Origin of the sequence: Mesorhizobium sp. Mes31, from assembly GCF_024519675.1 — a bacterium.
In the GTDB taxonomy this organism is placed as follows: Bacteria; Pseudomonadota; Alphaproteobacteria; order Rhizobiales; family Rhizobiaceae; genus Mesorhizobium.
Window position 1 is genome coordinate 57,111 of sequence record NZ_JALJRL010000013.1, and the last position, 113,358, is coordinate 170,468.

Consider the following 113,358-nt stretch of genomic DNA (forward strand, 5'->3'; position numbering starts at 1 on the left):
ACGATCCAGCGCAGCTTCCATGAGCGCGGTGTGATGTTGGATCGCGACGGCCTGGCGCAACGCCTCCATGGCCTCCTCATAGCCATGCAGCAGGCCGGTGGCCGCCCGCAACGTTGGCGCCAGGCCCAGGAAGCGGTGATGGCGACGCAATTGATCCGCGATGGTGGACTGGAAGTTGAGCAGCCAGGGGGATGTTGCCGCGCTGAGCAACGCCGCGTGGAAAGCCTCGTGCTTTTCGTCCCATTCGTCGACCACTTCGTCGGAAGGGTCATCAACCGCGGTCTTGCAGCGTGACAGCCGGTAGTGGGCCGTGACGACGGCATCTTCCCATTCTTGGCCGCCTTTCTCGATCGATTCCTGGAGCAGAGGCAGCTCAATCACCAACCTGGCGCGTGACAGATCTTCCAGTTCGGTGCGAGAGACCGGAGCGACGGCGAAGCCGCGATTGCTGATGGAAGTCACCAGGCGCTCGGCCTCCAGTCGCGACAGCGCTTCGCGCAACGGTGTCCAGCCAATGCCATAGCCATTGCGCAGCGTGCTGAGCTTGAGCGGCGCGCCGGGCCTCAGGCGGGTCGTGAGGATATCGCGACGTAGCAGCCTGTAGGCCGCTTCCGTCTTCGAGTGTCCTTCATCCAACATCATTGCTCATCCACGACTGCACGCTCGGATTATATATGAAAGCCTTCCGTGTCGTAAATTATATATAATGTTTGACACGGTCCCGCCGGCTGCGCATGATCGGCTGGCCGATTTCACCTGTCGTGTTCATCTGGGCGCGCCTATGCGCGGAGGACAATCGATCATGAATGCAACTCCCGATCTCGCAGCAATCGAGGCGATGGATGCCGCTGACCCGCTTGGCTCCATGCGCAATCGCTTCGTCTTGCCGGAAGGGGTGATCTATCTCGACGGCAATTCGCTGGGTGCCGCTTCACCCGCCGTCTTCAACGAGATCCAGAAGGCCGCGACACAAGAATGGGCTCAGGATCTCATCCGTGCCTGGAACACCGCCGGCTGGTTCGACATGCCGGTCGCGCTCGGCGACCAGCTCGGACGCCTGATCGGCGCCGCGGCTGGCCAGACGGTGGTCTGCGATACGACCTCGATCAACATCTACAAGGTGCTTCATGCGGCGCTTGGCATGCGGCCAGACCGGTCGGTCATCGTCGCCGAGGGCGACAGCTTTCCAACCGACCTCTATATGGCCGAAGGCGTGGCATCGACACGACCGGGCACCGTACTGCAGCTCGAGGGCGTCGATGCGCCAACCATCGAAGAGCTGATCGATGAGCGCGTCGCTGTCGTCCTGGTCAACCACGTCAATTACAAATCCGGCCAGTTGCGCGACATGGCGGCGCTGACGCGCAAGGCCCATCAAGCCGGCGCGCTGATCGTCTGGGACCTCTGCCACACGGCGGGTGCCTTGCCGGTCGAGCTCGACGGTGCCAATGCCGATTTCGCTGTCGGCTGCACCTACAAGTACCTCAATGGCGGCCCGGGCTCGCCTGCCTTCATTTACGCCGCAAAGCGCCACCATGGCGATGTCCACCAGCCGCTCAGCGGCTGGTGGGGCCATGCGCGGCCTTTCGCTTTCGAACAGGGCTATGCGGCTGGCGTCGGCATCCGCCGTTTCCTGTGCGGGACGCAGCCGGTATTGTCGATGCGGGCGCTCAAGGGCGCGCTGGACCTCTGGGACGAGGTCGACATGGCGGCGGTGCGCAAGAAAAGCATTGCGTTGACCGAGCTGTTCATCCAGCTCGTTGAAGCCAGATGCGGCGCCTTCGGCCTCGAACTCGAAAGTCCGCGTAACGGCAAGGAGCGTGGCAGCCAGGTGTCGTTCCTTCATCCGCATGGCTACCAGGTGATGCGGGCGTTGATCGAGCGTGGCGTGATCGGCGATTTCCGCGCGCCGTCGACCATCCGCTTCGGCTTCACACCGCTCTATGTCGGCTACAGGGATGTCTGGCAGGCGGTCGAGGTGCTGGAGGATATCCTGCGCACCGGCGCCTGGCAGGATGCCCGCTTCGCGGTCAAAACGGCCGTCACCTGAAAAGTCAAAGCCGTGTGCGAACCGTCCAGAGCTCCGGAAACAGGACGACCTCGAGCATTTTCTTCAGATAGGACGCGCCCGACGTGCCGCCGGTGCCGCGCTTCATGCCGATGATGCGCTCGACTGTCGTGACGTGGTTGAAGCGCCAGCGGCGGAAATAATCCTCGAAGTCGACCAGTTTTTCGGCCAGCTCATAGAACATCCAGTAGCGCTGCGGGTCGCGGTAGACGGTCTGCCAGGCCACCAGAACCTCTTCATTCTCGGTGCGTGTCTCACGCCAGTCCGTGCGTCTGGCGTCGGCGCCGATGTCGAATCCGTTGCGCGCCAAAAGCAGCAACGCTTCGTCGTAGAGCGATGGCTCGGCGAGGATCGCCTCCAGCTTCCGGCTGAGGTCCGGCCGGTGCTTGTGCGGGCCGAGCATGGCCGGGTTGCGGTTGCCGGCCGTGAATTCGATGGCGCGATACTGCCAGGACTGGAAGCCCGAGGACTGGCCGAGCGCGTCACGGAACTCGGTGTATTCGCTGGGCGTCATCGTCCGCAGTACGTCCCAGGCATTGTTCAACTGCTCGAAAATGCGGGCGACGCGCGACAGCATCTTGAAGCTCGGCTCGAGACGGTCCGCACGGATGGAGCGGATCGCGGCGCCGAGCTCGTGAAGAGCGAGCTTCATCCACAATTCCGATGTCTGGTGCTGGATGATGAACAGCATCTCGTCATGCGCGGACGACAACGGCGTCTGCGCGTCGAGCACCTTCTCCAGGTGCAGATAGTCGCTGTAGGACATGCGTTCCTTGAACGACATCTGTGCGCCTTCTGACGCTGGATCGTATGGCTCGCTCAATTGATTTTCTCCGTGCGCAGCCGGAAGCGCTGGATCTTGCCGGTCTGGGTCTTGGGCAAGGCGGCGATGAATTTCACCGATCGCGGGTATTTGTAGGGGGCGATCGTTGCCTTGACATGGTCCTGCAGGCGCTTGGTGGTCAAGGCATCAGGCGCCACGCCTTGCACCAGCACGACATGCGCCTCGACGATCTGGCCGCGTTCGGCATCCTCGGCGCCGATCACCGCGCATTCGGCGACATCGGGATGCGACAGCAACGCCGCCTCGACCTCGGGTCCGGCAATGTTGTAGCCGGCGCTGATGATCATGTCGTCGGAACGTGCGGCGAAATGGAAGAAGCCGTCCTCATCCTGGGTGAAGGTGTCGCCGGTGAGGTTCCAGCCGTCGCGCACATAGTCCTTCTGCCTGGTATCGGCCATGTAGCGGCAACCGGTCGGCCCTCGTACCGCCAACCTGCCAGTCGCGCCGCGCGGCAGCTCGCGCATCTCCTCATCGACGATGCGCGCCTCGTAGCCACCCACGGGCTTGCCGGTCGACGCCGGCTTCATGTCATCGAAGCGGTTGGAGATAAAGATATGCAGCATTTCGGTGGCGCCGATGCCGTCGAGGATCGGTTTGCCGGTCTTTCGCGTCCATTCTTCGAAAACCGGAGCCGGCAACGTCTCGCCGGCCGAAACGGCGACGCGCAGCGATGACAGGTCGGCGCCCTCATCCATGGCTTTCAGCATGGCGCGGTAGGCGGTCGGCGCGGTGAAGGAGATGGTTGCTCTGTAGGTCTCGATGATGTGGATCATGTTGGGCGGCGTTGCCTGCTCTAGCAGCGTTGCCGCCGCGCCGAAGCGCAGCGGGAAGATGGCGAGCCCGCCAAGGCCGAAGGTGAAGGCGAGCGGCGGCGAACCGACAAAGATGTCGTCCGGCGTCACCTGGAGGATCTCGCGGGCGTAGGCGTCGGCGATGATCAACAGATCGCGGTGGAAATGCATCGTCGCCTTCGGAACGCCGGTCGTGCCCGAAGTGAAGCCGAGCAGCGCGACATCGTCGCGGCCAGTACTGACGGCGGTGAAGATAACCGGCTTGTCGAGGGCGGCGCGATCGAGTTCGGCGTCATGGTTGGCGGTGCCGTCGAAGCCGATGACCTGTTTGAGGAACGCACTATCCTTGGCGCAGGCGGTCATCTCGTCCATCAGCCTGGTGTCGCAGAGCGCGATGGTGATTTCCGCCTTGTCGACGATCTTGGCAAGCTCGCCGGCGCGCAGCATAGGCATGGTGTTGACCACCACGGCGCCGACCTTGGTGGCAGCCAGCCAGCAAGCCACCATGGCAGGGTTGTTGGCCGAACGGATCAGCACCCGGTTGCCCGGCTTGACGCCGTAATTTTCGACCAGCGCATGGGCCAGCCTGTTCGTCCAATCGGACAGTTCCTTGTAGGTGCGGCGGCGCCCATTGCCGATCAGCGCGGTGTGGTCACCGAGTCCTTTCTCGACCAGCCTGTCGGTCAGCTCGACGCCAGCGTTGAGGCGTTCTGGATAGTCAAAACCGTCGAGCAGGAAGTCCGGCCATTGCTCCGGCGGCGGCAGGTGATCGCGCGTGAACGTATCGATATGCGCTGAAGGCCCAAGCATGTCGCCGCTATCCCGTCTGCTGCCTGGCCAGTGCGCGAGGCGCCTGGCCGGATATGGTGGATCTGAAGGTCCTGCTTTTTAAGAGGAGGCTTCGTGCCGCCAGTCGCACCTCGCTCGACGCCACCCGGACAGGGTGAGCATCCGCAGGGTTCGGGCCGCACAGCAGACCTCCCATTTTGTCGGCTGTTCGTCAGGCAGGATCGCACCAGTCGAAATTTGTTTCAAGCCTAAAATGTTTTGCGTGGAAGCATTGACGCAAGGCGCTGCGGTGGCCATTGCTAGCGCTGAAAACGATGCCGTTTGGGGGAGGATGCCGGTGCTCGAGCATCACATTGTCGATTGGGACGGCGCCTATGCCAACGGCGCGAACATCGCCGGCAGCGACCGCTGGCCGGCAGCCTGGGTCGAACCGGCACAAGCGTTTCGCAATGCACTTTCGGCACAGGGCCGGGCACGGCTCGACATCGCCTATGGCGATGGACGGCGCAATCGGCTCGATCTCTTCCTTCCCAGCGCCACGCCCAAGGGGCTGGTGGTGTTCATCCATGGCGGCTACTGGATGGCGTTCGACAAGAGTTTCTGGTCGCACCTCGCCAATGGCGCGGTCAGCAGCGGCTTCGCCGTGGCGATGCCCTCCTACACGCTGTGCCCGGAAACACGCATCGCCGGCATCGTAGGGGAAATCGGGGCGGCGATCGGCAAGGCGGCAGAAATGGTCGGCGGACCGCTGATGTTGACCGGACATTCGGCGGGTGGACATCTCGCCAGCCGGATGGTGACGACAACCACGCCTCTGGCGGCCGATGTCGCGCGGCGCGTGCGCCATGTCGTGTCGATTTCAGGCGTCCATGACCTGCGTCCGATCATGCTGACCGAGATGAACGCCACACTGGCGATCGACGAACATGAGGCGGTGACCGAGAGCCCGGCGCTCTTGCGCCCAATGGACGGTGTCCGCATCACCTGCTGGGCCGGTGGTGGCGAGCGCGCCGAGTTCCTGCGCCAGAACGCGTTGCTTGCCAACATCTGGACCGGCCTTGGCGCCACGACCAGTACCATTGTCGAGCCCGATCGGCATCATTACAGCATTGTCGACGGCCTTGCCGATCCGTCTCATCCGCTGACCCGGACCTTGCTCTCGGAATAATGCCGAGATCATTTCGTATTGTTGTTAATGGCTTATGTTGGATTTATTCAGCGTAGCATCAGCACGCTGCAAGCCTCGCCCGCCGCGGCCGCGGGGGTAAACGGAGGCCGCACGATCAGCCCGTTGGCGTCGGCCAGCATTCTCAGCATCGAGGAATCCTGGATGCTGAACGGCGTCGCAACCAGCACGTCGGCATCTTCCTGGACCACGGCCCGCACATAGTCCTGGCGAAGATCATTGGCCGGCATTGCGGCGCCCAGTCGCGCCGTACGTATGTCCTGACGATGATTGCGGCCGCCAAGCCGCGCCAGCAGCGGCTTGAGGAACAATTGCGAGCAAACCAGGCTTGCCACCGGATTGCCGGGCAGGCCGATGCACCTGATCTCGCCGAGGCGTCCGAACATCAGCGGTTTGCCGGGACGCATGGCGATCTTCCAGAAACCGAGCTGCATGCCTTCGCCGGTCAGCACGTCATGGATCAGGTCGTGGTCGCCGACCGAGGCGCCGCCAAGGGTGACGATGACATCCGCACCAGCCGCGACCGCCTTCTTGACCAACGCGGCGATGGCCTCCTTGCGGTCGGCTGCAATACCAAGATCGAGCGCGCGGGCGCCCACCGATTGCGCGGTGGCGGCGACGCCATAGGCATTGGACGATATGATCTGGTCCGGCCCGAGTTCGCTGCCGGGCGGCAACAGTTCGTCGCCGGTGGCTATGATGGCGACCAGCGGTCGTCGCACCACGCTCACTCGGGGATGGTTGGCCGATGCCGCCAGCGACAGCGCCGCCGGATCGAGCAAGCGGCCTTTTTCAAGCAGGATGTCGCCCTTGGAGAAGTCGAGGCCGATGCGGCGGATGTTGCGCCCCTCGGCGGTGGGCTCGATCACTTCGATATCGCCGCCACCAATATCCCTGACATTCTCCTGGATAACGATCGTGTCGGCGCCGTCAGGCAGCGGCGCGCCGGTGAAGATGCGCACAGCCTGCGCCTTGCCGACAGTGCCGTCAAAACCGCGCCCGGCCGGTGCCATGCCAATCACGGAAAGCCGCGCCGGCACCGACGCCACATCGGCCGCACGGACCGCATAGCCGTCCATGGCCGAGGCATTGAAAGGCGGCTGGGTGCGCAGCGCGACAACCGGTTCCGCCAGCACGCGATCCACGGCATCGAAAAGTGGAACGCTTTCGCTTGCCAGCGGCACGGCACCGTCCAGCAGGCGCTCGAGCGCGTCGGCGACCGGAACCAGCGCCATCAGGCGCCTGCCTTGTAGTCGCCCGACTTGCCGCCGGTCTTTTCAACCAGCCGGATGGCGGAGATGACCATGGCGCGGTCCACCGCCTTGGCCATGTCGTAGATGGTCAGGCAGGCAACCGAAGCGGCGGTCAATGCTTCCATCTCGACGCCCGTCTTGCCGGTGACACGCGCCAGCGCGGTAACCTTCAGACCCGGCAAAGCTTGGTCCGGCTCGATGTCGACGGAGACCTTGGTCAGCAGCAGCGGATGGCAGAGCGGGATCAGCTCATGCGTCTTCTTGGCAGCCATGATGCCGGCGATGCGCGCGGTGCCGAGCACATCGCCCTTCTTGGCGTCGCCCGCGAGGATCATTGCCAGCGTCCCTGGCTGCATCGAGACAAAACCCTCGGCGATCGCCGTGCGCGTCGTCTCCGCCTTGTCGCCGACATCGACCATGTTGGCCTCGCCCTGCGCGCCAAGATGGGTGAGGGCGGCCGCCATCGTCAGATCGCCATAGAGCGACGTGCGTCCATTCGGACGCACAAAGTACGCTCTATCACTTTGAATCTATGCATCGTGCTCTCCGAAAATCGATTCCGATTTTCGGGCCGATGCATCCGGCGCCTTGCCCGTCAGGAGCATGTGCGTCGCCGCAGTGACGTCCTGTTGCCGCATCAGGCTTTCGCCGACAAGGAAGGTAGCGATGTCGCTCTTCTGCAGTCTCAGGCAATCGTCATGTGTGAAGATACCGCTCTCGCTGACCAGCAAACGGTCGGCCGGGACCATCGACGCCAGCCGCTCGGAGGTATCGAGGCTGGTCTCGAACGTTCTCAGATTGCGGTTGTTGATGCCGATCAGCCGCGACGACAGCTTCAGTGCGCGCTGTGTTTCGGCCTCGTCATGGACTTCGACCAGCGCGTCCATGCCGAGATCGAACGCCGTCGATTCGAGGTCGCTCGCCAGGGCGTCGTCGACGCTGGCCATGATGATCAGGATGGCGTCCGCGCCCCACGCACGGGCTTCATAGACCTGGTAGTGATCGAACAGAAAATCCTTGCGCAGCGCGGGCAGGGCGACGGCGGCGCGCGCTTTGGTGAGAAATTCGGGCGAGCCCTGGAAGGACGGCGCGTCGGTCAGCACCGAAAGACAGGCGGCGCCGCCTTTCGCATAGGCCTGCGCCAGTGCCGGCGGGTCGAAATCCGCACGGATCAGGCCCTTGGAAGGGCTCGCCTTCTTGATCTCGGCGATCAGAGCGAAGCTGCCTGACTTGCGCTTCGCCTCGAGCGCGGCAAGAAATCCGCGTGGTGCGTCGGCGTCTCTTGCGCGTGCCTTGATCTCGGCCAGCGGCACACGTGCCTTTGCCGCCGCGATCTCGTCGCGCTTGTAGGCCTCGATCTTGCGAAGAATGTCAGACAAGCTCTATCCGTTCGAAATCTCGATCAGCCTGTCGAGCACCTGCAGCGCCCGGCCGCTGTCTATGGCCTGCGCCGCCGCCGCTATGCCGTCAACAAGGGTCGTCGCCTTGCCCGCCACCACAAGTCCGGCGCCGGCATTCATCAACACGGTGTCGCGATAGGCGCCAGCAGCGCCGCCGAGCATATCGCGCAAAGCCTTGGCGTTGTAGGCCGCGTTGCCGCCGCGCAACTCATCCTTGGTGTGACGCGCCAGCCCAACGGCTTCAGGCGTCAGCGTGAAGCCGCGGATCTCGCCGCCGATCAGTTCCGCCACCTGCGTCTCGCCGGTGGTGGTGATTTCGTCATAGCCGTCGCCATGAACGACCCAGGCATGTTCGGTGCCCAGCGCCTTCAATGTCTCTGCGACCGGCATGATCCATTCCGGCAGGAACACGCCGACCATCTGCCTGACGACGCCGGCTGGATTGGACAGCGGGCCGAGCAGGTTGAAGATGGTGCGTGTGCCGAGCTCGCCACGGATCGGGCCGACATGCTTCATCGCCGGATGGTGCGCCGGCGCGAACATGAAACCGACGCCGGCCTCGTGGATGCAGCGGCCGATCGTCTCCGGCGGGATGTCGATCTTGACCCCGAGCGCGGTCAGGACATCGGCAGCACCAGTCAGCGAGGAGAGGCCGCGATTGCCGTGCTTGGCGACCGGGACGCCGCTGCCGGCGATGACGAAGGCCGATCCGGTCGAAATGTTGACGCTGTGCGAATTGTCACCGCCGGTGCCGACGATATCGATGGCGCCAGCGGGCGCGTCGACGCGAAGCATCTTGGCGCGCATGGTGGCGACGGCGCCGGAAATCTCGCTCACCGTCTCGCCACGCACGCGCAACGCCATCAGGAAGCCGCCGATCTGGCCAGGGGTCGCGTCACCCGACATGATGATGTCGAACGCCTCGCGCGCTTCCTCAAAGGAAAGGGCGGTCCCGCCCGCAACCTTGGCGATATGGGTTTTCAGCGCGCTCATCTTGTCGAGGCTTGGGCAACGGCGGCCTGATCGATGCGAACGTCGTACTGCGTCTGCAACTGCGCCACCAACTGGTCGAGCAGATCGTCCGACATGCCGGAGGTAAAGGACTTCTGCGCGTCCTCCGGCACCGAGCTGGCCTCGGCGCCCGCGGGCTCGAACACTTCGGCGACCTTGAACAGGATCTGTCCATCGCCAGTGGGCGAGGGGATCAACCCGGTACCGCCTTCACCGACGCCGAACATGACCGCGGCGCCCTCCTTGCCGAAGTCGGCATCGTCGGCTTCGCGCTTCAGACCGCGCTTGGTCTGCTTTTCCAGCTTGAGCTCGCTGGCGATGACGTCGAGCGTAGCGCCGGCCTTGAGCCGCTTTTCGAGTTCGCCTGCCTTGGCGGCGAGCCGCTTGGTCGTTTCGGCCGCCGTCCAGTCGGCGGCGACTTTCTGGCGAACCTCGTCCAGCGTCCGGTCGCGAGCCGGCGTGATCGAACTGACCTCATAGAAGATGAAGCCGTTGTCCGCCGTGGTCAGAGCGTCGTTTTCAGTGTTGGGTTCCGCGTCGAAGACGGCCTTGATCAGCTCCGGTGATTCCGGCAGGTCCTTGACGATGGAGCCGTCCGGCCTGAGACCACTGCGATCGATGGCGTCGATGGTGACGTCCTTGAGCTTCAGCTTGGCGGCGGCGTCGGCCAATGAACTGCCCGAGGCGCGGGTGTCCTCATAATTGTCATGCACATCCAGAAGGATGCGGCTTGCCTCACCGAGCGCCAGGTCCTTGCGGATCTGGTCGGACACTTCAGCCAGCGGCTTGACCACTTCGGGTTTGATCTCGGTGACGCGCAGCAGCACCGGGCCAAAGGTGCCCTGAACCACGGGGCTGACTTCATTGGCGTTGAGCGCGAAGGCCGCGTCGGCGACTGCCTTGTCGGCGATCTTGTCCTTGGCGAGCGTACCGAGCAGCGTGTCGGCCTGGGTCTTGCCTTCAGCCGCGACGAGCTTGTCGAACGTTGCACCGGCCTTGAGCGAATCGAGCGCGGCCTTTGCGGCATCCGGCGTCTTGAACACAAGCTGCTCGATGGTGCGCAACTCCGGCGTGGTGTAGCGCGCCTTGTTCTTGTTGTAGTCGTCGCTGACCTGTTGGTCGGTGACGGCGGTCGTATCCATGATGTCAGCCGGTTCGAGCCGGACATAGGAGAATTTGCGGTATTCGGGTGCGGCGTAGGTTTTCTTGTTGGCCTCGAAATAAGCCGACAGCACGCTGTCGCTCGGCGCCTCGATCGGCTCGACCAGCGTCTTCGGCAAGGTCAGGTAGTCGACGGTGCGATCTTCGCCGCGATAGAGCGCAACCGCCTTGAAGAAGGTGTCCGGCGCCTTGAGGCCATCCGAGACCGCCTCGACGATCTGCTGGCGCACCGCGACCTGGGCACGGTTCTTCAGATAATCCTCAGGCCGCATGCCGATCTGGCGCAGCATGTATTCGAACGTCTTCTTGTCGAACTGGCCGCCAGGCCCCTTGAACGCCGGGTCCTCGCGCGTCAGCTCGGCCAGCCGGTCCTTGGACAGGCCGAGGCCCAGCTTGCGCGCCTGTTCGTCGAGAACGGCACCTGAAACGAGCTGTGCCAGCACTTGATTGTCGACGCCAAGCGCCTTTGCCTGTTCGTGGGTGAGACGTTGGCCGAACTGCTGCGACATGACGCTGAGCTGGCGATCATAGGCGAGGCGATATTCGTTGATCGACACCTTGGTGCCGCCGGCGGTTATCACCGAATCGTGGCCGGCGAAGCCGCCCATCAGCCGTCCGGAAATGCCCCAGACCAAAAAGCTGAGCACCAGCAACACCAGCAGACCTTTCGCGACCCAGGTGCCCGCCGCGTTTCTCAATAAACCAAGCATCGTTACTTCCGATTTGTGCGCACTTTTCGCAGGCGCCGAGTCTGAAACAAGCGCAATAGCGCCCTTCAGGTCCACTGTCGATTGCTTTGTGGCCTGATTTTGGTAGTGAGGGCCAGAGCCGAATATCGCCCGGAGAAGCAAACCCATGACGCCAGGAATTCGCCCGCTCGTCGCCGGCAACTGGAAAATGAACGGCACCAGCGCCTCGCTCAACGAGCTCAGGATGATCGGCAACGGTTTCATGAGCGGGCTTGATGCGGAAACCGAAGCGCTGGTCTGCGTTCCGGCGACCCTGCTTGCCCACGCTGCCGAGATCCTGTCGCGCACCCCGGTCCATGCTGGCGGTGAGGATTGTCACACAAACGAAAGCGGCGCCTATACCGGCTGTATTTCGGCCGAAATGCTGAAGGATGCCGGCGCGACCCATGTCATCGTCGGCCATTCCGAGTGCCGCGAGCAGCGGGGCGAGGATGACGCCACGGTCCAGGCCAAGGCTTCCGCCGCTTGGCGTGCCGGGCTTGTGGCCATCATCTGCATCGGCGAGACGCAGCAACAGCGCGAAGCCGGCGCCACGCTCGACGTGCTGTCGCGGCAGGTCGCCGGCTCGGTGCCGCCGAGCGCCACCCCGTCCAACACCATCATCGCCTACGAGCCGGTGTGGGCGATCGGCACCGGCCTGACGCCGACCGCCACCGATGTGGCCGAAGCGCATGAACATATCCGCGAAAAGCTGTCGGAGAAGCTTGGCAGCGTCGCGGCGAAGATGCGCATTCTCTACGGCGGCTCGGTCAAGCCGTCCAATGCGGTCGAACTGCTCGGCGTCAGGAATGTCGACGGCGCGCTGGTCGGCGGCGCCAGCTTGAAGGCAGCGGATTTCCTCGGCATTGCCGAGGCCTATCGCAACATCTCGTAAGGATACCGGCCGCGCCGGACGGGGCCGACGGCGCTGGAAATCGTTGCAAAGCAGGTGTTGCTTCCCATATTCCGGCCACGGGCTTGGAAATGCCATCAAAGCATTGTATTGAGCCGCCTCCAATTCACCGGTCGTGTCCGCGGCCGGGCAAGGCCTTGCCAGGATAAACTATGGAAACCGTACTGATCGTCATCCATCTCATGGTCGTGCTCGCCCTTGTCGGCGTGGTGCTGCTGCAGCGCTCCGAAGGCGGCGGCCTTGGCATCGGTGGCGGCTCGGGCTTCATGACCGCGCGTGGTGCGGCCAACGCGCTGACGCGCGCGACGGCGATCCTGGCGGCGGCTTTCTTCGCCACGTCGCTGACACTGTCGATCGTCGCCCGTTACGGCGAGAAGCCGATCGACATCCTCGACCGCGTGCCGGCGACCTCGGACGGCGCTGGCAAGGGCGTGCTCAACCAACTGCCTGGCACGACCACTCCGGCGCCCGCTGGCAACGCCAAGCCGACGCCGCCGTCCGGCAACGACGCGGCCACGACGCCTCCGGCCACGGCGCCTGCCGCCGGTTCGACGCCGCCTGCGGCCAACGGCACCACTCCCGCAGCACCGGCGACCCCGCAGGTTCCGAACCAGTAACCTTCGACGTTTGCTGCCGCGGCCTGTTGTCGTTTGAACACAGTCGCGGCAAATGCAGCACGATCACGAAGATTCGAGCGGCTGCGGCGCGGCCTCGCGCTTGAGGCGTCAGCGCTTATTCGACTATAGATTGCACGCGGCATTTTCGGCGTCCTTGGGGGGCGCCGGGCGACGCCGTGGGCAACAAGCATTGAACGATCGGATCTTCGCCATGCAGCTTCGCAGCTTCATTTTCCTGGGACTTTGCGCCGCACTCGGCATCAGCTCCCCGGCCTTCGCCGGCATGCCGGCAAATATGGCCGCACATCAGTCGGTTGACAAAACCGATGCAATCCCTGTCGCATCCACCAAAAGTGATGCGGCGCAGTTGAGGCTTCTCAAGAAGAAGAAAAACCCGACACCGGACGATCTCGCCCAGATCAAGAAGATCGAGGCCAAGATCGTTGCCGACAAGGAAGACGCCAAGGCCAAGGCGCTCGAAGCCAGGAAGCTGGCGATGCGCGAAGCGGCGAAGGCCAAGGCCGACGCGGAACGGCAGGCATTCCTGGCCAAGAAGGGCCAGAGAGACGCTGCAACCGAGGTGGCTGACGCCAAACCAGCCAAGAAGACCGCCAAGGTCATCGAGCCAATTGAGCCGATCGCGCCAATCCAGTCGGCCGAGCCTCTACCGGCCGAGGCGATGAATGTCGCTTTGACCGGCAACAATGGCGAACTGCGCAGCGAGGTCGTCGGCCAGAAGCAGCCGAGCGGCGGCCTGTTCGCCGGCCTCTTCGGCGGCACGTCCTCCTCCTCGATGTCCCTGCTTCCCGAGACACGTGCTCTCGACCAGGCTCTCGCCAAGAGGGAAGCCAAGAAGCAGTTCAAGGTAAAGCCGGAATTCGTGCCGCAGGACGTGGAATTCACCGGCTATGATGCCGGCACCATCGTCATCGACACCAGTGCGCGGCGCCTCTATCTCGTCGAATCATCTTCGACGGCTCGCCGCTACGCCATTGCGGTCGGCCGTGAAGGCCTGCAGTTCAAGGGTACGGTCGCGGTCGGCGACAAGCAGGAATGGCCGCGCTGGATCCCGACCCTGGACATGCAGAAGCGCGAGCCGAAGCACTACGCCCAGTACAAGGATGGCATGCCTGGCGGTGGTCAAAACCCGCTTGGTGCGCGCGCCATCTATCTCTACGACGGCAAGAAGGACACGCATTTGCGCATCCACGGCACCATTGCGCCGCAGTCGATCGGAACCAGCGCCTCGAACGGCTGCTTCCGCATGATCAACGAGCACGTCATGGACCTCTACAGCCGCGTCAAGGTCGGCACCAAGGTCGTCATCATCTGACGCCTGCATCCATCATGCCGAAAGGGCCGGCCTTGCCGGCCCTTTTGTTTTGCCTCGCCCACCACTTCGGCGCCTTCTTGGGAAAAAACCTTCGCGGTGGTTTTTTCTCTGGCGGAATCAATCCGGCCGCGTTAAGCGATGACTCCCATGGCGCGATATGTATTCATCACAGGCGGCGTGGTTTCCTCACTTGGAAAAGGCATTGCCGCAGCGGCCCTTGGGGCTCTCTTGCAGGCGCGGGGCTATCGCGCACGCATCAAAAAACTCGATCCCTATCTCAATGTCGATCCGGGCACGATGTCGCCTTACCAGCACGGCGAGGTGTTCGTCACCGATGACGGCGCCGAGACCGATCTCGATCTTGGCCACTACGAGCGCTTCACGGGCCGCTCCGCCAATCAACAGGACAACATCACCACCGGCCGCATCTACAAGAACATCATCGAGCGCGAACGGCGCGGCGATTATCTCGGCGCAACCGTGCAGGTCATTCCGCACGTTACCGACGAGATCAAGAATTTCGTCCTCAACGGCAATGACGACTATGATTTCGTGCTCTGCGAGATCGGCGGCACGGTCGGCGACATCGAGGCGATGCCGTTCCTCGAGGCGATCCGCCAGCTCGGCAACGACCTGCCGCGCAACAACGCCGTCTACGTGCATCTGACACTGATGCCCTACATCCCGACGGCGGGTGAACTTAAGACCAAGCCGACCCAGCATTCGGTCAAGGAACTGCGCGGCATCGGCATCGCGCCCGACATCCTGCTGGTCCGCGCCGACCGCGCCATTCCCAAGGAAGAGCGCCGCAAGCTGTCGCTGTTCTGCAATGTGCGCGAAAGCGCCGTGATCCAGGCGCTCGACGTGCCGCACATCTATGACGTGCCCATGGCCTATCACAAGGAGGGGCTCGATTCGGAAGTGCTCGCCGCCTTCGGCATCGACCCGGCGCCGAAGCCGCGCATGGAGCCCTGGCAGGCAGTGTCCAACCGCATCCACAATCCGGAAGGCGAGGTCACCATCGCCGTGGTCGGCAAATATACCGGCCTCAAGGACGCCTATAAATCGCTGATCGAGGCACTCTCGCATGGCGGCTTGGCCAACCACGTCAAGGTCAAGCTCGACTGGATCGAATCAGAGATCTTCGAAAAGGAAGATCCGGCGCCGTGGCTGGAAAAGGTGCATGGCATCCTGGTTCCCGGCGGTTTTGGCGAGCGCGGCTCCGAAGGCAAGATCCTGGCGGCGAAATTCGCGCGCGAGCGCAAGGTGCCGTATTTCGGCATCTGCTTCGGCATGCAGATGGCCTGCATCGAGGCGGCGCGTTCTCTGGCCGGTGTCGAACATGCCTCGTCGACCGAGTTCGGCCCGACGAAGGAGCCGGTCGTCGGGTTGATGACCGAATGGCTGAAGGGCAACATGCTGGAGAAACGTCGGGAAACCGGAGATCTCGGCGGCACGATGCGGCTCGGCGCCTACCAGGCTGAGCTCGCCAAGGGGTCCAAGATCGCCGATATCTATGGCGATACGCAGATTTCCGAGCGCCATCGCCATCGTTACGAGGTCAATATCGACTACAAGGAGCGGCTCGAGGATTGCGGTCTGGTGTTTGCCGGCATGTCGCCCGACGGCGTGCTGCCGGAAACGGTCGAATATCCCGATCATCCCTGGTTCATCGGCGTGCAGTATCACCCGGAACTGAAAAGCCGGCCGCTCGATCCGCATCCGCTGTTCGCCAGCTTCATCGAGGCGGCGGTCGAGCAATCGCGCCTGGTATAGGCACCGCCAGGCGGGACCGCGCTTCATGCAGACCTATGTCGCGCTTCTCTACAGCATCATCCTCGGCGAGGGGCGCCGGGTTGTCATGTCCAACCTCAAGGCGATGGCGGAAGGCCTTGGCCTGAAGAATGTCCGCACGCTGGTGGCGACGGGCAATCTGGTCTTCGAAGCACCGGTGACGGAAATCGCCGGCCTTGAGGAGCGGCTGGAAGCAGCCTTCGAGAGTGCCTTCGGCCGCCATGTCGACATCATCGTACGCGGCGCGGCCGATTGGCTGAGGCTTGCGACCGGCAATCCGTTCGTGGCCGAATCGGCCGCCGCGGCGGATCAGGTGGCGGTGCGGGTGATGCGGCAGCCAGTGCCCGACGAAGCCATCGCCACGCTCAGATCCTATGTCGGCGTGGATGAAAAGATGCAGGCCGTCGGCGGCGACATCTGGATTTTCTTCTCTCGCGCCACGCCCAATTCACGGCTTCTGACGGCGACAAGCCACAAGCGCCTGGGCATCGGCACCTCGCGCAACTGGAACACTGTGCGCAAACTTGCCGAGATGGTTGGCGCATAAGGGGCGGCATTGCGCCGCCCCTTATGATGCCTGTCAGGCTTTTGCCGTCCTGGCGCCGGCGCCCACGGCGGCGGTGCGCAGCACGTAGTAGATGGTGCCAGCGATCGCGACGCCGAAGAACCAGCCATAGACGCCCCACCAGGACGGCAGCCAGTTGGTGAAGTTGGGCAGGATCGACGAGAAGATGGCGCCGATGCCAGCGGCGATGAAGGCATTGACGTGCCAGCCGCCCTGGAAACGGAACTCACCGTCCTCGCGATAAAGCGCCTCGACGTCGACCTCGCCCTTTCGGATCAGATAGTAGTCGACCATCATCACGCCGAAGATCGGTCCCATCGTCGCGCCGATGACGTTGACGAAGGAGGCCGCACTGCCTTCCCACGGCGCGAAGGGATAGAGCACAAGCGCGATCAGTGCCGCGATGTAGCCACCCTTCTTGAAGTCGATCTGACGCGGAAAGACGTTGGAGAAGTCGAAGGCCGGCGAGACGAAGTTGGCGACAACATTGATGCCGAGGGTCGCAACCGCGAAGGTCAGGGCGGCCAGCGCTGCCAGGAACCAGCTGTCGAATTTGGCCGAGATCTGGTCGGGGTGCAGCAGCACCTCGTGGTAGACGTCATAGGCGGCAATGGTGGTGACGCCGGCAACCAGCGAGAACAGGATGAGGTTGACCGGCAGGCCCCAGATGTTGCCCTTGCGCAGCGATGCCTGGTCGGGTGCGTAGCGGGCGAAATCGCAGAAGTTGAGATAGAGCGCCGAGAAGTAGGTGACCCAGATCGCCGCCACCGCGAAGAGCGCGGTCCACGAGCCAGGTTCGCCCGGCACACCGGCGTCCCTGGTCTTCTCCTTCAGCACGTCCATCGGGATATCGCTGGTGAAGGCGAAGGTTCCGGACTTGACGCAGAGATAGACCGCCAGGATCAGCATCATCACCCAGACCGCCGGACCCGCCCAGTCCTGGAAACGGCGCACCGTTTCCATGCCGCGCTGGATGATGAGCAGCTGCAGTGCCCAGATAACGACGAAGCAGATGACCTCCAGACCGGAATGGCCGAGGAAATGCGTGCTGGCGTTGAAGTCGGCAAACCATTGCGAGCGTATCAGCAGCGCAACGATGGCGCCGGAGGCGGCGGCTGTCTGTGCGCCGTACCAGAAGCAGGCGACTATGGCACGCACCAGTGCCGGTATGTTGGCGCCCCAGATGCCGAAAGAGGCGCGGGCAAGCACGGGGTAGGGCACGCCGGTCTTCACGCCGGCATAGCCGACCATGTTCATCAGCGCATAGATGATCAGTGAACCGATGCCGATGGCGATGATGAAGTTGACGAAGCCGCCGCAGAACAGGAACAGGCTGGCGGCGAGATAGTAGCCCCAGAGGCTGTGGACGTCCGATGTCCAGACGTTGAAGATCGAGAATGGTCCCCAGTTGCGGATCGTCGCCGGAGCGAGATCCTCGTTGTACAGGTCAGGCGATGCGCCTTGTATGGTCACTGCGATGTCCTCCCCTTGATGGCCACGCGCTTCCGCGCATCGGCCGCGCAGGTTAAGCCTGACGCCGGGGAACCGGCAACCAACCCATTTGCCGGCTTTGGCCTTAAAGATATTCAATGAGAACCGCGCTTATCAGCAGGGGTAAGCTGCTGCCGGCATGCCTGCAAATGCGATTCGAATTCCGCCGATTTTGTTGCGAGAAACCAGGGCCGAAGGCTGCCCGTTTCTTGCCGCCAATCTTTTTTATGCGGAACCTTCTTTTTTCTGGAACCAAATGCCCATCCGGGAGTTTAATGGGGTTCGATCGAGCGGAGGGCGATCGAACCGGGAGGAAACATATGGACCGCTTGCATTTCTTCACACCCGTGCGCCTTGCGTCCGGGGTGGGATACCCAGTTCAGGAAGTCGACAGTGTTGCCGAAGCGATGGTGTTCCTGCGTAAGTGGCCAACAGGGCGGCGCGGACCGGTTTACCAATGCGCCTTGAATTGCTGCTCCGCTGCGCTGTCCGGCAAGATGTCGGCCGAGGAGGCGAGGAAGGCTTTTACCGGATTTGCCCGCATCACCCGCCTGCTGGACGACGACATGGCGCTGCCCATCGGTGGCGAACATATGGAAAACATCTACGCGTTGAGGCGGTAGGCACCGGATTCTGTTGAGCTCAAAGGCTGCGCCCTTGGCTGCGGCAGGGTTTGTTCTGCGCCTCCGGCGAGAACGCACGGCATATGGGCCCGGAGCAGGACCTTCGCGCGATTCTATCGCCCCCTTGCCGCTGGCCACGCGCCGAGGAGCACAAGGCCATCCTCACGTCGAACTGATGCAGCCGATCAGCGGCGCGCTTGCAATTCAAAGACTGAAAACGATCGCACCGGCGCGATCCACCGCCGGATCCGTCACTTGCGGTGCGGCGCATGCATCAAACGGTGGAAACAAGCCTACTCACTTGCGTCCCGGTCGCTCGCTTCCCGGCCAGACACCTGCTCGATGAGGATCCGGAAGAAAACGTGCGGTATGCTATCCGACACGGGAGGCATGACAGGCTTGAGGGCGCCAGGCTCCCACCAGTCAGCATGCTTGCTCAACACTGACCACGCGTGATCGCGCTGAAGCTTGTGGCCGACCCGGTCAGGCAGTTCTTCAAAGCGGCCGTCGACAACCACGCTTCTCCATCCGCGCCCCTGGCCGTGTTCGTCGATCTGGACAGATACCAGGGGATTGGTCCGCATCCAGTCGATCTTCTTCCCCGGCAAGGAGAACCCATAGAGGTGATAGTCAGCGTAGGCGTAGTTGAAGCACACGACGTAGGGCTGTCCGTCCCTGGCGCATGCCAAGTGGCCGACACGATTGGACGCCAGCAATTTCGTGCATTCCAATGCAGACAGTGTGCGGATCAGCATTGAGGTGATCTCCTACTTTTCACAACCATCCAAATTATTGTTTCTACCTTGGCGGTCGCATTCGCAATGATTTAGGTCAAACTGCTGGTCAGCAGGGCTTCGGCTGCGCTTCGGGATACAGCAACCCGGAGGTGCAGCCAGACCGGGACCGCGCGAGGGGCCATCGCAGATGGCTGCTATGGCAATTTTTATTGGACGGCCGGTGCTCCAAAAGGTAATGAATGCACATGTCAGATATGCAACTAGCGATTGCACCCATGATGGATGAGGAAGATACATAAATATAATCAGATAGTTACGAGATGTTGTGTGCAAAACTAGCACAACAAAATTCTGCTTCTCTTCTTTTTTCGTTCCCACGACGTAGCCGCCTACAGCCCTTTTCGGGACGCTCGTGTGCCGACGATATTGAACGCTTCAATGCGGATTTTCGCCGGGGCATCCGTGAACCCGATTGTCCGCCATTGCCTCCAGTTTGTCTGGAGTCCCTGGGCGTTTTCGAACTTTCTGCCTTGCGCCTCCAATCGAAATTCGCGCGCTCTTGGGTGTCTTGATGCTCGGCCTGGTGCTGCCCGGCATACCGCTGACGACCGATGGAGCAGACTATCCCATCGAGCCGGGAACCGTCGCGCGGTCCGATGAAGGAACGCGGCGCGCCATCAGCGCGCGCGATGTGGTGGAACTCGGCGACGTCGTGCGGATGACGCGTGAGCCGGCATCCTACCCGATCTTCCGCCACAATGGCCGGCCCGCCGAGATGGTGATGGGGGAGCTCGCGGGCGCGTTCGAGGCGCCGGTTTACGGTATGCTCGCCGTAGACGATGCCATCGCCAAAGCCAATTGGGGCAACCTCCCGAAACCGACGATCGCATTGCACGGGCAGCCGGACGATGACTCCAAGCCGACACTTCTGTGGGACGGGGAGTGGGAGGTGACGTGGGTCACCTTCCGCGACATGGGCGCGGCCTTCATAGTGGCTATCCTGGGCATCTATATTCTCGTTGTCGCGCAGTTCGGTTCGTTCAGGCTGCCGCTGGTTATCCTGACGCCGATCCCGTTGACCCTGATCGGTATCATGCTTGGCCATTGGGCCTTCGGCGCGCCGTTCTCGGCCACCTCGATGATCGGCTTCATCGCGCTCGCCGGTATCATCGTGCGCAACTCGATCCTGCTGGTGGATTTCATTCGCCATTCCAAGGGCACCGACAGGCCGCTGGTCGACGTGCTGCTCGAGGCCGGGGCCATCCGCTTCAAGCCGATCCAGCTCACCGCGATCGCAGCGATGATCGGGGCGGCGGTCATCCTGACCGACCCGATTTTCCAGGGGTTGGCGATTTCGCTGCTGTTTGGCCTCGCGTCGTCGACGCTGCTGACCGTGCTCGTCATTCCCGCCATTTACGTGGCTCTTCGAGGCGGCTCGAAGCCGGGCAACTACAGCGACGCGCCTGCCGAGATCACAGCGACCGACGAACCAACCTCAGCTCCATCCTGAACCAGCAAGGACAAGACCATGAGCTACTATTTTTCCAAGACGTTGGACTCCAGCTTCGATGCGGCGGTCGAACACACCACAGCCGTTCTGAAGGCTGCGGGGTTCGGCATCATTACCGAGATCGACGTCAAGGAGACGTTCAAGAAGAAGCTGGGGATCGACTACCGCAACTATCGTATTCTTGGAGCCTGCAATCCCAAAATGGCGCTTGAGGCGCTGTCGATCGAGGACAAGGTCGGTACCATGCTGCCTTGTAACGTCATCGTTCAGGAACTGGGCGAAGGGCAGGTGGAAGTCGCGGCGATCGACCCGGTTGCCTCGATGGCTGCGATCGAGAACACGGCGTTGCACGGCCCGGCCGAGCAGGTGCGCACCATGCTCCGGGGCGTGATCGAAAGCCTTTGAGTTCAACAGATTGAAATGGCTGGGGATTTTTGAAATGAACCTGGACTGGAAGACGTTCACCAACGAGTTGTCGGACGGGTTGCGCGAACTGCGTGGCGGGACGCCCGAGGTGATGAAGGGATTCTCTGCCATCGCACAGGCAGCGCTGAAGGACGATGCACTGGACGTCAAGACCAAGGAGTTGATCGCCCTTGCCATCAGTGTCGCGATGCGCTGCGATGACTGTATCGGCTTTCACGCCAAGGCTGCCTTCGACAGAGGCGCAAGCCGCGAAGAGGTCCTTGAGACCCTTGGTATGGCGATCTACATGGGCGCAGGGCCGTCAGTCATGTACGCGGGCCACGCAATCGAAGCGTTCGACCAATTCGGCAAGTCTGGTTGAAGAGGGTGGTTTTGGTTTGGTTGTGGCAGCCGAGATTTCAGTAAACGCCTAAATACCCTGATGGCTTTGCGGGTTACACGTCCTGACCTCGATCACCTCCATTCCTGGGAGCGGCAGCGTTCCTTTGGGGGCTCGGGGTCATCTTTTTACACGGCGTTCGCCGCAAGGGAGTCGCCGCCCCAATTGCTGGGGGCGAGGGGCCACAACTCTTGAATGGACCCAAGCTCGCCGCTCCCTTTCATTCCTTCGAGAAACTGCCGCTGGTCGGGTGAGGGGCGAGATCACAATTGCGTCAGTGCGGTAACCAGATCGGTTCTTCCTGTATAATGTTCGCGATGCGTGTCCGGATCACATTGCTGGCGATGGTTTTTTTGGTCGTCTCGACCGCAGCTGGCATTTGGCCAGCCGTTGCCTTGGCATCTTCGTTCAATGCGCCGGTAGGACAGGTTGTGCTCAGCGCCGGGGATCCTTCAGACACGGTTGAGCGATCGTCATTCAAACCGTGCTTCAACACCGTCAAGACCGCGTCTGTTCCGTGTTTCCCGCAACTTGGCTTGCCCGGCGAGCCACAGATCCAATTGCCGTCAGCGTTAGCAATGACGCGTCCGTATTTTAGGCCGGTACCGATAGAGAAGACCCCGGCAAAAGCGCCTCTAAGGCCGCCGAGACCAGTTTTCGCGGTCTGATGCCAGGGTGCCTGCCGCCATTGGTGGCGCGCCGAATCTCCTTCCAATGAAAATTACGAGCACCCTCGAGGCTGTTCGAAAGGTTGAACCATGAAAACCCACTTCTTGATGGGGCGCAGACAGTTTCTGTTGGGCGCCACCGGGCTGGCCGCTGCTGCCGCGGCAGGCTGCACGACGACCCCCCCACTGGCTTTTGCTGCCGATACGCGGCCAGCTCCCAGGCCCGACTTTGCAACCATGTACGCTGCGATTCCTGATGAGCAGTTTCCCGTGCCAGCCGCACGCATCGACCTCATCGACCCAGAATACTACCGTCAGGTTGTCCGAGATCCAACTGGGGAGAGGCCGGGAACGATCGTCGTCGATACTCCCAAGCGGTTCCTTTATCTCGTGCAGTACCGGCATGGCATGTCACCGGGCTTGGACAATCCCCTGGGTGCGCGGGCGCTTTATATTTTTGAGGATGGCAAGGACACGCTTTATCGGCTCCACGGCAACATGGACGCGCGTTCGATTGGCCACGCCGTATCCAGCGGCTGCGTGCGTCTCCTGTTCCAGGACGTCATCGACCTCTACGAACGTGTCCCGTTAGGGGCTTCGATCCACGTTCTTCAGGCTGAAGGATCAGCCAATGCGTAAGCTTGCAAGCTGGCTTGTTGTATTGCTCTGCGTGACAGCTGCCCCTGTGCAGCTTATGGCACAACAGGGTCCGGGCGACGCTCCCCTGACCCCTGACCAGGTCATGAACGATCCTGATATGCCCTTCCTGGGCGCCAAAAACGCCGATGTGACGATCGCCGAGTTCATGGACTACAACTGCCCCTACTGCCGCAAGAGCCATCCCGCTCTCAAGCAGCTGCTGGCTACCGATCGCCGCGTCCGGGTGCTCTACAAGGAATGGCCGATTTTCGGACCGGTTTCCGAGTACGCCGCCGAACAGGCCCTCGCTTCCAGATGGCAAGGCAAATACGAAGTGGCCCACGACGCGTTGATGACGGCGCCCCGCCGATATACCTCGACCGATGAAGTCAGAGCTGCACTCAAGGCAGCCGGCCTTGATCTGGTGCGTCTGGACGCCGACGCGGCCGCACACAGCGTTGAAATCCACCGGTTACTGGCGCGCAACAACCAGCAGGCGGAAACCATCGGCCTGCAGGGGACTCCGGCATGGATAGTCGGGCCGTTCCTCATTCCAGGCGGCCTCGACTTCGCGCAACTCCAGGAGGCAGTGGCGGAGGCTCGCCGGAAGGATGCCCTGAAATAATCTTGCGGCCTCACAGCAGGCGCTCACCATTATGCCAAGAATTGTTCGGTTCCTGCGTCAGCGATGAGGGTCGTCGCCTCGCGCGATCATTGTGGTGGTGCTGATGGTGCATCCCCTGAGCCATGAGCCCGAAGAACCCGAGGCCGCGCAATTTGGCCGCATCCTTCGCCGGCGGCCACACGGTCAGCGATGCGCCGCCGTCGATATCGGAAGCGTCGAAACGCCACCCGTCTACCCCGTTCATCGTCGCCGCATGGGCCTTCACCATCCGACGCACTGAATCCTGAACCGCTCCCGAACCTGTGACCAGGAATCGGGTTCCGCCCGCGACTGGCTCGCTCCCCACATCGGCGGCCAAAGTAACCGCGTTCATGTCGACGAGATGCGCGCGCAGGGCGTCGATGTCCACTTTGGACCAATCCGTGTCGGGATCAGCCTCAAGGATCGCCACGATCTCCTGGATCGCCGCGAACGCACCTTGGCCGGGCTCCGTCGGAACCTCGGCACCTGTGGCTTGCCCGCTCATCATCTGCATATGCATCTTATGGTCCATTCCGCCTGACTGGGCTTGCTGGGCACAGGCTGCGGAAGAAACCAGGCAGGCGGCGACTGCGAGGGCGCGTATCATGGCAATTGCTCCGTTGACCAGGCATGCTTGCCATAGCCTCGAGCGACGCTACATGATAGAAATCATGTCGCCCCCGCTAATTGCCTTGCTCGACCGTCTAGAAGGCCGCGAGATCGAGTTCGCGGCGGGAGCACCGGTGTTTCATCTGGGTGATCCCGTCCGGTTCATTCACGTCGTGCGTTCGGGCGTCGTTCATCTGGTCAGGCATCAGAACAATGGGACGGCCCTGATCCTTCAACGTGCGGGTCCAAATTCCATCCTGGCCGAAGCCTCGTTGTATTCAGCCTCTTACCATTGCGCGGCCCGAACGGAGGTTGCTGCCGTGACCTGGGCCATTCCGCGCGCCGGCCTGCTCACCCGGATCGAGGAAGACACAGAGCTGGCGATCGCGTGGGCGCGCCATCTCGCACACGAGGTCCAGCAGGCGCGACTGCAGTCGGAGATCTTGTCCCTCAAGACAGTCGCGGCCCGGCTCGATGCGTGGGTGTCCTGGCATGGGAGCCTTCCCGCCAGGGGATACTGGTCAACGTTGGCCCGTGAAGTTGGCATCAGTCCCGAGGCGCTTTATCGCGAAATCGCCTGGCGCCGAAGGCGTGACACGATTTAGAGGCGCCATCTGTGAGCAATAAAGCCAACATAATCGCACAAGGTCCTTCGCCTCGGTATCAATGCCGAAATAGAGGTAAGTGACCGCTGCCAGCGACCGAGCCAAGCCCATGAATGCGCACATCTGGGAGGCGGTCAAAACGCCTGGTTCGTTCCGTCTTCAAAGCTCGCGGAATGGACGCAGGTGCTCACCGAAACATCAGAGTGGTTCATCCCAACCAACTGGCCCCATCGAGCATTGTTCGATTTGGTCGTTTGCTTTGTCCAACTGCCGGGATTGATTTGCAAATGCCTGTCGATCTTGGTGGAGGAGATTACGCCGCCTCTTCTGTCGATGAAATAAATTCTGCCTATAGCGCTCTTCATCGGTTCGGCTTGGCCTTGCAAGTCGACCGTGATCCGGTACGAGCCGGGCGCCGGGCTTGTCACCGACCAACTCGGGGCGGTAACCGCCAGCCTGCTTCCTTCACAGGGTAGCGCCACTGCGGCAGTGGACTGAAAAGCAATTGCGAACGCGAAGATTAGCTGTTTCATCAAGCCTATTCTCCGGAATGCCAAGCCACATGGCCTACTGGGCCGCCTCAGGTCTCCATCATCTTTGCGACAATTTCAGGGTACAGCGATCGTTCTAATCGCGCGCCAGCGAGGCCAAGCTTCTCGCCTTTTTAAGGTCTATTTGCACGCGATCATGCCTTCGCCAAGGCCGTGCCAGATGATCGAAGCGTCGCTAGCGAGATAATTCCATGAACATGCTAATCGCCATCACATTGACGTTCGCCGCGGTCATTGGGTCCTCGTCTTTGCACTTCGAAGCAATCCAGCGCCTCGACAAATTGGCACGCAAGTCGACTGGGGCTTATCCCGCGCTGCTGTTCGTAATCTGCGGCCTGATTGGGCTTCATCTTCTCGAGATTGGTATCTATGCCGCCATATTTCACCTTGCGGACCAGACACTTTCCCTGGGTGATTTCGGCGGAAAGGCCTTCCCGTCAAGCATGGACTATTTTTACTATGCCGCCGAGGCCTACGCCTCACTCGGCTACAACAACGTGATACCCATTGGCGAAATGCGGCTCATCACGTCCATCACACCACTGAACGGCCTGCTCCTTTTGACCTGGTCAGGCTCGTTTCTTTTTTCGCTCGTGGAGGATTGGCGCGGGAAAGGCAAATAGGCTCCGAAGCTCATTTCAGATCAGATTGAGGAAGAGCAGCGTGATTGCCGTCTTCATCTGAATGTGAGCTGGGTCTCCGTTGTGGGGCCGCCTTTGTCGGAAGGACGCAGAAAGCAATTCTGTTCTTTTCACTGTAAGGTGATCGGAAGTTGAGAACCCAACCTGTTGAGAATGGGCGCCCCTCGTGGGCCATAAGGTCGACCAACTTTCCACACAATTTGTTTGCTTCTGGAACGGTGACCTCCATGGTGCTTGTCACCGATGAGGTGGCTGCTGACATTTCGCATTGGGTATTTGTAAGGCCGGTCGCATTGATGATTGCGCAGAGATACGTGGCGTTGGCCACATCGTCAGCACACGCTATGCCCGGCATGGCAAACAAGGCTGCAGCGCAAGCTATCAAAACCCTCACGGTAGCCTCCAGGCGTCGGCATCATTGAGCATGTTTCGTTCGGCCGGCGATCGTACGCCAAAAGCTCGCGCAAATTTGAGAACTCTGGGACAGGGAATTTCTAGGCCTCACCAGCCAGGTTTCAAATGTTCCATAGAGTTCATACCAGCGCAAAGCCTGGTCTTTCAGCGTCAAAGCTGACGGCATTGGACGGCGGCTTGAAGCGGTACCTGGAGCGGGCAGCCCTCCCGATATTACCAAAGTTTCATGCGCCGGAAATGACGCTGTAATGTACGCCTCTCTAGTTTTCTTCGCCTTCGGGATGCCCATCCAAGAGCGTCCCTAAAAGAGGACAAGACCATGAATACTGCCCCCGATTCATATCCCGTCACTCGCAAGCGTCTCATGGCAGCCGCCGCGTCCATCGCCATTGCCGGTGCGATCGGCATCGGCGCGCTGACGAGCGGAACAGGACCCGTTCTGGCCGATGCCGTGCGTGTCGAGGCGCCGCAGGTTGCTGGCTTCGCCGATATCGTCGAGCGCGTTTCGCCCGCCGTTGTCAGCGTCAAGGTCAAGGCCAAGATCAGCCCGGCGGCGGACGATGGCTCCGACCAGAATTCCGATGGGTTCGATAATCTCCCGAACAATCCGCAGCTGCGCCGGTTCTTCAAAGAATTCCGTGGCTTTGGCGACCAGAATGACAGCGGACATCGCCGGTTCGGCAACCGCGGCCACCACAACGACCAGCCTCGCCCGGTGGCGCAAGGATCCGGCTTCTTCATTTCCGAGGACGGCTATCTCGTCACCAACAACCACGTCGTTTCGGAAGGCACGGCATTCACCGTCGTGACCAGCGATGGCAAGGAACTCGATGCCAAGCTGGTTGGCGCAGATCCGCGCACCGATCTCGCCGTGCTCAAGGTCGAAGGCGGTGGCAAGTTCACCTATGTCGACTTCGCCGACGATTCCAAGGTTCGCGTCGGCGACTGGGTGGTTGCCGTCGGCAACCCGTTCGGTCTCGGTGGTACAGTCACCGCCGGCATCGTCTCGGCGCGTGGTCGTGACATCGGCGCCGGCCCGTATGACGATTTCCTCCAGATCGACGCCTCGGTCAACCGCGGCAATTCGGGCGGCCCGACCTTCAACCTCAACGGTCAGGTTGTCGGCATCAACACTGCGATCTTCTCGCCGTCCGGCGGCAGCGTCGGCATCGCCTTCGATATCCCCGCCTCGACCGCAAAGCTTGTGGTTCAGGATCTGATGAAGAACGGCACCGTCCAGCGTGGCTGGCTTGGCGTCGAAATCCAACCGGTCACATCGGATATCGCCGAATCGCTCGGCCTCAAGTCGAACAACGGCGCACTGGTATCGAGTGCCCAGGATGACGGTCCCGGCAAGAAGGCTGGCATCACTGCCGGCGACGTGATCACCCAGGTCGACGGCAAGGACGTAGCTTCGCCGAAGGAACTCGCCCGGCTGATTGGCGCTTACACGCCCGGTAAGCCGGTCGAAGTTACCGTATGGCGCGATGGCAAGAGCGAGACGCTCAAGGTCGATCTTGGCAAACTGCCCGCGAGCGACAAGCAGGCATCTGCCGACCAGCAGCAGCCCGCCGCTCCGGCCAGTTCCGACACGCTGGCCAATCTCGGCCTCACCGTAACCAAGTCGGAAAACGGCAAGGGGCTGGTGGTGACTGATGTCGACCCCGACAGCGACGCGGCCGATCGTGGGATCCAGCCAGGCGATATCATCGTCGCTGTCAATTCGACCGATGTGAACACCACCAGCGACGTCTCCAAGGCCATGGCCGATGCCGCCAAGTCCGGGCGCAAGGCGGTTCTCATGCAGATCACACGCGACGATAGAAACCGCTTCGTCGCGCTGCCAGTTGCCAAGGGCTGAAGCGGTCTCCGGAACTGGAGTTCAGTTTCGCAAACTGTTCGACTTTCCACTACGGCAGTTTCAAACACCCCCGAGCCGCCGCACGGGAAAGCATGGAGGAGCGCGCTTTAGTCAGTCATCGTGCTCTCTCCCGGCGGCAGCGGACATCGCGTCGTCCGCTGCCGCACAGGTTTTCCGTCCAGATGATTGACGGGGGCGATTGCGCAACGTTGGTAAGCGGCGTGCGGTCTAGTCCGGCAGCCCGGCATTGCTGAGTGCCTCCGCCATGGAGGCCGCCAAAACAGACTCACAGTTGACGCCAGACAACTGGAGACTGTAGCGGAATGTGGGTTGCAATTCGAGAACCCGCGCCGCAGTCGTCCTCGCCTCAGCCAGGCGCCCAAGCTTGGCAAGCGCCGCAGCCAATTGCACGTAGGTGATGCTGTGGGCGGGATTGGCCCGGATAGATTTATGGGCTGCACTGGCCGCGTCCTCGTAGCGACCACGACGAAAATAGCCAAGCGCCTGCGCGTCGTAGGCTGCGAAGGCCCACGGATCGAATGGGCTGAGGCGGATGCCTCGCTCGCTCCAATCGATCGCACATTCCTCATCGCCGGCCCAGCCAGCAACAACACTGCCGAGAATGTAGGTGAGCGCACAGGAAGGGCTCAACGCCAGCGCTGCGTCGAAGGCGGCGAATGCGCCAGCGCGGTCGTGGCCGTCCATGCCGATGGAAAAGCCGGCCAGGGTCAGAGCTCGAGCATCATCCTGGCCAAATGTCATGGCTGCATCGGCATGGCGTAGCGAGGCCGTCCGATTTTCTTCCCTAAGGCCGACCCGCAGGAAGAGGCAATGATGACACATGGCGGCGTTCGCGTGTGCCAGAGCGTAAGTCGGGAGCAGAATTAGCGACCGCTCGAGGCTTGCGAGCGCTCGAGTGACCTGCTCCGGCATCCCCGAGTCGACATCAGGTTGCGCCTTGAGGACAAGCTCGTAGGCGTCGAGGCTATCCGGCCGCTTGCGCCTGATGCGTTCGATCTCCGCACGCTGAAGCCCCGGCTCCATTGCGGCAACGACCGAGGAGGCTATCTCGTCCTGCAATGCGAATACATCATCGAGCTTACGATCGTAGCGCTCCGACCAGACCTGAGCGGCGCTCGTTGCGTCGACAAGCTGACAGTTGATGCGCAAGTGATCGGCGATCTTGCGCACGCTCCCTTCCAGCACGTATCGCACGCCGAGTTCCTTGCCTACCTGTCGCGGTGCAACCATGCGTCCTTTGTAGGAAAAGGTCGTGCCGCGCCCGATGACGAAGACCCATTTGACGCGCGACAAGCCGGTAATGATGTCGTCGACCATGCCGTCAGTAAAATAGGCTTGCTCGGGCTCATCACCCAGGTTGGCAAAGGGAAGCACGACGACGGAAGGTTTGACCGGCAGCTTCAGAGATGGAGCCTCTGTGGCGCCAACGTCAGGGTGGCGGATTACGACCGGTGGGCCGATGTACCTGTAGCCCCGACGTGGCAACGTCTCGATCCACCCTGCGCCACCCACTTCTTTCAGGACTTTGCGGATGGCGGCGATTTGGACCGTCAGGTTGCTATCCTCGACTGCGAGGCCCGGCCAGGCGGTCTGGAACAGCACCTCCTTGGGAACCGGTTGCGTGGCCCGATCAAGCAGCAACTGGAGCAAGGCGGCCGCACGATGTCCGATTCCAGCGGGCTCTGATCCACGCATCAAGATCCCGAGGCTGGTGTCGAGGTGGCACGGGCCGAATTCGTAGATCGCGGACATGGACCGAACAACTGTCATTCGGAAACGTTTCGCAACATTTTCGCAGGCCCTTCACGACATGTCGAGGTTGCATAATGCACTCTAGCGAGCTCCTCGATGAGGGAGCTTGCAGCAAGCAAAGGAGTCGTACCATGCGCGCACATGCAGTGATCCGACAGCCAAATGACTTTACGGGCGTAACGCTCGCCGGCCAGCCGATGGCTTTCCTCGTGACCGGAAAGCATACCAAGCACACGAGCATGTTCGACTGGACGATACCCGCACGGTTCTCCACCGGCCGCCATGTCCACCGTGTGCAGGAGGAAACCTTCTATGTCGTCGAAGGTGAGTGCGAATGGCAGGTCGGCGATGAAACCGTCCATGCCGTCCCCGGCACGTTCGTGTTCATCCCACCGGGCGTGCCGCATAACATCGCCAATACGAGCGACAGGAAGGCGCGGGTGATCATGACCGTCTCGCCCCCTGGGCACGAGCATTATTTCGAGGAGCTTGCCGAGATGGTCTCGCGATCTGGGCCACCGGACCCGAAGGCGATTGGAGACCTTCGCCTGCGCTACGATACCGAGCAAATCTCGGCGCTGCAGGCCATTTCTGAAAGCTAAAGACGAGAACTGGATCGGCGAGGTCTAGCAGGCTGTTGAAGAAGAGCTGGCGCGGTTGTTTGGAGCGTGATTCACTGTTCCCCGGACGATTGGGGATTTGTTGATGCGCGGCTTAGACGAACGGACAGGTTCGCTTTTTCGTATGTCGATCTTGAGGCGCGGGTTCGACGAGACCATCCGCTGCGGGTGATACGGGAGATCGTGAACGCGGCTCTCGTGGGGATGGACGGCGATTTTGCGGTGCTTTATCCGCCCGGGCTCGGCCGCCCGTCGATCGCGCCGGAACGGTTGCTGCGTGCGATGCTGTTGCAGGCCTTCTACGGCATTCGCTCGGAGCGTCAGTTGATGGAGCGGATGGAGTACGATCTCCTGTTTCGCTGGTTCGTGGGTCTTGGTGTTGATGATCCGGCCTGGGATCATTCGAGCTTCACCAAGAACCGGGATCGGCTGTTGGAAGGTGAGATCGCGGCCAAGTTTCTGCGCGCGGTGCTTGCGCAGCCAAGGGTGAAGCGGCTTTTGTCGTCGGATCACTTCTCGGTGGACGGGACGCTGATCGAAGCCTGGGCTTCGATCAAGAGCTTCCGCCGCAAGGACGGGGGCGACAACGATCCGGATGGAGCGGGTCGTAACGCCGAGCGCGGCTTCCACAAGGAGAAGCGCTCCAACGATACACACCAGAGCACGAGCGACCCGCAGGCGCGGCTCTACAAGAGGGGCGACGGTCAACCGGCGAAGCTCTGCTACATGGGGCATGCGCTGATGGAGAACCGTCATGGGTTGGCGGTTGACGGCGGCATTACCCATGCGACAGGTACGGCCGAGCGGGAGGCGGCGCTTGCCATGGTGGAGCGCCGGCCATCGCGGCGGCGCATCACGCTGGGTGCCGACAAGGCCTATGACGTGCGCGCTTTCAACAGGGATCTGCGCGAACGCAAGATCACGCCGCACATCGCCATCGACGGCCATCTGAGCAAAACCGGCAAGCCTCGCGTGACGGCGATCGATGACCGCACGAAGCGCCATCCGGGCTATGATGTCAGCCAGCGCTGCCGCAAGCGGATCGAGGAGGTGTTCGGTTGGATCAAGGCCTCGGCCGGCATGGCCAAGGTCAAGCTGCGAGGATGCGCCCGTGTGGGCGCGGCCTTCACCTTGAACCTGGCGGCTTACAATCTGGTCCGCTTGCCCAAGTTGCTGGCAGTGCCGGCATGAGCCTCACCGGTCGCTGGCGGATCGTCGCGATGCCTGACTATGTCGAGGACTATCGCGACATGATGGAGCCCGCCTACATTGAGTTCGCGGCGGATGGCTCCGGGGAATTCGCCTTCGGCTGCGTCACCGGGCAGATCATCGGCGCGGGCGACGGCAACAATGTCGCCTTCTCCTGGCAAGGCAATGACGAAATGGACGAGGCCCAGGGCAATGGCTGGGCTGAAATCCAACCAGACGGCTCCATCAACGGACAAATCTGCTTCCATGGCGGCGACGAAGCTGACTTCGTCGCTCGTAAGTGCACTTCTTCAACAGCCTGCTAGAGCGCGTCGCGCAAGCGTTCAATCAGGCGGCGAGGACCTGCCAGCGGAAGCTTGAGCCACGGCTGGGCCTGGCGATCGGGGATGACGTCAGGTTGCGGCGCGCCGGGGCAACCTTCCTGCACTGTGGTCCATGATGGGCTATTGAGTACGGTGTCACAGCGCGCCAAATGCGTGCTACCTGCCACGATCAGACAGGCGAAGCCGCCGGACGGGAAGAACTGATCGTTGGCCCTGCAGACGGATGTAGCCGGCGCGGACCTTGGCGCCGGGCCGCCGGGGCAATGATCAAGGACCTCGTTCCAGGACAAGATGTTGAGGCTCACCTCACACCGGGCCAGGTGGCTTGCTTCGCCGACCCCCAAGCAGGCATACTGCCCGGGCTGAAACCGCCCCACAGGGGCCACACAAGCCGCGTCCGCCCACGCCTGCGCCGTCATAGCGACGAGGGTCAGGGCGACAGGAAATGCGGTGCTCCTCAATTTCGTGAGTCCATTGCTGCTGCTTGCTCAATCGCAAGGTCCGATTATGGCAAGATAAGGTCCAACGGGCCAGGTTGTGAGAGACCAGGCCGGGTGTCCATTCTTCTAACGCGCAGTGCTCGTCGATTGCCCCCATTCCGTTGCACCCGTTCCGGGCCATGGAAAGCAATGCGCATATAGCACCGTTGCCGGCCACTCACCGTCACCGCACGAATAGACGAGGGCGGATATATCTCGATTGACTAAAGTAAGAAACGCCCGATGGACATTTCGCATTGGATAGATCACGGATTATTGCCCGAGGGAACAACTTCGTGATCATAGGCCTCCTGGGTCAGAATTGCCCAACTCGTGCCACAAAACGGGTAATTCATTCCGGCGTGCAAAACGCCGCCAAGGCTTTGCAAAGCAACGATTAATTCTAACCTCTAGCGGGAGGCATACATGATTCCTGCAGGCATTCGTGCGCCCTTTTCAAACCCAACGACAAGCCTCGCCACAGCCCTTATTGCGGTCGGCCTCGTCGCTAGCGCGCCGGACGCGCATGCTCAGACCGCAGCCGCCGGCGCGGCGAGCCAGGCACCGACCGGTTTGTGGCTGACGACGCCCTATCCGGAATTCTCCGCTGAGGCCGGCAAGGATGTGAGTGTGCCTTTAAGCCTTGCCAATCGCGGACTGCCGCCGCAACGCGTCGAACTCGGTGTCGACGGGCTGCCTGACGGATGGAAGTGGGAGATCGACGGCGGCGGCAAACCAGTCACAGCGGCAATCGCGGGATCGGACGGCACGGTCGGCCTTACACTGAAATTGACGCCGAAGGCAGGTAATGTCGGCAAGGTTCTGAACTTTGCCGTGTCGGGCAAGGCAGGCAGCGAAGCGCTGAAATTGCCGATGGAAATGACGCTTGCCAAGACCGAGCCGGCGAAGCTGACGCTGGAACCCAAGCTTCCTGCATTGCGCGGCACCGCCAAGTCTGCCTTCGACTTCCAGGTCGACATCAAGAACGAAGGCCAGGTGGATTCGACCGTCAACCTACTCTCGAAGGCGCCATCCGGCTTCCAGGTCACCTTCAAGCAGGGCTACGGGTCGCAGGAACTGACCAGCCTGCCGTTGAAGGCCGGGGAATCGAAAACGCTCTCCGTCAGCGTCCAGCCGCCGGACAATGCCGAGGCTGGTCAGTATCCCGTCGCCGTCGCCGCCAGCGGCGACAATGTCAGCGCCGACACCAAACTGCTGCTCGATATCACGGGCAGGCCGGCCGTTGCGCTTTCCGGCCCCGAGGGTAGGCTCTCCGGCGATGCCACGGCGGGCCAGGAGCGCACCTTCACCTTCACGCTGTCGAACAGCGGCTCCGCGCCTGCGCGCGATCTGAAGTTGTCGGCGAGCCCTCCCTCCGGCTGGAAAGTGGCCTTCAATCCCGAAAAAGTCGATGAGATCGCGCCCGGCGCGACATCCAATGTCGGCGTATCGATGACGCCTTCCACGCAGGCGATCGCCGGCGACTATATGGTATCGGTGCGTGCGAACGGCGACGGCGCATCTGACAGCGCCAATTTCCGGGTGACAGTGCGCACATCCACGCTGTGGGGGGTTACCGGCCTCGGTGTCATCGGCGCTTCCGCGTTGATGCTTGCCTTCGCCGTTACGCGGTATGGACGGCGATGAGCCCGGTCATTGAGGCGCGCGGTCTGATCAAGCGCTACGGTCGATTTCCGGCGGTTGACGGCATCGATCTCACCGTCGAGAAAGGCGAGGTCTTCGGACTGCTCGGCCCGAACGGTTCGGGGAAGACCACCACCATCCTGCTGCTGCTCGGCCTCACCGAGCCCACTGCCGGTTCGATTCGCGTTCTCGGACTCGACCCGCTGCGCCAGCCGCTGTCGGTGAAGCAGCGGGTTGGCTATCTGCCGGATCAGATCGGTTTCTACGATCACCTGACGGCCTACGAAAATCTCGCCTACACGGCGAGGCTCGCGGGCCTCGTTGCCAGCGAGGCGAACAAACGCATCGTCGGCGCGATGGAGCGAGTACGACTGGCGGATGTCGCCGACCGCCGCGTCGCAACCTTCTCGCGCGGCATGCGCCAGCGCCTGGGACTTGCCGAAGTGCTCGTCAAACAGGTCGAGATTGCCATCCTGGATGAGCCGACATCGGGCCTAGACCCGCAGTCAACTCAAGAGCTGCTGGATCTGATACGCGAGCTGGCGGCCGACGGCGTGACGATCGTGCTTTCCTCGCACCTGCTTGCGATGATGCAGACAATTTGCGGCCGGGTCGCACTTTTCCGGAGGGGACGCATTGGCCTTATCGGCCGGGTCGCAGACCTCACCTCGGAGATTCTCGGCGGAACGCATATGGTCGAAGTCGAGGCTGAAAACGCCGATCTGTCAAAAGTGCTTGCGGGCGCTCCGCATGTTTTTGGCCTGACCCCGCTGCAGAAGGGACGCTGGCGTGTCGATGCCGACGCGGACGTCAGGGCTGACATCGCCCGGCGCATCGTCAGCGCGGGCGGCGCGCTTCATTCCATGACCATCCGTCAGCCCACGCTCGACGAGGTCTATGTCCGCTTTTTCGAAGGAGAGAACCATGACGTCGCAGCGTGAAGGGTCGCCGTTTGCCGGCCTGTCGACAATCGCGCTCAAGGAAGCTGCCGATCACATGAACAGCATCCGCATCCATCTGGTGATGCTTCTGGTGCTGCTTACGGCAATCGGCTCGGTCTATGCCGCCATCGGCCAGATCAAGGCCACCGTTAGCGAAGACCAGTTCCTGTTCCTGCGCCTGTTCACTACAGCGCAGCAGCCACTGCCGTCCTTCGTCTCCTTCCTCGGCTTCCTCGTGCCTTTGGTGGCGATCGCGCTGGGCTTCGACGCCATTAACGGCGAATACAGTCGCCGCACGTTATCGCGCATCCTGTCGCAGCCGATCTACCGGGACGCGCTTCTCACCGGCAAGTTCCTGGGCGGGCTGTTGGTCATCGCCATCTGCCTGCTGGCTCTGTGGCTGCTGGTCACCGGCCTTGGCATACTCTTGCTCGGACTGCCACCCAGCGGGGAGGAGATTGCCCGCGGCCTTGCCTTCCTGTTCGCATCCTTCGTCTATGCCGGCGTCTGGCTGGCGGTAGCGATGGCCTTCTCGACAATCGTCAAATCGCCCGCGACGTCGGCGCTGTGCGCGCTCACCGCGTGGCTGCTGTTCACCGTGTTCTGGCCGATGCTGGCCCCTCTGGTCGCCGGCGCCATCGCGCCGATCGACCCCCTCGATCCGATGACTGCGGTTCATCAGATCGACATCCAGCAGGCCATCGCCCGCATCTCGCCCAACACGCTCTATGGTGAGGCCACCCTTGCCCTGCTCAATCCGGCAACCCGCTCTCTCGGCCTGCTGTTTACCAACCAGTTGAGCGGGGCCCTGATGGGAGCGCCCTTGCCCTTCTCCCTGAGCGTGGCCCTGATTTGGCCGCAGCTCGCCGGCATGATCGCGGCACTTCTGGTGTTGTTCACCATCGCCTACGTTTCGTTCCAGCGGCAGGAGATAAGGGCGTAGGGGCGGCTGCCTTGCATTGAGCTGGAATGGACAGCTTGCCGCTTAGTCCAATCGCTCGAACTGCGCTGATGGAGAACCAGATCGGCGGGCCAGTTTGACCGAAGAAGGACCCTAAGAGTCACCAGCCAAGTCTCGGCGGGCTTTGTCGAGTTCCTCGGCATATCTGCGCAAAGCATAGCCTTCGGTCAGCAAGCCCACCACGGTGCAGTCGGCGAAGCTGGTTACCACCGCCAATTCTTCTGCTCCCGCTCTCTGAAAAGACTCGGCGGCAGCCTGCACATTCATGGACTCAACCAGCACCGTATCCTTGAATTTGGCCAACGCGAGAACTGGCGTCTCGTCGTCATCCTGATCACTATGGAGCTCGGCCACTAGCAGCATGCCGCAGTAACGCTTGTCGGCATCGATCGCGATCACGCGTTGAGCAGAACCAAGCGGCACCTGCTCACGAAACGCGGCAAGCGTGGTGGAGGCGTCCATCATTCGGACGTCCTTTCGCATCATCGAGCCGACCGTCAGGCTGCGCATCCAGCCGACATCGTGTGCACCGCGGATCGTTTCACCACGCAGGTGGAAGCGCCAGGTCGAAAAGGAATATCCGAAGGTCTCACGCACGAGGGTAGCCGAGACGATCGATGCCGCCAGCACGAGTCCGGTCAGCGTCAAGTCACGGGTCGATTCCAACGCAAGAAAGGTCATCGTCAGCGGCGCGCCAACGACGCCAACGGCCAGCGAGGTCATGCCAACCACGGATGCGACCGCCGGGTCGATGCCGGTGGCTGGGGAAACATATGCCATTGCGCCGGCAAAAACCTTGCCCAGCAATGCGCCAAGGAACAAGGAAGCGAAGAACAGGCCGCCGCGAAATCCGGACCCAAGCGAGATGGCGGAGGCCGCCAACTTCAGTACGAAAACACTGGCCACAGCGGCGAGGCCGTAGTTCATGGCAAATTCGCGATGCAAGGCACCGTGACCACTCGAAAGGATCTGTGGCGTCAGAAGCGCTAGGAGACCGACCAGGACGCCGCCTATGACGGGTCGGATCGAGGCATCAATCGACAACCGCGCGAATGCACGTTCAATCAGCGTCACCAGATACATGATGGCGATGGAGGCACCACCGCCCAATAGCCCAAGGATTAGGAACGGCAAATACTGGCTGGGCGTCAGCGCCGGCAAGCCCGAGAGTTCCAGTGGAAATGGCACGCCACCGAACACCTCGGCGGTCAATGAAGCTGATACGGCGGCGGTCATGACGGACGCGACATTGGCGACCGAATAAATGCCGATCACCAGCTCGAATCCGTAGAATGCGCCGGTCAACGGGGCGTCGAATGCTGCGGCGATGGCGCCGGCCGCACCACAACCGACGAGGATACGAACGTCGTTACGGCGCAATTTGAACAGACGCGCCAGCCGCGAGGCGAAACCGGCACCCATTTGCGTATAACCGGCCTCAAGTCCAACCGATGCGCCGAACCCACTGGAAATCATCGTTTGAACAGCAATGACGAACGTGTCGGTGAGCGACATGCGGCCACCGTAAAGGGCGTTGGCCTCGATCGGATCGATCGGTGTGCGGAATTTCCATTTCTTGAGGTAGATGATCGTCAGGCCGAGGATGACCCCGCCGACGGCCGGCACCAGTGCCTGCAGGGGTGTCCCAAGCGAGAACATCGCCGAGAGGCGCGCCTCGGGCTGCAAACCGAACAGCAATGCGTGCATGATCTGAACCAGCCAGCTCATGGCGTGCACGAGCATGCCGGATATCACGCCAACGACAGACGCAAGCAGCACGACCGCAACGCCCCGTGCCTCCAGCATCGGTATAGATCCGATGATCAGCGCTCTTAGCCGGCGCGCTTGAACGAGGGGTTGGCGTGTTGAAAGCATAGAACTTTCTGGCAGGCGAGCTTGGAAGAACGCCCAAATGTCATACGCGTTACTCATTCCGAGGGAAAGCGGCGAATGGGGCAGGACTTGGGCAACAGGTCTTGCCGCTGCCATCGCCTAGATGCCGAAAGCACCATGGGCAGCGACAAAACCATGCCCATGGTCAGCCAGCCGCCCAGCAGACCACCTTGATCCCAAGCCGGTTCTGACGGACATATTCAGCCAATCTGAGGCCGTTGAACTTTCCTAGGCATCTTTACGTCGGTCACGACCAGGTCAATTCGCATTGGGATCGAAGCAGTTCGATGGCGGCATCTTCTTTGCCTGCCTCGTAAACCCGTGCACCCAGCCATCCTCTTAGAATGTGATCGGATCATCGGATCCAAAATCAGGACCGCCGGAAAGGTTCCTTGCACCTTGGCTCCCGTCCAACGTCAAATTCCGACCACCCTCGATGCCGCTACGCGCGCCGGCGCGATCTGCCAAAAGAATGTACCAAGGCTGCGTCAGCAGGGGCCAGCATGCTCGAATGTCCGTCAACGATTTTTCTCCGGCCTCACAGGACTTCGCCGGGATAAGCCCCCCACAAGTCGGTCTGTTTTACGAAACCGGACATCGACTTCAGCGCTACTCTGCACCATTGTCCATCGCATCGCTTCAGTTTGACTCCAACGACAGGCTCGAACCAGCAAATGACGGGGCCATCGAATGTCGGCTTGTTGCGCAGTGCAACGTCGCCTTTGCTCCAAGGGGCGATGACTGCGGTTCTACGTACTGACAGAAGCGACATATTGATCCATCCGTTGGTTCCGGTCCAATCCCTGACCCGGCGCCAGTTGCCAGATTGCTGGTAGATCTCAAGTGGAATGCCCGGCCGCATGAAGACCCATTCAACGCTGTAGCCGACTCCAGGTCCAACGCGCAGGTTGGCGGGCGAAGCCTTCAACGAGACGAAGCGAGGTAGAGGAATGGCACTGGTCTCGGCTCGCAATCCCGTCGTCGTTGCAGAGGCGGCCAGCAGAGCGGCGGCGAGAACGGACCGAATGACCGTGCCCACGATAGACAAACGATACAAGACTTCACCGCACTTTAAGAGTGGAAACCTGCTTGAATTCAGACATTTTCGCCACCGCCAATTCTGGACAGGCGTGACCCCTGTCGCCATGAAGCCGAGTGGCCCTGCTTATCCAGGCAGCGCCAGCACTCACCTTGCCTCGATCTGCCGCTACCATCCCTCCTGCAAACGCAGTCGTCGCGGACGAAGTATCGACCTTTCCTCAGCCGCTGGTCTGGGCAGGAGAGACATTGCGCGCGGGGATCGCATCCATCGCGGCCAGTTTCTCTGCGCACAGGTCTGCCGCACCGGGCGCTTTCCTTTTTATGCCGGCAAGATTGATCCAGCCTCCATCAGTAATGAAGCTGTCGCGCTGGTAGGACGATGTTTCCTTCAGTTTGGCCAGATTCTGGCTCGCATCGGCTGCGCTGACGAACTTCTCGACACACAGATTAGCAACCAGTTCGGCCCGCGCGTCTCGTGCGGAGGTTTGGGCCATTTTCAATGCGGTCCCGCCGGTCGTCCAGCCGCCGGCTGTGAAGCCGACGATCATGGTCAATACTGCGGCGCCGACCAGCGACCAGAACCAGAGTGTCTTGGATGGCTGATAGTTGTCCCAGCGTTGGGACACGCTTTGATTGTCTTCCATTCTTCTTCCTTTCCGCTACGCTTTGTTCAGATTTGCTGACAGCTCCACGTTGCTCCCAAGGCGAAGCTTCCCCGCCCCGGTGCGAGCGAAACTCTTTACAAATCGATTCCGCTCAGCGGCAATCAGCCAAGGGAGCAATGGACCGGAGGTGTCAGAGGCACGCCTGAGGGCGAAGGTGTAGACAAGAGGTACCTTGCACCAAGTCGCCAGCGTCCGAGTCATTGCGCGTAGGCACCCCGCCATGAGGAACCTCCCAAAAAGGAGCGGCGTCGAGCTTTACCGCCATACGCAATATACCGAGATGGATCAGAAACTATTCCAGCCAGATCGGATTTTTCTCGGCAAACTCCGCGCTCAGAGAATCGGCGCCATGAGAATTTAGGTATCTCGCTAGGTTTTGGAAGAACAAGTTGGCACGGCCAAAATACCGGCGACCGGACTGCCTCACATCGCAATTCCAACCGAGGGCGCCTGCACAACGGTGGTGGCGTCTCCTCGCTCTAGTCAAGAGGCACTCGAATTGACAATCGGATCCGGCGGACCGAACTGAAAGCCTGTTGGAGCCAACAAAAGCAGGACGACGGCGATCGCTATCAATGCGATGATGATCGCGGTGTTGACGAACTCTCTCATGTGTTTAGGTGCCGTTTCACCATCCAACTGGCGCTCCTCCAATTTGAGAACGCAGCCAGCGGTCCCTTGTTGCAGGCGCTGCCGCATGTCAGCCGCTGAGATTGTCGTCTATCGCCCAGAATTGAGGCGCGAGCGTTTATCGCTTGGTCCAATGCAGGCTTTCTGTTTCCAGCATTCTGTTTGCAAGTCTTGCTCGCCTTCAGGGCGGCGGTAAGGCCGATTAGTGAATAGGCATACTGGGTGCGTGTACCTCTCCAGGACGTGGCGAACAGCTTCATTTTGCTGGCGGCTCGCATGGCGCTAACCATTGATCGATCCTGATCGGCGTTCTGCAGCCAAGCCTTGTTGTCTTGGGTAAACATGGAGAAGCGCTGGTCTGCAATCACCACATCGATGTCCGAACCTGGCTTCAGCCGATACCCCATGATGGCTTCGGGCTGCTTATCGTCCGACGCCCGCGAGACGATGACAAAATTCTCGCCGTGATCGACATCTGCCGGCAGTTTGGAAACGGGGACACTCAAGACATAGCACCTTTTCGTATCAGAGCGATAAGAATAGACGCCCCAGGCGCCGTGCTGAGATAGGAGTGTGGGGGCGGCCTGCGCCCAAGTGATTGAAAGTGCCAAAGATGCGACGGTCAGACCAGTTGCTTTGTTGGTCATCGTTTCCTTCCTGCTTATAGCGCCATGGCATCGGCCAACATGGCCTTGTCCTAACCGACAAGATTTGGTTGCCGGTTCCTCATTTCGCGCATTGGAAATTCGTAATTATCGTCAGCACGCGCCGTGCCTGCTTCTCAAGCGGACCGCCTTGTCGGGACGTGGACGTGGTTGCTTCCCGTCTTTCGCGTTCTAGTAATCTCGAATTGCAACAAGCCGATCCCCCCTTATCGTGGCGATAACGAGATGGGATGCCTGCGGATAATATTTTGGCAAAGCCGTCGCTTGATGAGCGATCGTCGCGCCATCGAGTCCACACAACTCCCCTCCGAGCAATCGAGCGCGATCCCCATTTCTATCCACCGCAGCTATGTAGTCTCCGTCGTAAGGGTAACCGATGAGCGCAACCTCCTCAAAGTCTTCCAATTTTCGCATCGTTGTTCGCCTCGTGTGTGCTTCCAGACATCTATAGTCGGCACCGGACACTTTATCGGCAGGCAACGCAGTCATCCAATTGTTCTTTAAACAGGCGAAACGGCCCAGCGGCTATGGACAGGGGGACAACCGCTGGGCCAGATGAGAGCGCGCTTCCTCCCGACCGCGAGCACTGACGCAAATGTTGACGTTCATCACCAGAAGCCTCGTTAGTCAAATGAAGCCCCTTTCAGCGGCATCCAGGGCCTCCGCGTCTACCGCCCCGTTCGTGTCGCCATGGACGCTCACGCGAAGCCGAACTCGGCGCTGATTTCCAGACTGCAATTATGCATGGCCGGCCATATCTTCATTCGCACAAGCTATGTGCGCAATTCGCTGAGCATCCGAAGTTTGTTGCCGTGCCTGCGAAAGCCACAGCATGCGATGCTGGCACGACATCCCCCTCATTGCCGACCTCGCGGCGACAGTAATTTCGTATCCCCCGCAGCGAGCGCATTGGAATTCGACCTTCCGCGCCGTAATATCAGAAGCCAGCGCGGATCCTGTGCAAATTGGGCAAGCCGACGCGTAGTATTGCATGGTTTTTGGTCGACAAAAATGTTCTCAAGCGTTCGCTTCCGAAGCGTCAGATCTTAAAGATGACTCCGTGCCTAGCGTCTGGCGCGGCCATTTATTTAAGGAAATATTTACTCTTCTCCGTGTGCGGCCGATACGGCTTTCATATGAGACGAGTAATCTGTCGACCTTCAAAGCGATGTGTGGTGTAGTCTTCTCGAGCTCGTGGAACGCCCATATTACGAATCTGTCGGAGAGTCTGTCTGGCCGATATAGGATCACCACACGTGGATCATCAGGATCGCTAAACGTCACCCCCACATCGACACCAAGAAACCGTACGAAATGTTTCTGAATTTGTTCGGCAGACATTCAGCTGCACCTTTCTCTGGCTCGGCATTGTCGTCGCACTGCACTCATCAGCCCCTAATCTTGGAGCCCAGCTTCCTCCGGGTAGCCACTTCGATCCCCTTTGCTTCCACTTCGAGCCGCTCGGGTGCGGCAGGTCCCATAAGTGCATACGCTGTGCCACCCGACTGCCAGTAGACAGTCGGAATACGCCCGTCTGTCGCGGACGTTGGGGGAACAGCGTCTTCGCCGTTCATCGGGGCGGCAACAAGTGTGATCCGGCCAAGGCTCGGCGTGTTGGCCGTCACAACAAGGCTCTGCCTTTCGTTCCAGGGCTGCACCTGAACATCCGTCACCTGCCAGGACGAGGGAAGGGGAGGCATGCTGATGTTGAGGGCGCCAACCAGCCTTTCGATCTTGTCCTGTTTCAGCTCGCTTCCTTGCTGTGGGCCGGCATCCAGCTGTGCGACGCGCAAAGCCTCGCGGGCGGCAAGGATGAAGTTCTCATCCACCGTTCGCCCACCTTGGCGGAGCGGCTCGGTAACCGAGTTGGCTGCCCAGCCCAGCCCAACGAGCAGGATCGCGGCCACCGGCATCCTGAGTGCCGCAGCCATCTTCCGCCGCCGGAAAACCCCTTCGAGTTGCCTGGCTCCATCCAAGCTTGCCCGCGGCGGAAACAGTCGCTGGGGCTGGGCGGAACGCAGAGCCTCCATGCGCTGCGCTTCAGCAAACACCTTGGCGGCAAGCCTCGGATCCAGCGCCAACCTTGCCTGAACGTCGCTTCTCTGGGAGGGCGATAGCTCACCGTCAAGGAAGCGGTTGATCTCGTCCTCGGGAATGCTGTCATTGGCTCCCATCAAGACGACCTCCAACTACTCTCAGGTGAGATTGTCCACGATCGCTGGAACGGTCCAAATTGTCTCGCAGGACAGCCCGCGCACGGCTCAAGCGAGACATCACGGTTCCGGTCGGCACGCCGAGCACTTCGGCCGCATCGGAATAGGTGAAACCCAGGACGCCAACGAGGTGAAGAACTTCGGCGTGTTCGGTCGGCAACGCCGCCAGTGCCTTCCTGACATTGGAAAGCTCGACAGAGTGCTCCTGCGACGGGGGCAATAAATGATCAGACAGCATCGCATAGGCCGCAAGGCGACGCTTCTCGGCATTTGCACGAGTGACACCCGTCAGAAACGTGTTGCGGACAATAGTGATCAGCCAAGGCAGCAGCGGACGCGAAGCGTCGTAGCCACGAGCCAGTGAAAGGGCACGGGCAAGCGCCTCCTGCACCAGGTCGTCGGCATCGGCGTCGTTATGCGTGAGCACCCGACCATAGCGCCAGAGATCCTCCAGGTGTGGAGTGACATCGAAGTTTGCCTTCATACGTCACATACTGAACTCGACCGGATACTATTCCAAGGCAATCGCATCTCTCGGCAAGTACGGCTCGCACTGCCAGGCTTCCTACGCGGCGGGCCTCGACAGGCAATCAGGCTCTCTTACGCTCAACGTCTTGGCTCTAAACTGCGATCTAGTCGATGGTTAATAGAACCAGAAGTGCGATCATGCCGCAACGTCGACTAATCCGGCATCAAGTTTGCGGTGGCGCTGGTGACCACGCTATCTCGCGGTACGCGGACAGCGTAGACTTTCCACCGGGATGTCTCATTCAACCTGTTCATTGTGCTTGGGTTGGATCATGCGGGCGCCGACCCCGGCATGGCGCTGGGCATGAGCTCCTCGTGCCCGACCTGGCAACGCTCCAGCCCCTTGGCAAAGCTTCAACCTGCTCGTGCCAGCCGGCATTGGGTCTTGTGGGTTTGGCGCCCTGGTGGTCAACCTATCCTGCAGCTACATGCTTGCTGCCTACCGTGACCAAAGTCGGCCAAGCCTTAGAGGAGTTGCCGGCAACGCACCTGGCGGCTGCGCAACGCCTTCAGTGGTTACGATATAACGACGCTCAAACCATTCGAAGTCTGCCGATTGTGTCTTCGACGCTTTCATGCAGGTAGGCGCTGCCATGCAATTGGGCGTACAGTCGAGCAGGGTCCCGGATGGCAGCATGACGACGATCCAGGCAAACCGGTTGGACCCGCACGGCCAAGAGACAAGGATCTTGACGATGGGAACACCCAAAAATCGATCCGACGTCGGGCCACTGCGGCCGAAGCTGGCCAATGCCCCTGATATCGCCACCGCGTCAGTTCCCAACACCCTCACGACGCTCGATGTGAACCCAGATGCCGGGCTCACGCTTTCCCAGGTCGCCACACGGCGCAAAGCGCACGGTTACAATGAAGTAACCGAAAAGAAAGGCCATCCGGCCCTGACATTCCTACGAAAATTCTGGGGAATCTCAGCATGGATGCTTGAGCTGATTATGATTTTGTCCGCTGTGCTCGGGAACTATACCGACCTCGCGGTGGTCGGCGCATTACTGATCGTCAATGCGGTGTTGAGTTTTGCCCAGGAGCAGCGAGCTGCCGGCGTTGTCGAGGCTCTGCGTAAGCGCTTGCAGGTCAACGCACGTGCTCTTCGAGATTCGAAGTGGCAGGTAGTCCCTGCCAGAGAGCTGGTGCCAGGAGACATCGTCCGCGTGCGTTCCGGCGACATCATCCCGGCGGACGTAAAACTCCTGGTGGGCACCGTGAACCTTGACCAGTCGGCACTGACTGGAGAGTCGCAAGAGGTTCACAAGGAACCCGGCGACGTTCTCTCGTCGGGCTCCATCGTCCGGCAGGGCGAAGGCAATGGTGTCGTGATCCTGACTGGCGCAAAAACCTATTTCGGTCGCACCACGGAACTGGTGCAGGAGGCGCGTCCCAAACTTCATATCGAAGCGGTTGTGGCAAAGATCGTGCGCTGGCTCTTCGTTATTGTCGGCTTGCTGCTCGCCGTGGTGCTCGTGCTGTCGTTGATCCGCGGTACTCCCCTGCTCGAGATGATCCCGCTTCTGCTTGTCCTGCTTATGAGCGCGGTTCCTGTCGCTCTTCCAGTCATGTTCACGGTCAGCATGGCTTTCGGGTCGAAGGAACTGGCCCGGCGCGGGGTGCTTGTCACCCGGCTGAGTGCTGCGGAAGACGCTGCCACGATGGATGTGCTTTGCGTGGACAAGACGGGCACGATCACGATGAACCAACTGGCAGTCACGGGTGTGATTCCCTGGGAACACGCAACGGAAGCCGATGTGTTGATCGCAGGCGCTCTCGCTTCGCAGGACGCAAACCAGGATCCGATCGACCTGGCCTTTCTGGCGGCGGCTAAAGCGCATCATGTTTTCGATGGTTTTGGCGCGGTCACGCCCATTTCTTTCGCACCTTTCGATGCGAAAACTCGCCGCACGGAGGCTGTCGTCGATCAGGGCGGACAGCGGCTGTGCGTGATGAAGGGAGCAGTGCGCACTGTTGCCAAGGCCTGTGAACTCCAGCCGTCCGAAATCGCGTCACTTGACGTACGTGTCAATGCGTCGGCAGCAAAGGGATATCGAACGCTTGCAGTGGCGCGCGGCGCCGAAAACCAAGCTCCTGTCTTTCTTGGATTGGTGGCGCTTTACGACCCGCCGCGACCGGATGCCAAACAGCTCATCTCGACACTCCGTGAGATGGGCGTGCGGGTAAAGATGCTCACCGGCGACGCACTCCCGGTGGCCATCGAGATCGGGATGGGCGTTGGACTCGGCAAGATCCGGCGCATGGCGGATTTGGGGGAACCGGACGCGCCAACAAGTTCTGGAGACGCCGATCTTTTCGCAGATGCCGACGGTTTTGCCGAGGTCTACCCCGAAGACAAATACATCGTGGTGAAGCATCTGCAGGCAGCAGGCCATGTGGCTGGCATGACGGGCGATGGCGTCAACGATGCGCCGGCCCTGCGCCAGGCCGAGGTCGGAATAGCCGTCAGTACCGCGACCGACGTCGCCAAGAGCGCCGCCAGCGTCGTTCTGACCGACGCTGGCCTTACAAATATTGTAACCTTGGTCGAGCAGGGACGGACGATCTATCAGCGCATCCTCACGTGGGTCATTAACAAGATCAGCCGGACCATCCTGAAGGCTGCCTTCGTTGCCATTGCATTTATCGTGACTGGCAAGTTTGTGGTCTCGGCCTTCGCGATGCTTCTGCTGGTGTTCCTGACAGACTTTGCGAAAATCTCGCTGTCCACGGACAATGTTAAGCCATCAAAGAATCCGGAGACGTGGAATATTGGCGGCTTCATTATTGTGTCCGCCGCTCTGGGCGTCGCAATGGTTGTGGAAACGCTTTTTCTACTTTGGATCGGCTGGACAAAATTCGATTTGGCAACCAACAATGACGCCCTCCACACGTTCAGTTTTCTGATGCTCCTGTACTTTGCCGTCTTTTCCGTCGTGTCTGCACGGGAGCGCGGTTGGTTTTGGGCAACCAAGCCTAGCAAAACCTTCATGTCGGCCCTGGCCGCGGACGCCATCATAGGGACCGTGCTGACGTTCGTCGGGCTTAACGGACTTTCGCCTTTGCCCTGGTGGCAGACACTTGCGACTTTCGGTTATGCGCTCGTCTCATGTCTGGTGCTGAACGACGCGTTGAAAGTCGCAATGATCAGATGGCGCGCCCCCAATGCGGTTCCGGGTAGGCCCGTGCTCGCTCCAGCAGCGTCGAAAGGCCAGTCATGAAAATCAATCCGAGGGACTTTCGCGTGCGGGAAGGTGACGAGGTCAATCTCGACAAATGGCCGACGAAAGTGGAGCGCGTCTACAAGTCGAAACAGCAGTATCGCAAGCTTTTGCGGGAACACGTTGAGCAATTGAGCGCGCTGCAGCAGCTACTGTATGCATCCAACAGCTATGCAATCCTGCTGATTTTGCAGGCGATGGATGCGGCAGGAAAAGATGGCGCCATCAAGCACGTGATGTCAGGGATCAATCCGCAAGGCTGCCAGGTATTCAGCTTTAAACATCCCAGCGCGGCCGAATTGCAGCACGATTTTCTCTGGCGAACCACCCGTGATCTGCCGGAACGCGGACGGATCGGCATCTTCAACCGATCCTACTATGAGGAGGTTCTGATTACCCGCGTCCATCCGGAGATTCTGCGGAGCGAAGGTCTGCCTGACGCTCTGCATAAAGAAAAGACCGTCTGGCGCGACCGATATCGTTCAATCTCTAATCTGGAGGGTCACCTCTTTGGCAACGGAACGCGCATCATCAAAATCTTTCTGCACCTATCGAAAGAGGAGCAACGAAAGCGCTTCCTCGAACGTATTGATGATCCGGAAAAGAACTGGAAGTTCAGTACCGCGGACGTCGAGGAGCGAAAGTTCTGGAAGGACTACATGCAGGCATACGAAGAATGCCTCGGTGCGACAAGCACGACCGACGCGCCTTGGTATGTTGTCCCGGCAGACGACAAGGAAAACGCCCGTCTGATCGTCTCTCAGATTGTTCTTGAAGCGCTGGGCGGGCTCAAAATGTCGTATCCGAAAGTCAGTGATGAACGCCGTCACGAATTGCAGAGGATCCGCGAGCGCCTCGCAGAATAGCTCCGGCCGGTTCAAGCCCTGTCCTTATGCGAGACGAAGAACTAGGATTTCCGCTGGCCTTCTGGTTCAGGTCCTCTTGAACCCCACGTCGCCGGCTCGGGATTAAGGGCGCGCACCTCGATCAGAAGGGTGCGGGAACCGGGTAAGGTGAAGCTCTCGCCACAGACCATTATCGATGGCAGCGTTCACGCTGGCCTGGAGGCGCTTGGAGCTCTTGGCGAGTGGCATGTGGTGCTAGCTATGCAGTCCCGGAGTGTGATGCTGTATCATTGATCCTGAGTCGTCAGGAGGCGGATGCGCTATGAAAAAGGGCGCTCTTTAGTTCAGCCGAGCGAGCGCTTTTTCTCCACGAGTTGTGGCAGGGGGGTTGTCAGGCTGGATATTCACAAGCTGCCGCGCAATTTGAGGAGGATCTGAAGGGATACAAGACTTCATCAATTCCTTCCAGGCAGGCGCTGGTGCTGGCAAATCCAATCGCCTTTGCTACAATCGCGATCCTTTTCGGAATCGGCATCGGGGGGCGAAACTTTCTTACCGAACGCACCGCCAATCTTGAGAGCCGCATTGATCCGCCGGCCGGTCGACCTTCAGCCATTTCTCGGAAATCGCGTTGAGGTTCCCGTCGGACCTGGCGGCGGCGATGATCTCATTGATCTTGGCCATCAACGCCGGTTGCTCCATTTTCATGCCGATGTAGCAAGGCGAGTTCTTGATCAGGAATTTGACTTCGGGCCGCTTGGCCGGGTTCTTCATCGATGATGGCTGAAGCAACGACATCGCCCGTCGCGATCACATCGACCTGGCCCGAGAGGAAAGCGGAAATCGGGCCGTCGTTGTCCTCATAGCGCTTGATATCGACGCTCTCGGGCGCGACCTTGGTCAGTTCGAGGTCTTCGATGGCGCCGCGGTTGACGCCGACGGTCTGCCTGCCAGGTCTTCCGCCTTGGCGACCACGACGTCTGCCGGAGCGAAAACGCCGTTGTAGAAGGGGCACGGGCAACGCCCGCAGCTGTTGCAACTGCCGTGGCCTTTCGCCTCACGCCGACAGCCAACTCGCCTCGATCATGATCAAGTAAGTCGGCGGGCCAACCTGCGGTTGGAGTAAATGCTTTACAGCCCGGTGTGGTAGCGCTACCGTTTCCACGTCGCGTGAGCAGGGAGGGGAGCCTGGGGCTGTCGCGGACCAGACACGAGGCGGTTTTCTTCGACGATGTCGCAGGAAGCATTCGGGAGGAAATCGATGGCGGCTGTCGCAATTGGCGAAGTCTACAAATCATTCGGGGCTGTCGAGATTCTTCACGGCGTCAGCGTCGATATAGAAGACGGCGAGTTCGTCACGCTGGTCGGGCCCTCGGGCTGCGGAAAATCGACCCTTCTCAGAATGATCGCTGGCCTGGAAAAAATCTCGCGCGGCCAGATCACGATTGGCAAACGTGTCGTCAATAACGTTGCGCCCAAGGAACGCGACGTCGCGATGGTCTTCCAGAATTATGCGCTCTACCCTCACATGACAGTCGCCGAGAACATGGCGTTCTCGCTGATGCTCAAGGGTGTCTCCAAGACGGAGAGCGATGCCGGTGTTCGCCGGGCCGCCGAAATCCTGGGGCTGGTGCCGCTGCTGTCGCGCTATCCCCGCCAGCTTTCCGGTGGCCAGCGCCAGCGCGTCGCCATGGGCCGGGCGATCGTGCGCGATCCGCAGGTTTTCCTCTTCGACGAGCCGCTGTCCAATCTCGACGCCAAACTCAGGGTGCAGATGCGCGCCGAGATCAAGGAACTGCACCAGCGCCTGAAGACCACGACGGTGTACGTCACCCACGACCAGATCGAGGCCATGACCATGGCCGACAAGATTGTCGTCATGCATGACGGCGTCGTTGAGCAGATCGGGCCGCCGCTGGAACTCTACGACAGGCCGAACAACCTCTTCGTCGCCAGCTTCATCGGTTCGCCCGCCATGAACCTGCTCAAGGGCGCGATCGAGACCAACGGTCCACCGTCCTTTCGCGGCGCCGGTGGCATTTCGGTGCCGCTCGCCGAGCCACTTCCCATCGGCAGCGGCGGGCCAGTGGTTCTGGGTATACGGCCCGAGCATTTGCGGCTGTCCGACCGAGGCATTCCCGTCACCGTCGTTGTGGTCGAACCGACCGGGTCGGAGGTGCAGCTCATCGGCCGCACTTCCGGGGGTGACGAGATCGTCGCCAATTTTCGAGAGCGCCATTCTTTCACGCCGGGCGAAACCGTCCAGCTCGCCGCCGAGCCGGGACTCATTCACCTTTTCAACGGCGAGACCGGGCAGCGATTGGAAACGCGCAGCAAGCAATAAGGACCATCACGAGGAATCGACAGGAGGAGATAAGCATGAAGGTCACCAGACGCGACGTAATCCGCACCACCGCCGCTGCAGCGGCGGGTGCCTTGGGAAGCCGGTTCATCAGCTCGCCCGCCTTTGCCCAGGAGGGACCAAAATACCAACCCGAGGACGGCGCCAAGCTTAGGCTGCTGCGCTGGTCACCCTTCGTCCAGGGCGACGAGGACCAATGGCTGGCCAACACCAAGCGATTCACCGAAGCGACCGGTGTCCAGGTCCGCGTCGACAAGGAAAGCTGGGAGGATATTCGCCCCAAGGCAGCAGTCGCCGCCAATGTCGGGTCCGGCCCCGACCTGATGTTCGTCTGGTTCGACGATCCACACCAATATCCCGACAAGCTGCACGACGTGACCGAGCTGGGCGAATATCTCGGCTCGAAGTACGGCGGCTGGCATGACGGACCAAAGCAGTATGCGACACGGCAAGGAAAATTCATCGGCCTGCCGCTGGCCACCATCGGCAATGCAATCGTCTATCGCGAGAGCTGGGTGAAGGAAGCTGGCTTCTCGGAATTTCCGAAAGACACGAAAGGCTTCCTCGAACTTTGCAAAGCGCTGCAGGCGAAGGGACATCCGGCCGGTTTCACACATGGCCATGGCGTCGGCGACGGCAACAATTACGCGCACTGGCTGCTTTGGAGCCATGGCGGCCAGATGGTCGACGAGAGCGGCAAGGTGACGATCAATAGCCCCGAGACCCTGAAGGCGATCGAATACGCGCAGCAGCTCTACAAAACTTTCATTCCTGGCACCGAGAGCTGGCTCGACGTCAACAACAACCGAGCCTACCTGGCCGGCGAACTGAGCGTGATCGCTAATGGCATTTCGGCCTACAACACGGCCAAGATCAACAAGGACAAGGATCCGAAACTGACCGAAATCGCCCAGGACACGCGCACGACCAACCTGCCGATCGGACCCATCGGGAAGTCCGTCGAGCTGTTCCAGGTGACCACCGCCGTCATCTTTGACTACACGCCTTACCCGAACGCGGCCAAAGCCTATCTGCAGTTCATGTTCGAAGACCCGCAAATGTCGGACTGGATCACCTCTTCGGCGGGCTATTGCTGCCAGACGCTCAAGGCGTTCGATAACAATCCTGTGTGGACGGCCGACCCCAACAATGCTGCCTACGCGAAAGCCTCGGCCACACTGCGACCTAACGGCTATGCCGGGCCGCTAGGCTATGCCTCGGCGGCAACCATGGCCGACTATGTGCTAGTCGATATGTTCGCCAAGGCCGTGACAGGCCAGGCGACGCCGCAAGTTGCGATGGAAGAGGCCGAGAAGCGCGCAAACCGCTACTATCGCGTTTGAGCCGGGCTCAGCCGGGCGGCACGGCTGCCCGGCTGGCTTCAGACTGCGTCAAGGCCATTCCGACCGATCAATAAGACTTAACAGGAGCCGACCCCATGGCCGTGCCGTCCGTCGCCGTCCAGCCGCGTCCGTCGATCCTTTCGCGCCTGTCTTCGCGCCTGTCCGAAAGCCAGAACGCGCTTGGCTTCGGCTTCATGCTGCCGGCGGCGGCGCTGCTGCTGGTGTTCCTGACCTATCCGCTCGGCCTCGGCGTTTGGCTCGGCTTCACCGATGCCCGCATCGGCCGCCCCGGCATCTTCATCGGCCTGGAGAACTACGAGTATCTTTGGAGCGACGCCGTCTTCTGGCTCTCCGTCTTCAACACCTTGCTCTACACGATCAGCGCCTCGATCCTGAAATTCGTGCTCGGCCTCTGGTTGGCACTCATTCTCAATCAAAACCTGCCCTTCAAATCGTTCTTCCGGGCGATCGTCCTGCTGCCGTGGGTGGTGCCAACCGTGCTCTCGGCCATCGCCTTCTGGTGGATCTACGATGCGCAGTTCTCGATCCTGTCATGGGCCTTGCAGCAGATGGGCCTTATCGACCACCGCATCAATTTCCTTGGCGATCCGACGAACGCGCGGGCGTCGGTCATCGCCGCCAATGTCTGGCGCGGCATTCCGTTCGTGGCGATCACACTGCTTGCCGGCCTGCAGACGATTCCGCAGTCGCTCTACGAGGCCGCGACGCTCGACGGTGCCAACCGCTGGCAATTGTTCCGCTACGTGACGCTGCCGCTGCTGACGCCGATCATCGCCATCACCATGACGTTTTCGGTGTTGTTCACCTTCACCGATTTCCAGCTGATCTATGTGCTGACCCGCGGCGGGCCTGTAAACGCCACCCATCTGATGGCGACACTGTCGTTCCAGCGCGGCATTTCCGGCGGTCAGCTTGGCGAGGGCGCTGCGATCGCGGTGGCCATGATCCCATTCCTGCTTGCGGCGATCCTGTTCAGCTATTTCGGCCTGCAGCGCCGCAAATGGCAGCAGGGCGGCGGAGACTGACATGGCCGCGATCGAAAGCAACCGTCCGGACACAGACGAGGGCGGCATGGGCTATCTTCAGAGCCTGCCCAGGCGCGTCGTGACCGTCTATCTTCCGCTGCTGGTGTTCGTCATCGTGCTTCTGTTCCCGTTCTACTGGATGACGATCACGGCGGTGAAACCCAATCTCGAGATGACGGATTACGCGAATTTCAACCCGTTCTGGGTCGTGCATCCAACTCTCGAGCATATCCGCTATCTTCTCTTCGAGACGTCGTACCCCGGCTGGCTGCTCAACACGATCATCATCTCGACGGCCGCCACGTTCCTGTCACTGCTTGCTTCGGTGTTTGCGGCCTATGCGATCGAACGCTTGAGGTTCTCCGGGTCGCGCCAGGTTGGTCTGGCGGTCTTCCTGGCCTATCTCGTGCCGCCCTCAATCCTGTTCATTCCACTGTCGGTAATGGTGTTCAAACTCGGCCTTTACGACACGCCGTTCGCTCTGATCCTTACCTACCCGACCTTCCTCATCCCGTTCTGCACATGGCTGTTGATGGGTTACTTCCGCTCGATCCCGTTCGAACTGGAAGAATGCGCGCTGATCGACGGGGCGAGCCGCTGGCAGATCCTCACCAAGATCGTGCTGCCGCTGTCGGTGCCCGGCCTAATTTCCGCCGGCATCTTCGCCTTCACCCTGTCCTGGAACGAGTTCATCTATGCGCTGACCTTCATCCAGTCCTCCGAAAACAAGACCGTCCCGGTCGGCGTGCTTACCGAGCTCGTGCGCTCGGACGTCTACGAATGGGGAGCCCTTATGGCAGGCGCACTGATCGGCTCCCTGCCGGTGGTGGTGCTCTATTCATTCTTCGTCGAGCACTACGTTTCCTCGATGACGGGGGCTGTGAAGGAGTGAGGCCTTGCTGCAGTCGCGTTCCGAAAGCGCGCTCGCAGAAACACCGCGGGCCTGGCCTTGTCGGAAGTTGGAACTCCGTCCTCAAGCGACATCGGGATTGAGGCAAAGCCATGCTTGTGTCGGCTTTCGGCTTGCTCTGACTAGCCGAATGACCAGCGCCATCGCCGCTGCCATCGAGAAGGAAACTGAGAATGTCCTCGCATAAGATCGCTGTCATCGGCGGTGACGGTATTGGGCCGGAGGTCGTCGAGGCCGGGGTGAGGGTGCTGGAAGCCTTGGCTGCTGTCGAGCCGGGTCTTGCCTTCGCTTTCAAGCGCTTCGACTGGGGCTCGGATTACTATCGCCGCAATGGCTCCATGATGCCGTCGAACGGGCTCGAACAGATCAAGGACTTCGATGCGATCTATTTCGGCTCGGTCGGCGACCCTAATCTCCCCGACGATATCACGCTTTGGGGTCTGCGTCTGGCCATCTGCCAGGGGTTCGACCAGTACGCCAATGTGCGGCCGACGCGCCTCCTCCCTGGACTGACTGGTCCGCTGCGGCCCGAACTCGGCAAGCAGATAGACTGGGTAATCGTCCGCGAAAACAGCGAAGGCGAATATGCCGGCGTCGGTGGTCGAGCCCATCGCGGCCTGCCGATCGAGGTTGGTATGGATGTCGCGATTTTTACCCGCACCGGCATCGAGCGGATCGCCCGTTTCGCCTGCAACCTTGCCATGTCGCGCCCGCGCAAGCTGCTGACCGTCGTTACAAAGTCGAATGCGCAGCGCCACGGCATGGTGTTCTGGGACGAAGTCGTTCGCGAGGTGGTTCGCGACTACCCCGGCCTGACTGTCGACTGGATGCTGGTCGACGCCATGACCCAGCGCATGGTCAACAAGCCCGGCAGCATCGACACGGTGTTGGCGACCAACCTCCATGCCGACATTCTCTCAGATCTGGCCGCCGCGCTTGGCGGTTCGCTCGGCATCGGTCCGACGTCGAATATTGACCCGTCGCGTAGCCGTCCGTCCATGTTCGAACCCATTCATGGCTCGGCCTTTGACATCACCGGCAAGGGGGTGGCCAATCCGCTGGGTGCGTTCTGGACGGCAAGCCTGATGCTTGACCATCTCGGTGAGCAGGCTGCAGCGCGTCGCCTTATGGTTGCGATCGAGATTGTCACCGACCGCGGAGAGTTTCTTAGCCCGGATCTTGGCGGTACCGCGAGCACGGCAGAGGTTACGGCCGCCGTGATCGGGGCACTTCGCGCCAACTAGCGAGCACGACTTTGGCAGAGTTTTAGCAATGGGGCGAGCCGTAGAGGAAGCGCCATCGCGGGTAAACTTCCTCAAACAAAAGCGCAGTAGGCGCTTTGACTAGATGGGTTTTGCGCCTGAATTATCGGTTCTCGTAGGCGCTCTCAGCTATGGCGGATGGGGAAGAGACATAAATAAAATCAGTCAGTTATGGGCGTTTGTGTGCAAAAAATGCACACGAAAATTCTGCTTCTATTCCATTTCCGATCCTGCGATAGACCCGCCGATCAGTCTTTTGCCTGGCCGTGTGCCGCTACCAGTCGCCAGTTCGACCATGAGGATCACCGCCGTATCCACCCCCAGCCGTCTGTTGCCAGGTTGGTGTTCTGCGATCAATTGCGCATCTCCGACGGGGTTGAGCCAACAAAGCGCTGTTGCGTCTCCGCTGCGAGCATCCTTCGGGCACCGCGACATATTCTTGGGCACCCTTGATTATATCGCACCCGCTCTTGACCTGAATGCACTCGGCTACCCAGACGTCGCGATCGATCGCCGGCCAGGAGTTCGAGTCGGAAGAGCGCTACCCCCTGTTCCCCCACCAAGTCGACTGCCGTGACGCCGGATGATTGCGAGGACTACATTGTCCGGAAGTGATCGACAAAGTTCCCGGCTTGAAGGGCGGCCCGAGCTACAGCTACGCGCTCGAGCGTACTTGCAGCATTTCGGCTGGCTGCCGGCCTCGGCAATTGGTGGCTTTTTTCAGCCGCTTCTTCGGCATCGGAAGGTAGGCGCCGGCCGCTGACAAGAAACGCTCCATCGTCATCTTCGTCACCGACGGTGAGAATGAAGAGGCCGACGAAGCGCGGACGATTCGCCTCGGAACAGCGCGGCGACCAGGTCTATTTCCTGTTCATGGGCGCCTGCGAGCACAGTGTCGACTTCAAGTTCCTCAACCGTATCGCGAAGCGCTTCAACAACACCGGCGTCGTCATCGTGCGGGACCTCGACGGGTTCGTCGACCTTTCCGACGACGAGCTTAACGCACGTCTGCTCGGCCCTGAACTACTCGAGTGGCTCCGCTCCTGAGCCTGCGGGCGTTTCGTCTCCAGTCGGAGTTCGGGAACAGAATACTTCCATGGGAATTAAACCCGTATAACCAAGGAGAGCCCCATGGACCACACCAACCACGTTCGCCTCACCGGCGCGGAACTTACCCCGGATTTGCTGGAAGGCGCCACCATTTACGGCCCTGATGACAGCGAGATCGGCTCAGTTAATCATGTTCACGGCTCGGGAGCGGCTGCGCGGGTCATCATCGATGTCGGCGGATTCCTCGGTATCGGCGCGAAGCCGGTCGCTGTGGCGGCGAGCGAGCTCGATTTCATGCGGGATGAGGATGGGGATATTCATGCCTCCACCAGCTGGACAAAAGACAGCTCAAGGCAATGCCTGAGCATAAGGACTAAGGCGAGGGGGCAGCGCTCGCTCACTTGAGCGCTGCCCCCTCGCGCTCCAACTGCCTACAAATCCCGGACTTTCGTGGGCTGGACGAACCCTCCCATCGACGGTATCATCACCGTCGAAGTTTTTTGGGAGCGGGGCTGCGACACTCTCATTTGACATATCGGAGGCGATTTTCGATGTGGAAGACAATTGGCAGGCTTCGAATATCCAGGCGGACTTGGGAAATAATTCTTCAGGGAATGAGAAGTCCGAGAGGATCGGTATATTACCGCAGTATCTGGCGGTGATATGCCCAAAGCGGCGCCCGATCCGTTTGGCCGTCGCCGATATTTCAAGCCGGCATTTCAAATGGTCCTGTTGGCCGAGTTGGCACAACCGACCAGATTTTCGTTGTTCTCCCAATAGGTAAAATCTGACTGTCACGAGCGGGATGGGCAAGGACAGTTAACATCGGCCATGTCGTTGTGCATCCCGAAGATGCCTCGATCGCATGAACCGGTCATCGTGCCCCTGCTAGGTCGCCGATTGGCTTCCGAGACGCCGCTTCATTCGTTCGCGGGTCAATGTCGATCACGGACAGTCTCGTCGCCATGATTGGTGCGTATCGCGCAGAGCTATGCCCCGACGAAGCCTCATATGAGGCGAGAGCTCGCTGCGCGAGCAGTCTCTCGACGACCCCACACCGGACGGATCCGGCCATGATCGCGATACCGGCTACGAATCCCACAATCATCGCCGCCGCGTTGAACGCGCGCCCACCGAAAAATCGTTTTCGCCTTGACATAGATCAAATCTGCATGAGATGGTTCTATTCATGCAGAATATGCATGAAGGGCGTACATGGAAACCCGAGACCTTCAGACCTTTCTTGCGGTTGCTGCCTGCGGCAGCATTACCAAGGCGGCTGATATGCTCGGGCGTTCCCAGCCCGCCGTGACACGCACCATTCAGGATCTCGAGGGAGAACTCGGCTTCGAATTGCTGCACAGGATCGGTCGACGGGTGCAGTTGTCTGAAGAGGGAGTTGCCTTCGAGGAAGAAGCGCGGCGTCTGCTGATGTCGTTCACGGAACTTGCTGCTCGGGCAAAGATGATTGCCGCTGGCAAGGGCCGGATCCTTCAGGTCGCTACAACTGCCGCAATCGGCAATGGTTTGATCCCGACGGCCTTGGCAGAACTGAAAAATATTGAGCTTCCGTACGAGACGCATATTGGACATTTTCTGTCCTCGACAGTCGCTCAGGAAGTACGCAGCGGACGGGCCGAGATGGGCTTTTCAAGCTTGCCGCTCGATACTCCTGGATTGGATGTCCTACGGCTTTATTCGGCGCCGGTGGTTGTGGCCATGCATGAGGGTGATGCGCTGGCTGAGTTCGATGTGGTTCCGCTGTCTGCTTTCTCCGGTCGTCGACTCGCCACCATCCTCAATCCGCTGCGGTTTCAATCGCATATCTCTCGGACACTGGCGGCCCGCGGTATCGAGACGGGTCCGGTGATCCGGACGAATACTGCCTACAGTGCCCTGTTGATCGCAATCAAAACAGGTGTCGCCGCGATTATCGATCCTCTCACGGCCTACGGCCTGAGCCCCCCTGGCGTCATCATTCGCGCGATCGACATCACCGTTCCATTCTACTGGGGCGTACTTGTTGCCCAAAACCGACCGCTGCGCGCAGTGCCGCAGGCCTTGGTGGAGGCTGTCGAAGCTGTCGCAGAACGGTCGATCGCCGGTTTCACCAGACTGGACCCGGGCATGGCCGGCCAACTAGTGACCGGTCCCGGATCGAGCATAAATTACGGAACCGGAATATGAGGCATACTTCCACCTCGGCAGTGACCACGGGCCTTGCCGCGCTAGAAGCAAAGCTTGAGCAGGATCTCGACTTTCTAGAGCTGCCCGCCAAGCCCTGGGTCCCCGCGCTTTCGCGTGATGGCGTGCCGGTCCGTGACGTCGTCGTCATAGGTGCCGGCATGTGCGGACTTGCGGCCACGGCAAAGCTGGTGCTGAGCGGGATCACCAATGTCGTCGCCTATGATGCGGCTCCGGCCGGGCTCGAGGGGCCGTGGGTAACGTTTGCCCGCATGCAAACACTCCGGTCACCGAAGACCCTCAACGGTCCGTCGCTGGGCCTGCCGCAGCTGACGTTCCGTGCCTGGTTCACGGCACAATGGGGCGTCGAAGCCTGGCAGTCGCTGGACAAAATCCCCAGGGGCCAGTGGATGGATTACCTGGTCTGGTATCGCAAAGTCCTTGCTCTACCGGTGCGCAACGGCGTGCGGATGACGGGCATATCGCCTGTTGGTGATTTCATCGCAGTCGATATCGAGGGCGCCGAAACAGGCCGGGTTCTCACCCGTCATCTCGTTCTGGCCACAGGCCGGTCGGGTCTCGGCGGTTTTGCCGTGCCCGATTTCCTTAGGGGTATCGACCACGCCTTTTGGGCTCATTCCGCCGACGACATCGATTTTGGTGCGCTTAAAGGTAAGCGCGTGGCGGTCATCGGTGCCGGTGCCTCGTCGATGGACAATGCCGCAACGGCGCTCGAAGCGGGCGCCGGCTCTGTGGACATGTTGATCCGGCGCAAGGAAATGCCGCGCATCAACAAGCTGACCGGCATAGGCAGCCAGGGTGTCGTCCTCGGCATGTACCATTTGCCCGATGACTGGAAGTGGAAGTTCTTCGACTACACCGCCTCGACCCAGACGCCGCCGCCGCGTTCATCGACGCTTCGGGTGTCTCGTCATGCCAATGCTCGGTTCTTTCTCGACTGCGGCATAATCGCGGTAAAGCAAGATGCGGAAGGCCTTCTGGTCGAAACCACACAAGGGCCGATGCGCTACGATTTCATGATCGCGGCAACCGGCTTTTCGAACGACTTCAGCGACCGCCCGGAATTTGCAGCACTCGCCCCATACATCCGCACCTGGTCGGATGGTCGATATACGTCGGATATGGGACCCTCGCGTACGGGCATGTCGGATGCCCCGGATCTCGGTCCTGCCTTCGAATTTCGCGAACGCGTCCCCGGCTCTTGCCCGATGCTGGCGCATATCCACTGCTTCAACGACGCCGCCATGCTGACCCACGGCAAGGTCTCCGGTGATATCCCGGCTGTCAGTGCGGGCGCCGACCGCCTGGTCCGCGGCATTACCGCATCGCTTTTTGCCGAAGACGTCGAAACCCACTTCGCCAATCTCATTGCTTACGACACCCCGGAACTCCTGGGCGATGAGTGGGTGGATTCAACTCCCTTGCTGCATAAGGAGGCCGCGCTGTGATCGACGCGATGGACAAGGCCGCGGGTCTTTCACCGGATGATGCCCTTTTCGCCGCACGGCGGTTCAGGCCCGAATTCGTGCGGGGGGGCGGAAGAATGTCGCGTCTCCGTGTTGCAGCCGGCAAACGATCAGGGGCTGGCACCGAATTTAAGGGTTGCCCTGGCCCGTCGCATGGCAGCCCTGAATGGCGATCCGGTCCTGATGGCCGAATATGATTTGCAACTGGCTCAGCTTGGTCCGACTGACGAGCTTCTGGCCTTGGCCCATGGTGAAACGGATTTCAATGAACCCCTGGCGACCATCGTCGGTCATGTTGACCTAATCACCCTGACGCCGAAAAAGGCGGAAGCGAGTCATATCGCCCTGCTTGCCAAGGTCGGATTGAACAATCCTCAGATCGTCGCGCTCTCGGAGCTGATTGCCTTTGTCAACTTCCAGACACGGGTGGCGGCCGGCTTGCGCCTGATGAGGTCGAGATGATTTCCTCGGTTCGTCTGAAGCCATTGAATTGGCATCCCTACATCGCGCCGGTCGAGCTATCTGAAGCCACGCCGGAACAGCTTGAAGCGATGAAGGTCACGCCATCGGCCAAGAAAGTCTCGGAATATGTGCGCACCCTTGCGCATGATCCAGAAAGCTATCTGGCGCGGACCATCTTGTTCAACGCAATCATGTATGTCGAAGGCGGGCTTGCTCGTCCCGACCGCGAACTTGGCGCGTTGGGCGCCTCGATCGTCAATGGCTGCAAATTCTGTGCCGTTGTTCACGCCCGCAGGCATGCAGAGTTGACCAAGAGCGACGAAGCGGTCACCGCCCTGTATCTCGACAAACCTGAAGCGCTCGGCCCACGCGATGCTGCAATCTACAGCTTTGCCCGCCGCCTGTCGGCGGCACCATCGGTAGCGAAGGCGGACGATATCGCGGCGCTTCGATCTGTCGGCATGGATGATCGCGAAATCATAGACCTGATCCACGCCATATCGATTTTCGGCTGGGCTAACCGGCTGATGCACGTTCTCGGCCATGCGGAAAGCGGGTGATGATGTCGCATGCGGTCGAGGCACTCCGTCCCACACTGTGAAGGGCACCAACCAGAATGCTTGAACTCAAAGACATAAAGCTGTCCTACGGAAGCACACAGGTCCTGAACGGCGTCAATCTCTCGGTGAAGCGCGGAGATGTGGTGTCAATCATCGGCCCCAGCGGTACGGGTAAGACCACGCTGCTGAAGTGCATCAACTACCTCGCTAAGCCGACATCTGGGACCATCGCATTCGATCAAATCCAGATGGATTACCAGCATGTTGATAAGACGGCGGTCCAGGCGATCCGGTTGCGGACGGCAATGGTCTTCCAGCAGTTCAACGTCTTCAAGAACATGACGGTCATTCAGAACGTGATGGATCCGCTTGTTGTCGTGCAGCGCAAATCCAAGGAAGAGGCACGGGAAATCGCCGTGCGAGAGCTTGAGCGCGTCGGCCTCTCCTCGAAGCGAGACAGCTATCCGTCTCAACTCTCGGGCGGCCAACTTCAGCGTACGGGTATCGCCCGAGCGCTAGCGGTTCGCCCGGATGTGATGCTCTTCGACGAACCCACGTCATCGTTGGATCCTGAACTCGTTGGTGAGGTTCTGAAGGTGATCAAAGACGTCACATCGTCAGGGCTCACTTCGCTGCTGGTGACCCACGAGATGCAATTCGCAAGGAACATCTCAAACCGGATCGTCTTCATGGATGGAGGCGTCGTTGCCGCGGACGGCAGTCCGACCGAGATCTTTGATAGACCCACCAGCCCACGCCTTGCCCAATTCCTGCAGTCAGAACTCGCATTTCAATAGTCCAACAAGAAGGGAACCCAAGAAATGTCTACTATAAAATCCAATTTTTCCCGTCGCTATGCCCTGGCCGTCGCGGGGAGCATCGCAATAGCCCTTGCAACAGCGGGGATCAGCTATGGTCAGACTGTTCGGACAATCAAGATCGCGACGTCTGCCGAATCCAAGCCGCTGGCATGGGGCGCGATCGGCGTCGAACCACAAGGATATGAACCCGAACTCCTAAAAGCGATCAACGCAAAGCTGCCGCAGTACAAATTCGAAATGGAAGGTGTCTCCGATATCGCGCAGGAAACCGGCCTCGCCACAGGCAAGTACGATATCGCGGTCGGCGGCTTCTACAAGTCGCCCGAGCGCGCCAAGCAGTTCCTCATCCCGGAAAACCCGATGGGTGCGAGCCTGATGAAGATCTACAGCAAAAAAGACAGCGGCATCAAGGAAATGAAGGATCTTGTCGGCAAGAGGATCGTTCCGCTCAATGCCGGCGGCGGAACCTACAAATTCGTCATGAACTGGCAGAAGGAAAATCCGCAATACAAGCTTGACGTGACGGCTTCGAGCGCCGGCATCCCGTACCCGAACCGGCTGGATGAGGTTCAGAACGGCAAGTTCGACGCGCTGGTCCTGCCATCGAACCTGGGTGAGCAGACCGTGATCGAGGAGAAGAAGCTCGACATCGTGGCGTCCGAACCGGTCTTCAGCAACAACACCTACATGCTGATTCACCAGTCGGACGAAAACAAGGTTCTGGCCGACGATGTGAGCAAGGTCCTCAAGGAATTGAAAGACGACGGCACGATCGAAAAGCTCTCGCAGAAGTGGTTCGGCGAGGGCATCGTCCAGTACATGAAGTAAGACGACGCCTGCAATCATACTGGTCAGTCAGCGGCAAGGCTTAATTGCAAGAAGGAGTGCTTCAAAGTGGATGTTTCTGCTATGATCCCCGAGTTGCTCTCGGCGTTGCCGCTGACGCTCGCCATTACGTTTACGGCCATTGTCGTCGGGTTCTGCCTGGCGCTCGTGGCGTCGACTCTGCGAATCCGCAGGGTGCCGGTGATCAGCAACCTGGTCGACCTTTACGTGTCGTACGCGCGCAGTGTTCCCGTGGTGCTGCAACTTTTCGTCGCGTTCCACGGGCTTCCCCTTCTGGTGGCCCTGTTCGGCGCCGCCGATTTCTTCTCGCCAAACGTCGCCGCCATGGTGGGGCTCAGCCTCTATCATGGTGGCTACCTTTCCGAGGTCATGCGGCCTGCATATCTGGCGGTCGATCGCGGCCAGCACGATGCGGCCGACAGCCTGGGCTATACCTTCAGGCAAAAGATATTCCGCATCGTCGGCCCTCAAGCCATACATATCGGCCTGCCGGGATACGGAAACTCCATCATCTACCTGATCCATAACGTCGCGCTGGTCATGTATATCGGGGCGGCGGACGTGATGGCGACCGCGCACCTGATCATGGAGCGGGACTACAACCAGTACCAGTTCGAGACCTATCTCGTGCTGGCGGTCATCTATTCCGTGTTGTGCCTGATCGCGTGGCTTATCATTCGCTTCTTCGAGCTTCGCTCGCCCATGCAGGCGCCAGAGGCGACGGCCACAACTCAGATCAAGCACGCGCTCATCTCGAACGCCTGACCTAACGAAGGTATTCAGCCATGTTCGACACCGAGATCTTGCTCCAGGACACGCGGGAAATTCTGGGAGCCGTACCTATAACGCTTGGAATGGCGCTCTTGATCTTCCCCCTTTCCGTTATAGTCGGCAGCCTGTTTGCCCTTGTCGAATACAGACGTGTCCCTGTGCTTCGAGAGCTTGTCATGATCTACAAGATCATCCTGAAGGGTGTCCCGATGGTGATCGTGATTTTCCTGTCCTATTTCGGCCTGCCCACGGCCTTGCAATTCCTGTACTCGGCGCTCGGGATCGACGCCAACGCCCACGAGATGCCGAACTGGATCATCCTCGTCATCGCGATTACCGGCTGTGTCGCTGCCTTTCAGGCGGAGATCATCAAAGGCGCCCTCAACGCCTTTGATACCGGCCAGTCGGACGCGGCCTATTCGCTGGGTTACACAGGCGGCCAGCTCTTCCGACGGGTCTTGTTTCCGCAGGTGGCCCTCACCGCGATTCCCGACCTGACGACCTCGATGATGGTCATCATGAAGGCACTTTCCCTTGGGTTCGCCATCGAGGTCATCGATATCTTCGCGCAATCCCAACTGACAGCCGCGCTGAACTACTACTACCTCGAAGCCTTCGTGATCGCCGTCGTGATCTACATGGTGATTGCCTATATGGTCACCCAGATTGCCGACAGGCTGGAGCAGGCTTTGAGGGTGCGGACCTAACGGTAGCCTCCTTGCAGCTCTCTTGAGCGGAATTCGTTCAGCTGAATCGCAGTCTCGCAGGAACCTGCGATAACCTCTCAGCATCGAGACAGGCGGCCAGTGGTTGCCCATGAGTTGCCGGCCGGCATCACCCGACGCCGTTCAGCCGGCGCCATCTCGAAGAGTAATTGGGCGGTAAATCAAGCGGTCAACGACGCGGCTGCAATTTTGGCACGGGTTGGGGGCAGCGACAGTCTTGGGCCTCAATGACTGCAACAGGAGCATTACTATGCGGGTCAGTATTCTGGGCGCCGGGGCGATCGCTTACGGCCTTGCCGCCTATTTGGCGGAAGCGGGACACGACCCCATGCTTTGGTCGCCGTCCGGAGAGCGCACCAAGAAGTTAGCTGCCGGCGAATTGCTGAAGGCAACGGGGGCTATCGAGGCGAGGGTACCGGTGCGAATCGCCAAGGACTGCAAAGATGCCGTTGCCAATGCAGACGTCGTCATAATCGCGCTGCCGGCTAACGGCCACAAGATGGTGATGGATGCTGCCACTCCTCATCTGAGCGAGGGTGTACCGGTCATCATCAGCTCGCACAGTTCCTTCGGGGCGCTGTATCTTTCCAAGCAGTTGGCCGGGCGCAAGGTCAGCCTGCCGATCATCGTCTGGGGTACAACGCTCGTAACCGGCCGCCAGCGCGGACCAACTGAAATCGATGTTGCCAGCATTCGCCAGAAACTTGATGTTGCGACGCTGCCTTTCAATGCGCTGGACCAAGGGTTCGAGCTTTGCACGAACTTGTTCGGCGATCGTTTCGTCAAGCGCGACGGTCTGCTTGCGATCGCGCTCAGCAACCTCAATCCGCAGAACCATCTGGGAATTGCCCTTCTCAATCTCACGCGCATGGAGAAGGCCGAGCAATGGAGCCAGGGGGGGAACGTCACCCCGGCCGTTGGCCGCGTTATCGAGGCTCTCGACGCCGAACGATTGGCGATCGCTGCCCATTTTGGCATAGCCGTACGCACCGTCGAAGAGCATTTTTCATTGTCGTTCCATGTCCCCATGAGCACCGTTTCGAAAATGAACCAGGAGATGGATCGCCAAGGCCGAGGGGGCTTTGGCCCGACAACGATCGAAAGCCGCTATATTCTCGAGGATGTTCCGTTCGGACTGCTGCCGACCGTACTTTTGGGGAAGATCAGCGGAAATCCAGCGGCCCTCCACGAATCTGGAATTTCCATATTGTCGGCGGCTTATGGCCGTGACCTCAAGGGAGATAATGACATTCTTCCTGCACTCGGTATCGAGGCCATGGCAAAAGCGGATCTCGAAAACCTCTGCCGTAGGGGATTCTAACAACTCTTCAGAGTGGATTGCCGCATAGGCCAATACACCCGATAAGCCGCCGGCGGTGCCCGCCGGCGAGCAAATGGCAGTCTCCCCGGCGAGCACAGGCCGACGCTCGAATCGATATTGCCATATCCCCTCCAGGGGGATAGGAATAGAGCCATGAGCGAACAGCCGCACGTCCACGAAACTCACCCCGACATTGTCAAGCGCCTGAAACGGGCCGACGGGCATCTCAAAGGCATAATTGAGATGATCGAGGCGGGCCGCCCCTGCCCAGATATCGCCCAGCAACTTCATGCGGTCGAAAAGGCCATCTGCCAGGCCAAGAAGACCCTGATCCAGGACCATCTCAACCATTGCCTTGAAGATGTCGTCGGTCCTTTGGCGCGTGAGCAGCGCCGCTCGATCGACGAGTTCAAGGAAATCACCAAGTACCTGTGAGACGCGGCATGATGGATAAAGTACGTGAATGGTTCGGCTTCGGCCCGATGTCACAGGGTTTCGGCGGGCACGGTCATGACCATGGAGAAGGTGGCCACGGGCACACACATGGCGTCATTGATCCTACGATCGCGACGACGACGCGCGGCATCTGGGCGATCAAATGGTCATTCGTCGTTCTGGCCATCACGGCAGCGCTTCAGCTCGTCGTCGTGATCCTTTCCGGGAGCGTGGCGCTGCTGGCCGACACGATCCACAATGTCGGCGACGCGGTCACAGCCATACCGTTGTGGGTCGCGTTTGTGCTGGTCCGCCGCCAGCCGAGCAAGACGTTCACATACGGCTTGGGCCGCGTCGAAGATCTCGCCGGAATCCTGATCGTTCTCATCATCCTCTTCAGCGCCATCGTCGCCGGCTACGAAGCGATCGACAGGCTGATCAATCCGCGACCTATCGCATTTCTCGGCTGGGTCGCCATCGCTGGCCTCATAGGCTTCATCGGCAATGAGGTCGTCGCGGTGTTCCGCATCCGTGTCGGCCGCGAGATCAACAGCGCGGCACTGATCGCGGATGGCTATCATGCCCGCACGGATGGCTTCACGAGTCTTGCAGTTGTCCTGGGTGCTCTCGGCGTGTGGCTTGGCTTTCCGCTTGCCGATCCGATCATCGGGCTCCTGATCACGCTAGCGATCTTCGCGATCGTTTGGCAATCGTCGAAAGCTGTCCTCACGCGCATGCTCGACGGCGTCGAACCCGGCATCGTCGATGAAATCCGTCATGCCGCCGAGCACGTGCCCGGCATCGAGCGTGTTCAAAGCGTGCAGGCGCGCTGGATCGGGCATCGCCTGCATGCGGACGTTGCCATCGGTGTCCTGGACACCGCGACGGCAAAAGAGGTCCTGAGCGTCACCGAGGCCCTGAAGGAGGAACTGTCTGCTCACTTGCCGGCCCTGGCGGAAGCGAATGTTCGTCTTGAGAACCCGGCCAATCCGCCCGCACCGGGCATGGGAAGCTCTCATGCTCATCATGCTCCCGCGCCCTTCAAGGTCGAGTGCGATCTGGCCGCAGGGACATTGGAAATCGTCGATACGCCTGGCGGCGAGCGGATGCGTCTCACGATCGACCGGCACGCTGATGATTTGACGGCTATGGTGATAATCGACCGACCAAAGGGACCGGAGACACTTCGCCTCGAGCCCGTCGCCGACGATCATCATCGCCTTGAGAGCACCGTGGCCCCTGCCGAACCCCATGAGTTCGAAGCGAGGCTGATCTTGGCAGCGACGAATCGCGAGCAGGTGCTGCCGTTCAAAATGGTCGAGCCGGAAGGCCACCATCACTGAGATGCGGTAGCTATCGATGTCTGCCGCGTCGAGGAACCAATGCTGCGATCTGTACCGCATGGCGGCGTTGCAGCTTGCCATCTGGCTGACCGCAACCGCCGCCCGGTGATCTGAACACCGCGTTTGGCGTCCATGCGCGTCGGATGGTTGCGAGGGGATTGTCCTGCGGTCCAGTGATGATCTCATCGCATCCGGTTGAGATCCGACGGGCGGCTCTGAAAGATCGCCTCCATCGAGAAGAAGCCAGTCACAGTGGCCAAATCGAAATTGGTGATTAGCTGTTGGTAGAAGGCGTCGTAGCCTGCCATCCCCTTGGTGACGACCTTCAGCAGATAGTCCCAATCGCCGCCGATTCGATAGAAGTCGGCAACTTCCGGCAGGCGCTCGACATGCCTGCGGAAGTCGTCGGCCCATTCGCGCGAATGGTGGCGGGTCTTGATCATCACGAAGACAATGAGATCGAAGCCGAGCGCCTGCAGGTTGATCTCCGCATGCGATCCGCGCACAAGCCCGCTTGCATGGAGGCGCTGCAGGCGGCGCCAGCACGCGTTTTGTGAGAGGCCAACCTTTTCGGCAAGATCCCGCTGGGACAGGCTGCTGTCATTTTGCAGGCTGCTCATGATTTTCAGATCAAAGCTATCAATTTCTGACATTTATTCGATCAAATGACCCAAGTTTTGGCAATTGTTGCAGAATTTCGATGGGCATTCAACAGCGGCGCGTGGCTATACTGTGGCACAGGTCAGACAAACCAAGTGTTTTAGCTATGAACGTGAACCGTCACCATTTTTCCCCCGCGCTGAGCCTTCTGGAGCAGTTCGCAGGTAGCCTTGGCGACAGGGACGTGGTGACCTCACTTCAGGCAGGGCTGATCGGCATCGACGCGGAGATGGACGGACCCTTTGGACGCAAGACGCTGGTCTATGCGGACTACGTGGCGTCGGGACGGGCGCTGCGCCAAGTCGAGCAGTTTGTGATCGAAAAGATTCTGCCATACTACGCGAACAGCCATACCGAGGCGTCGTTTTGCGGTGGCTTCATGAACCGCCTGCGCCGAGAAGCCCGCAGCACGGTCGCCGCCTTCTGCGGCGCGGATGAGCGCCACGCAGTTATATTCGCTGGCTCGGGCGCAACGGCGGGCATCAACCGCCTGACTGCTTTGCTGGGAATTCCCGGCGCGCTCGCGCGAGGTGAGACCCCGTGCGTCATCCTTGGTCCCTACGAGCATCACTCCAACATCCTGCCGTGGCGGGAAAGCGGTGCGGAAGTCGTCGAGATTAGCGAGGGCGCCGACTGTGGGCCAGATCTCGCCCAGCTCGCGGAAGTCCTCTCGCAGGTCGGCCCAGACCGATTGATCATCGGAGCCTTTTCCGCCGCGTCAAACGTCACCGGTATCCTGACCGACGTGGTCGCCGTCACGCGTCTTCTCAAGCAGGTCGGCGCAAAAGTGATCTGGGACTACGCCGGTGGAGGACCTTATCTGCCCATTTGCATGTCTCCTTCCGAAGACGCAGAGATCGACGCGATCGTTGTTTCTCCGCACAAGTTCCTGGGAGGTCCGGGTGCCTCCGGTGTGCTGGTGGTGCGTCAGGATGCTGTGGTCTCCGTCAAGCCGACTTGGCCAGGCGGTGGCACAGTGAAGTTCGTTTCTCCCAGCGGCCATGATTACAGCGACAGCGTCGAGGTCCGCGAGGAGGCCGGTACGCCCAACGTCATTGGTGATATCCGGGCGGCACTGTCCTTTCTGGTCAAGGATGCGATCGGCGAGAACAAGATTGCGCGGCGCAACCGCCAACTGACCGAACGCGCAATCGACGCCTGGGCATCCGTCGACGATCTCGAACTGCTGGGTCACTTAACTGCCGAACGCCTGCCGATTTTCTCATTTCGGCTTAGGAACGGCAGGGGCGGCTATGTCCATCAGCAACTCGTGACAAGAATGCTGAGCGACCGGTTCGGCATCCAGGCGCGCGGCGGCTGCGCCTGCGCAGGCCCCTATGTTCATCGCCTCCTCGCGATCGACGAAAGCGAGTCCGACCGTCTACGCCGTGCGATTCTCGGCGGCGACGAGATTACCAAGCCAGGCTTCACCCGACTGAATTTCAGTGTGCTGTTGCCGGACGATAAGGTCGATTACATCATCGACTCCGTCATCCAGCTCGCCGGGGATGCTGCTTCGTTCGAGGAGCGGTATGAGTTCGATCCCAAGCGCGCGATATTCTCTCCAGTGCAAGCGTGCGCACAAAACTGTTCCTGAACCAGATATTGCATTGAGGCTCGGCAACGGACGTTGCAGGCAATCCCTCACGATTGTGCTTGTGACCCCGAACGACATACGGCCGTTGCGCTGGAAGAACGCTTTTGTCAGCCAACGACATCTGAAAAATCGCTGGCAATCCTTGCAAGACTTGACTTAACCGCCGCCGCCGCCCTTGCCTAGTGCAGCCATATCCTTGAAAATCACGCAGTCCTTCCAAGGCGACATGGCGCAAAAGATCGAATTCAGCGGCAAGCGAGCATGGAAAACGTAAGCTCGACAATCGTCCTGGGCATTCCCATTCCGTCCGGCGACCCAGTCTTTCTGGCTGTTGTCGGCGGTCATGTTCTGTTCGGGCTCGCCGCCGCAATCACCGGCGCTGTCGCGATGCTCAGTCAAAAGGGGTATGGCCGGCACTCGAACTTCGGGATCATTTACTTCTGGTGCCTGTTCGGCGTGTTCGTCACCATGAGCGTTCTGTCGCTCATGCGTTGGGCGGAAAACGCCCACCTGTTCGCTCTAGGAACTGTTTCTTTCGTGTCTGCATGTTTCGGACGCACTGCCGCCCGACGGCACTGGCGCCAATGGCCCAGGCTGCATCTCACCGGCATGGGCGCGTCTTACATCGTGACCGCATTCTACGTCGACAACGGCAGGAACTTGCCTCTCTGGAAGGAGCTTCCGGACATTGCGTTTTGGAGTCTGCCTGGGGCGATCGGAATGCCGATAATCCTCTATGCCTTGCTTCGGCATAAACTGGTTCTGGACTTCGATCGCTCGCGAGCGCTGATCGCCAGATCCGTAAATTCAGACTGAGACACGATCGCCGTTCAGCGTCGGCTGACCATCGCCGGCCTGAACCGACTATACGGAAACGGTCGTTCTCCGGACAGAGAGTTCGAACTCGCTAACATCATGAAACAGCGCACTGTGGCGTAGAAGGATGAATCTAGGTAGCCTCCGGTACACGGCGCTACGGCTATCGAAAGGACGGCCCTATCTCTTGTCAAGCCGGCCAGTTTCTCGCCTTGTAAATCGAAGGAGAAAAAATGTTGTGATCGCACAATCCGTTATCACTTGCCCGAAGTGTAGCGCGGCGAAACTTGAGACGATGCCGACCGATGCCTGTCAATTTTTCTACGAGTGCTCCGGTTACGGTGTACTCCTGCGCCCGAAGTCCGGGGATTGCTGCGTGTTCTGTTCCTATGGGGACGTGCCATGTCCGCCGATCCAGGACGCGCGCTCGGGCGGTGGTGTAAAAGCCTGCAGCGGGCAAAGCGAGTCTGGCTGCCAATCGGTCTAAAAGCGTCACAATGCGCAGAGTGCTTGTGCAATCATGACAGCAACGCGGCCAGCGCAGAAAATGCGAATTTTTAGCCGCCGCAGCAGCCAGTCTTGGCCGGCGCCGCCATATCCTTGAAGATCACGCAATCCTGGCCGGGACCACCGGCACAGGCGACATTGCAGCGGGTGACGAAACTCTCGAGCCGCCGTTCGAGCAGGCGCAGCTCGGCCAGCCTCTGGCGCACCTCGTCAAGATGCACCTGGGCAATGTCGCGCGTCTCCGCGCAATCGCGCTCGGTGCTGATCGACAGGTCTAACAGCACGCGCACCTGATCGATGCCGAAGCCGAAATCCCGGCACTGCTTGATGAATGTAAGTCGCCCCAGATCGTCGGCGTCGTAGCTACGCTGGCCGCCGGCGGTGCGTGGGGCAGGGGGCAGCAGACCGATCTCCTCATAATAGCGAATGGTCGGCGTCGTGACGCCGGTGGCCTTGGCGAGCGCGCCGATGGTGAACATGCGGACGTGAAGATTCATCGCAAATACCTCTTGAACTTCAAGTCACTTGAAGGAGTACGCTATATTCATAGTGGTGCGAAAGGGAAATTTTTCGATGGGCTTTTTCGGAAATCGCGTTGTCCTTGTCCGTTGGACGTCGGCAATGCTGGCGATCTCGGCGCTCCTCTTCGCCGCCGCCGTCTTAATGGAAGGAAGCGGGCATAGCGAGCCCGCGCGCGTGGCCGCGCACAACGAAGCAGCCAAGGCAGGCGAACAGGCTGCGGGCGGCCATGATGAAGCTGCCGGGAACTCCAATGTGAAACAAGGTGGTGATAGCGCTGAGGTCGGCGAAACAAGCAGTCACGCCGAGGCCAGCGAATCGGGCGGTCGCTCCGAAGAAGCGATCCTTGGCATCGCCCTTGAAAACCCCTGGCTGGCATGGGGGTTCGTCGGTGCTTCAATCTTGCTCGCCGCCGCCGTCATGCGCTTTGGGGCCGTTGTGCGGCTTGGCAACGCGACGCTCTTGCTAGCCATCCTGCTGGCGGGTGTCGCGGCTATTCTCGATGGCCGCGAGGTAATCCTGCAACTCACTCGGGCCAACGCAAGCGTCGCGGGCTTGGTAGCGCTGACAGCGCTTGCCCACGCTGCGGTAGTCATCCTGGCCGTGCTGGCCTGGCAGGCCGCTTTCCCAAACGCCGGCCCGGTAATAAGGAGAAATACACAATGAACATCGGCAAGACGACCGCAGGCACTGGCCTTTTTCTGGTAGTCTGCGCGGCCTGCTGCGCGCCCCTGATTGCGCCGCCGATGATCGCCGCCGGCGGCGCCGGTTTGGTATTGGTTGGCCAGCTAGGCCTGGCTTTGGTGGTTGCCGTCGCCGGGCTTTATATTCTCTTACGCCGCAAAGCCGCGCCGAATGCCGATTTCCAGACGCTCATGGCAGCGGGTCAGTGCGGGTATGGTCCTTCTTGCGATGCCGGGTCCAATGAAGAAAAGCCGATCGCCTGCACACTCGATGCCGGCGACTTCAAGGAACGGGCGGCGGGCATCCGCGATCTTGCCCGGCGCTCGCTGCGGCAAGCATCGCGAACGCCGCTCACTCTAAGTCTCACCTATGAGCCGAAAGCGCTGGATGAGATACGCGACCTCGTCGCCAAGGAAAAAACCTGCTGCGCTTTCCTGACCTTCGACCTGACGAACGACGCGCGCGGCGTGTTCCTCACCATCACCGCGCCGCAGTCCGCGGCCGACGCGGCAGACCTGCTCTTCGATCACTTCGCCCCTGAACTCGCTGCGTCCAACCTCAAGGAGACTGCCTGAAATGCAACGTCGTCAATTCCTGATGCTCTCGGCCGCCGCTGGCATGGCCGCTGCCACCGGCCCAGTATTCGCCGACAATGGCGACGAAACGATTCCCGGCTTCGACGAAGCGCTCAAGGCAGGTGGCCCGATGTTGATCCACGTTACCGCGCCCTGGTGCGAAACCTGTCAGGCGCAAAAGCCGATCGTGGCGGCGCTGCTGGCGTCGCCGGACTTCAGGGCCATGAAGAAGTTCGACGTCGACTTCGACACGCAAAAGGAGATTCTGGCCCGCTATCGCGTGCAGATGCAAAGCACGATGATCGTCTACAAGGGCGGGAAAGAGATCGACCGGCAGACTGGCCAGACCGATCCGGCCGTCATAGAGGCGCTGTTGCGCGAGGCGCTCTGACATGCTGCTTGCCCTGCTTGCCGGTGTTCTCTCCATCCTCTCGCCCTGTGTGCTGCCGCTGCTGCCGGTCGTGCTCGCCGGCGCCGTGGCCGAACACCGGCTGGCGCCGCTGGGGCTCGCTGCAGGCGTCGCTGTCTCGTTCACCGCGATCGGCGTCTTCGTGGCCACCATCGGTTTTTCGATCGGGCTAGACATGACGGTGTTTCGATCGGCCGCCGCCGTGCTGCTGATACTATTGGGTGCGGTGCTGCTCGTGCCGCGCTTTCAGACTCAGTTTGCAACGGCGGCCGGTCCGGTGAGTAACTGGACGCAAAACCGCTTTGGTGGCGTGTCGACCTCCGGCATTTCGGGACAGTTCGGCGTTGGGCTGCTGCTGGGCGCTGTATGGACGCCTTGCGTCGGGCCGACGCTAGGGGCCGCTTCGATCATGGCAGCGCGCGGCGAAAATCTCGGTATGGTGGTGTTGACCATGCTGGCATTCGGCATCGGCACCTCGTTGCCGCTGCTGGCACTGGCACTGATGTCCCGCGAAGCGTTGCTACGCTGGCGAGGTCGGATGCTGAGTGCGTCCAGCGACATCAAGATGGCCCTCGGTGCCCTGCTTGTCATCGCCGGCGTCATGACCCTATCCGGCTTCGATCGCACGATACAAATCGGCCTCGAACGAGCCTTGCCGGACTGGCTGGTGGCCATCACCACGCGCATATGACAAGTTCGGCTGGCATGCCTGTCCTGTTCAGCACTTTCCTGACGTTCGCAGCGGCCGCGTTGGCCGAGATCGCCGGCTGTTTTGCCTTCTGGGCTTGGCTGCGACAGGGGAAATCGATCCTGTGGCTGGCGCCGGGTATCGCCTCGCTGATGCTGTTCGCCTACCTGCTGACGCTGGTGCCGAGCGATTATGCGGGGCGGGCTTACGCCGCCTATGGCGGCATCTATATCATCGCTTCCTTGCTGTGGCTGTGGCTGGCCGAAGGGCATCGGCCGGACACATGGGACCTGGCCGGAGGGGCGATCGCCATCGTTGCTGCAGGCGTCATCCTGTTCGCGCCACGCGGCGCCTAAACACGATAGCACGCCAGGTCCGAGTCAAGGTCGCCACGCAGGAGTTTGTTATGTATTGGAATCAATAGCGGCGTGCGTCTGTTGCATTGATATCCGGCGTCGAATGGCCAAATTGCATGGAAAGCACAACAATCATCCTGGGCATCCCCATTCCCTCCAGCAGTCCGATCTTTCTGGCTGTTGTCGGCGCCCATGTTCTGTTCGGGCTTGCCGCGGTGATCACAGGCGCTGTCGCGATGCTCAGTCAAAAAGGGCGTGGCCGCCACTCGAATTTCGGGGTCATTTACTTTTGGTGCCTGTTCGGCGTGTTCGTCACCATGAGCGCTCTGTCACTGATGCGTTGGGCGGAAAACTACCAGCTGTTCGCGCTAGGGACTGGTTCTTTCGTTTTGGCATGTCTAGGACGCACTGCCGCCCGACGACGCTGGCGCCAATGGCCCAGACTGCATCTCACCGGCATGGGCGCGTCCTACATCGTGTTGCTTACCGCATTCTACGTCGACAACGGCAAGAACCTGCCGCTGTGGAAGGAGCTTCCGGATATCGCGTTTTTGGGTTCTGCCTGGCGCCATCGGAATACCGATAATCCTCTACGCCTTGTTTCGACATAAGTTGGTTCTGGCGTTCGATCGCTCACGAGCGGCTATCGTCAAGTCCGTAAATTCAAACTGAGACACGACCGCCGTTCAGCGGCGGATACGTTCTGACGCTCCGGGCAACCGCAGTGATAACCGCCAACGCGTCGGCGGTACCGTCGGCTTCGCCCTTCTCAAAATCACCTTCGGCCTGACCCATCTGGTTTGTTACATGGGCGAAGCAGATCACGTGCTTGTGACGCGCCGCCGCAAACGCGTAGAGCGCGGCTGCTTCCATCTCGACTGCAGCAATTCCCTGCATCCGACGCGCTTCAATCGCACGCTCAGTTTCGCGAAAAGGGGCATCGGTGGTCCAGCTCGCCCCCGTGTGAATTGGTTCGGGCAAGTCCGTTAGGGAAGGGCGTACCCATGCAATCAGGTCGGCGTTGCCTTCGGCGAATTCAGCGGGCGGAGCGTAGTGGTGGCTTGTTCCTTCATCACGAAGGGCGCGGTCGATCAGCACGAAATACGGCGGCGGTCCGAGAGCTGTGATCTGACCGGCCGAGGTAATGCTGATCAGCAGGCGGCACCCCGAGGCAAACAGCTGCTCGGCGACCAGCACCGCGAACGAAGAACCGACCGCACAGCCAACGACGCCAAGCGTCTGGCCATCCAGCTCGAACTCGTCAAGGACGGTATGATAGCAGGCCCAGCCCGGTGAGGGGCGGGCGCGGCCATCTTTCCGCAAGCGGCGCACTATGTCGCCGTCCGGATCAAGGACGCATACGGCAGGCACGGGCTCCAAAGGCAGACCTTTCTGCCGCCGCGCTTCGCGCAGCATGTTTTCAACCTGAAACACGGACTCGGCCGAATAGTCCTTCAGCTCGAGCAACGGTGATCGCGGTATTGGTGGCGTCATGTTGCTTGTCCGAATACTTTTGGATGCGGGACCACTTCAGGCCGCGGCCTCAACTGGAAGGCCTGCCGCCTTCCATTCGGGATAGCCGTCCTCGAGCCGGTGAACGATATACCCTCGCGTCCGCAATGCCGCGACAGCCTCGAAGGACAGAATGCAATAAGGACCACGGCAATAGGCGATGACCTCCCTGTTCGCGGGAAGCTCCGCCAACCGGCGCTCGAGTTCAGTCAGCGGGATGTTGAGCGCTCCCGGAAGATGTCCGAGCGCAAATTCATCCTCCGACCGGACGTCGAGAACCGTGACAAGGCCGTCATGCAGCCTTGAGACAAGATCTTCGCGCGACACAGCCTCCAGTGCGTCGCGAGTGTGAAAATAGTCGGTCATGACGCGATTGACCTCGGCGACGTTCCGCTCGCCGACGCGCCCCAGGGCCTTCATCAATTCGACCACCTGGGCATCTCCGGCAAGACGATAAAGCACATGCTTACCGTGCCGCTGCGCCTCGACAAGTCGCGCGCGTCGAAGGATTTGAAGGTGGCGTGAGGCGTTGGCAAAGTTGAGGCCCGCTCGCGCCGCAAGCCCCTCGACGCTGCGTTCGCCCTGGGCGAGATGCTCCAGCAATTCCAGTCGGTGCGCATGCCCGAGCGCCTGAGCGACTTCGGCAAGGCTGGCGAAGATCGCCTGTTTTGGCCCGATGCTTGACATGCGACCTTCTCGATGAAACATTCAGCAGAATAATTGAATGTTATCCAGGAGAGGAAGAGAGCGCAAGCCATGATCCTCCGTCAATTCCTCCATTCCGATCCCGTCGCCGCTTCCTACCTGTTCGGCTGCGGCGGCAAGTCGGCCGCCGCCGTCGTCGATCCGGTCGGCGAGATCGCGCCCTATCTTAGGGTTGCCGAGGCAACCGGCATGCGCATCCTCTACGTGGTCGACACGCACATTCATGCCGACCACATTTCCACCGGGCGCTCGCTCGCCGCAGCTTCCGGCGCGCAATACGTGCTCTTCGATGGCGCGCAAGCCGGTTTCCCGTTTCGGGGCGCCAAGGACGGCGAGGTGCTTGAGCTGGGTAACGTGACCATGACCGTCATGCACACGCCCGGGCACACGCCGGAGCACATCTCGCTCCTGGTCACCGACAGGACACGCGCGGCCGAGCCATGGTTCGTGCTGACAGGCCACACGCTCATGGTTGGCGATCTTGGACGAACCGAACTTGCAACCAGCGCCGAGGCCGGTGCGCGGACGCTGTTTTCCAGCGTGCGCCGTCTCAAGCAACTGCCAGATCACGTCGAGGTGCTGCCAGGCGCCTATTCCGGCTCGGTCTGCGGGCGCTCGCTCAGCGGCAAGCCGACATCCACGATTGGCTTCGAAAAGCGCTTCAACAAGGCATTCCGCATCGAGGACGAGGACGCTTTCGTTGCTATGATGATCGCCGACATACCGCCCCCGCCGTCGGATGCGGCGCGCAACCGCGCCGCCAATGCCGGCCTGGCCGCCGCTGTGGCCTGACCGGTGAGCAATGTGGCATCGGTTTCGCGGTCAGCAGGCTCGACCGTCAGGCTTGGGCTCAAGGAAAACTGGCGGCAGTTTGCTCTCCTGATGCTGGTGAATGCCTTTGTCGGCGGCATGGTCGGGGTCGAACGAACGGTCGTGCCGCTCATCGGGTCGGAAGAGTTCGGCATCACGTCGACGACACTCGTCGTCTCCTTCATCGTCAGCTTCGGCGTGGTCAAGGCGCTTGCCAATCTCGTCTCGGGCCAGCTCGCCGATAGCTGGGGGCGCAAGCGCGTTCTCGTCCTCGGCTGGCTTGTCGGCTTGCCGGTCCCGTTCATGATCATCTGGGCCCCGAGCTGGGGATGGGTGATTGCGGCCAATGCACTGCTCGGCATCAACCAGGGACTGGCCTGGTCGATGACGGTGATCATGAAGGTCGATCTCGTCGGCCCGAAGTCGCGCGGCCTTGCCGTCGGCCTCAATGAATTTGCCGGCTATCTCGCCGTCGGCGTAACGGCGTTCCTCACCGGCTATCTTGCTTCGCGATACGGATTGCGGCCGGTGCCGATCTATCTCGGGATCGGCTACGCGGTCATTGGCGCCATGCTATCGATCCTGCTGGTCCGCGACACGCGCGACCACCTCCGGCTGGAGGCATCCACTCACGCACAGCAATCCGCGCCGATAAGCTTCCGGGAGGTCTTCGCGCTGACTTCGTTCCGGGATCGCAATCTATTCGCGGCCTCGCAAGCCGGCCTCGTCAACAACCTCAACGACGGCATGAGCTGGGGCATATTCCCGCTGTTCTTCGTTTCTTTCGGACTTGGCGTCGAGCGCATCGGCATCCTGAAGGCGATCTATCCCGCGACATGGGGAATCCTGCAGATCGTCACCGGCCCCTTGAGCGATCGCTGGGGTCGCAAGGGCCTGATCGTCGCCGGAATGTGGATCCAGGCCGGCGGCCTGTTTCTCACCGCGGCCACAAGCCGGTTCGAATGGTGGCTTATCGGAAGTCTTCTTCTCGGCCTTGGAACCGCAATGGTCTATCCAAGTCTGATCGCGGCCGTTTCCGACGCCTCGCATCCAACCTGGCGCGCCCGCTCGCTCAGCGTTTATCGATTCTGGCGCGATTTCGGCTACGCGATCGGCGCGCTCTCCGCAGGTCTCATCGCCGATCGGTTCGGGCTGTCATGGGCGATCACATCGATCGCCGCATTGACGTTTCTCTCTGGGGCCATAGTCGCGCTCATCATGCGCGAGCGTTCGGGTGGCCTTCTTGATCTCGCGCAAGATACCGAGCCACCAGGCGGTGTAAGATAACGTTATGACTTGTGAAGGAAGCAATTTGCCAGTGTCGGTCATCACGGAGCAAGCCAATGGAGACATTTCCAACCAGGAACTTCGCCGCGGCGATTGCGGTTCTGGTCCTCTTGCCTGGTTCAGCATGGGCACAGGCACCGGCTGACACGGATAGATACGCTTATGGCCCGCACATGATGTGGTGGGGTGGAGGCTGGTACGCCATGATTTTCGGTCCACTGTTCATGATCCTGATGCTTGCGGTGCTGATCGCCGCCGTAGTCGTTCTCCTGCGTTGGATAGGCGGTCCATGGCAGGGAACAGTGCTCCCACATTACACGCCCCCGGGCCGCACATCACTCGACATTCTCAAGGAACGCTTTGCGCGCGGGGAGATCGACAAGGACGAGTTCGAAGAGCGCCGACGCGTGCTCGGCGAATAAGCCACCTTCGCCGAACGGTTGAGGGCTGCAAAAGTCGCTGCCCGACGGAAGTACTTTCGACCAGCCGAAGAAGGGACGCTTGTGCAGATACTGCTCATCCTTAATGACCCGCCTTACGGTACGGAGCGTTGCTACAATGGCCTTCGGCTTGCTCTTGCTCTCATCAAGAGCAAGCCTGAAACCGTGATCACCGTGTTTCTGATGGCAGATGCCGTGGCGGCAGCGAAAGCGGGCCAGAAGACTCCCGACGGCTACTACAATCTTGAACGCATGCTGAAGGGGGTGGTACTCGGCAAGGGACAGGTTCTGCTGTGCGGCACCTGCATGGAAGCGCGCGGCCTTGCAGACACCGAGATGGTGCCAGGCGCGCAACGCAGCAGTATGGCGGAACTCGCTGCCGCCACGCTCGCCGCCGACAAGGTGCTGGTGTTCTGAACAGCTGCCGAGAAGTCGCTGGACATGGCTTTGATCTATCTCGACTATAACACCAGCGCGCCGATCGATCCGGCGGTTGCGGCAGCCAGCTCAAAAGCCGATGGCATGAGTCCGACGCGGGCGACGGCTTCGGGTCTCGTTCGATGGGCCGATACCTCGCCGGCGTAGCGCGCGCTTCGGGTGTTCGTTCACGTGTTCTGGGGAAAGGACGCGCGTTTCCTCCAAATCGATGAGCGTTTTTCACCAGATTCCGGCAAGATAGTCGACCGGGGGCGGGTCGGCCTGATATCCAATGTCTCTCATGGACTCGCTTACACTCATTTTTCGGTTCATTGGCGTTGCGCAACTGGCCATCATCGCCGGCCTGGCCATCCTCTCCGCCTCTTGGCGCCGATTAGCGAGGCGATCACCACCATCGAAAGGCACATCAGGATCTGATTGATCCCGGCCACGATTGAGGGTCGCGAGCTGCAGGTCCACCCTTGTCAGCAGAAACCATTTTGTCGTGCCATGGGCTTGCGCGGCCTCGCGGATGGCTGACGGAACGCCTTGCGGGCCAAGCGCCGTCAACCGCGCCGCCAGCGGCGTTCCGAAGATCAGCGTTACTAAAAATCCCGGCGGTTGAAGGGGTATACCGTGGTGGATATCCAGAGGCGGACGTGAGCACGAACTCCCGCGCGATGTTCCAGAGGTCTTAAGCAGTCGTTCAGCCAACTAAGCCAATATGGCGGTTGGAGTACGACCATGAATTCCCGCTACTTGAACGGCCTGAAAAAGATGATCATTCGGCATCGCTTCACATTGATAGATATCGCAATGATCGCCGCCGTCGTGATCGCAGCGGGCTTTGGGATATGGCAGTCCGACGTATTCCCAAACGAATCCGCGACTGCGCGGAAGCTTGTTTTCGAACTTGACGAGATATTCGCCGTTTGCGCGCTGGGCTTTGCCCTGTTTGCCTGGTCGCGGCTTCGCGCTCAACGCCGGGAAATGCGTCGCCGGCGCGCGGCCGAAGAGGAAGCTCGCGCCTTGGCATTCGAAGATACCCTCACCGGTCTGCCCAATCGGCGCCAATTCGACGCGGCGCTGAGGGCCGCCCTCGCAGCGCCTCCCGGTGCGGACGCAGTGCATGCGGTGTTCATGCTCGATCTCAACGGCTTCAAGCGCATCAACGACCTTCATGGACATCCTGTCGGGGACGAAGCACTGGTCCAGACAGCGATCCGCCTCCGCAAGGCCATTCGGGACGGTGACATGGTCGCGCGGTTGGGAGGCGATGAATTCGCGGTGCTGGCACGCCACCTTGCCGGCGCCGAAGCAGCCGCAACCCTAGCCCTTAGGATGATCGAGGCCTTGAAAGATCCTGTGCACACGGATTCCGGCGAGCATTCGATAGGCGCGGGGATCGGGATCGCGCTTACACCCGATGATGGGGTGGAAGCAGAAACCCTTTTGCGCAAAGCTGACGTCGCGCTCTACCGCGCTAAGGCTGTGGGTCCAAGCGCACTTCGCTTCTTCGAGGTGGAGATGGACCATCACATTCGCGAACGCGACGTTTTGGAGCGCGACCTTCGTGCGGCGATTGGTACGAAGAAGATAGAGGTCATCTACCAACCGCGCATCGATTTGAAGAGTGGCGTGATCACCAGCTTTGAAGCAGCGCCGACGTGGACCCATGATCAATACGGGGATCTGGACGCGGCCCGTCTTATCGCCATTGCGGAGACGGCTGGTCTCGTACAAGCGCTTGTCGACGATCTCTTGCGCGCCGCCTGCAGGGATGCAGCCGCATGGGGAGGGGATGTTATACTGTCCGTGGGAATCCCTCCCGCGCTTCTGAAGGACGATACACTTGGATTGCGTATCGTAGCTATTCTTGGTGAGAGCGGGTTGGCGGCGTCCCGTCTCGAATTAGAAATCTCCGAAAGCGCCTTGGTTGCCGACCTTGAAGCTGCCAAACGTGTTCTCGGCGACATTCACGAAACCGGAGTCAAAATCGCCGTCAACAATTTCGGAACAGGATATTCGAGCCTTTATCATCTGCGCAATTTCAAGGTTGATACCTTGAAAATCGATCGCAGCTTTGTGCAGGCCATGGCTGAGCACCCCGAGAGCGCTGCAATCGTACGCGCCCTGGTAGGGCTGGGTTCAGGCCTGGGTCTGACAGTGGCGGCCGAAGGCGTTCAGGATGAGCAGCAGCAGACGATGCTCGTCAATGAGGGCTGTCAGCAGGCCCAGGGCTTTTTGTTTGGTCGGCCCGTTACGGCTGACGAAGCTTGGGAACTTCTCAAAGCTACTCCTGGCGCAACTCGCGCCTTCCGCTGACACACCACGGCGAATAGGGTCCGACCGGTCATTTTTCATCTCAACCGCTATCGTTCATCTCAACCGCTATCGCATCCAGCGCGCACGGGTCATAGGCTCTACGATTAGGCTGCCGGCATCATTCAAGCAGCTCGGAAAGGGTTCACACCGTTGCCGCGTGAGGGGAGCTAGGTGGAGTAAGCCCGCCGTATAAGCAAGGGTCTCCTTCTGCTTCGATCGCCAAGTCAGGCGGGAGAGCGACCTTGATTTTGCGGGCAGCAATTCCCTTCGCCTTCTAGATTGGACAGCGGCTCGTTGAAGAGAAAGACCTGTGGGTCGCCCACGATGGCGCGACTCATGGCGACGTGCTGTCGCTGGCCCGCCGGAGAGTTGCCGCGGATACCGATCAAGGAGTGGCAATACCATGGCGATGTCGCACTGCTTCGGCGGAAGGTCGTTCACCACCCGGTCCCGGTGCAGAGCTAAGCCGCCAACGAGCCGCTTGGTCGGGCGCCTATGACAATGGCATAGTACATGGGGAACTGTTCAGCAGCGCATGACGTGGAATGCGTGAAAAGGGGCCATTCCACGTTCATTTCCCGCTCGGACACTTGCTGCCGCATCGTGTCAGGTCCGCCTCGTTTGCGCCAATGACGCGCAAGAGCGAGCACCTTCTCAAGGCAATGGCGTTTCGACACGGCTCTATGCTGAGGACCGGAGCCAGCCGACGAAGCGCTGCGAGACAAGCTCGGGTCTTGGCAGGTAGCCAATCGATACCATTGATTTGTTACGGCCGTTGCATTACAACGAACCTATGGTTGTTCCCACTTGGCTTCTTCTGACGTACAAGGTGCCTCCGGAGCCGGCGACGAAGCGCGTTGCGCTGTGGCGGCGGCTAAAGGGCATGGGCGCGATCTACCTGCAGAACGGCGTCTGCCTGCTGCCGAAGACCGACGACCATGTGCGCCGGCTGAAAATGCTGGAGAACGATGTTTCCAAGATGGGCGGCGAATCCGTCATCCTGGAGACAGTCGCCCTTGATCGCGCTCAAGAGGACAAGGTGGTCGCCCGCTTCAAGGCGGATCGCGATGACCAGTACCGCGAGTTTCTCGGGCGGTGCGCCGATTTCGAGATTGAGATCGCCAAGGAGATCACGATCAACAAGTTCACTTATGCCGAACTCGAAGAGGAAGACACCGATCTGAAGAAGCTTCAGGGCTGGCTGGAGAAGATCAAAAAACTTGATTTCTACGGCGCGACCTTGGCCGAGGAAGCCGCTGAGCGGCTGCGCGCCTGCCAAGCTTTGCTCGACAGTTACGCTCAACGGGTCTTCGACGCCCATGACGAGAACCGATGAGATGGACGGCTCGGGTGACGGAATAGGCGTGGTGACAACCGAGATCGTCGGTGCCTCAGGGACCCGGCAAGGCATTCCGGCCGGTGTATGGGCACTCGGCTTTGTCTCGATGCTAATGGATATGTCGTCCGAGATGATCCACGCCCTGCTGCCCGTCTATATGGTGACAGTGCTCGGCACCTCGGCCCTGACCGTCGGCATCATCGAAGGTATCGCCGAAGCGACTGCCTCGATCACCAAGGTCTTTTCGGGCGCGTTAAGCGACTGGCTCGGCAAGCGCAAACTACTCGCGGCGCTCGGCTACGGTCTCGCCGCTTTCACCAAGCCGATCTTTCCATTGGCGCCTACGGTCGAATGGTTGGTCGCGGCACGCTTCATCGACCGGATCGGCAAAGGCATTCGTGGCGCTCCACGTGACGCCCTTGTCGCTGACATCGCACCGTCGCATCTGCGCGGCGCAAGCTTCGGCCTGCGCCAGTCGCTCGACACGATCGGCGCGTTTATCGGCCCACTGATTGCCATTGGCCTGATGTGGCTGACGGCCGATCATTTCCAGACGGTGTTCTGGATTGCGGTCATTCCGGCATTCCTGTCCGTCGGGCTGATCCTTGTTGCCGTGAAAGAACCGGAGTGCCCGAGAGTGCAGCGCCGTGTCCGCATGCCACTGCATCGCGACGAACTGCGCCGTCTGGGCGCGACCTATTGGTGGGTGGTGACGGTCGCCGCGGTCTTCACCCTTGCTCGCTTCAGCGAAGCTTTCCTCATATTGCGCGCGCAATCAATGGGTTTGCCGCTGGCGCTGATCCCGATCGTGCTGGTGATCATGAGCCTCGCTTATTCCCTCTCGGCCTATCCCATTGGCATGCTGTCCGATCGCGTCAATCGCCTGACGCTTCTAGCTATCGGCCTCGTCCTGCTTCTCCTGGCCGACATCGTGCTCGCCTTCGCGGCAGACATCGTCTGGATCGGGATCGGCGTCCTGCTTTGGGGCCTCCATATGGGCTTCACACAAGGCTTGCTGGCGACTCTGATCGCTGAGACCGCGCCTGCGGAACTGCGCGGGACCGCGTTCGGCATGTTCAATCTTATGACCGGCACCGCGCTGCTCGTCGCCAGTGTCGTCGCCGGCGCGCTATGGGACTTGACCGGGCCGCAAGGCACATTTCTGGCAGGAGCCACCTTCACCGTGCTGACGCTCGCAGGATTGTTTGTCATCCGCGGTCGGCTGAGAGGACGGGCAGATGCCTGAATACCTCGGCGCCAGTCCACTGGCCTCCAGCCATCAATTGTCCCCAAGGCCGAGTACGCATCGACTCTCCAGGCCGAAACAAGGAGCTGCCCATGTATGAACTCGACGCCGCGGTAACGCACGCGATCAACGGGCTGGCAGGACGAAGCGCGGCCGTCGACTTTCTGATGATCTGGATTTCCGCCATCGGTGTTCCGCTTCTGGTGTTGGCCGTCGCCATTCAATGGTGGCGACGGACCGACAGGCCCCGCACCCGCCACGTGCTTGTCGCGACAGGCCTGTCGTTCCTTCTGAGCCTTGCCCTCAATCAACTCATTCTTCTCTTCTTCCACCGTCTGCGGCCGTATGACGGCGGCGTAACCCAACTCCTGGTCGCCCGCAGCGCCGATCCCTCATTTCCATCGGATCACGCCACCGCCAGCTTTGCCATCGCGGCGGCGATCCTTTTACACGACATGCGGCGCGTGGGGCTCGGTTTCCTCGCCGCCGCGGTGCTCGTCGCCTACTCGCGCGTCCATATCGGAACCCATTACGCCAGCGATGTTCTGGGCGGCGCTTTGATCGGGATTATCGCGGCCATCATCGTTCGTGCGGCCTATCCAGAAGGCACCCGCATCGATCGATGGGTAACCGGAATTCTGTAAATGAGTGTCAGCGAAATCCTTGATGTCGAGACGATGCCGCAGCTCAAAAACCGAGAGGGCTCAAAATGGAGCACGAATCCTTTTCACCAACCTGGCTCCATCGCTCCCGCTTGCTCCCGCTTGTCCTTGCCCTGCTGGCCACGTGGCTGGTGACGCCGGTTTCCATCAGCGCTGCTTCCGAAGCAACATCGCCGGGATTGGCGGATGCGACGGTGCTGATCATACGTCATGCCGAAAAACCGGATAGCGGGATGGGGCTATCTCCCACGGGGGAGGCACGAGCGCAGGCCTATGTCGGATATTTTCAGCATCTCACGCTGAACGGCGTCGCGTTTCGCCCTGATACGCTTATAGCGACCGCCGATTCCCCAAACAGTGCGCGCGAGCGTCTGACACTGGCGCCCTTGAGTCAGGCGCTTGGGATTCCCATCGATCTGAGATTCAGCAACAAGGACATCGCAGGCCTTGTTCATGCCTTGACGAGCGAAGCCCACCGAAAGTCCGTGCTCATTGCCTGGCATCACGGCACGTTGCCGCAGATCATAGAGGCGCTGGGTGGCGACCCGCACGCCGTCATGCCTGACGGTTACTGGCCCGAAAACGTTTTTGACGCCGTCGTGGTGCTTCGCTACAACCATGATGGGAAGTTCATTCCGGGCTCCGAGCAGCTCATTCACGAAGATTTCGCAAACCCGCCAGGGCTGATCAGCGGCGCAATTTCCCAATGAACACCTTCGCCATCAAACGCATCCGCCGCAGTGGTGTCCCATGCCGTAGACCGTCCCAGCACCAATCGGCCAGGGTCGAAAGAACAGCGGAAATGGGGATTTCCGGCCAAAATGAGGGGCGATGAATGTCCTTTTTCTCGGCGTTCACGGACTACATCGCTTCGCATCCGCATCTGGCGTACGCGGCGATCTTTGTACTGGCTCTGTCGGAGTCCCTTCCGGCCATCGGCGCAGTCATTCCCGGAACGGCCGTCATTGTCGGGCTTGCCGCTCTTGTCCCGAGTGGCGTGTTGACGCTTTGGCCAATGTTGATCTCAGCTTTTCTGGGCGCGATCGTCGGCGACGGCTTGTCTTTCTGGCTGGGCCATCGCTACCACCGTGAAATCCTGTTGCGATGGCCGTTGAACCGTTATCCCGAACTCATCGCCCGCAGCGAGGCGTTCTTCCAACGACACGGCGGCAAGAGCGTCTTTCTGGCGCGCTTCACGCCAGGCGTGCGCGCGTTCGTCCCGCTCGTGGCAGGCATGGTGCGAATGCCAGCCCGCCGCTTTTACTACGCCAACATTGTCTCGGCATTCGTCTGGGCGCCGTCGCACATCCTGCCCGGCGTGCTCGTCGGCGCATATTTCAGCGTTGCCGGTGCTGCCGCGGGCCGGCTCGCGGTGCTCCTCGTCGCGCTGATTGTTATCCTGTGGGTGACCGTTTGGGTTGTGCGCCATGTGGTACGCCGGGGTATTCCCATCCTTCTGGCCAATCTGGAACGGCTGCGAGGCTGGGCGGAGGCCCGCGATAGCTGGGCGAGCCGCCAGATCCGCTCCTTGCTCGATCCGGCCCAGAAGGAAACGAAGATCCTCGCGGCGCTGGCACTGCTACTCGTTGCCGCCGCCTGGACCTTCTTCGGGATCCTAGAGGATGTCGTCAGCGGAGATCCGCTGGTACGCACAGATGCAGCGGTCTATCGCATCCTTCAGGACCTTCGAACGCCGTTGGGCGATACCATCATGGTCGCCCTCACTGAAATGGGCGACACAACGGTCGTGATTGCGATTGCCGTCGTCGTGTTCCTGTGGCTGGCCTGGAGGCGTGCCTGGCGCACCGCCGCTTACTGGGTGGCGGCCATCGGCGGCGCGGCAGCCATCAACACGGGCATCAAGGTGGCCCTCCATCGTGCACGTCCCACCGAGAACCTCTATTCCGGTTGGAGTGCTTTTTCCTTTCCCAGCGGCCATAGCACCGAAAATGCCGTCATGTACGGCTTCCTGGCGTTCCTCATCGCTCGGCGGCTTCAGCCGGCATGGCGTCTTCCGGTTGCGCTTGCGGCGGCCGTTTTTGTTGCTTTGATCGCCTTCTCCCGGCTTTACCTCGGGGCCCACTGGTTTTCCGACGTAGCGGGCGGATTGGCGTTCGCTACGGCATGGCTGGCCCTGCTCTGCATAGCCTACTTGCATCATCAACCGTCAGAAAAGGGTGCCGGAGGCCTCCTGGTCGTGGCCTGCGTCGGCCTGGTCGTCGCAGGCGGTTTCAATGTCTACCGCCGTCACGCTGCAGACATGGAGCGCTACGCGGTCCGATACGAGGCACCTTCGATCCTCGCGGCCGAATGGTGGGCGCGGGATTGGCAGCAATTGCCCGTGCAGCGGATCGATCTCGCGGGCGAGACCGAGGAACCATTGACCTTCCAGTGGGCCGGCAGCCTGGAACGCCTCGAAGCAGATTTGGCGCAAAAAGGCTGGCGCCCGCCACCTTCGTGGACCTTGGCCGGCGCTCTCGCCTGGTTCACGCTGCGCCCCGGTCCGATGGATCTTCCAACGCTGCCCTATATGGAGCGCGGACGCCTGCCGAGCCTTACGCTGGCCCGCCCACGCGGCGAAGTGGGCCGAGCCAGTTCGCGCTTCGTGCTGCGCATGTGGGCGACCGAAATAGATCTGCGCAACGGCCATCTGACGGAACTCTGGATCGGGTCGGTTGTAGAGGAGCGGCTGGGTAGTCGCTTCCCGTTCTTCACGATGGCGCAGGCGCAGCCCGACGCGAACGCGCCCCGAGACGCTCTTGCCGCGGCTCTCGACGCCAGCCGCCTTGTAACGGAGCCCGATCGAAGTTCGACCTACATTTGGGATGGTCAGGTTCTGTTGGCGCATGACGGAAGTGTTCTGGCTAGTTCAGGAACAAGGGCCTTGCAGAATGGCCCTGTCAGCCCCTGACCGAGAGGATTCGTGATGCGATATCGACCAGCAGACGATACCAGTTTCACTCCCTCGCAAGTGGCGCGCACATGACAGTCCTGGTCCTCCTGAATGCAAGCGCCGGCACAATCCAGAGCGCTGACTATGATGTCGAAGCATTCGTTCGAAACGGGTTTCAGGCGCGCGGATTGGAGGCCGAGGTGCGAATGGCGAGCGGGGGCCAGATCGCGGAGATGGCCCACAGCTTCGTCACTGCGAAATCGCCCGGCAACAAGCCAAAGACCCTCGTGGTCGGAGGGGGCGATGGCACCCTGGGCTCCGCGGCATCGGCGGTTGTGGGAACGGATGTCGTCCTTGGCGTCCTGCCGCTCGGCACCCTCAATCATTTCGCCCGGGATCTCGGTTTGTCGAACGATCTGGGGGCGGCCATGGACACAATCGCCGCGGACCATGTGGAGCAGGTCGATGTTGCGGAGGTGAACGGTCAGGTCTTCCTCAACAACTCATCGATCGGCATTTATCCGTTTCTTGTCGCCGAACGGACCGCCGAGCAGAAGCGGTTGGGGCTGGGAAAGCTTGCCGCGCTCGGCCCGGCGCTTGTCCGCACGCTCAAGGCTTCATCCTGGAAGAGGGTCAGGATTTCGATCGGCAACGAGCGAAGCCAGAAGACGCTTTGCGTGTTCGTCGGCAACAATTTCTACGATCTGCGCGCGCTCGGCCACCGCGGCAGTCTTACGTCCGACGAGCTGTGCGTCTACGTCGTGAAGCCCCAATCCTGGCTGGGGCTCGCGCTGCTGCCGTTCAAGGCCGCGCTCGGGTTGATCGACCCAGCCCATGACGTCGAGCTCTTCAGGGTTCAAACCCTGGAGATCAAATCGCGCCGACGACACCTGCGCATCGCAATGGACGGCGAAACCATCGAGGCGATACCGCCGTTGCGCTACCGGATACGGCCGAATGCATTGCGGGTTCTCGCTCCTGTGCGATTAGCCGGGAGGCCAAGCGCTTCAGTACCGCCCGCCATCTGACAAGGAGTATGGAACGGCCCTTTCGATGTCAGACAAAGTCAGGCGCTTTGAGCTGCGCTCACGGTTGTTGATGTGGCGGCCGTGTTCGGACCTCGAAACGACGGAAAACCAGCCGAGGCTGACAAATTAGTGCACGCGCCGTCCACGGCTTTACAAAACTTTACTTAGAGACAGAAGGCCGGAAACACTGATGGCTTAGCTTGAGAATATAGTGCGAACACCACGGGCAACGTCGTCGACGCTGTCGAAGCCAGCGCCAACAAGGCGAAAGTCTCGAATAATGGTCTTCAGTCCAAGCGACATTCTCGGCCTCCTGTCAGCCCACCCCTATGCGGCTCTTCTGCCGCTCGCGATCGCCGAAGGGCCGCTCGTGACCATTGCCGCTGGTGTCCTTGTGGCTACCAGCCAACTCAAGTTTTGGCCTGTTCTTGCGATCGTCGTGGTTGGGGACCTGGTGGGAGATTCAGCTCTTTATGCGCTTGGGCGGTGGGGTGGAACTCGAATGGTCACAAGGTGGACGGGCCGACGCACTCTCACGCGGGTGGCTGCGCTTCAGGACCAATTTCTTCGCAAGGCCGACCGCGTTCTCGTAGCTGGCAAGCTCACGCACGCGATTGGCGCGCCCGTGCTGATTACCGCGGGCATCGTCCGGATGGCGTTTGGGCGGTTCTTGACAGTCAATTTTCTGGCCACTGTTCCCAAGTCCCTTGCTCTTCTCTGTCTCGGCTACGCGTTTCACGCCGGATACGGATTCATCGGTCAGAACATGACTTACTATTACGTCGTTTTGCTGATCCCGGGTTTGATCCTGCTCTATCTCCTTCTGTCCAGATAACCAGTGGCAAGAGAGACGCCATGCGCATCGCCATCTTTTCCGACAATTTCTATCCCGAGATCGGCGGGATTCAAGACTCGATTGAAGCGTTGGCGAAGGCACTCGGACAGCGGGGGCACGCTGTCGACTTCTACGTGCCTCGTTACGGCCATCGTCAATTCGAACGTATCAACGCAGCACCCGTTGAGTTGAATTTGGGCCCCCACATCCGCGTTCATCGCTTGCACTCGGTGCCGTTTCCAACCTCGACAGGGCAATCGCGAGCGGTTTTTCCAGTGCCCGCTTCATGGTTTCCACTGCCGATGGAGGAGCGGCCCGACGTCATCCACACCCAGAGCTTCTTCGGTGTCGGATTGAACGCGCTTCGGGTGGGAAAGAGACTGGGAATTCCGGTTGCCGGAACAAACCACACGGCAATCAGGGCATTCGGTTCGTATCTGCCATTCGGGATGGATACGGCGGCTGCCTACGTTCTTTGGTACTACAATCGCTGCAATTTTGTCACCGCGCCCTCGCGATCGGTTTTCAACGAGCTTGGCCAAGACAGGCTCCGCCGTCCGCTTGAAGTCGTTTCCAACCCCATCGCAACGGAGGTTTTCCATCCGGTCTCTCAAGCGGTGAAGTCCAAGCTCAAGGCCGAGTTGGGCCTCCATGGTCCCACGATCGTCTATGCAGGCAGGCTTGGTTCAGAGAAGAATATCGATCCCATCCTCCACGCGCTCGCTTTGCTGAAGCAGCGGATACCGAGTGCCGAACTCGTCATTGCCGGCCATGGCAGTCAGGACCGTCACCTTCGCGCCCTCGCGCTTCGAATCGGCCTCGAGCAGAGCGTGCGTTTCGTTGGGACGCTGCCGAAATCAAGCCTCGCAGGGCTGTTCCAGGCATCCGATGCCTTCGTGACTATGAGTACATCCGAGACCCAGGGCATGGCCATGCTTCAGGCAATGGCGTGCGGCATCCCGGTGATCGGCGCGAATGCGAGGGCCCTTCCCGAATACATCGGAAGTGACCGCGGCTTCCTGGTGGAAGCGTCCGATGTCGCAGCGTTGTCGGATCGTCTTGCGGATTTGCTTGGCAATCCGGAACTGCAGTCGCAGCTTGGCTGCGGTGGTGCTTCCTATGTGAAGCAATTCGCCACGGAACGGATCGCGGACCAATGGGAGCATCACTATCAACTCTTGATTGAACGGAAAGCAAGCAATGAAAGAAGCCATCAAGATCAGCTTTGTCGTACCAGCGTATAACGAGGAATCATGCCTCCCCCGAACACTGGAGGCCATCATCGCTGAGATCAAGCGATCACAGTGCGCCGCCGAAATTATTGTCGTGAACAATGCGAGCACGGATAAAACGCGTCACACAGCCGAGGCTTATCCCGGCGTCGTTGTCATCGATGAGCCCGTCAAGGGTCTCGTTCGCGCGCGATCCGCGGGCTATCATGTCGCAACAGGAGATCTGGTCGCCAACGTCGACGCCGATACGATCGTTACCGAGGGATGGATAGACAAGGTCCTGTGGGCGTTTGCGGCCAATCCCGAGCTCGTCGCCATGAGCGGACCGCTTATCTACTATGATCTGCCGAAGCATACCCGTGCGCTCGTACGCGCGTTTTATTGCGGGGGCTATGTTTGCTATCTTCTTAACCGCTACGTTCTGCGCGTTGGGTCGATGATGCAAGGAGGCAACTTCGTCGCCAGGCGCGATGCGTTGGCGCGCATCGGCGGCTTCAATCCGAACTTTGCATTTTACGGCGAAGACACTGAACTCGCCCGCCGCCTCTCCAAAGTCGGGGACGTCGATTTCACGTTTTCACTGCCGGCGCTCTCCTCCGGACGGCGCCTGGTCGGCGAAGGCGTGGCGCGCATCGGGCTACGCTATGCGATGAACTTTTTCTGGGCGACGTTCCTGAAAAAACCATTCACCGAAACCTGGCTCGACTTTCGAGACCACCCGCAAAAGCCGGCGCCATGATAAACGCTCAATTGTCTCCAAACGTCAGGCCATCCCGTATGCTTGCGCCCCAGCCCGGCAGGCGTCTTCTTTATGACGTCGGTATCAGTATTGTCTTGCTGGCGCTGAGCATCGTTTCGAACTTCTACGCCGGAAATTTCGCGACGGAGAATATCAGCAACCCGGTGACAGACATCATTCTGGATAATGTTCCGGTCGTTAACATCGATTTCATCTTCGTCGAGGGGCCACTTTTCCTGTGGCTGTTCGTCTGCCTTCTTCTCATCATACGGCCTGAGCGCATTCCGTTTGTATTCAAGGGCTTGGCTCTGTTCCTTTTCGTGAGGTCGGGATTCATCATTCTAACCCACATTGCCCCCTTTCCGACCAGAAGCAAGTTCGATCCAAACGAGCTTATGCGGGCGTTCACATTTGGCGGTGACCTCTTCTTCTCGGGCCATACGGGCGCACCATTCCTTCTCGCCTTGATGTTCTGGAAGAATCCGAGGCTGCGGTTCACCTTTCTGACGGCCACGGCGCTTTTCGGTGCTGCCGTGCTTCTCGGCCATCTCCACTACTCGATCGACGTCTTTGCAGCGTTCTTTATCAGCTATGGGGTCAATGACCTCGCCATGTTCCTGTTCCGGCGAGACTGGGAGCACTTCGACGCTGCCTCAGGCGTGAGGCATAAATGGCAGCAAACCAGCTTGGGCTTGGCGCGGCAACTGCGCTCAGGTTCGGAGCCGGGTGTAGAATACGCGGCTACGCGACCCGAGCAGCGCTCCTGAGCGCAGCCTCCAATGGTATGATCCATCACGGCAGCTCAGAGACAAATTTGGAGCACCAGGCGGCAATGTCTGATCTCATACTGCTGATTGAAGATGACCGCAGGCTTGCCGGAATGGTCTCGGAGTTTCTGACCCAGACCGGATTTGCTGTTGAACACACGCCAACGGGAGAGGAAGGCCTTGTTCGCCTCGCGCGAGGTGGTGTGTCGGCGATCGTTCTCGATCTGATGCTTCCGGGTATCGACGGATTGGATGTCTGCAGGCAGGCCCGGATGACCTCGGATGCCGCAATCCTCATGCTGACCGCACGGGGTGACGAGACCGATCGCGTCGTGGGTCTGGAACTCGGAGCCGATGACTATCTCCCGAAGCCCTTCAGTCCTCGTGAGCTTGTGGCCCGCCTGCGTGCCGTTCTCCGGCGGCGGAATGCGGGGGCGCGGCAACAAGACCTCCTTTGCTTCGGTCCGCTTGAAATCGATCCGGCGGCGCGCCAGCTACACGTCGACGGCGCTGAACAAAGCCTCACCAGCTATCAATTCGATCTGCTGGTTGCTCTCGCCCGGCACGCCGGCCGCGTCCTGACCCGTGATCAGATCATGGACATGGTCAAGGGTGAACCTCTAGAGGCATTCGACCGCAGCATCGATGTCCACATCTCTCGCATCCGCGCCGCAATTGAGAAAGACCCCCGCCGGCCCAGACAAATCCTGACCATTCGAGGGGTGGGGTACCTCTTTGCTCGCCATCATGACCGACCGGACAAGATCGAATGAGGCGCCTTTATCAGCATATCTACGCCGCTCTGCTGCTCAGCCTTTGCGTATTCGCCGTGCTCGCGGGACTGCTTTGGCTCTACGTGCTGGGCGAGATTCAGCCCGAGACCCGGGTTGGTATCGATACCGCATTGGCTGAACTCGCCATGTCTGCCGCCACTGCCAAGCCATCGGATCTCACTGCAACGCTGCTTCAACTCCAGAAGCGACTTGGAGGCGGCGATATCGCCGTCTTTTCGCCGGATGGCGTGTCCGTCGCTTCGGTCGGCGAACCACTTCCGCCGCCAGAGCCGCCGACGGAAGGAGGCTTTACGGAACGGCCAACGCTCGACGGATGGGTTCGAACACTCGCGCTATCGGACGGTCGCGTGCTTATGCTCCGCCGCCCTGTCGACTACGACGAGCCAATCCCCCGTGTTTTCTTGCTGCTCGGCGCTACATTTGCTGCTGTGGCGATTGGCGCTTACCCCATCACTCGCCGCCTGACACGACGGTTGGAGGGACTGAAGAAGGCGGTCGACGGCTTTGGTGCGGGAGACCTGTCGCGGCGCGTTGAGGTTACCGGCAAGGACGAAGTGGCGGCGCTCGCTGGCAGTTTTAACCAGATGGCGGAGCGAATTGCGGAGTTGCTCTCCGCCCATAAAACGCTCCTCGCCAATGCATCGCATGAATTGCGCTCTCCACTCGCGCGCTTGCGCATGGGTGTCGAGATGCTGCAGCCGCAGGCCGACAAAAGCCTGCAGCGGGAGTTCGAAAGTAGCATTGCGGAACTGGACGGTCTTGTCGGCGAGATTCTGCTGGCCAGCCGCCTCGAAACGCTCGAAATCGTCACCGAGATGTACCCGGTCGATCTGCTGGCGATCACTGCCGAGGAGTGCGCGGCGGCCGATGCTTCGCTCGAAGGGGAGCCAGTCACTGTCTTCGGCGAGCCGCGGCTTCTGCGTCGGCTTGTCCGCAACCTGCTCGACAATGCCCGTCGCTATGGTGGCGGCACCGCCATTGACGTGTCGTTGACGCGTCGAGGGGAAGCAATCAAACTTTCGGTGTGCGACCGGGGCCCCGGCGTCGCCGTCGAGGAGCGGGAGCGGATCTTCGAACCATTTTACCGCCCGGCCGGAACACTGGAACAGGAAGGGGGTGCCGGTCTTGGCCTTGCCCTTGTGAGGCAGATTGCGAGGCATCACAAGGGCGACGTCCGTTGCGTTTCAAGGCCCGGCGGAGGCACCTCCTTTGAGGTCGAACTTAGACAGTGGAAGCCCCAAGGACCCCTGACGGTCAGGTCTCCCGCAGCACGCGAGGAAGTTCTGGATGACCATTAGTTTGTTTGGGACGAAACTGGCCAAATCTCGTTTTTGCCTGCCGGTAGCCGGCTTATTGTCATTGCTGGCAGTAGCAATGGCCTCGGCTGGTTCACCCAATGTCGATCGGAAACGGTCTTCCTACGATTCACGTAACCTGCTACCCGCCAATTTCATCCTTCAGAGCCGAGAAGCATTGTCCAACGGCGATTTTCGAAAGAGATTTGTCACCTTCAATTTGACCAACGCACGGCATGCTGGATTCTCGGCTCGGGAATTCAACACGATTAACTCGTCCGGGGTTCGCGTCTCCTGCGAGAAATACGGCGATCAGAGTCACTATCGAGGCGGGGCCGGTTGGTTCATCGGCAGCAAGAGTTGTCTCGTCGCGAACGCTCATCTTGTCATTGATGAGAAGGATAGGTTCCTTCTCCATGAGAAAGCGAAAAAGGGCAGCAGCACCTGTTTCTTCACCACGTTCTCCGAACTGAGCTCAACGCCACCTGTGCCGGCGCACCATCCGATCAATCCTCTCGAAACCTCCTACAGCTTAGCCCAGCGATCTTCGGTAAAAACCTCGATCACTGATGACCGCGCGGTTTTCCAGCCCATTAGACCTCCGGAGGGAATGAAATACCTGGAGCCGGACCTGACGCACCCGGATCTGGCCGAAGGCGCTCAGTTGTACATGATAACAATAAAACCGCCTGGAGATCTCGCCATCGAGGCTGACGGCCCCCTGATCATGGAAAAGATTACAGTGAAGATGATGCTACGCCTGGAGCAGGGTTTGAGCGTCTTATTTACGGATGGGGACAATTTCCCCGGAACATCCGGATCGATCCTTGTTCGGCACAATGCGCAAGGCAAGCTGGTAGCAACAGGGCTGCACGTGGCCGGACGGGGTCCAAGTCCCGGTGAGCCGCCGAAGGAATGGAGCATGGAGAATACGACCGCGGGCATCGTCACCGACGGATCGTTCTTTGGGGCGCCAATCTCGTTGGATGCATTTCCGGATGGCTGCGGCTTGCCGTGATCTTCAGCCAACTGAAAGCAGAACTCCTTAGAATTCGCGTCGCCCATGCTGCTCGGAAAATGAGCAGCTCACCCGGTCAACCATAAGCCGCTCAAAGCAGTCCGGCAGCGGTCAAGAGGTCCGTTACCTTCTTGCTGTTCAAATGCGACGGCTCGACTTTCGGCGCCTGCAGATCCTTCAGCGGGACCAACGCTGGATTGCTGTCGGCACCGATGCTGACGGCATATTCGAACGACGTGCCGGTCTTAAGGACGTCCTGGCCACCCCTGCCGGTGATCCACTTCAGGAAGGCCTGCGCCTCCTTGGGGTGCTTGCTTGAAGCAAGCACGCCACCCCCAGAGATGCTGACGAACGCGCCCGGATCCTGATTCTTGAAATAGAGGAGCCCGACGTTCTTGCTGTTTTCGCCAGTCTTGGCCTGATCGCCGTAGTAATAATAGTGGAAGATCACTGCACCTTCGATCTGACCGGAATTGACCGCCTTCATGGCGGTGCTGTTGCCCCGGAACGTCGTGACGTTGGTCTTCATCGCCTTCAGCCACTGCGCTGTATCTTCTTCGCCCTTGATTTCGAGCAGGGCCCCGACAATCGACTGGAAATCGGCCCCTGACGGTGAAGCGGCCCACCGGCCCTTCCAGCTCGTGTCGGCCAGGTCCAGCAGCGACTTCGGCAGCTTGTCGGCAGTCAGCTTGGTTTTGTCGTAAGCAAAGACGGTGCTGCGCGCGGCAATACCGATCCAATGACCGTTGGTGGGCCGGAATTCATCCGGCACCTGCGCCAGTGTGACTGCATCGACTGGCGCGAATAGGCCGGCCGCGTCGACCAGCGCGATGGCGGGTGAGTTCTCTGTCAGAAACACATCGGCCGGCGAGGCGGCGCCTTCGGTGGCGATCTGGTTGGCGAATTCGGGATCTTCGCCGTTGCGCACGATAACCTTGATCCCTGTTTCCCTTGTGAAGCCTTCCACCCATGCGCTGGTCAGGCTCTCGTGCTGGGCATTATAGACGATGATGCCGTCGTTTGCGTCCTGGGCCAGAGCGTGTCCGACAGCCAAGGGAGAGGAAAGCGCCATGGCGCTCGCAAACAGTGACAGTGCAGATTTCATAGGAAGCTCCGGGCGGTTAAGCACCTGCCACTAGCAATACTTGAATATCGATGTCAACATATCAAAGCAGCAACTGACAACGTGAAGCACACGGCCCTCATGGGTTCGGACTGGCCAGAGCGTCCAGCCGAAAGACCCCAATCCGAGAGGCGCCTAGAAAGAGACCATTTTGGCAACGCTGCAACGAAAGCCCGGCTGCTCGGTACAATTTGCCCGATCATTCTGGCTACTCCAGGCCTTTTCCCGCCGGGCTTTTTTGTTTTAACCCTCCCGCACGGTGGCTTTAGCTGGCGATGGCCCTAGCTGAGAGAAAAATGAGTGCCAAGAAAGACGAGGAACTGACCGTTGATCAGCGGAATCTTCAAGATGGGGCCGTCCTCGTCCAGGCCCTGGACCGGCAAACCCTTCACGCAAGGGTGACCGTTCAAGATTTCCTTCCAAATTGAAGGAAAATCCGTCCCCCTGCTCCTCTCGGCGTTGCACGCTCGGAGTAGATTCGTAACCAGGTCAGCCATCCCGATCTACCACCTCCCGTGCCTGACACTGCATTATCGGGTTATCTAGAGAATGGATTTGATTGCGATCAATCCGATGTCGTTTAGCGGGACCGTGCGCGGCCCTGGCGAAAAGGTGTGAACAGGATCGCCAGTCGGTAGAAAACTCACGACGGGTCGTAGCTCGAAAGGGTGCGCTTGCTGTGGTGTTACCACAAGTTGCCCCCGGATTAGGGATTAGGCTACAACCTGCAGCAATATCACGACGCCATCCTTCAGCGGATAGCGGGCGTCAAAATACATCAACGCTCGCGACCGCTTGATCTAATCTATATAGTGCTGGTTCGGTCGTTCGACGGCTGGCGGCGTGCTCTCATGTGAAGTCGCGGACCGGAGAACACCAATTTTTGATCGGTGTGTCTCTCCGGCCGCCGCAGAACTGTGCAAGGCGAGATCGGATCAATTGTCCTCGTGGTCGCCGTCGCCGCCGGTTTCATTTTCAGTGCCGTTGTCTTCCCCGGCAGCATCGGCCCCTAGAATCTTGGCATTGCCGGCATCGACCTTGACGTCCTTCACCTCGTTACTCGCCGTCTTGATCTCGACGCTGTAGACGAGGTTGCCGTTCTCATTGTCGAGCGCCACTTTGAGCACACTGCCCGGGAACTGAGCGAGGGCAGCCGAGGTCGCCTGGGCGGCGTCGATCTTGGCCTGCGACGCGAGCATGGCCGCTTCACCACCCTCTCCTTCGGTCTGGTTGTTCACCTTGATGCTCGACTGGTAGGCTGGTTGGCTTTCCGCGCCGATCGCAGCATAGCCGCTGCCGAGCAAGCCGACCCCGACAATAGCCATGAAGGCCAGCGTCAATTCGGATGTTCGTTTGTTGTTCATGATCGATACTCCTTTAGATGCAGAGCAGCCCATGATCTTCGTCTTGCGGTCCAGGTTCGCAACGGCGGCTGCCCTTTCACGCGATGACACTGACCGCTCAGGATTGCAGCGACCTTTCATGACCATTAACTATGCTGCGGTAGCTCAGGGTCCCATGCCGTTTTTCGCGGAAGATGCAGGGAGGATCACCTCGAATGTGGACCCTTTCCCAAGGTCACTCATCGCAACAACGTGCCCCTTGTGAGCCTCGACAATCGCCTTGACGAGGCTGAGACCGAGACCCATGCCTCGTTCCTTGCGGCTGCCCTCTCCGCGATAGAGGCGGTCCCAGATCTTCGAGAGGTCCTCAGCGGTCATGCCGCGCCCGCCGTCGCTGACACAAATTGCGACCTTGGAATCGCGACGGCTGGCCTTTAGCAAGATGCGCCCGCCGCTCGGCGTGTATTTGATCGCATTATCGAGCAGATTGGCGACGACCTGGCGCAAACGGCCGCGATCAGCGATCAGCCAGATCTCCTCAGGCGCCTCGATTGCGATGCTAAGCGCTTTCTCGTCCGCCACATGGCGGTAAAGATCGACTGCATCCTTGAGTAGAACACTGACGTCGACGGGTGCGAAGGTGAGGGGAAGCGTCCCTGCCTGCGCTTCCGAGATATCCATAAGCGCGTTGAGTAAAGCGAGCAGGTGGTCCGACTCCTCGATGCAATCTGAAAGAGCCTCCAGTGCGGGGCCTGACTTCTGGTCTGATTGCAGGACGATTTCCGCCGTGCCACGAATCCGCGCCAGCGGCGTGCGCAACTCGTGGGCAACGTTGTCGAGGGCGCCGCGCATGTTCGTGATGAGCCCCGCGATGCGATCGAGCATGGCGTTGAAAAGCTTCCCCAGTTCGTCCAGTTCGTCGCCAGTATTGCGCACGGGTACTCGGCTTGCCGTAGCGCCCGCGTCGATAGCGCGAACCGTAGCGATGAGTTCGTGGATCGGGCGCAGGGCGCGTCTCGCCAGCAGCGCCCCTCCCAAAAAGCCGAGGATCACAACGGGAACGGCGACTCCGGCGACGATCCATGCAAAGAGGTCCAGAATATCGTCGCGCTCCTCCGTGCTCTTGCCGACCTGCAGAATCGAGCCGTCCGGTAGCCGCTGCGAGGCTATTTCCAGAATCGCCGCATCGTCGCTGGCGGGCAGACGAACGAAAGGTCCGGGCCCGGCCAGGGGAGCGTATTCGAGGCCTTTCAGATCGAAGTTCGCCCATTGGTCGGGGATCTCCATGAAGACGAGTGCGTTTCCCGAACCTGCAATGCGGATGAAATAGGGCTTGGACTTTCGCAGCCTGGTTTCGAGCGAAAGCGCCTTTCTCAATCCGGTTAGATCTGTTGCCCGATATTGGGCTGCAAGCTGCTGCAAGCGAGAATCGATGCCGTCGTGATCCCGCGCTCGCAGGGAAAGATCGAGGAGAACGTAGGCGAAGCCAAACAGAAACAGTGTGCCAAGGACGAAGAAGGCCGAGAACGTTAGCGCCAGCCGGAAACCTGTCGACCTGCGGAGCTCTTCAAAGGCCCGAGAGAACATAGCCGACACCACGGATCGTGTGGATCATCTTGTCCGGGAAGTCCCGGTCGACCCTGCTGCGGAGCCTGCACACAAGGACATCCACCACATTAGTCTGCGGATCGTAGTTGTAGTCCCAGAGGCGCTCCAGAATCGTCCCCTTGGAAACGGGGCGGCCGGCGTTCCGCATCAAGAGTTCGAGCAACGTGAACTCCTTTAGCTGCAGAACGAGGCGCTGGCCGCTGCGCGTGACCTCGCGTGTCTGTAGGTCGAGGACGAGAGGCTGGACGATAAGCTGGGCTGGCTCGGCCACATTGGTCGAGCGCCTGATCAGGGCGTGGATACGCGCCAGAAGCTCCGATAGGGAAAAGGGCTTCGTCAGATAGTCGTCACCGCCTCTGAGCAAGCCCTTCACGCGGTCATCAACTGAGCGCCGCGCACTGAGGATTATCACGGGAACCCGAACCTTTCGGTTGCGCAGTTCGCCGATCAGCTCGAGGCCACTCAATCCCGGCAGCATGACGTCGACAACGGCGGCATCATACCCGGTACTCAGTGCCAGCTCGAGCCCGTCTTCGCCGTCCTTTGCAAGGTCGACAGCGAACCCGGCCTGCTTCAGTGCTGTGACGACGAACTTTGCAATCTTGTCGTCGTCTTCGACGACCAATAGGCGCATCGCAACAACTCTGCCCTTCACTTGATAAAGTGCCAAGGTAGCCAAGCGACCATATCGCCAAAGGGCCACCGTCCCCTCTTACATGCTTTGTTTTTCGGTAGCATTTCGCGAAGCTTACGATTTTGTAAGTGCACCCGTCATCACTACGCCAAGGTCGCCTCCGAAACGGTTTGTGGCGCCCGCCGCGTTGAGGACTTCGGGCTAGGCGCACACGGATCGAGCGATTGTCGCGACCGCTTCGAACCTCCACATGTTCGTTATTTTGCGCGCATGCTCCCGTTCACGCGAGGACCAATTGCGGCTACACTTGATTTGATACAATCGTCATTACGCTGAAGCCATGGTTGCATTGTCCTAGCTGTTGCTAACCTACAGGTCCCGCCTGAACCCGCCGCCTAGCCCAGGCGCTTCAATCGGTCCGTCTCGTTACCCACCCCGGCGTCGCAGCCAACGCTGACTGGGATGGACGCCTCCTCCTCGTCCGGGAACGCCCTCAACCAAGGCTCGGCCGTTGATGATCATCTCAGAGATCGAAGCTTACTTAACTGGACCGCCCTGGCTGGCTTGATGGCAAGGAAGATTTTTTCCACTGGCCTTTGCAATAAGGCCAATCGGCTGCGCCAGCTCAGCCTTCGCTTGCGCCTCTGTTATATCACCGACCGTAACCAGCCTGGCCAAGACGTGACGCTCGCGCGCGGAAGCATATTCGGGATTGACGCGCGGATTATAGATCGACGGAGCGTCAATGATCCCAACCATCATCGCAGCCTGTGCCCACGTCAAAGACGCGGCCGGCTTACCGAAATAGCCACAGCTTGCGTTTTCGAGACCATAGTAACCACTGCCGAAATAAACCACGGAGGCGTACATGGCTAGTATGTCTGGTTTGGCGTAAGTGAAACTCAGCTTAATGGCGAGCGCCACCTGCTCCAGCTTCGCACCCGTGCCATGATCACGCGGAGTATAGAGCATTTTCGCAAGTTGTTGCTCAATCGTGCTTCCGCCTTGGTCTCTCCATCGCAGTATCTGGCCCAAGGCCGCCCTGCCCACGGCGAATGGGTCGACGCCGGGATCGAAGACAGAGTAGAATCGGTGGTCCTCGGTCGCGACGAGTGCTTGACTGAAGCGCTGCGGAGGCGCGGGGGCTGGATAGCCGGCGCCGTGTTTCTCGGCTTGGGCCTGGACGAGAATCGCAGCGTCGTTGACCGATGGCGTTATGGCGAACGGGGCCACGATGGCCGCGACTCCGGCAAGAACCAGGAAAGCCATCATCCTAACCATAGGACGGACGCTCCCCTTTCCACGGTGCCTATCGTCGTTATGGCAGGGATCGAGCTTCAGATTGATCACTGGGCCTAAAAGCTGAGTGCGGCTGTGCTGTCACCAAGCTCGCGGTTGCATTCTGCATGATTGCCTATGTGTTGGGAAGGTACATTCAAGATCTGTTAGATCAAAGCCGTGAGAACGTTGGAAATGCCAGCTTACGTCGTACCTCGTCAAGGTTTGCGCCGTGTAGCGCAACCGCGGAAGATCCGACCTGCGCCAGAGCGAGCGTCATGATCCTTCCAAGGCGGGGTTGCCGGTATCCTTGCTGAGCCCGAGGAAGGCGGGGGCTGCAAGAAGATAGGCGACTGCGGCCAGTTCGATTACGGTATCGAGCCCGGATGTCACGGCTACGATGGGTACCAGAACGGCGCCGACAACCGAGAAGCAGCCGTTGACACCCCACCCCCAGACGAACAGATGCTCCCGGCCAAGTCGGGCGAGCCAAACCATACCGGCTGCCATCGGGAATCCCATGAGGAAGGCAGCCGGCGCGACCACCGTGATCGCGAGCGCAAGTCGAGCCCAGTATGAAAGGCCGCCGACCCAATCAAGGAGCGGTGAGGAGGTCCGGGAGAACGCGAACAACAGGGCGGAGATGAGCACGAGAATGATCGGTATCGCCTTCGGCGCAATGTTCATGAGTCGACCGGAAAAGAGGCTTCCCAGTCCCGAGCAAACGAGGATGCCGCTCAGCATCACCGTTGCCGAGACGGCCGGACTGCCAAGAGCGACGGTGAAACGTTCGATAAGGCCGACCTCGACGGTAATATAGCCAAGGCCAAGGCAAGCAAAATAGCTGATCGCCGACGCCTTTCCGGGGGTACGCACAAGTGCGCTTCGCCAACCGAGCGCCACCGGAAGCGCAATCAGAGGCAAGATCGCGACGAGAGCAATCCCGAGCGCGACCCAAAGGACCAGATAGCCCCAATCGTCCTGAAAGAGGTCGAGGCGGTCGAGGGTGCGCATGAGATCGGACGGCCGCTCATAGCCGGCGAAATACGGGCGCTCGTCCGTCAGCGGCCTTACGTCGAATACGTATTGACGAGCGATATCGCGCCACCCTCCATTGATGAGATAATGCCAGGCGAGCCGGTTCATCGTGGTGGACGGCATCGTAGCGTCCTCGCCGTTGCCCGAGGCGCCCCCGTCCTCCGAGGTGCCCGAGTTCTCGGCAGCAGTACCATCAGGGACTGACGGAGATGATGCCGAAGTTTCGGATGCGGTCGGATTACCCGAGGTCGCCATTGTCGCGCTGCCGAAAATTGAACCGCGATAGGCGGATAGGATTTTTGGCGTCTCAGCGGTATCGTAGGGAAAGCCGGGCCAATAGACCTCGTCGAAGGACATTGCCTGCGTGTAGTCGCGCAGCCGAGCGATTTCATCGTCCGCGAACCCGCCCCGCTTGTAGAGTACGGTCGTGGTCGAAAGATAGCTCGATGCGACGAAGAAATTACGCGCCATGGTGCCGCGCTCCTGCGTCCGGGCCGCCCGGGCGATGGTCGCATAGAGCTTGAGCACCGATTTGGGCGGCTCCTCCTTGTTCCAGACGGTCACCGCAAGCACACCGCCTGGCGCGAGCGCGCGCATGTAAGCGCGCATGGCCTGTTCGGTGTAGAGATACTTTTCGACCACCGCGAAGCCGCCCGGATTGGACAGGCCGATGGAGTCCGCCAGGCTTAGGTCGATCACGTCGTAACGTGCCTTGTCGCGTTCGAGCACGAGGCGGCCGTCGCCCTGAAGGAGCCTCAGCCGCGGCGAGCCGAGGATCGCCGCTGTTGCGACCCTGAGGGTCGGAGCCTCGAAAGCCCGGACGATCGCAGGATTGCTTTCGGCGGCCGTTACCAAGCGCGACCCTGCCTGAAGTGCGACACGGGTCGATATGCCGCCGCCGAACTGAACAATGAAAGTCCGCGGCGCGTGCTTCACGACATAGGGATAGAACGCCGGGAGATATCGAAAGTAGACGCGGTCTTCCGCCGGCACGGCGCCCATGATGCCTTCCGGTCCGTCGCCGTCGACGAACATCCCGGTATAGGTGTTGGCGGGAAGCTCCGGCAAATTGAAGGCGGCGTTATCGGAGAGGCCAGGGGCGAAATGCATGTAGGAACTGCGATAGATTTGCAGATCGCCGAATGGCGAGACTTTGCGATAGATGCGTTCTGCGTCTGGGAAATTGCGCGCATAGGAAATGCCCTTGTACGGGTTGACCGAGAGCGCTGGAACACCAAGGACACCGGGCAGAGCGAAATAGGCGGCAACGGAGAGCACGATGCCTCCGAGCGCCGCCGCGGTCACAATCGGCCCCGAAGCGGTTAGCCACGTGATGACTGCAAGCGCCCACAAGCCAAGCGGCACGACGAGAATGCGTTCCGGTGCGACTAGATAGAGGCCGCCGAGGACGACGACACCGCCGAACCCCGCCCCGATCAGATCGGCGAAATAGAGACGATCGAAAATGCTCCTGCCCTTGAGGAAGACGATCCCGAGAAACAGGGCGGCGGAAAGGAATGGCAAGAGATACAGAACGAAATTGGCGAGCAGTCGCCATTTCTGCGCCGGATCGGAAACCAGAAAGACGGCGTTGAACGGAACGGCCTGGGCGGCGAAATTGCTGGCGACCGTGAGCGGGCCGAAGGCGAACAGCGAGGCTCCAGCGCTCCCCCACCAATGCCTCTCAAACCATGCCTTCGAAGAGAAGAGGACAACGCTTGACAGACCAAAGCCAAGCAGTGCCAAGCTGATCACCATCGATCCGAAATGCGTCCAGCTTCCGACCGCGAAAATTCGCATCACGCAGATTTGCAGCGCGATCACGGCGCTGGAGATCATTCCGATCGATATGTAGAACGCTGCTCCTGTCCCATGGCGTTGCCCGGGCCGGGTCGTCGTCATCACTGACTACCTTCGCCCGGCCGTGCCTGGTTCAATGGTTGTGAGTCCCAGAGATGCGCCCCGCAACGAGTTGTGTGAAGGGCACGAAATTGACGACGGATCCATGATAGATGTCGGAACGCTCAACTCGGAAGGTCCCGTCAGGATTCTGATGCTTGACGATCTTCAACACATGTTGCGCGCCCGGCGGGCCGATCGGGATAACCATGACGCCGTTCGGTTTCAACTGGTTAAGAAGAGGCGGCGGGACGTGGTCGATCCCGCAAGTGACGATGATCTTGTCGAACGGCGCGTTTTCCGGCCAGCCATAATAGCCGTCGGCGTTCTTACGGCGGATGGCGCCGTATTCGGAATATCCGCGCGCGATCAGGTCTGAGAACACACTACCGGTGCGTTCGAAGAGCGGTTTGATGATCTCGATCGTCCAAATCCTATCGGTCAGATAGGACAGATAGGCAGACTGGTACCCTGATCCGGTACCCACCTCCAGCACCTTATCGCCGGGCTGCGGGTCGATTGTGTTGGTCATGCGGGCGACCGTGTGCGGGCCGGTGATCGTTACGCCATATCCAATGTCGAGATAATGCCACTCGTAGGCGCGCGACAGATTTCGGTCGGTGACGAAATCCTCGCGCGGCGTCATCAGATAGGCGCGCTTGTCGCGATCGGCCCAGACGTCGTGATGCGCAACCAGTTGCTGGAAACGATCGTAGCGCTCCCCGAGATACCGGGGAGTTTCGCCGCGGTGCTTCACCATCCAGTCGATGAAGGATGTACGGGAACTCATGGGCGGCATGACGGCCGGCTCGAACGGAGAACTGACGCGCGTCGACGCAAGGGACGGCACAGTGCCGCGCGCCGCCGCCGGGACGGTTGCAAAAGCTATTGCGCTGGCGCCCAGCGTCAGAAAGTCACGTCTGTCCATGCCATCTCCTCCGTACCTCAGGACATTCTCCGCCAGGTTGAAGGATTTCGGGATTAGCGGGCCGCACTCGGGAGGGCTCATGGAGCACATCCCGGACATATAACGAGGCGGCTGAAACCCGCCACACACAGCTGCCACCGGACGATCTCAAAACCCTCGTCAGCTTAATCTCAGACGCCTCCCTACTCCACAGATCAGTCGGTCGCGCTTCAATGCCGATCGGCTGCCGGGCTTAGTCGGCTTCATGGCCGACTTCCTGTGTCACGACCGCAAAGTCTTCCACCACACATACCGAATAGGAAATCAACATTACGCCAACTTTTCCGCGTCCTTACGATTCCGTAAGACTTACGCCAGGTTCCAAGTCTTTTTGCGTCAGACGAACCGCCTCCTTTCTCTGGAAGGCCTTGTTGCGCTATGAGCGCTTCGGGCGAAGGCTTCGAAGGACTGTTTGCGCGACAGGACGCGGCGCTCGCGCATTCCGCCTCTTAGGCCTGAAGTGGCCGAGCGCGTGACGTGCCCACGTCACCTCTTCGGCGAACTCGATTTCCTCGATTGCCCCCAGACGTTTGAACAGGACAGCGTCGAACCGTGCATCTTCGAAGGGCTCCGCTTGAGCGTCGGCCTGCTGCCAGATGATGCGAATGAGGGATTCCTCGGTATCTTCGCCGCATGGGATCCAGGTCTTGCGCTGGGTGGGGCCGTCGCCTCCTCGGTGTGCAACTCCCGAGCCAGCGCTCCCAGCGGCCAGAAACGCCGCGTCACCCCGGCCATCAAGCGCCAGATGCGCCGCCGCTGCGCGATTGAGCCGGTGATCGGCCACATCAAGGCCGAGCACCGGAAGGGCCGCAACTACCTCGCCGGCCAGCAAGGCGACGCCGTCAACGCCGTCCTGGCCGCCGCCGGATACAACTTCTCCCTCCTGCTTAGGTGGCTGATTTGGCTTCGGTTATTCCGGCCCTAACGGAACCGCCTGAAGAAAACGCACTTCACTAGGTCATTGAGACCGAGGCAGCTAACGAGGGCGAAGCCGACAATCAGGATCGTATGTGTAGGCGGCAGAGGCTTCAGCTCGACCAAGCCAAATGCGCCGATCAATACCCCCAGTGACGCGTCAGCGAGGAGAGCTGCCGCAAGGATCGCGCTCGGCCGCGAGGCCCAGAAAGCCCTCCGCTCGCGAATGGACACGATGGAAAAAAGGCGCAAAGTAGAGCAACGTCTGAAAGGTGAAGGTCTGTAGCTGGCCCGAATGGTTCCCGAGGTCGAACTGGCGCCAGCCGATCGCGAGCAGCACCAGCGCTTCGACGAGCATGGCGATGCCCAACAGAACTGCGAGCCTGACAAGCGGGCCGATGTTCCAGGTCTCCGGATTTGAGGATGGGCGTACGCGGTGTGTCGAGAGCGCAATCTTGACGAAGTCCGTCATGAACACAATGAGCACCATCCCAAGCGCCGAGATAGCGAACTTGCCGGTCACCAGGAACGCGATCACGACGAAGCCTGATTTGAGGATGGTGCGGCTCACCTTGTTGACGATCCAGGTGAGAACCCGCTGATAGATGGCACGGCCGTTTCTCACAAGATCGACGATACCGCCAAGACCTTCGGTCGTCAGGACCACGCTCGCCGCCCCTTTGGCGACGTCGGTCGCGCGGCTCACGGCAATGCCAACCTCAGCCTGACGCAGCGCAGGCGCGTCGTTCACGCCATCTCCGGTCATGCCGACGACGTGGCCGGCGGTCTGGAGGCTCTTCACGACCAAGAACTTGTCCTCTGGGAACATCTCGGCGAAGCCGCTTGAACCTCGGACCAGCTCCGACGTGTCGTCCGCGGCAGCATCGCCGGCGGCATGCATTTCGGGGGCGCGGACGATCTCGCCCAAGCCGAGCTCGCCGGCCACGGCGCGCGCGACCGGCAGTGCGTCGCCCGTCAGCATCTTTACCGTGACGCCGAGCGAACGGAGCTCGTCGATGAGCTGGCGCGAGTCGGGTCGCGGCGCATCATGGAGCAGCGCGAGACCGACGAACTGCAAGGGCGCCTCGTCATCGGCTCGTGCGACGGCCAGCATCCGGACTCCCTGCCGGGCCTCTTCGGTGGCCCTAGCTTCGAGGGCAGTGACGGCCGCTCCATCAAGACCTGCCGCCTCGGCCACCGTGCGCAGTGCGCCCTTCATAACCCGCGTCCTGACGCCGCCACGCTCGACGAGTGCCTCAGTTCTGCGCGTCTTCGGCGAAAAGGGTGTGAAGGAAATGAGCGCTGTCCCTTGATCAAGCAGATGACGGTCGCGGACCGTCCGCAGGAAGGCGAGATCGATCGGGTCCTGGTCGGCCTCCTGGGACGCGAGGGCTCCCACGCGCAGGACGTCCTCAGCGGTGAATCCCGGCTGGGGCAGGGCGCCCATGAACGACAGCCGATTCATAGTGAGCGTCCCGGTCTTGTCGGCGCAGACGACGTCCATGTTCGCAGCGTCTTCGGCGGCGCTTAGCCGCGTGACAAGCACGCCGCGACGCGCCAGCTCCCTCGCACCGACGGCCATGCTGACGGTGAACATGACCGGCAGCGCTACGGGGACAGCGCTCATCAAGAGCACCAGCGACAGCGGCAGGATGTCGACGAGACGCAAGCCTTCGACGAGCGATACAACCAAGGCGATCGCGACGAGAATCGCGACGATGAGGAACAACCACTTGACAACGCGTGTAATGACCTCCACGACGTGCAGCTTCGGATGCGCGCTTTCCACAAGCTGCGTTGTGCGGCCGAAAAAGGTCTTGAGCCCTGTCGCGATAATGACCGCGGTTGCCTCGCCGTCCCTGACGATAGAGCCCGAATAGAGAACGCCTTCGTTCGTTTTGGTGATCTCTCGGGATTCGCCCGTCAGCGCGGATTGATCGACCTGCAGCGCACCGTCGATAATCTGGGCGTCCGCCGGGACGAAATCCCCTGACCGCACCCGCACTACGTCACCCGGAACAAGTTCTTGTGCTGGTATCGCGTGCCACACGCCGTCGCGCAGCACGCGCGCAGTGACCTGCAGTTTCCTCCGCAGCGCCGACACCGCTGCGGCAGCGCGATGTTCCTGGAGGAAGCCGAGGATGGCGTTTACCAGGAGAAGCGCTAGCGCGATCCACAGATCGGCCCACTTTTGGAGGGTGAAGGACACGAGGACAATCAGCTCGATCATCCAGGCTGAGAGACCCCAGAACTTGCGTGCGAAGCCGATGAGCGGATGAGCCTTGGCCTCTGCCACGGCGTTTGGCCCAATCCGGGTAAGCCGTTGCCTTGGCTTCCCCGCTGGGAAGACCGGTCGGGCCGGCAGCGAGGCAGGCAAGCGTTTCGGCAACCGTTCTTTCGGCGGGTTCAGAGTGGTCGTTTCCGGGTTCGTGAAGGTTGCTCACTCTTTGGCTCGGACGACGAGAACAGGACAGGATGCCTCGCGCATTACGGCGTCGGCGACGCTGCCGACCAAAGCCCGTGTGATGCCGTGGCGGCCATGACTGCCGATCACGATGAGATCCGCGGCCCATTCTCGGGCGGCCTTGACGATCTCCGATCCGGGCGGTCCCTGTGGGATGAACTGCAGAACATGGGTAGTGGCCGGCAACCGGGCACGGAAATCCGCCATCAGTCGCGCACCATCCTGTTCGGCGCGAAGAGCAAGCTCGTCAGCCGCAATCCCGGCCTCTGGCGCGAAGATCAATGACGGGTCGATGGCATGGATCAGTGCCACCTCGGCATTGAGGGTGCGTGCCAGATCCATGCCAACCTCGGCTGCTTGGGCCGCGATCGGATCGTCATCGACGGCGATGAGCACCTTCCGAAAACGCATCCTGCTCTCCTTTCTTTGCTCGGATGAGCGAACAATGACCTTTGGCCGATCTTTCGGACAAATTGGGACAGTATCACCGCAGACCGAACAAACCTTAGTGATCCCTCATTCCGATTGACCTTGATCAAGATCAAGTGATCCAGGGGCAGAATAGCTGGAAAGTATCCCTCTGACGTTTAGCGGGAAACCAACGCTATGCCCTCCTGGGCGGTAAACGCCTTATGGGCTTAGGGGCCCAGGATCCCCGCGCACTTGGTGAGCCGGACGTTCTCGGGGGAGCACTCACCAGCCTCTGTGCAGCAGACTTGGAGGCTAAGCTCGATCTGATTGCCACAGGCTTCTGTAAAAGGTGCCAAAAACCGCCGATGGGCGGCGAATGACCGGGCCGGCAAAGCCCGCCCGGTTCGTTTCGCTGGAAGATGGGCTACTTGGCCTGATGGATGCTCGAAACCGACAGCTTGCCGGCCTTGGTGATGTAGGTGACACTCACCTTCTCACCGACCTTCAATGTCTCGGCTTCAATGCCTTCCGGAAGGGTGAAGGTCTGCCCATCGGACAGTGTGATCGAGTCGCCGTTCTTGTCGACGCTTGTGATCGTCCCAGTGGCTGCTTTGGCGAAAGCACCGGTGGAAGACGCGACTGCCAGGATCATCGCGGTAGCCATGACTGATTTCTTCATTTTCGTTTTCCTGTTTGGTTGGGGTGCCGCAAGGGCCGTTGAGCCCATAGTGGCAGCTTGGGCGATCCGGAAAGTTTCCGGATCATCTCTCTCACCTTGAGAGAGGATGGAGTGAGCCTAGGCCCCGGAGTTTTCGGCGGGATGGCCGGCGCTTTACAAATAAGTATGCTTAAGTGGTTGTCAGATATCCCGCAGGTGCTCGGCGTCGTGCCCGGGCGAGGGGCTCGCAGACAAGACCGCGATGACGACCGATGCGATCACAAGACTGAGCACGATCGCCAGGTAGGTCCATGGAATCGAAAGCGCCTCGGGGGGAGGATCGAACACCCCGGTCAACAGTTTGACCAGCATCCAGGCCGTCATGAGACCAGATGCCAGACCGAACATGATGCCGCCGATAACAATGAGGAGGCCCTCGCTCCACAAGAACGCCGCCAATTGCCGGGGCTTGGCCCCGATTGCGCTCAGGATGGCGAAGTTCCGGCGGCGCTCGACGAATCCCAACGCCAGCATCAGCCCGGCCGCAGCTGCCGCCATAACCACAGAAAACCCAAGTTCGATCGTCGTCAATCCGCCTAGGTCGACTGCGGTGAGGCTCGAACCGATGAGGTGCTTCGCCTGGCTGATGTCAGCTACTTTCAACGACGGGTCGATAGCGACTGCCGATGATACCTGTCGTGCCAGCGCAAGGGGATCGCCTTTCGCTCTCATCAACACGTACTCGGACGCATCAGACCCGGTCATGCGGGCCACATAGGCAGCATTGGCAACAAGGAACGAATCCTTCGGCGCGGTCGGAAATTCACGTGCCACACCGATGAACTTGAATGGAACCGGATGATATTGGTGATCCCCCGCGCTCAAGAGCCGAAGATTGATCGTGTCGCCTTGCTGGAGCTGGAAATCCTGGACCGTCTCCTCCGACACGAGCACGCCATCGGGCGTCGAGGCGAGGTGGTCCAGGATGGCGGCCGCACTGCCGCCACTGAAATAAGCGTCGGACAGGTTTGTCGCGCGTTCGATGCGGATAGGGTCGATGCCGTAGAGATCCTGCAGATCAGCTCCAACGTAAGCGAAGCGATGCTGCATGGGTTCGGCCGCGGCTGCCTCTGGCAGTGCCGACAGGGCTGCCAGATGCTTCCCGGCCGGTTTATCAGCTGTCCCGGACACAGTGACGTCGGATCCATTGGTTAATTCAGCATCGACGCGGGCCTGTGCGTTGTAAGTGGTGTTGAAGATGGCGGTTGACGTGGCGAAGGAAATCGCCAGCGCGGTCATCGCGATGCCGATGGTCAAGCGCCGTGGCTGTCTCGACAACGCCGCCGACACGATGGAAGCCAGAGGCCCTGAGACCGGCCTCACGATACCTCGCAGCATGGCGCCGTTGCGCGAGATAATCACGGCCGACAGACGGATGGTGAGCAGAGCTGTACCCAGCCAGAACAGCGCAGGCGCTATGAACGCCTTGTAGTCGACTGCTGTCGCGGCGACGCCTTCAGGGGCGAGTACGATCTGATATCCAGTGCTCGCGGACTGCCAGAAGAACAGTCCGGCGGCGGCCAGCAGGATCAAGTCTAACCACACTCGCTGCCAAAGGGGCGTTCTCGTGCGGACGACAACGTGACGGGCAGAACTTACCGTGATCCAACGCGCGTCACGCCAGGCTGGCCAAAGAAAGGCAGTGAAGCCCAGCAGCAATCCCACGCCCACGACAAAAACCAGCATTGGAACGCTGACGGATGACGTTTCGAGCATACCGGGAACCAGAATGCCGAAGAGCTCGGTGCCGGCAATACCGATCGCGGTGCCGCCAAGCGCTGCTATCGCAGCTTCGGTGGCCGACAAGGACATGATTGTGCCGGTGGTGGCGCCACGAACTCGGAGCAGGGCCTGTTCGATGCGCCGGCGTGCGGCGCCTGACGATGTCACGGCAAAAGTGAGGACCACGGCCAGTGCGATACCGGGCAGGCCGAGAAACAGGAACAGAACGGAGGCGTAGAGCGCGTCCTGGCGTACGGCGTCAAGGCGCGCACCGAGATTGTTGGCGACCAGGGCTTGACCCGCGATCTTCGCTTCAAAGTTCTTCTGCGCGCCGGTAACGAAATTGTATGCCGAAACCGGGTCGGGTGGCAGCGTGGCGTGAGCAAGCTGCACATGCAACTGCAGCCTGGCGGTGTCAGGGCGTATTTTCTGCTGAGCATCAAACAATTGCTGCCAGTCTTGCTGCGGCAGGATCAGCACGTTGTCCGGTGGCGCCTGTGGGGCTGCCTGAGGTGGCAAGCCCACCGCCTGGAACAGGGAATCCGCATCGGGCAGATCAATCACGCCGGCGACCTTGACGTCTGCCGAAGGCAGCCCGATCCGCTTGATCGAGATCATGTCGCCAGGGCCGACGTGCAGGTTGGCTGCCGTTTGCTGGGCGATGAGCACGCCGTTGGCATCTCCGGCAAGCGGCCGCACTTCCGCCGGGAAGTCCTTCAAATAGCCGCTGTCCAAGGCGATGACTTGCCCCGGTCCCGTGGTCTGCGTTGTCCCTCCCGTCTGCGCCTCAAAACCTGCGACATCGGCGTAGCGGACGCGGTGGACAGTTTTAACCCCTGCGGCGTCACTTAAGGCCTTGCCAACAAGGTCGGGATCGGCTCCTGGGATCACCTGCACCTGCCAATCGATTGGAACGGCCGAGATGGCGCGGGCCGTCATGGAGTTGCCGGCGTTGACGAGGAACAGGCCCACCACAGCAAGAAGCATGACTGCCAGTGCCACGCCCGCAGTCGAGCCGGCGACACGCAGGAAACGGCGGGCGAGTATCCCACGGACCCAGAGAAGATACATCATGCCGCCTCGTTCCTGCGACGACCACTAACAAGCCGTCCATGGTCCATTGTCCAGCGCGTCGCCATCCGGGCGGCCACAGCCTCGTCATGGGTCGCGATGACGAGGGCCACGTCTGTGCCTTCCAATCCTTTGAGAAGGACGTCAAAGAAGAGTTGCGCCGTCACGCTGTCCAACTGCCCTGTCGGCTCGTCCGCCAGAATGAGTTTTGGCCCAATTACAAGCGCGCGGGCCATTGCCACCCGCTGTGCCTGTCCTCCTGACAACTCCTCTGGCAATTTGTCGGCGACCTCGCCAAGGCCAAAGGCGTCAAGTAGCGACATCGCCGTGGCGTTGTCCGCGGGGACTTTGCCGCCCAATATCAGCGGCAATTCGACATTCTGAACCGCTGTGAGCGCTGGGAACAAGCTAGGGGTCTGGAATACGAACCCGATCCAGCGTGGCCTGAGTTCCTCGAACGAACCGAGGCCAGGCCATTCCATAGTGCCCCTTGTCGGCTTGTCCAGTCCGCCAAGGATATGCAGCAGGGTGGACTTGCCGCTGCCGGAGGGTCCAACCAAAGCAATGCGCGCGCCACTGACGATTTCGCAGTCCGCATCGCGCAGCACGGTGACGCGGCCGGCGTTTCCATCGCGGAAGTCTCGGCCGAGCCCCTTGCCAACAACGAGTGTTTCACTCACTGACGATCCTCCCGTCTTTCAGCCTGACGATCCGGTCGGCTCGGTGCGCCAGCGCTTCGCTGTGCGTCGCCAGCAGGGTTGCCAGTCCCGCCTCGCGCCTCGCCTCGAAATGGCCAATGAGCCTGGATTCTGTCTCGCGATCGACCTCGGCGGTGGGTTCATCGGCAACCAGAATGGGAGGGTCGGCGGCCAGGGCCACGGCGAGGCCGGCCCGCGCCGTTTCGCCACCTGAAAGCTGGGTTGAAAATGCCGTTGCACGGTGCGAAAGGCCGACTCCCTCCAGAAGGGCGGCAAGTCGCTTTTCGTCCGGTTTTCCGGCCAGGAGCATCTGGAAGCGAAGGTTCTGTTCGACGGTCAGATGCCCGTACAGGTTCCCAGACTGCAGGAGGATGCCGAAACTGGCGGCGCGGATGCGTGTGCGTTCAGCCTCCGATCGCCGGGTCAGCCGCACCCCGGACACTTCCACGTGGCCGCCATCCGGCTCATCCAGCCCGGTT

105 protein-coding genes and 6 pseudogenes (2 of these 111 running past the window's edge) are annotated in these 113,358 nt (G+C 60.4%); 72 read left to right on the forward strand and 39 right to left on the reverse strand.

Annotation, left to right across the window (positions count from 1 at the left end):
• A protein-coding gene (locus NR193_RS21800) for a GntR family transcriptional regulator (RefSeq protein WP_256752822.1) crosses the window boundary here: on the reverse strand, nt 1-642 show its 5' portion. It extends 96 nt beyond the left edge of the window; only the first 642 of its 738 coding nucleotides appear in the window; the start codon lies at nt 640-642; the stop codon falls past the left edge of the window.
• Nucleotides 643-802: 160 nt separating this feature from the next.
• Here NR193_RS21800 and kynU point away from each other — a divergent pair, with 160 nt between their 5' ends.
• Entirely contained in the window at nt 803-2,050 is a 1,248-nt protein-coding gene (gene kynU, locus NR193_RS21805; protein WP_256752823.1) for a kynureninase, read from the forward strand.
• 4 nt (nt 2,051-2,054) lie between these two features.
• On the opposite strand, the gene kynA is transcribed toward kynU, so the two are convergent.
• Complete coding sequence (kynA, locus tag NR193_RS21810; RefSeq protein WP_256752824.1) at nt 2,055-2,852, reverse strand: tryptophan 2,3-dioxygenase; 798 nt, start codon at nt 2,850-2,852, stop codon at nt 2,055-2,057.
• Nucleotides 2,853-2,887: 35 nt separating this feature from the next.
• Entirely contained in the window at nt 2,888-4,513 is a 1,626-nt protein-coding gene (locus tag NR193_RS21815; protein WP_256752825.1) for an AMP-binding protein, read from the reverse strand.
• A 316-nt stretch (nt 4,514-4,829) separates the two neighbouring features.
• Here NR193_RS21815 and NR193_RS21820 point away from each other — a divergent pair, with 316 nt between their 5' ends.
• Nucleotides 4,830-5,660, forward strand: a complete 831-nt coding sequence (locus tag NR193_RS21820) for an alpha/beta hydrolase (RefSeq protein WP_256752826.1) — start codon at nt 4,830-4,832, stop codon at nt 5,658-5,660.
• A gap of 47 nt (nt 5,661-5,707) precedes the next feature.
• On the opposite strand, the gene glp is transcribed toward NR193_RS21820, so the two are convergent.
• The 5 genes from glp to NR193_RS21845 form a co-directional block, all read right to left on the reverse strand.
• Nucleotides 5,708-6,913 carry a gephyrin-like molybdotransferase Glp gene (glp, locus tag NR193_RS21825; protein WP_256752827.1) on the reverse strand — a complete coding sequence of 402 codons (1,206 nt, stop codon included), beginning with the start codon at nt 6,911-6,913 and terminating at the stop codon, nt 5,708-5,710.
• Nucleotides 6,913-7,395, reverse strand: a complete 483-nt coding sequence (moaC, locus tag NR193_RS21830) for a cyclic pyranopterin monophosphate synthase MoaC (RefSeq protein ID WP_256752931.1) — start codon at nt 7,393-7,395, stop codon at nt 6,913-6,915. The genes glp and moaC overlap by 1 nt, the downstream gene beginning before the upstream one ends.
• Nucleotides 7,396-7,461: 66 nt before the next feature.
• A complete protein-coding gene (trpC, locus tag NR193_RS21835; protein ID WP_256752828.1) occupies nt 7,462-8,310 on the reverse strand; it encodes an indole-3-glycerol phosphate synthase TrpC in 849 nt (282 codons plus the stop codon).
• 3 nt (nt 8,311-8,313) lie between these two features.
• Nucleotides 8,314-9,324, reverse strand: a complete 1,011-nt coding sequence (gene trpD, locus NR193_RS21840; RefSeq protein WP_256752829.1) for an anthranilate phosphoribosyltransferase — start codon at nt 9,322-9,324, stop codon at nt 8,314-8,316.
• Complete coding sequence (locus NR193_RS21845; protein ID WP_256752830.1) at nt 9,321-11,213, reverse strand: SurA N-terminal domain-containing protein; 1,893 nt, start codon at nt 11,211-11,213, stop codon at nt 9,321-9,323. The genes trpD and NR193_RS21845 overlap by 4 nt, the downstream gene beginning before the upstream one ends.
• A 145-nt stretch (nt 11,214-11,358) precedes the next feature.
• Between NR193_RS21845 and tpiA the strand changes: the two genes are divergently transcribed.
• The 5 genes from tpiA to NR193_RS21870 all read left to right on the forward strand — a co-directional run bounded on the left by tpiA (nt 11,359) and on the right by NR193_RS21870 (nt 16,435).
• Nucleotides 11,359-12,126 (forward strand): triose-phosphate isomerase, encoded by a 768-nt coding sequence (tpiA, locus tag NR193_RS21850; protein ID WP_256752831.1) that lies wholly within the window; start codon nt 11,359-11,361, stop codon nt 12,124-12,126.
• Between the two features lie 170 nt (nt 12,127-12,296).
• On the forward strand, nt 12,297-12,761 hold the full coding sequence (gene secG / locus NR193_RS21855; RefSeq protein WP_256752832.1) for a preprotein translocase subunit SecG: 465 nt from the start codon (nt 12,297-12,299) through the stop codon (nt 12,759-12,761).
• Between the two features lie 211 nt (nt 12,762-12,972).
• Nucleotides 12,973-14,094 (forward strand): L,D-transpeptidase, encoded by a 1,122-nt coding sequence (locus tag NR193_RS21860; RefSeq protein WP_256752833.1) that lies wholly within the window; start codon nt 12,973-12,975, stop codon nt 14,092-14,094.
• Between the two features lie 138 nt (nt 14,095-14,232).
• Nucleotides 14,233-15,870, forward strand: a complete 1,638-nt coding sequence (locus NR193_RS21865; protein ID WP_091574623.1) for a CTP synthase — start codon at nt 14,233-14,235, stop codon at nt 15,868-15,870.
• A gap of 25 nt (nt 15,871-15,895) precedes the next feature.
• The gene (locus NR193_RS21870; RefSeq protein ID WP_256752834.1) at nt 15,896-16,435 is read left to right on the forward strand and encodes a DUF1697 domain-containing protein; all 540 of its coding nucleotides are present in this window, start codon (nt 15,896-15,898) and stop codon (nt 16,433-16,435) included.
• Nucleotides 16,436-16,468: 33 nt separating this feature from the next.
• Here the strand turns inward: NR193_RS21870 and NR193_RS21875 are convergent, their stop codons facing one another.
• On the reverse strand, nt 16,469-17,926 hold the full coding sequence (locus tag NR193_RS21875; RefSeq protein ID WP_256752835.1) for an NCS1 family nucleobase:cation symporter-1: 1,458 nt from the start codon (nt 17,924-17,926) through the stop codon (nt 16,469-16,471).
• Between the two features lie 338 nt (nt 17,927-18,264).
• On the opposite strand from NR193_RS21875, the gene NR193_RS21880 reads away from it, so the two are divergent.
• The gene (locus NR193_RS21880; RefSeq protein WP_256752836.1) at nt 18,265-18,567 is read left to right on the forward strand and encodes a DUF982 domain-containing protein; all 303 of its coding nucleotides are present in this window, start codon (nt 18,265-18,267) and stop codon (nt 18,565-18,567) included.
• Between the two features lie 293 nt (nt 18,568-18,860).
• On the opposite strand, the gene NR193_RS21885 is transcribed toward NR193_RS21880, so the two are convergent.
• A complete protein-coding gene (locus NR193_RS21885) occupies nt 18,861-19,322 on the reverse strand; it encodes a pyridoxamine 5'-phosphate oxidase family protein (RefSeq protein WP_256752837.1) in 462 nt (153 codons plus the stop codon).
• A gap of 667 nt (nt 19,323-19,989) precedes the next feature.
• Here NR193_RS21885 and NR193_RS21890 point away from each other — a divergent pair.
• The 3 genes and pseudogenes from NR193_RS21890 to NR193_RS21900 all read left to right on the forward strand — a co-directional run.
• Nucleotides 19,990-20,814 (forward strand): annotated as a pseudogene (locus NR193_RS21890) (efflux RND transporter permease subunit); the annotation flags it as partial.
• 18 nt (nt 20,815-20,832) lie between these two features.
• Nucleotides 20,833-21,219, forward strand: a complete 387-nt coding sequence (locus tag NR193_RS21895) for a DUF302 domain-containing protein (RefSeq protein WP_256752838.1) — start codon at nt 20,833-20,835, stop codon at nt 21,217-21,219.
• Between the two features lie 34 nt (nt 21,220-21,253).
• Nucleotides 21,254-21,601 (forward strand): carboxymuconolactone decarboxylase family protein, encoded by a 348-nt coding sequence (locus tag NR193_RS21900; RefSeq protein ID WP_256752839.1) that lies wholly within the window; start codon nt 21,254-21,256, stop codon nt 21,599-21,601.
• Nucleotides 21,602-21,893: 292 nt separating this feature from the next.
• Here NR193_RS21900 and NR193_RS21905 read toward each other — a convergent pair whose 3' ends face one another.
• Complete coding sequence (locus NR193_RS21905; RefSeq protein ID WP_256752840.1) at nt 21,894-22,121, reverse strand: hypothetical protein; 228 nt, start codon at nt 22,119-22,121, stop codon at nt 21,894-21,896.
• Between the two features lie 256 nt (nt 22,122-22,377).
• Here NR193_RS21905 and NR193_RS21910 point away from each other — a divergent pair, with 256 nt between their 5' ends.
• Together NR193_RS21910 and NR193_RS21915 are read left to right on the forward strand one after the other, a co-directional pair.
• On the forward strand, nt 22,378-22,926 hold the full coding sequence (locus tag NR193_RS21910; RefSeq protein WP_256752841.1) for a L,D-transpeptidase: 549 nt from the start codon (nt 22,378-22,380) through the stop codon (nt 22,924-22,926).
• Nucleotides 22,919-23,551, forward strand: a complete 633-nt coding sequence (locus NR193_RS21915) for a DsbA family protein (protein ID WP_256752842.1) — start codon at nt 22,919-22,921, stop codon at nt 23,549-23,551. The genes NR193_RS21910 and NR193_RS21915 overlap by 8 nt, the downstream gene beginning before the upstream one ends.
• Before the next feature lie 10 nt (nt 23,552-23,561).
• Here NR193_RS21915 and NR193_RS21920 read toward each other — a convergent pair whose 3' ends face one another.
• On the reverse strand, nt 23,562-24,179 hold the full coding sequence (locus NR193_RS21920) for a hypothetical protein (RefSeq protein WP_256752843.1): 618 nt from the start codon (nt 24,177-24,179) through the stop codon (nt 23,562-23,564).
• Nucleotides 24,180-24,231: 52 nt separating this feature from the next.
• On the opposite strand from NR193_RS21920, the gene NR193_RS21925 reads away from it, so the two are divergent.
• Nucleotides 24,232-24,786: a Crp/Fnr family transcriptional regulator gene (locus NR193_RS21925; RefSeq protein ID WP_256752844.1), complete on the forward strand. Its 555-nt coding sequence runs from the start codon at nt 24,232-24,234 to the stop codon at nt 24,784-24,786.
• 134 nt (nt 24,787-24,920) lie between these two features.
• Here NR193_RS21925 and NR193_RS21930 read toward each other — a convergent pair whose 3' ends face one another.
• Nucleotides 24,921-25,319, reverse strand: coding sequence for a hypothetical protein (locus NR193_RS21930; protein ID WP_256752845.1), 399 nt, complete (start codon nt 25,317-25,319; stop codon nt 24,921-24,923).
• A 209-nt stretch (nt 25,320-25,528) separates the two neighbouring features.
• Between NR193_RS21930 and NR193_RS21935 the strand changes: the two genes are divergently transcribed.
• Together NR193_RS21935 and NR193_RS21940 are read left to right on the forward strand one after the other, a co-directional pair.
• On the forward strand, nt 25,529-25,960 hold the full coding sequence (locus NR193_RS21935) for an ion channel (protein WP_256752846.1): 432 nt from the start codon (nt 25,529-25,531) through the stop codon (nt 25,958-25,960).
• Between the two features lie 751 nt (nt 25,961-26,711).
• Nucleotides 26,712-28,253 (forward strand): Do family serine endopeptidase, encoded by a 1,542-nt coding sequence (locus NR193_RS21940; RefSeq protein ID WP_256752847.1) that lies wholly within the window; start codon nt 26,712-26,714, stop codon nt 28,251-28,253.
• A 228-nt stretch (nt 28,254-28,481) separates the two neighbouring features.
• Here the strand turns inward: NR193_RS21940 and NR193_RS21945 are convergent, their stop codons facing one another.
• Entirely contained in the window at nt 28,482-30,026 is a 1,545-nt protein-coding gene (locus NR193_RS21945; RefSeq protein ID WP_256752848.1) for a winged helix-turn-helix domain-containing protein, read from the reverse strand.
• A gap of 131 nt (nt 30,027-30,157) precedes the next feature.
• Here NR193_RS21945 and NR193_RS21950 point away from each other — a divergent pair, with 131 nt between their 5' ends.
• The 6 genes and pseudogenes from NR193_RS21950 to NR193_RS21975 all read left to right on the forward strand — a co-directional run bounded on the left by NR193_RS21950 (nt 30,158) and on the right by NR193_RS21975 (nt 36,185).
• Entirely contained in the window at nt 30,158-30,628 is a 471-nt protein-coding gene (locus NR193_RS21950; protein WP_256752849.1) for a cupin domain-containing protein, read from the forward strand.
• A 103-nt stretch (nt 30,629-30,731) separates the two neighbouring features.
• Nucleotides 30,732-31,837, forward strand: a pseudogene (locus NR193_RS21955) (IS5 family transposase).
• A complete protein-coding gene (locus NR193_RS21960) occupies nt 31,834-32,160 on the forward strand; it encodes a hypothetical protein (RefSeq protein WP_256752850.1) in 327 nt (108 codons plus the stop codon). The pseudogene NR193_RS21955 and the gene NR193_RS21960 overlap by 4 nt, the downstream one beginning before the upstream one ends.
• A 923-nt stretch (nt 32,161-33,083) precedes the next feature.
• Complete coding sequence (locus tag NR193_RS21965) at nt 33,084-34,304, forward strand: NEW3 domain-containing protein (protein ID WP_256752851.1); 1,221 nt, start codon at nt 33,084-33,086, stop codon at nt 34,302-34,304.
• Complete coding sequence (locus NR193_RS21970) at nt 34,301-35,242, forward strand: ABC transporter ATP-binding protein (RefSeq protein WP_256752852.1); 942 nt, start codon at nt 34,301-34,303, stop codon at nt 35,240-35,242. The genes NR193_RS21965 and NR193_RS21970 overlap by 4 nt, the downstream gene beginning before the upstream one ends.
• A complete protein-coding gene (locus NR193_RS21975; RefSeq protein ID WP_256752853.1) occupies nt 35,226-36,185 on the forward strand; it encodes an ABC transporter permease in 960 nt (319 codons plus the stop codon). The genes NR193_RS21970 and NR193_RS21975 overlap by 17 nt, the downstream gene beginning before the upstream one ends.
• Before the next feature lie 111 nt (nt 36,186-36,296).
• Here NR193_RS21975 and NR193_RS21980 read toward each other — a convergent pair whose 3' ends face one another.
• The 6 genes from NR193_RS21980 to NR193_RS22005 all read right to left on the reverse strand — a co-directional run bounded on the left by NR193_RS21980 (nt 36,297) and on the right by NR193_RS22005 (nt 43,794).
• Nucleotides 36,297-38,078 carry a chloride channel protein gene (locus tag NR193_RS21980; RefSeq protein ID WP_256752854.1) on the reverse strand — a complete coding sequence of 594 codons (1,782 nt, stop codon included), beginning with the start codon at nt 38,076-38,078 and terminating at the stop codon, nt 36,297-36,299.
• A gap of 556 nt (nt 38,079-38,634) precedes the next feature.
• Complete coding sequence (locus NR193_RS21985) at nt 38,635-39,153, reverse strand: SH3 domain-containing protein (protein WP_256752855.1); 519 nt, start codon at nt 39,151-39,153, stop codon at nt 38,635-38,637.
• Between the two features lie 202 nt (nt 39,154-39,355).
• Nucleotides 39,356-39,781 (reverse strand): hypothetical protein, encoded by a 426-nt coding sequence (locus tag NR193_RS21990; RefSeq protein WP_256752856.1) that lies wholly within the window; start codon nt 39,779-39,781, stop codon nt 39,356-39,358.
• Between the two features lie 629 nt (nt 39,782-40,410).
• Nucleotides 40,411-41,079 carry a hypothetical protein gene (locus NR193_RS21995; protein WP_256752857.1) on the reverse strand — a complete coding sequence of 223 codons (669 nt, stop codon included), beginning with the start codon at nt 41,077-41,079 and terminating at the stop codon, nt 40,411-40,413.
• 1,406 nt (nt 41,080-42,485) lie between these two features.
• On the reverse strand, nt 42,486-43,271 hold the full coding sequence (locus NR193_RS22000) for an anti-sigma factor (RefSeq protein ID WP_256752858.1): 786 nt from the start codon (nt 43,269-43,271) through the stop codon (nt 42,486-42,488).
• A complete protein-coding gene (locus NR193_RS22005) occupies nt 43,258-43,794 on the reverse strand; it encodes a sigma-70 family RNA polymerase sigma factor (RefSeq protein WP_256752859.1) in 537 nt (178 codons plus the stop codon). Before NR193_RS22005 ends, NR193_RS22000 begins: the two co-directional genes overlap by 14 nt.
• 679 nt (nt 43,795-44,473) lie before the next feature.
• On the opposite strand from NR193_RS22005, the gene NR193_RS22010 reads away from it, so the two are divergent.
• On the forward strand, nt 44,474-47,062 hold the full coding sequence (locus NR193_RS22010; RefSeq protein ID WP_256752860.1) for a plasma-membrane proton-efflux P-type ATPase: 2,589 nt from the start codon (nt 44,474-44,476) through the stop codon (nt 47,060-47,062).
• Complete coding sequence (locus tag NR193_RS22015; protein ID WP_256752861.1) at nt 47,059-47,928, forward strand: ADP-polyphosphate phosphotransferase; 870 nt, start codon at nt 47,059-47,061, stop codon at nt 47,926-47,928. The genes NR193_RS22010 and NR193_RS22015 overlap by 4 nt, the downstream gene beginning before the upstream one ends.
• Before the next feature lie 531 nt (nt 47,929-48,459).
• Here NR193_RS22015 and NR193_RS22020 read toward each other — a convergent pair.
• Nucleotides 48,460-48,918 (reverse strand): annotated as a pseudogene (locus NR193_RS22020) (transporter substrate-binding domain-containing protein); the annotation flags it as partial.
• A gap of 250 nt (nt 48,919-49,168) precedes the next feature.
• On the opposite strand from NR193_RS22020, the gene NR193_RS22025 reads away from it, so the two are divergent.
• The 18 genes and pseudogenes from NR193_RS22025 (at nt 49,169) to NR193_RS22110 (ending at nt 66,835) form a co-directional block, all read left to right on the forward strand.
• The gene (locus NR193_RS22025; protein ID WP_256752862.1) at nt 49,169-50,251 is read left to right on the forward strand and encodes an ABC transporter ATP-binding protein; all 1,083 of its coding nucleotides are present in this window, start codon (nt 49,169-49,171) and stop codon (nt 50,249-50,251) included.
• Between the two features lie 35 nt (nt 50,252-50,286).
• Nucleotides 50,287-51,612 carry an ABC transporter substrate-binding protein gene (locus tag NR193_RS22030; protein WP_256752863.1) on the forward strand — a complete coding sequence of 442 codons (1,326 nt, stop codon included), beginning with the start codon at nt 50,287-50,289 and terminating at the stop codon, nt 51,610-51,612.
• A gap of 194 nt (nt 51,613-51,806) precedes the next feature.
• Nucleotides 51,807-52,658, forward strand: a complete 852-nt coding sequence (locus tag NR193_RS22035; protein WP_375162727.1) for a carbohydrate ABC transporter permease — start codon at nt 51,807-51,809, stop codon at nt 52,656-52,658.
• Nucleotide 52,659: 1 nt separating this feature from the next.
• A complete protein-coding gene (locus tag NR193_RS22040; RefSeq protein WP_256752865.1) occupies nt 52,660-53,550 on the forward strand; it encodes a carbohydrate ABC transporter permease in 891 nt (296 codons plus the stop codon).
• A 191-nt stretch (nt 53,551-53,741) separates the two neighbouring features.
• Nucleotides 53,742-54,812: a tartrate dehydrogenase gene (locus NR193_RS22045; RefSeq protein ID WP_256752866.1), complete on the forward strand. Its 1,071-nt coding sequence runs from the start codon at nt 53,742-53,744 to the stop codon at nt 54,810-54,812.
• Between the two features lie 822 nt (nt 54,813-55,634).
• Nucleotides 55,635-55,877 carry a hypothetical protein gene (locus NR193_RS22050; protein WP_256752867.1) on the forward strand — a complete coding sequence of 81 codons (243 nt, stop codon included), beginning with the start codon at nt 55,635-55,637 and terminating at the stop codon, nt 55,875-55,877.
• An 84-nt stretch (nt 55,878-55,961) separates the two neighbouring features.
• A pseudogene (locus NR193_RS22055) lies at nt 55,962-56,257 on the forward strand (PRC-barrel domain containing protein).
• 838 nt (nt 56,258-57,095) lie between these two features.
• Nucleotides 57,096-58,067 (forward strand): LysR family transcriptional regulator, encoded by a 972-nt coding sequence (locus NR193_RS22060; RefSeq protein WP_256752868.1) that lies wholly within the window; start codon nt 57,096-57,098, stop codon nt 58,065-58,067.
• Nucleotides 58,064-59,533 (forward strand): NAD(P)-binding domain-containing protein, encoded by a 1,470-nt coding sequence (locus NR193_RS22065; RefSeq protein WP_256752869.1) that lies wholly within the window; start codon nt 58,064-58,066, stop codon nt 59,531-59,533. Before NR193_RS22060 ends, NR193_RS22065 begins: the two co-directional genes overlap by 4 nt.
• Nucleotides 59,534-59,704: 171 nt before the next feature.
• The gene (locus NR193_RS22070; protein ID WP_256752870.1) at nt 59,705-60,013 is read left to right on the forward strand and encodes a hypothetical protein; all 309 of its coding nucleotides are present in this window, start codon (nt 59,705-59,707) and stop codon (nt 60,011-60,013) included.
• Entirely contained in the window at nt 60,010-60,573 is a 564-nt protein-coding gene (locus NR193_RS22075; RefSeq protein WP_256752871.1) for a peroxidase-related enzyme, read from the forward strand. Before NR193_RS22070 ends, NR193_RS22075 begins: the two co-directional genes overlap by 4 nt.
• 56 nt (nt 60,574-60,629) lie before the next feature.
• Nucleotides 60,630-61,370, forward strand: coding sequence for an amino acid ABC transporter ATP-binding protein (locus NR193_RS22080; protein WP_256752872.1), 741 nt, complete (start codon nt 60,630-60,632; stop codon nt 61,368-61,370).
• Nucleotides 61,371-61,394: 24 nt separating this feature from the next.
• Nucleotides 61,395-62,222 (forward strand): transporter substrate-binding domain-containing protein, encoded by an 828-nt coding sequence (locus NR193_RS22085; RefSeq protein ID WP_256752873.1) that lies wholly within the window; start codon nt 61,395-61,397, stop codon nt 62,220-62,222.
• A gap of 66 nt (nt 62,223-62,288) precedes the next feature.
• Nucleotides 62,289-63,005: an amino acid ABC transporter permease gene (locus tag NR193_RS22090; protein WP_256752874.1), complete on the forward strand. Its 717-nt coding sequence runs from the start codon at nt 62,289-62,291 to the stop codon at nt 63,003-63,005.
• 20 nt (nt 63,006-63,025) lie between these two features.
• On the forward strand, nt 63,026-63,718 hold the full coding sequence (locus NR193_RS22095; RefSeq protein ID WP_256752875.1) for an amino acid ABC transporter permease: 693 nt from the start codon (nt 63,026-63,028) through the stop codon (nt 63,716-63,718).
• A gap of 268 nt (nt 63,719-63,986) precedes the next feature.
• A complete protein-coding gene (locus tag NR193_RS22100) occupies nt 63,987-65,057 on the forward strand; it encodes an NAD/NADP octopine/nopaline dehydrogenase family protein (protein ID WP_256752876.1) in 1,071 nt (356 codons plus the stop codon).
• Nucleotides 65,058-65,210: 153 nt separating this feature from the next.
• Nucleotides 65,211-65,492, forward strand: coding sequence for a metal-sensing transcriptional repressor (locus NR193_RS22105; protein WP_256752877.1), 282 nt, complete (start codon nt 65,211-65,213; stop codon nt 65,490-65,492).
• 8 nt (nt 65,493-65,500) lie between these two features.
• Complete coding sequence (locus NR193_RS22110; protein ID WP_256752932.1) at nt 65,501-66,835, forward strand: cation diffusion facilitator family transporter; 1,335 nt, start codon at nt 65,501-65,503, stop codon at nt 66,833-66,835.
• A gap of 182 nt (nt 66,836-67,017) precedes the next feature.
• Here the strand turns inward: NR193_RS22110 and NR193_RS22115 are convergent, their stop codons facing one another.
• A complete protein-coding gene (locus tag NR193_RS22115) occupies nt 67,018-67,488 on the reverse strand; it encodes an Lrp/AsnC family transcriptional regulator (protein ID WP_256752878.1) in 471 nt (156 codons plus the stop codon).
• A gap of 113 nt (nt 67,489-67,601) precedes the next feature.
• On the opposite strand from NR193_RS22115, the gene NR193_RS22120 reads away from it, so the two are divergent.
• The 3 genes from NR193_RS22120 to NR193_RS33485 all read left to right on the forward strand — a co-directional run bounded on the left by NR193_RS22120 (nt 67,602) and on the right by NR193_RS33485 (nt 70,395).
• The gene (locus NR193_RS22120) at nt 67,602-69,092 is read left to right on the forward strand and encodes an aminotransferase class V-fold PLP-dependent enzyme (RefSeq protein WP_256752879.1); all 1,491 of its coding nucleotides are present in this window, start codon (nt 67,602-67,604) and stop codon (nt 69,090-69,092) included.
• 261 nt (nt 69,093-69,353) lie between these two features.
• Entirely contained in the window at nt 69,354-69,908 is a 555-nt protein-coding gene (locus tag NR193_RS22125; protein WP_256752880.1) for a hypothetical protein, read from the forward strand.
• A 238-nt stretch (nt 69,909-70,146) separates the two neighbouring features.
• Entirely contained in the window at nt 70,147-70,395 is a 249-nt protein-coding gene (locus tag NR193_RS33485; protein ID WP_309145401.1) for a GDCCVxC domain-containing (seleno)protein, read from the forward strand.
• Between the two features lie 70 nt (nt 70,396-70,465).
• Here the strand turns inward: NR193_RS33485 and NR193_RS22135 are convergent, their stop codons facing one another.
• Complete coding sequence (locus NR193_RS22135; protein WP_256752882.1) at nt 70,466-70,912, reverse strand: helix-turn-helix domain-containing protein; 447 nt, start codon at nt 70,910-70,912, stop codon at nt 70,466-70,468.
• Between the two features lie 76 nt (nt 70,913-70,988).
• Between NR193_RS22135 and NR193_RS22140 the strand changes: the two genes are divergently transcribed.
• The 6 genes from NR193_RS22140 (at nt 70,989) to NR193_RS22165 (ending at nt 74,257) form a co-directional block, all read left to right on the forward strand.
• Nucleotides 70,989-71,600: a hypothetical protein gene (locus tag NR193_RS22140; RefSeq protein ID WP_256752883.1), complete on the forward strand. Its 612-nt coding sequence runs from the start codon at nt 70,989-70,991 to the stop codon at nt 71,598-71,600.
• A complete protein-coding gene (locus NR193_RS22145; RefSeq protein ID WP_256752884.1) occupies nt 71,597-72,193 on the forward strand; it encodes a hypothetical protein in 597 nt (198 codons plus the stop codon). The genes NR193_RS22140 and NR193_RS22145 overlap by 4 nt, the downstream gene beginning before the upstream one ends.
• A 1-nt stretch (nt 72,194) precedes the next feature.
• Entirely contained in the window at nt 72,195-72,584 is a 390-nt protein-coding gene (locus NR193_RS22150) for a thioredoxin family protein (RefSeq protein WP_256752885.1), read from the forward strand.
• Between the two features lies 1 nt (nt 72,585).
• Entirely contained in the window at nt 72,586-73,293 is a 708-nt protein-coding gene (locus tag NR193_RS22155; protein WP_256752886.1) for a cytochrome c biogenesis CcdA family protein, read from the forward strand.
• A complete protein-coding gene (locus NR193_RS22160; RefSeq protein WP_256752887.1) occupies nt 73,290-73,646 on the forward strand; it encodes a YnfA family protein in 357 nt (118 codons plus the stop codon). The genes NR193_RS22155 and NR193_RS22160 overlap by 4 nt, the downstream gene beginning before the upstream one ends.
• A gap of 116 nt (nt 73,647-73,762) precedes the next feature.
• Nucleotides 73,763-74,257: a hypothetical protein gene (locus tag NR193_RS22165; RefSeq protein WP_256752888.1), complete on the forward strand. Its 495-nt coding sequence runs from the start codon at nt 73,763-73,765 to the stop codon at nt 74,255-74,257.
• A gap of 52 nt (nt 74,258-74,309) precedes the next feature.
• Here NR193_RS22165 and NR193_RS22170 read toward each other — a convergent pair whose 3' ends face one another.
• Nucleotides 74,310-75,140 (reverse strand): nucleoside phosphorylase, encoded by an 831-nt coding sequence (locus NR193_RS22170; protein ID WP_375162726.1) that lies wholly within the window; start codon nt 75,138-75,140, stop codon nt 74,310-74,312.
• 36 nt (nt 75,141-75,176) lie between these two features.
• Nucleotides 75,177-75,845: a metalloregulator ArsR/SmtB family transcription factor gene (locus NR193_RS22175; RefSeq protein ID WP_256752889.1), complete on the reverse strand. Its 669-nt coding sequence runs from the start codon at nt 75,843-75,845 to the stop codon at nt 75,177-75,179.
• A gap of 69 nt (nt 75,846-75,914) precedes the next feature.
• On the opposite strand from NR193_RS22175, the gene NR193_RS22180 reads away from it, so the two are divergent.
• The 6 genes from NR193_RS22180 to NR193_RS22205 all read left to right on the forward strand — a co-directional run bounded on the left by NR193_RS22180 (nt 75,915) and on the right by NR193_RS22205 (nt 81,142).
• Nucleotides 75,915-76,655 (forward strand): MBL fold metallo-hydrolase, encoded by a 741-nt coding sequence (locus NR193_RS22180; protein ID WP_256752890.1) that lies wholly within the window; start codon nt 75,915-75,917, stop codon nt 76,653-76,655.
• Nucleotides 76,656-76,745: 90 nt separating this feature from the next.
• Complete coding sequence (locus tag NR193_RS22185; protein ID WP_256752934.1) at nt 76,746-77,960, forward strand: MFS transporter; 1,215 nt, start codon at nt 76,746-76,748, stop codon at nt 77,958-77,960.
• 56 nt (nt 77,961-78,016) lie between these two features.
• Nucleotides 78,017-78,382: an SHOCT domain-containing protein gene (locus NR193_RS33490; protein ID WP_306280402.1), complete on the forward strand. Its 366-nt coding sequence runs from the start codon at nt 78,017-78,019 to the stop codon at nt 78,380-78,382.
• Nucleotides 78,383-78,463: 81 nt separating this feature from the next.
• Nucleotides 78,464-78,817: a DsrE/DsrF/TusD sulfur relay family protein gene (locus tag NR193_RS22195; protein WP_256752891.1), complete on the forward strand. Its 354-nt coding sequence runs from the start codon at nt 78,464-78,466 to the stop codon at nt 78,815-78,817.
• A gap of 24 nt (nt 78,818-78,841) precedes the next feature.
• Nucleotides 78,842-78,985: a hypothetical protein gene (locus NR193_RS22200; protein ID WP_256752892.1), complete on the forward strand. Its 144-nt coding sequence runs from the start codon at nt 78,842-78,844 to the stop codon at nt 78,983-78,985.
• 576 nt (nt 78,986-79,561) lie between these two features.
• On the forward strand, nt 79,562-81,142 hold the full coding sequence (locus NR193_RS22205; RefSeq protein ID WP_256752893.1) for a bifunctional diguanylate cyclase/phosphodiesterase: 1,581 nt from the start codon (nt 79,562-79,564) through the stop codon (nt 81,140-81,142).
• Between the two features lie 266 nt (nt 81,143-81,408).
• Here NR193_RS22205 and NR193_RS22210 read toward each other — a convergent pair.
• Nucleotides 81,409-81,544: pseudogene (locus NR193_RS22210) on the reverse strand (ATP-binding cassette domain-containing protein); the annotation flags it as partial.
• A 391-nt stretch (nt 81,545-81,935) separates the two neighbouring features.
• Here NR193_RS22210 and NR193_RS22215 point away from each other — a divergent pair.
• From NR193_RS22215 to NR193_RS22275, 13 genes are all read left to right on the forward strand, one after another.
• Nucleotides 81,936-82,478 (forward strand): Chromate resistance protein ChrB, encoded by a 543-nt coding sequence (locus NR193_RS22215; protein ID WP_256752894.1) that lies wholly within the window; start codon nt 81,936-81,938, stop codon nt 82,476-82,478.
• Nucleotide 82,479: 1 nt separating this feature from the next.
• On the forward strand, nt 82,480-83,727 hold the full coding sequence (locus NR193_RS22220; RefSeq protein ID WP_256752935.1) for an MFS transporter: 1,248 nt from the start codon (nt 82,480-82,482) through the stop codon (nt 83,725-83,727).
• Between the two features lie 92 nt (nt 83,728-83,819).
• Nucleotides 83,820-84,371 carry a phosphatase PAP2 family protein gene (locus tag NR193_RS22225; RefSeq protein ID WP_256752895.1) on the forward strand — a complete coding sequence of 184 codons (552 nt, stop codon included), beginning with the start codon at nt 83,820-83,822 and terminating at the stop codon, nt 84,369-84,371.
• A gap of 65 nt (nt 84,372-84,436) precedes the next feature.
• A complete protein-coding gene (locus NR193_RS22230) occupies nt 84,437-85,099 on the forward strand; it encodes a flagellar basal body-associated protein FliL (protein ID WP_256752896.1) in 663 nt (220 codons plus the stop codon).
• 125 nt (nt 85,100-85,224) lie between these two features.
• On the forward strand, nt 85,225-87,300 hold the full coding sequence (locus NR193_RS22235; RefSeq protein ID WP_256752897.1) for a bifunctional DedA family/phosphatase PAP2 family protein: 2,076 nt from the start codon (nt 85,225-85,227) through the stop codon (nt 87,298-87,300).
• A gap of 71 nt (nt 87,301-87,371) precedes the next feature.
• Entirely contained in the window at nt 87,372-88,310 is a 939-nt protein-coding gene (locus NR193_RS22240) for a diacylglycerol kinase family protein (protein ID WP_256752898.1), read from the forward strand.
• Between the two features lie 280 nt (nt 88,311-88,590).
• On the forward strand, nt 88,591-89,145 hold the full coding sequence (locus NR193_RS22245) for a DedA family protein (RefSeq protein WP_256752899.1): 555 nt from the start codon (nt 88,591-88,593) through the stop codon (nt 89,143-89,145).
• 20 nt (nt 89,146-89,165) lie between these two features.
• Complete coding sequence (locus tag NR193_RS22250) at nt 89,166-90,389, forward strand: glycosyltransferase (protein ID WP_256752900.1); 1,224 nt, start codon at nt 89,166-89,168, stop codon at nt 90,387-90,389.
• On the forward strand, nt 90,346-91,116 hold the full coding sequence (locus NR193_RS22255) for a glycosyltransferase family 2 protein (RefSeq protein WP_256752901.1): 771 nt from the start codon (nt 90,346-90,348) through the stop codon (nt 91,114-91,116). Before NR193_RS22250 ends, NR193_RS22255 begins: the two co-directional genes overlap by 44 nt.
• 38 nt (nt 91,117-91,154) lie before the next feature.
• The gene (locus NR193_RS22260) at nt 91,155-91,883 is read left to right on the forward strand and encodes a sphingomyelin synthase family protein (protein ID WP_256752902.1); all 729 of its coding nucleotides are present in this window, start codon (nt 91,155-91,157) and stop codon (nt 91,881-91,883) included.
• A gap of 65 nt (nt 91,884-91,948) precedes the next feature.
• Complete coding sequence (locus NR193_RS22265; RefSeq protein ID WP_256752903.1) at nt 91,949-92,656, forward strand: response regulator; 708 nt, start codon at nt 91,949-91,951, stop codon at nt 92,654-92,656.
• Nucleotides 92,653-93,975 (forward strand): HAMP domain-containing sensor histidine kinase, encoded by a 1,323-nt coding sequence (locus tag NR193_RS22270; RefSeq protein WP_256752904.1) that lies wholly within the window; start codon nt 92,653-92,655, stop codon nt 93,973-93,975. The genes NR193_RS22265 and NR193_RS22270 overlap by 4 nt, the downstream gene beginning before the upstream one ends.
• A complete protein-coding gene (locus tag NR193_RS22275) occupies nt 93,965-94,990 on the forward strand; it encodes a hypothetical protein (RefSeq protein WP_256752905.1) in 1,026 nt (341 codons plus the stop codon). Before NR193_RS22270 ends, NR193_RS22275 begins: the two co-directional genes overlap by 11 nt.
• Before the next feature lie 91 nt (nt 94,991-95,081).
• On the opposite strand, the gene NR193_RS22280 is transcribed toward NR193_RS22275, so the two are convergent.
• The 6 genes from NR193_RS22280 to NR193_RS22305 form a co-directional block, all read right to left on the reverse strand.
• Nucleotides 95,082-96,095 (reverse strand): iron ABC transporter substrate-binding protein, encoded by a 1,014-nt coding sequence (locus NR193_RS22280; protein WP_256752906.1) that lies wholly within the window; start codon nt 96,093-96,095, stop codon nt 95,082-95,084.
• Between the two features lie 953 nt (nt 96,096-97,048).
• On the reverse strand, nt 97,049-97,603 hold the full coding sequence (locus NR193_RS22285) for a PepSY domain-containing protein (RefSeq protein ID WP_256752907.1): 555 nt from the start codon (nt 97,601-97,603) through the stop codon (nt 97,049-97,051).
• Nucleotides 97,604-97,621: 18 nt separating this feature from the next.
• A complete protein-coding gene (locus NR193_RS22290) occupies nt 97,622-99,043 on the reverse strand; it encodes a cell wall metabolism sensor histidine kinase WalK (protein WP_256752908.1) in 1,422 nt (473 codons plus the stop codon).
• Nucleotides 99,024-99,743, reverse strand: coding sequence for a response regulator transcription factor (locus NR193_RS22295; protein ID WP_306280407.1), 720 nt, complete (start codon nt 99,741-99,743; stop codon nt 99,024-99,026). The genes NR193_RS22290 and NR193_RS22295 overlap by 20 nt, the downstream gene beginning before the upstream one ends.
• Nucleotides 99,744-100,235: 492 nt before the next feature.
• Nucleotides 100,236-100,967 carry a biosynthetic peptidoglycan transglycosylase gene (locus NR193_RS22300; RefSeq protein WP_256752909.1) on the reverse strand — a complete coding sequence of 244 codons (732 nt, stop codon included), beginning with the start codon at nt 100,965-100,967 and terminating at the stop codon, nt 100,236-100,238.
• 285 nt (nt 100,968-101,252) lie between these two features.
• Nucleotides 101,253-103,379 (reverse strand): hypothetical protein, encoded by a 2,127-nt coding sequence (locus NR193_RS22305; protein ID WP_256752910.1) that lies wholly within the window; start codon nt 103,377-103,379, stop codon nt 101,253-101,255.
• Between the two features lie 226 nt (nt 103,380-103,605).
• Here NR193_RS22305 and NR193_RS22310 point away from each other — a divergent pair, with 226 nt between their 5' ends.
• On the forward strand, nt 103,606-103,869 hold the full coding sequence (locus NR193_RS22310; RefSeq protein ID WP_256752911.1) for a hypothetical protein: 264 nt from the start codon (nt 103,606-103,608) through the stop codon (nt 103,867-103,869).
• Nucleotides 103,870-103,947: 78 nt separating this feature from the next.
• On the opposite strand, the gene NR193_RS22315 is transcribed toward NR193_RS22310, so the two are convergent.
• Nucleotides 103,948-104,841, reverse strand: a complete 894-nt coding sequence (locus NR193_RS22315) for a protein-L-isoaspartate O-methyltransferase (RefSeq protein WP_256752912.1) — start codon at nt 104,839-104,841, stop codon at nt 103,948-103,950.
• A gap of 742 nt (nt 104,842-105,583) precedes the next feature.
• Here NR193_RS22315 and NR193_RS22320 point away from each other — a divergent pair.
• Nucleotides 105,584-105,805 (forward strand): annotated as a pseudogene (locus NR193_RS22320) (transposase); the annotation flags it as partial.
• A 150-nt stretch (nt 105,806-105,955) separates the two neighbouring features.
• Here the strand turns inward: NR193_RS22320 and NR193_RS22325 are convergent.
• The 6 genes from NR193_RS22325 to NR193_RS22350 form a co-directional block, all read right to left on the reverse strand.
• Nucleotides 105,956-108,184 carry a plasma-membrane proton-efflux P-type ATPase gene (locus NR193_RS22325; RefSeq protein ID WP_306280409.1) on the reverse strand — a complete coding sequence of 743 codons (2,229 nt, stop codon included), beginning with the start codon at nt 108,182-108,184 and terminating at the stop codon, nt 105,956-105,958.
• 51 nt (nt 108,185-108,235) lie between these two features.
• Nucleotides 108,236-108,655 carry a universal stress protein gene (locus tag NR193_RS22330; protein ID WP_256752913.1) on the reverse strand — a complete coding sequence of 140 codons (420 nt, stop codon included), beginning with the start codon at nt 108,653-108,655 and terminating at the stop codon, nt 108,236-108,238.
• A gap of 439 nt (nt 108,656-109,094) precedes the next feature.
• Nucleotides 109,095-109,349, reverse strand: coding sequence for a DUF1344 domain-containing protein (locus NR193_RS22335; RefSeq protein WP_256752914.1), 255 nt, complete (start codon nt 109,347-109,349; stop codon nt 109,095-109,097).
• A 180-nt stretch (nt 109,350-109,529) separates the two neighbouring features.
• Nucleotides 109,530-112,184 (reverse strand): FtsX-like permease family protein, encoded by a 2,655-nt coding sequence (locus NR193_RS22340; RefSeq protein WP_256752915.1) that lies wholly within the window; start codon nt 112,182-112,184, stop codon nt 109,530-109,532.
• Nucleotides 112,181-112,861, reverse strand: coding sequence for an ABC transporter ATP-binding protein (locus NR193_RS22345; protein ID WP_256752916.1), 681 nt, complete (start codon nt 112,859-112,861; stop codon nt 112,181-112,183). The genes NR193_RS22340 and NR193_RS22345 overlap by 4 nt, the downstream gene beginning before the upstream one ends.
• Nucleotides 112,854-113,358 carry the 3' portion of an ABC transporter ATP-binding protein gene (locus NR193_RS22350; RefSeq protein ID WP_256752917.1) on the reverse strand. It continues 158 nt past the right edge of the window, so only the last 505 of its 663 coding nucleotides appear in the window; its start codon lies off the right edge, out of view — the gene reads right to left on this strand; its stop codon occupies nt 112,854-112,856. The genes NR193_RS22345 and NR193_RS22350 overlap by 8 nt, the downstream gene beginning before the upstream one ends.

What these genes read in the sequence shown, in the direction of transcription:
- NR193_RS22005 (WP_256752859.1), bottom strand. Translation starts at nt 43,794, where the DNA reads ATGAAGGCAAACTTCGATGTCACTCCACACCTGGAGGATCTCTGGCGC.
- NR193_RS21970 (WP_256752852.1), top strand. Translation starts at nt 34,301, where the DNA reads ATGAGCCCGGTCATTGAGGCGCGCGGTCTGATCAAGCGCTACGGTCGA.
- NR193_RS22340 (WP_256752915.1), bottom strand. Translation starts at nt 112,184, where the DNA reads ATGATGTATCTTCTCTGGGTCCGTGGGATACTCGCCCGCCGTTTCCTG.
- NR193_RS22025 (WP_256752862.1), top strand. Translation starts at nt 49,169, where the DNA reads ATGGCGGCTGTCGCAATTGGCGAAGTCTACAAATCATTCGGGGCTGTC.
- NR193_RS21965 (WP_256752851.1), top strand. Translation starts at nt 33,084, where the DNA reads ATGATTCCTGCAGGCATTCGTGCGCCCTTTTCAAACCCAACGACAAGC.
- NR193_RS21995 (WP_256752857.1), bottom strand. Translation starts at nt 41,079, where the DNA reads ATGACCAACAAAGCAACTGGTCTGACCGTCGCATCTTTGGCACTTTCA.
- NR193_RS22065 (WP_256752869.1), top strand. Translation starts at nt 58,064, where the DNA reads ATGAGGCATACTTCCACCTCGGCAGTGACCACGGGCCTTGCCGCGCTA.
- NR193_RS21910 (WP_256752841.1), top strand. Translation starts at nt 22,378, where the DNA reads ATGAAAACCCACTTCTTGATGGGGCGCAGACAGTTTCTGTTGGGCGCC.
- NR193_RS22010 (WP_256752860.1), top strand. Translation starts at nt 44,474, where the DNA reads ATGACGACGATCCAGGCAAACCGGTTGGACCCGCACGGCCAAGAGACA.
- NR193_RS22095 (WP_256752875.1), top strand. Translation starts at nt 63,026, where the DNA reads ATGTTCGACACCGAGATCTTGCTCCAGGACACGCGGGAAATTCTGGGA.
- NR193_RS22260 (WP_256752902.1), top strand. Translation starts at nt 91,155, where the DNA reads ATGCTTGCGCCCCAGCCCGGCAGGCGTCTTCTTTATGACGTCGGTATC.
- NR193_RS21930 (WP_256752845.1), bottom strand. Translation starts at nt 25,319, where the DNA reads ATGAAACAGCTAATCTTCGCGTTCGCAATTGCTTTTCAGTCCACTGCC.
- kynA (WP_256752824.1), bottom strand. Translation starts at nt 2,852, where the DNA reads ATGTCGTTCAAGGAACGCATGTCCTACAGCGACTATCTGCACCTGGAG.
- NR193_RS21815 (WP_256752825.1), bottom strand. Translation starts at nt 4,513, where the DNA reads ATGCTTGGGCCTTCAGCGCATATCGATACGTTCACGCGCGATCACCTG.
- NR193_RS22160 (WP_256752887.1), top strand. Translation starts at nt 73,290, where the DNA reads ATGACAAGTTCGGCTGGCATGCCTGTCCTGTTCAGCACTTTCCTGACG.
- NR193_RS22175 (WP_256752889.1), bottom strand. Translation starts at nt 75,845, where the DNA reads ATGTCAAGCATCGGGCCAAAACAGGCGATCTTCGCCAGCCTTGCCGAA.
- NR193_RS22060 (WP_256752868.1), top strand. Translation starts at nt 57,096, where the DNA reads ATGGAAACCCGAGACCTTCAGACCTTTCTTGCGGTTGCTGCCTGCGGC.
- NR193_RS22125 (WP_256752880.1), top strand. Translation starts at nt 69,354, where the DNA reads ATGGAAAACGTAAGCTCGACAATCGTCCTGGGCATTCCCATTCCGTCC.
- NR193_RS22085 (WP_256752873.1), top strand. Translation starts at nt 61,395, where the DNA reads ATGTCTACTATAAAATCCAATTTTTCCCGTCGCTATGCCCTGGCCGTC.
- NR193_RS22135 (WP_256752882.1), bottom strand. Translation starts at nt 70,912, where the DNA reads ATGAATCTTCACGTCCGCATGTTCACCATCGGCGCGCTCGCCAAGGCC.
- NR193_RS22290 (WP_256752908.1), bottom strand. Translation starts at nt 99,043, where the DNA reads ATGTTCTCTCGGGCCTTTGAAGAGCTCCGCAGGTCGACAGGTTTCCGG.
- NR193_RS22205 (WP_256752893.1), top strand. Translation starts at nt 79,562, where the DNA reads ATGAATTCCCGCTACTTGAACGGCCTGAAAAAGATGATCATTCGGCAT.
- NR193_RS22170 (WP_375162726.1), bottom strand. Translation starts at nt 75,140, where the DNA reads ATGACGCCACCAATACCGCGATCACCGTTGCTCGAGCTGAAGGACTAT.
- NR193_RS21845 (WP_256752830.1), bottom strand. Translation starts at nt 11,213, where the DNA reads ATGCTTGGTTTATTGAGAAACGCGGCGGGCACCTGGGTCGCGAAAGGT.
- NR193_RS22075 (WP_256752871.1), top strand. Translation starts at nt 60,010, where the DNA reads ATGATTTCCTCGGTTCGTCTGAAGCCATTGAATTGGCATCCCTACATC.
- NR193_RS22080 (WP_256752872.1), top strand. Translation starts at nt 60,630, where the DNA reads ATGCTTGAACTCAAAGACATAAAGCTGTCCTACGGAAGCACACAGGTC.
- NR193_RS21895 (WP_256752838.1), top strand. Translation starts at nt 20,833, where the DNA reads ATGAGCTACTATTTTTCCAAGACGTTGGACTCCAGCTTCGATGCGGCG.
- NR193_RS22220 (WP_256752935.1), top strand. Translation starts at nt 82,480, where the DNA reads ATGGACGGCTCGGGTGACGGAATAGGCGTGGTGACAACCGAGATCGTC.
- NR193_RS21950 (WP_256752849.1), top strand. Translation starts at nt 30,158, where the DNA reads ATGCGCGCACATGCAGTGATCCGACAGCCAAATGACTTTACGGGCGTA.
- NR193_RS22105 (WP_256752877.1), top strand. Translation starts at nt 65,211, where the DNA reads ATGAGCGAACAGCCGCACGTCCACGAAACTCACCCCGACATTGTCAAG.
- NR193_RS21980 (WP_256752854.1), bottom strand. Translation starts at nt 38,078, where the DNA reads ATGCTTTCAACACGCCAACCCCTCGTTCAAGCGCGCCGGCTAAGAGCG.
- NR193_RS21860 (WP_256752833.1), top strand. Translation starts at nt 12,973, where the DNA reads ATGCAGCTTCGCAGCTTCATTTTCCTGGGACTTTGCGCCGCACTCGGC.
- NR193_RS22045 (WP_256752866.1), top strand. Translation starts at nt 53,742, where the DNA reads ATGTCCTCGCATAAGATCGCTGTCATCGGCGGTGACGGTATTGGGCCG.
- NR193_RS22250 (WP_256752900.1), top strand. Translation starts at nt 89,166, where the DNA reads ATGCGCATCGCCATCTTTTCCGACAATTTCTATCCCGAGATCGGCGGG.
- NR193_RS22235 (WP_256752897.1), top strand. Translation starts at nt 85,225, where the DNA reads ATGTCCTTTTTCTCGGCGTTCACGGACTACATCGCTTCGCATCCGCAT.
- NR193_RS22300 (WP_256752909.1), bottom strand. Translation starts at nt 100,967, where the DNA reads ATGGCTTTCCTGGTTCTTGCCGGAGTCGCGGCCATCGTGGCCCCGTTC.
- NR193_RS22000 (WP_256752858.1), bottom strand. Translation starts at nt 43,271, where the DNA reads ATGGGAGCCAATGACAGCATTCCCGAGGACGAGATCAACCGCTTCCTT.
- NR193_RS21870 (WP_256752834.1), top strand. Translation starts at nt 15,896, where the DNA reads ATGCAGACCTATGTCGCGCTTCTCTACAGCATCATCCTCGGCGAGGGG.
- NR193_RS21960 (WP_256752850.1), top strand. Translation starts at nt 31,834, where the DNA reads ATGAGCCTCACCGGTCGCTGGCGGATCGTCGCGATGCCTGACTATGTC.
- NR193_RS22120 (WP_256752879.1), top strand. Translation starts at nt 67,602, where the DNA reads ATGAACGTGAACCGTCACCATTTTTCCCCCGCGCTGAGCCTTCTGGAG.
- trpD (WP_256752829.1), bottom strand. Translation starts at nt 9,324, where the DNA reads ATGAGCGCGCTGAAAACCCATATCGCCAAGGTTGCGGGCGGGACCGCC.
- NR193_RS21935 (WP_256752846.1), top strand. Translation starts at nt 25,529, where the DNA reads ATGAACATGCTAATCGCCATCACATTGACGTTCGCCGCGGTCATTGGG.
- NR193_RS22335 (WP_256752914.1), bottom strand. Translation starts at nt 109,349, where the DNA reads ATGAAGAAATCAGTCATGGCTACCGCGATGATCCTGGCAGTCGCGTCT.
- NR193_RS22140 (WP_256752883.1), top strand. Translation starts at nt 70,989, where the DNA reads ATGGGCTTTTTCGGAAATCGCGTTGTCCTTGTCCGTTGGACGTCGGCA.
- NR193_RS22100 (WP_256752876.1), top strand. Translation starts at nt 63,987, where the DNA reads ATGCGGGTCAGTATTCTGGGCGCCGGGGCGATCGCTTACGGCCTTGCC.
- NR193_RS21990 (WP_256752856.1), bottom strand. Translation starts at nt 39,781, where the DNA reads ATGGAAGACAATCAAAGCGTGTCCCAACGCTGGGACAACTATCAGCCA.
- NR193_RS21900 (WP_256752839.1), top strand. Translation starts at nt 21,254, where the DNA reads ATGAACCTGGACTGGAAGACGTTCACCAACGAGTTGTCGGACGGGTTG.
- NR193_RS21885 (WP_256752837.1), bottom strand. Translation starts at nt 19,322, where the DNA reads ATGCTGATCCGCACACTGTCTGCATTGGAATGCACGAAATTGCTGGCG.
- NR193_RS21975 (WP_256752853.1), top strand. Translation starts at nt 35,226, where the DNA reads ATGACGTCGCAGCGTGAAGGGTCGCCGTTTGCCGGCCTGTCGACAATC.
- NR193_RS21925 (WP_256752844.1), top strand. Translation starts at nt 24,232, where the DNA reads ATGATAGAAATCATGTCGCCCCCGCTAATTGCCTTGCTCGACCGTCTA.
- NR193_RS22030 (WP_256752863.1), top strand. Translation starts at nt 50,287, where the DNA reads ATGAAGGTCACCAGACGCGACGTAATCCGCACCACCGCCGCTGCAGCG.
- NR193_RS22245 (WP_256752899.1), top strand. Translation starts at nt 88,591, where the DNA reads ATGGTCTTCAGTCCAAGCGACATTCTCGGCCTCCTGTCAGCCCACCCC.
- NR193_RS22115 (WP_256752878.1), bottom strand. Translation starts at nt 67,488, where the DNA reads ATGTCAGAAATTGATAGCTTTGATCTGAAAATCATGAGCAGCCTGCAA.
- NR193_RS21945 (WP_256752848.1), bottom strand. Translation starts at nt 30,026, where the DNA reads ATGTCCGCGATCTACGAATTCGGCCCGTGCCACCTCGACACCAGCCTC.
- NR193_RS22280 (WP_256752906.1), bottom strand. Translation starts at nt 96,095, where the DNA reads ATGAAATCTGCACTGTCACTGTTTGCGAGCGCCATGGCGCTTTCCTCT.
- NR193_RS22225 (WP_256752895.1), top strand. Translation starts at nt 83,820, where the DNA reads ATGTATGAACTCGACGCCGCGGTAACGCACGCGATCAACGGGCTGGCA.
- NR193_RS22255 (WP_256752901.1), top strand. Translation starts at nt 90,346, where the DNA reads ATGAAAGAAGCCATCAAGATCAGCTTTGTCGTACCAGCGTATAACGAG.
- NR193_RS22230 (WP_256752896.1), top strand. Translation starts at nt 84,437, where the DNA reads ATGGAGCACGAATCCTTTTCACCAACCTGGCTCCATCGCTCCCGCTTG.
- NR193_RS22215 (WP_256752894.1), top strand. Translation starts at nt 81,936, where the DNA reads ATGGTTGTTCCCACTTGGCTTCTTCTGACGTACAAGGTGCCTCCGGAG.
- NR193_RS22240 (WP_256752898.1), top strand. Translation starts at nt 87,372, where the DNA reads ATGACAGTCCTGGTCCTCCTGAATGCAAGCGCCGGCACAATCCAGAGC.
- NR193_RS22315 (WP_256752912.1), bottom strand. Translation starts at nt 104,841, where the DNA reads ATGGACAGACGTGACTTTCTGACGCTGGGCGCCAGCGCAATAGCTTTT.
- NR193_RS22155 (WP_256752886.1), top strand. Translation starts at nt 72,586, where the DNA reads ATGCTGCTTGCCCTGCTTGCCGGTGTTCTCTCCATCCTCTCGCCCTGT.
- NR193_RS22070 (WP_256752870.1), top strand. Translation starts at nt 59,705, where the DNA reads ATGGCAGCCCTGAATGGCGATCCGGTCCTGATGGCCGAATATGATTTG.
- NR193_RS22015 (WP_256752861.1), top strand. Translation starts at nt 47,059, where the DNA reads ATGAAAATCAATCCGAGGGACTTTCGCGTGCGGGAAGGTGACGAGGTC.
- glp (WP_256752827.1), bottom strand. Translation starts at nt 6,913, where the DNA reads ATGGCGCTGGTTCCGGTCGCCGACGCGCTCGAGCGCCTGCTGGACGGT.
- NR193_RS22110 (WP_256752932.1), top strand. Translation starts at nt 65,501, where the DNA reads ATGATGGATAAAGTACGTGAATGGTTCGGCTTCGGCCCGATGTCACAG.
- NR193_RS22050 (WP_256752867.1), top strand. Translation starts at nt 55,635, where the DNA reads ATGAAGAGGCCGACGAAGCGCGGACGATTCGCCTCGGAACAGCGCGGC.
- NR193_RS33490 (WP_306280402.1), top strand. Translation starts at nt 78,017, where the DNA reads ATGGAGACATTTCCAACCAGGAACTTCGCCGCGGCGATTGCGGTTCTG.
- secG (WP_256752832.1), top strand. Translation starts at nt 12,297, where the DNA reads ATGGAAACCGTACTGATCGTCATCCATCTCATGGTCGTGCTCGCCCTT.
- NR193_RS22275 (WP_256752905.1), top strand. Translation starts at nt 93,965, where the DNA reads ATGACCATTAGTTTGTTTGGGACGAAACTGGCCAAATCTCGTTTTTGC.
- NR193_RS22035 (WP_375162727.1), top strand. Translation starts at nt 51,807, where the DNA reads ATGCTGCCGGCGGCGGCGCTGCTGCTGGTGTTCCTGACCTATCCGCTC.
- NR193_RS22165 (WP_256752888.1), top strand. Translation starts at nt 73,763, where the DNA reads ATGGAAAGCACAACAATCATCCTGGGCATCCCCATTCCCTCCAGCAGT.
- NR193_RS21915 (WP_256752842.1), top strand. Translation starts at nt 22,919, where the DNA reads ATGCGTAAGCTTGCAAGCTGGCTTGTTGTATTGCTCTGCGTGACAGCT.
- NR193_RS21940 (WP_256752847.1), top strand. Translation starts at nt 26,712, where the DNA reads ATGAATACTGCCCCCGATTCATATCCCGTCACTCGCAAGCGTCTCATG.
- NR193_RS21920 (WP_256752843.1), bottom strand. Translation starts at nt 24,179, where the DNA reads ATGATACGCGCCCTCGCAGTCGCCGCCTGCCTGGTTTCTTCCGCAGCC.
- NR193_RS22200 (WP_256752892.1), top strand. Translation starts at nt 78,842, where the DNA reads ATGGCTTTGATCTATCTCGACTATAACACCAGCGCGCCGATCGATCCG.
- NR193_RS22265 (WP_256752903.1), top strand. Translation starts at nt 91,949, where the DNA reads ATGTCTGATCTCATACTGCTGATTGAAGATGACCGCAGGCTTGCCGGA.
- kynU (WP_256752823.1), top strand. Translation starts at nt 803, where the DNA reads ATGAATGCAACTCCCGATCTCGCAGCAATCGAGGCGATGGATGCCGCT.
- NR193_RS22270 (WP_256752904.1), top strand. Translation starts at nt 92,653, where the DNA reads ATGAGGCGCCTTTATCAGCATATCTACGCCGCTCTGCTGCTCAGCCTT.
- moaC (WP_256752931.1), bottom strand. Translation starts at nt 7,395, where the DNA reads ATGGCGGCCGCCCTCACCCATCTTGGCGCGCAGGGCGAGGCCAACATG.
- NR193_RS22150 (WP_256752885.1), top strand. Translation starts at nt 72,195, where the DNA reads ATGCAACGTCGTCAATTCCTGATGCTCTCGGCCGCCGCTGGCATGGCC.
- NR193_RS22145 (WP_256752884.1), top strand. Translation starts at nt 71,597, where the DNA reads ATGAACATCGGCAAGACGACCGCAGGCACTGGCCTTTTTCTGGTAGTC.
- NR193_RS22185 (WP_256752934.1), top strand. Translation starts at nt 76,746, where the DNA reads ATGCTGGTGAATGCCTTTGTCGGCGGCATGGTCGGGGTCGAACGAACG.
- tpiA (WP_256752831.1), top strand. Translation starts at nt 11,359, where the DNA reads ATGACGCCAGGAATTCGCCCGCTCGTCGCCGGCAACTGGAAAATGAAC.
- NR193_RS22180 (WP_256752890.1), top strand. Translation starts at nt 75,915, where the DNA reads ATGATCCTCCGTCAATTCCTCCATTCCGATCCCGTCGCCGCTTCCTAC.
- NR193_RS22285 (WP_256752907.1), bottom strand. Translation starts at nt 97,603, where the DNA reads ATGGTCATGAAAGGTCGCTGCAATCCTGAGCGGTCAGTGTCATCGCGT.
- NR193_RS22040 (WP_256752865.1), top strand. Translation starts at nt 52,660, where the DNA reads ATGGCCGCGATCGAAAGCAACCGTCCGGACACAGACGAGGGCGGCATG.
- NR193_RS21880 (WP_256752836.1), top strand. Translation starts at nt 18,265, where the DNA reads ATGGACCGCTTGCATTTCTTCACACCCGTGCGCCTTGCGTCCGGGGTG.
- NR193_RS21865 (WP_091574623.1), top strand. Translation starts at nt 14,233, where the DNA reads ATGACTCCCATGGCGCGATATGTATTCATCACAGGCGGCGTGGTTTCC.